At 42.7% G+C, this 115,343-nt stretch carries 80 protein-coding genes and 2 tRNA genes (1 of these 82 running past the window's edge); 31 read left to right on the plus strand and 51 right to left on the minus strand.

Going from position 1 to position 115,343, the window contains the following annotated elements; all coding sequences use genetic code 11:
• A partial coding sequence (locus BM090_RS04495; RefSeq protein ID WP_177199840.1) for a T9SS type A sorting domain-containing protein occupies positions 1-1,180 on the plus strand: 1,180 nt, incomplete at its 5' end.
• A gap of 75 nt (positions 1,181-1,255) precedes the next feature.
• Here the strand turns inward: BM090_RS04495 and BM090_RS04500 are convergent.
• On the minus strand, positions 1,256-1,621 hold the full coding sequence (locus BM090_RS04500; protein ID WP_091508204.1) for a hypothetical protein: 366 nt from the start codon (positions 1,619-1,621) through the stop codon (positions 1,256-1,258).
• 96 nt (positions 1,622-1,717) lie between these two features.
• The gene (gene alaS, locus BM090_RS04505) at positions 1,718-4,357 is read right to left on the minus strand and encodes an alanine--tRNA ligase (RefSeq protein ID WP_091508208.1); all 2,640 of its coding nucleotides are present in this window, start codon (positions 4,355-4,357) and stop codon (positions 1,718-1,720) included.
• A gap of 303 nt (positions 4,358-4,660) precedes the next feature.
• Between alaS and BM090_RS04510 the strand changes: the two genes are divergently transcribed.
• Positions 4,661-5,071: a hypothetical protein gene (locus BM090_RS04510; protein WP_091508211.1), complete on the plus strand. Its 411-nt coding sequence runs from the start codon at positions 4,661-4,663 to the stop codon at positions 5,069-5,071.
• Between the two features lie 182 nt (positions 5,072-5,253).
• Here BM090_RS04510 and BM090_RS04515 read toward each other — a convergent pair whose 3' ends face one another.
• Positions 5,254-5,850 (minus strand): YceI family protein, encoded by a 597-nt coding sequence (locus BM090_RS04515; RefSeq protein ID WP_091508215.1) that lies wholly within the window; start codon positions 5,848-5,850, stop codon positions 5,254-5,256.
• A gap of 585 nt (positions 5,851-6,435) precedes the next feature.
• On the opposite strand from BM090_RS04515, the gene BM090_RS04520 reads away from it, so the two are divergent.
• Both BM090_RS04520 and BM090_RS04525 read left to right on the plus strand, forming a co-directional pair.
• Positions 6,436-6,903, plus strand: a complete 468-nt coding sequence (locus BM090_RS04520) for an Lrp/AsnC ligand binding domain-containing protein (protein ID WP_091508218.1) — start codon at positions 6,436-6,438, stop codon at positions 6,901-6,903.
• 144 nt (positions 6,904-7,047) lie between these two features.
• Complete coding sequence (locus BM090_RS04525; RefSeq protein ID WP_091508221.1) at positions 7,048-8,376, plus strand: aspartate kinase; 1,329 nt, start codon at positions 7,048-7,050, stop codon at positions 8,374-8,376.
• Between the two features lie 66 nt (positions 8,377-8,442).
• Here BM090_RS04525 and BM090_RS04530 read toward each other — a convergent pair whose 3' ends face one another.
• Both BM090_RS04530 and BM090_RS04535 read right to left on the minus strand, forming a co-directional pair.
• Entirely contained in the window at positions 8,443-11,838 is a 3,396-nt protein-coding gene (locus tag BM090_RS04530; RefSeq protein WP_091508225.1) for a beta strand repeat-containing protein, read from the minus strand.
• 105 nt (positions 11,839-11,943) lie between these two features.
• Positions 11,944-13,236, minus strand: a complete 1,293-nt coding sequence (locus BM090_RS04535; RefSeq protein WP_091508229.1) for a bifunctional folylpolyglutamate synthase/dihydrofolate synthase — start codon at positions 13,234-13,236, stop codon at positions 11,944-11,946.
• A gap of 265 nt (positions 13,237-13,501) precedes the next feature.
• Here BM090_RS04535 and metF point away from each other — a divergent pair, with 265 nt between their 5' ends.
• Positions 13,502-14,461: a methylenetetrahydrofolate reductase [NAD(P)H] gene (metF, locus tag BM090_RS04540; protein WP_091508233.1), complete on the plus strand. Its 960-nt coding sequence runs from the start codon at positions 13,502-13,504 to the stop codon at positions 14,459-14,461.
• A gap of 12 nt (positions 14,462-14,473) precedes the next feature.
• The gene (gene yidD, locus BM090_RS04545; protein ID WP_091508238.1) at positions 14,474-14,704 is read left to right on the plus strand and encodes a membrane protein insertion efficiency factor YidD; all 231 of its coding nucleotides are present in this window, start codon (positions 14,474-14,476) and stop codon (positions 14,702-14,704) included.
• A gap of 101 nt (positions 14,705-14,805) precedes the next feature.
• Here yidD and BM090_RS04550 read toward each other — a convergent pair whose 3' ends face one another.
• Positions 14,806-15,507, minus strand: a complete 702-nt coding sequence (locus BM090_RS04550) for a Crp/Fnr family transcriptional regulator (protein ID WP_091508240.1) — start codon at positions 15,505-15,507, stop codon at positions 14,806-14,808.
• Positions 15,508-15,774: 267 nt separating this feature from the next.
• On the opposite strand from BM090_RS04550, the gene BM090_RS04555 reads away from it, so the two are divergent.
• The gene (locus BM090_RS04555; protein WP_091509467.1) at positions 15,775-16,653 is read left to right on the plus strand and encodes a phosphatase domain-containing protein; all 879 of its coding nucleotides are present in this window, start codon (positions 15,775-15,777) and stop codon (positions 16,651-16,653) included.
• 18 nt (positions 16,654-16,671) lie between these two features.
• The gene (locus tag BM090_RS04560) at positions 16,672-17,094 is read left to right on the plus strand and encodes a GNAT family N-acetyltransferase (RefSeq protein WP_091508243.1); all 423 of its coding nucleotides are present in this window, start codon (positions 16,672-16,674) and stop codon (positions 17,092-17,094) included.
• A gap of 99 nt (positions 17,095-17,193) precedes the next feature.
• Here BM090_RS04560 and BM090_RS04565 read toward each other — a convergent pair whose 3' ends face one another.
• The 11 genes from BM090_RS04565 to BM090_RS04615 all read right to left on the minus strand — a co-directional run bounded on the left by BM090_RS04565 (position 17,194) and on the right by BM090_RS04615 (position 35,555).
• Entirely contained in the window at positions 17,194-18,108 is a 915-nt protein-coding gene (locus BM090_RS04565) for a helix-turn-helix domain-containing protein (RefSeq protein ID WP_091508246.1), read from the minus strand.
• A gap of 34 nt (positions 18,109-18,142) precedes the next feature.
• Positions 18,143-19,273 (minus strand): aldo/keto reductase, encoded by a 1,131-nt coding sequence (locus BM090_RS04570; RefSeq protein ID WP_091508249.1) that lies wholly within the window; start codon positions 19,271-19,273, stop codon positions 18,143-18,145.
• A 4-nt stretch (positions 19,274-19,277) separates the two neighbouring features.
• The gene (locus BM090_RS04575; protein ID WP_091509472.1) at positions 19,278-20,126 is read right to left on the minus strand and encodes an aldo/keto reductase; all 849 of its coding nucleotides are present in this window, start codon (positions 20,124-20,126) and stop codon (positions 19,278-19,280) included.
• A 209-nt stretch (positions 20,127-20,335) separates the two neighbouring features.
• Positions 20,336-22,015 carry a LamG-like jellyroll fold domain-containing protein gene (locus tag BM090_RS04580; protein ID WP_091508253.1) on the minus strand — a complete coding sequence of 560 codons (1,680 nt, stop codon included), beginning with the start codon at positions 22,013-22,015 and terminating at the stop codon, positions 20,336-20,338.
• Between the two features lie 101 nt (positions 22,016-22,116).
• Positions 22,117-22,860 (minus strand): LytR/AlgR family response regulator transcription factor, encoded by a 744-nt coding sequence (locus tag BM090_RS04585; protein ID WP_091508255.1) that lies wholly within the window; start codon positions 22,858-22,860, stop codon positions 22,117-22,119.
• A gap of 101 nt (positions 22,861-22,961) precedes the next feature.
• A complete protein-coding gene (locus BM090_RS04590; RefSeq protein ID WP_091508258.1) occupies positions 22,962-25,838 on the minus strand; it encodes a sensor histidine kinase in 2,877 nt (958 codons plus the stop codon).
• Positions 25,839-25,927: 89 nt separating this feature from the next.
• Positions 25,928-28,789: a TonB-dependent receptor gene (locus BM090_RS04595; RefSeq protein WP_091508262.1), complete on the minus strand. Its 2,862-nt coding sequence runs from the start codon at positions 28,787-28,789 to the stop codon at positions 25,928-25,930.
• Between the two features lie 186 nt (positions 28,790-28,975).
• Positions 28,976-30,040 carry a prephenate dehydratase gene (gene pheA, locus BM090_RS04600; protein ID WP_091508265.1) on the minus strand — a complete coding sequence of 355 codons (1,065 nt, stop codon included), beginning with the start codon at positions 30,038-30,040 and terminating at the stop codon, positions 28,976-28,978.
• 181 nt (positions 30,041-30,221) lie between these two features.
• A complete protein-coding gene (locus tag BM090_RS04605; RefSeq protein ID WP_091508269.1) occupies positions 30,222-31,625 on the minus strand; it encodes a T9SS type A sorting domain-containing protein in 1,404 nt (467 codons plus the stop codon).
• 4 nt (positions 31,626-31,629) lie between these two features.
• Positions 31,630-33,330: a tail fiber domain-containing protein gene (locus tag BM090_RS04610; protein ID WP_091508272.1), complete on the minus strand. Its 1,701-nt coding sequence runs from the start codon at positions 33,328-33,330 to the stop codon at positions 31,630-31,632.
• A 335-nt stretch (positions 33,331-33,665) separates the two neighbouring features.
• Positions 33,666-35,555 carry a tail fiber domain-containing protein gene (locus BM090_RS04615; RefSeq protein ID WP_091508275.1) on the minus strand — a complete coding sequence of 630 codons (1,890 nt, stop codon included), beginning with the start codon at positions 35,553-35,555 and terminating at the stop codon, positions 33,666-33,668.
• Positions 35,556-36,206: 651 nt separating this feature from the next.
• Between BM090_RS04615 and ruvA the strand changes: the two genes are divergently transcribed.
• From ruvA to BM090_RS04645, 6 genes are all read left to right on the plus strand, one after another.
• Positions 36,207-36,809: a Holliday junction branch migration protein RuvA gene (gene ruvA, locus BM090_RS04620; RefSeq protein ID WP_091508279.1), complete on the plus strand. Its 603-nt coding sequence runs from the start codon at positions 36,207-36,209 to the stop codon at positions 36,807-36,809.
• 100 nt (positions 36,810-36,909) lie between these two features.
• Entirely contained in the window at positions 36,910-44,145 is a 7,236-nt protein-coding gene (gene sov, locus BM090_RS04625) for a T9SS outer membrane translocon Sov/SprA (protein ID WP_245756679.1), read from the plus strand.
• Positions 44,146-44,231: 86 nt separating this feature from the next.
• A complete protein-coding gene (gene priA / locus BM090_RS04630; protein WP_091508282.1) occupies positions 44,232-46,754 on the plus strand; it encodes a replication restart helicase PriA in 2,523 nt (840 codons plus the stop codon).
• Between the two features lie 571 nt (positions 46,755-47,325).
• Positions 47,326-48,348, plus strand: a complete 1,023-nt coding sequence (locus tag BM090_RS04635) for a threonine aldolase family protein (protein ID WP_091508286.1) — start codon at positions 47,326-47,328, stop codon at positions 48,346-48,348.
• 185 nt (positions 48,349-48,533) lie between these two features.
• Complete coding sequence (locus tag BM090_RS04640; RefSeq protein ID WP_091508289.1) at positions 48,534-49,961, plus strand: WGR domain-containing protein; 1,428 nt, start codon at positions 48,534-48,536, stop codon at positions 49,959-49,961.
• 83 nt (positions 49,962-50,044) lie between these two features.
• Positions 50,045-51,154, plus strand: coding sequence for a hypothetical protein (locus BM090_RS04645; RefSeq protein ID WP_091508292.1), 1,110 nt, complete (start codon positions 50,045-50,047; stop codon positions 51,152-51,154).
• On the opposite strand, the gene BM090_RS04650 is transcribed toward BM090_RS04645, so the two are convergent.
• The 8 genes from BM090_RS04650 to BM090_RS04685 all read right to left on the minus strand — a co-directional run bounded on the left by BM090_RS04650 (position 51,122) and on the right by BM090_RS04685 (position 59,345).
• Positions 51,122-52,687, minus strand: a complete 1,566-nt coding sequence (locus tag BM090_RS04650; protein ID WP_091508295.1) for a response regulator — start codon at positions 52,685-52,687, stop codon at positions 51,122-51,124. The two genes, BM090_RS04645 and BM090_RS04650, sit on opposite strands and share 33 nt — an antisense overlap.
• A 35-nt stretch (positions 52,688-52,722) precedes the next feature.
• Positions 52,723-53,214: a Rab family GTPase gene (locus BM090_RS04655; RefSeq protein WP_091508299.1), complete on the minus strand. Its 492-nt coding sequence runs from the start codon at positions 53,212-53,214 to the stop codon at positions 52,723-52,725.
• Positions 53,198-54,043 (minus strand): hypothetical protein, encoded by an 846-nt coding sequence (locus BM090_RS04660; RefSeq protein WP_091508303.1) that lies wholly within the window; start codon positions 54,041-54,043, stop codon positions 53,198-53,200. Before BM090_RS04660 ends, BM090_RS04655 begins: the two co-directional genes overlap by 17 nt.
• Positions 54,044-54,091: 48 nt before the next feature.
• Positions 54,092-54,784 (minus strand): hypothetical protein, encoded by a 693-nt coding sequence (locus BM090_RS04665; protein WP_091508306.1) that lies wholly within the window; start codon positions 54,782-54,784, stop codon positions 54,092-54,094.
• Positions 54,785-54,823: 39 nt separating this feature from the next.
• Positions 54,824-55,204 (minus strand): hypothetical protein, encoded by a 381-nt coding sequence (locus tag BM090_RS04670; RefSeq protein WP_091508309.1) that lies wholly within the window; start codon positions 55,202-55,204, stop codon positions 54,824-54,826.
• 88 nt (positions 55,205-55,292) lie between these two features.
• Positions 55,293-55,931 carry a peptidoglycan-binding domain-containing protein gene (locus tag BM090_RS04675; protein WP_091508312.1) on the minus strand — a complete coding sequence of 213 codons (639 nt, stop codon included), beginning with the start codon at positions 55,929-55,931 and terminating at the stop codon, positions 55,293-55,295.
• Positions 55,932-56,105: 174 nt separating this feature from the next.
• Positions 56,106-57,659, minus strand: a complete 1,554-nt coding sequence (gene gltX / locus BM090_RS04680) for a glutamate--tRNA ligase (RefSeq protein WP_091508316.1) — start codon at positions 57,657-57,659, stop codon at positions 56,106-56,108.
• A 225-nt stretch (positions 57,660-57,884) separates the two neighbouring features.
• The gene (locus BM090_RS04685) at positions 57,885-59,345 is read right to left on the minus strand and encodes a trypsin-like peptidase domain-containing protein (RefSeq protein ID WP_091508319.1); all 1,461 of its coding nucleotides are present in this window, start codon (positions 59,343-59,345) and stop codon (positions 57,885-57,887) included.
• Positions 59,346-59,678: 333 nt separating this feature from the next.
• Here BM090_RS04685 and BM090_RS04690 point away from each other — a divergent pair, with 333 nt between their 5' ends.
• Positions 59,679-61,256: a Na+/H+ antiporter gene (locus BM090_RS04690; protein WP_091508322.1), complete on the plus strand. Its 1,578-nt coding sequence runs from the start codon at positions 59,679-59,681 to the stop codon at positions 61,254-61,256.
• 52 nt (positions 61,257-61,308) lie between these two features.
• Here BM090_RS04690 and BM090_RS04695 read toward each other — a convergent pair whose 3' ends face one another.
• From BM090_RS04695 to BM090_RS04725, 7 genes are all read right to left on the minus strand, one after another.
• Positions 61,309-61,806, minus strand: coding sequence for a DUF1648 domain-containing protein (locus BM090_RS04695; RefSeq protein WP_091508327.1), 498 nt, complete (start codon positions 61,804-61,806; stop codon positions 61,309-61,311).
• 12 nt (positions 61,807-61,818) lie between these two features.
• Positions 61,819-62,142 carry a DciA family protein gene (locus BM090_RS04700; RefSeq protein ID WP_091508331.1) on the minus strand — a complete coding sequence of 108 codons (324 nt, stop codon included), beginning with the start codon at positions 62,140-62,142 and terminating at the stop codon, positions 61,819-61,821.
• Between the two features lie 5 nt (positions 62,143-62,147).
• A complete protein-coding gene (locus BM090_RS04705; RefSeq protein ID WP_091508335.1) occupies positions 62,148-62,534 on the minus strand; it encodes an STAS domain-containing protein in 387 nt (128 codons plus the stop codon).
• Between the two features lie 30 nt (positions 62,535-62,564).
• Entirely contained in the window at positions 62,565-63,503 is a 939-nt protein-coding gene (locus BM090_RS04710; RefSeq protein ID WP_091508338.1) for a phosphoribosylaminoimidazolesuccinocarboxamide synthase, read from the minus strand.
• A gap of 92 nt (positions 63,504-63,595) precedes the next feature.
• On the minus strand, positions 63,596-64,657 hold the full coding sequence (locus tag BM090_RS04715; RefSeq protein WP_091508341.1) for a HaeII family restriction endonuclease: 1,062 nt from the start codon (positions 64,655-64,657) through the stop codon (positions 63,596-63,598).
• Between the two features lie 7 nt (positions 64,658-64,664).
• On the minus strand, positions 64,665-65,624 hold the full coding sequence (gene dcm / locus BM090_RS04720; protein ID WP_091508344.1) for a DNA cytosine methyltransferase: 960 nt from the start codon (positions 65,622-65,624) through the stop codon (positions 64,665-64,667).
• 58 nt (positions 65,625-65,682) lie between these two features.
• Positions 65,683-66,285, minus strand: a complete 603-nt coding sequence (locus tag BM090_RS04725; RefSeq protein ID WP_143083868.1) for a DUF5683 domain-containing protein — start codon at positions 66,283-66,285, stop codon at positions 65,683-65,685.
• A gap of 186 nt (positions 66,286-66,471) precedes the next feature.
• Here BM090_RS04725 and BM090_RS04730 point away from each other — a divergent pair, with 186 nt between their 5' ends.
• Positions 66,472-67,014, plus strand: a complete 543-nt coding sequence (locus BM090_RS04730) for an RNA methyltransferase (RefSeq protein WP_091509478.1) — start codon at positions 66,472-66,474, stop codon at positions 67,012-67,014.
• A gap of 92 nt (positions 67,015-67,106) precedes the next feature.
• Here the strand turns inward: BM090_RS04730 and BM090_RS04735 are convergent, their stop codons facing one another.
• From BM090_RS04735 to BM090_RS04750, 4 genes are all read right to left on the minus strand, one after another.
• Entirely contained in the window at positions 67,107-69,686 is a 2,580-nt protein-coding gene (locus tag BM090_RS04735; RefSeq protein WP_091508348.1) for a polynucleotide kinase-phosphatase, read from the minus strand.
• Complete coding sequence (locus tag BM090_RS04740; RefSeq protein WP_091508351.1) at positions 69,676-71,061, minus strand: 3' terminal RNA ribose 2'-O-methyltransferase Hen1; 1,386 nt, start codon at positions 71,059-71,061, stop codon at positions 69,676-69,678. The genes BM090_RS04735 and BM090_RS04740 overlap by 11 nt, the downstream gene beginning before the upstream one ends.
• Before the next feature lie 219 nt (positions 71,062-71,280).
• Positions 71,281-71,979 carry a LuxR C-terminal-related transcriptional regulator gene (locus BM090_RS04745; RefSeq protein ID WP_091508354.1) on the minus strand — a complete coding sequence of 233 codons (699 nt, stop codon included), beginning with the start codon at positions 71,977-71,979 and terminating at the stop codon, positions 71,281-71,283.
• A 147-nt stretch (positions 71,980-72,126) separates the two neighbouring features.
• Entirely contained in the window at positions 72,127-72,738 is a 612-nt protein-coding gene (locus BM090_RS04750) for a riboflavin synthase (RefSeq protein WP_091508357.1), read from the minus strand.
• 209 nt (positions 72,739-72,947) lie between these two features.
• Here BM090_RS04750 and BM090_RS04755 point away from each other — a divergent pair, with 209 nt between their 5' ends.
• From BM090_RS04755 to BM090_RS04805, 11 genes are all read left to right on the plus strand, one after another.
• On the plus strand, positions 72,948-74,090 hold the full coding sequence (locus BM090_RS04755) for a cysteine desulfurase family protein (RefSeq protein ID WP_091508359.1): 1,143 nt from the start codon (positions 72,948-72,950) through the stop codon (positions 74,088-74,090).
• An 85-nt stretch (positions 74,091-74,175) separates the two neighbouring features.
• On the plus strand, positions 74,176-74,922 hold the full coding sequence (gene fabG, locus BM090_RS04760) for a 3-oxoacyl-[acyl-carrier-protein] reductase (protein WP_091508362.1): 747 nt from the start codon (positions 74,176-74,178) through the stop codon (positions 74,920-74,922).
• A 111-nt stretch (positions 74,923-75,033) separates the two neighbouring features.
• The gene (locus BM090_RS04765) at positions 75,034-75,918 is read left to right on the plus strand and encodes a helix-turn-helix domain-containing protein (RefSeq protein WP_245756688.1); all 885 of its coding nucleotides are present in this window, start codon (positions 75,034-75,036) and stop codon (positions 75,916-75,918) included.
• Positions 75,919-75,999: 81 nt separating this feature from the next.
• Positions 76,000-76,869, plus strand: a complete 870-nt coding sequence (locus tag BM090_RS04770; protein ID WP_091508364.1) for a pirin family protein — start codon at positions 76,000-76,002, stop codon at positions 76,867-76,869.
• Between the two features lie 402 nt (positions 76,870-77,271).
• Entirely contained in the window at positions 77,272-78,150 is an 879-nt protein-coding gene (locus BM090_RS04775) for a pirin family protein (protein ID WP_091508367.1), read from the plus strand.
• A gap of 6 nt (positions 78,151-78,156) precedes the next feature.
• Positions 78,157-78,540: an OsmC family protein gene (locus tag BM090_RS04780; protein ID WP_091508369.1), complete on the plus strand. Its 384-nt coding sequence runs from the start codon at positions 78,157-78,159 to the stop codon at positions 78,538-78,540.
• A 12-nt stretch (positions 78,541-78,552) separates the two neighbouring features.
• Positions 78,553-78,837, plus strand: a complete 285-nt coding sequence (locus tag BM090_RS04785) for a GNAT family N-acetyltransferase (RefSeq protein ID WP_091508371.1) — start codon at positions 78,553-78,555, stop codon at positions 78,835-78,837.
• A gap of 269 nt (positions 78,838-79,106) precedes the next feature.
• Positions 79,107-80,543: an inorganic phosphate transporter gene (locus BM090_RS04790; RefSeq protein ID WP_091508374.1), complete on the plus strand. Its 1,437-nt coding sequence runs from the start codon at positions 79,107-79,109 to the stop codon at positions 80,541-80,543.
• 133 nt (positions 80,544-80,676) lie between these two features.
• On the plus strand, positions 80,677-81,102 hold the full coding sequence (locus BM090_RS04795) for an acyl-CoA thioesterase (protein ID WP_143083869.1): 426 nt from the start codon (positions 80,677-80,679) through the stop codon (positions 81,100-81,102).
• Positions 81,103-81,222: 120 nt separating this feature from the next.
• Entirely contained in the window at positions 81,223-82,350 is a 1,128-nt protein-coding gene (hppD, locus tag BM090_RS04800) for a 4-hydroxyphenylpyruvate dioxygenase (protein WP_091508379.1), read from the plus strand.
• Between the two features lie 151 nt (positions 82,351-82,501).
• On the plus strand, positions 82,502-84,001 hold the full coding sequence (locus BM090_RS04805; RefSeq protein WP_091508382.1) for an ArnT family glycosyltransferase: 1,500 nt from the start codon (positions 82,502-82,504) through the stop codon (positions 83,999-84,001).
• Positions 84,002-84,085: 84 nt separating this feature from the next.
• Here BM090_RS04805 and thrS read toward each other — a convergent pair whose 3' ends face one another.
• The 12 genes from thrS to BM090_RS04865 form a co-directional block, all read right to left on the minus strand.
• The gene (thrS, locus tag BM090_RS04810; protein WP_091508384.1) at positions 84,086-86,041 is read right to left on the minus strand and encodes a threonine--tRNA ligase; all 1,956 of its coding nucleotides are present in this window, start codon (positions 86,039-86,041) and stop codon (positions 84,086-84,088) included.
• A gap of 204 nt (positions 86,042-86,245) precedes the next feature.
• Complete coding sequence (locus BM090_RS04815; protein WP_091508387.1) at positions 86,246-86,806, minus strand: hypothetical protein; 561 nt, start codon at positions 86,804-86,806, stop codon at positions 86,246-86,248.
• A 48-nt stretch (positions 86,807-86,854) separates the two neighbouring features.
• Positions 86,855-88,072, minus strand: coding sequence for a bifunctional 3,4-dihydroxy-2-butanone-4-phosphate synthase/GTP cyclohydrolase II (locus BM090_RS04820; RefSeq protein WP_091508389.1), 1,218 nt, complete (start codon positions 88,070-88,072; stop codon positions 86,855-86,857).
• A gap of 86 nt (positions 88,073-88,158) precedes the next feature.
• Positions 88,159-89,004 carry a hypothetical protein gene (locus tag BM090_RS04825; RefSeq protein ID WP_143083870.1) on the minus strand — a complete coding sequence of 282 codons (846 nt, stop codon included), beginning with the start codon at positions 89,002-89,004 and terminating at the stop codon, positions 88,159-88,161.
• The gene (locus BM090_RS04830) at positions 88,991-90,226 is read right to left on the minus strand and encodes an O-antigen ligase family protein (protein ID WP_091508395.1); all 1,236 of its coding nucleotides are present in this window, start codon (positions 90,224-90,226) and stop codon (positions 88,991-88,993) included. The genes BM090_RS04825 and BM090_RS04830 overlap by 14 nt, the downstream gene beginning before the upstream one ends.
• Positions 90,223-91,326 carry a glycosyltransferase gene (locus BM090_RS04835; RefSeq protein ID WP_091508398.1) on the minus strand — a complete coding sequence of 368 codons (1,104 nt, stop codon included), beginning with the start codon at positions 91,324-91,326 and terminating at the stop codon, positions 90,223-90,225. Before BM090_RS04835 ends, BM090_RS04830 begins: the two co-directional genes overlap by 4 nt.
• Positions 91,313-92,398 (minus strand): glycosyltransferase family 4 protein, encoded by a 1,086-nt coding sequence (locus BM090_RS04840; RefSeq protein WP_091508401.1) that lies wholly within the window; start codon positions 92,396-92,398, stop codon positions 91,313-91,315. The genes BM090_RS04835 and BM090_RS04840 overlap by 14 nt, the downstream gene beginning before the upstream one ends.
• Positions 92,395-93,573 (minus strand): O-antigen ligase family protein, encoded by a 1,179-nt coding sequence (locus tag BM090_RS04845; protein WP_221405338.1) that lies wholly within the window; start codon positions 93,571-93,573, stop codon positions 92,395-92,397. Before BM090_RS04845 ends, BM090_RS04840 begins: the two co-directional genes overlap by 4 nt.
• 83 nt (positions 93,574-93,656) lie before the next feature.
• Positions 93,657-94,748: an acyltransferase family protein gene (locus tag BM090_RS04850; RefSeq protein ID WP_091508407.1), complete on the minus strand. Its 1,092-nt coding sequence runs from the start codon at positions 94,746-94,748 to the stop codon at positions 93,657-93,659.
• Complete coding sequence (locus tag BM090_RS04855; protein WP_091508411.1) at positions 94,749-96,077, minus strand: flippase; 1,329 nt, start codon at positions 96,075-96,077, stop codon at positions 94,749-94,751.
• A 73-nt stretch (positions 96,078-96,150) separates the two neighbouring features.
• On the minus strand, positions 96,151-96,723 hold the full coding sequence (locus BM090_RS04860; protein WP_091508416.1) for a SoxR reducing system RseC family protein: 573 nt from the start codon (positions 96,721-96,723) through the stop codon (positions 96,151-96,153).
• A 19-nt stretch (positions 96,724-96,742) separates the two neighbouring features.
• Entirely contained in the window at positions 96,743-97,768 is a 1,026-nt protein-coding gene (locus BM090_RS04865; protein WP_177199841.1) for a DUF4249 family protein, read from the minus strand.
• A gap of 174 nt (positions 97,769-97,942) precedes the next feature.
• On the opposite strand from BM090_RS04865, the gene BM090_RS04870 reads away from it, so the two are divergent.
• The 4 genes from BM090_RS04870 (at position 97,943) to BM090_RS04885 (ending at position 100,159) form a co-directional block, all read left to right on the plus strand.
• Positions 97,943-98,575, plus strand: a complete 633-nt coding sequence (locus BM090_RS04870) for a NeuD/PglB/VioB family sugar acetyltransferase (protein WP_091508423.1) — start codon at positions 97,943-97,945, stop codon at positions 98,573-98,575.
• Between the two features lie 117 nt (positions 98,576-98,692).
• Positions 98,693-98,766, plus strand: a tRNA-Arg gene (locus BM090_RS04875).
• 76 nt (positions 98,767-98,842) lie between these two features.
• A tRNA-Arg gene (locus tag BM090_RS04880) sits at positions 98,843-98,916 on the plus strand.
• Between the two features lie 163 nt (positions 98,917-99,079).
• Positions 99,080-100,159 carry a porin gene (locus tag BM090_RS04885; RefSeq protein WP_091508426.1) on the plus strand — a complete coding sequence of 360 codons (1,080 nt, stop codon included), beginning with the start codon at positions 99,080-99,082 and terminating at the stop codon, positions 100,157-100,159.
• 87 nt (positions 100,160-100,246) lie between these two features.
• Here the strand turns inward: BM090_RS04885 and BM090_RS04890 are convergent, their stop codons facing one another.
• The 3 genes from BM090_RS04890 to BM090_RS04900 all read right to left on the minus strand — a co-directional run.
• Positions 100,247-107,008 (minus strand): tetratricopeptide repeat protein, encoded by a 6,762-nt coding sequence (locus BM090_RS04890; RefSeq protein WP_091508430.1) that lies wholly within the window; start codon positions 107,006-107,008, stop codon positions 100,247-100,249.
• A gap of 148 nt (positions 107,009-107,156) precedes the next feature.
• On the minus strand, positions 107,157-108,128 hold the full coding sequence (locus BM090_RS04895) for a glycosyltransferase family 9 protein (RefSeq protein WP_091508434.1): 972 nt from the start codon (positions 108,126-108,128) through the stop codon (positions 107,157-107,159).
• Between the two features lie 131 nt (positions 108,129-108,259).
• Positions 108,260-115,343, minus strand: the 3' portion of a protein-coding gene (locus tag BM090_RS04900; RefSeq protein ID WP_221405339.1) for an Ig-like domain-containing protein. The gene runs 1,289 nt beyond the window's last position; only the last 7,084 of its 8,373 coding nucleotides appear in the window; its start codon lies beyond the right edge, outside the window — the gene reads right to left on this strand; its stop codon occupies positions 108,260-108,262.

Genomic DNA, 115,343 nt, shown 5'->3' on the forward strand with positions numbered 1-115,343 from the left:
GACCACTTACTTCTGGCGTGTGCGCAGCAAAAACGGTAGCAATATTTCACCTTTCAGTGAGGTATTTAGTTTTACAACACTTACGCCATTGGCTGCCCCAACGCTTATTTCTCCTGCCAACAACGCTGTAAATCAATTGACTAATCTTACTTTTGATTGGTCGGACGTAACAGGTGCCGCAGAATACGAGTACCAATACAGCAACAACAGCAACTTTACTGCCGCCATCACGGGAACGGTTACCGCCTCACAAGCAAGCATCACTGGGCTTGACAATGCAACCACTTACTTCTGGCGTGTGCGCAGCAAAAACGGTAGCAATATTTCACCTTTCAGTGAGGTATTTAGTTTTACAACACTTACGCCATTGGCTGCCCCAACGCTTATTTCTCCTGCCAACAACGCTGTAAATCAAACGACTAACCTAACTTTCGATTGGGCAGATGTAACAGGGGCAGCAGAATACGAGTACCAATACAGCACCAATAGCAACTTTACTGCCGCCATCACGGGAACGGTTACCGCCTCACAAGCAAGCATCACTGGGCTTGACAATGCAACCACTTACTTCTGGCGTGTGCGCAGCAAAAACGGTAGCAATATTTCACCTTTCAGTGAGGTATTTAGTTTTACAACACTTACGCCGCTTTCGGCTCCAACACTCATTTCGCCTGCTAATAACGCTGTAAATCAAACGACTAACCTTATTTTTGATTGGTCGGATGTAACAGGTGCCGCAGAATACGAGTACCAATACAGCAACAACAGCAACTTTACTGCCGCCATCACAGGAACCGTAGCTGCTTCACAAGCAAGCATCACTGGGCTTGACAATGCAACCACTTACTTCTGGCGTGTGCGCAGCAAAAACGGAAATACAATATCTGAGTACAGCAGTGTTTTTAGTTTTACGACAGACTCCAACATTGGCGTAAACCCAGCCATCGCCGCGCAAATTAGCATTTGGCCAGTGCCTGCAACGGAAGTCATTAACATCAAAACAGAAGAAAATCAAGCGTTTAACTATTTGATGTACGATGCAGCGGGCAAAGTGGTAGCAAAAGGAAACGCCCAAAACTCGGTAAGTATTAAAGTTGCAGACCTTGCCGCAGGCGTTTACCAACTACGACTACAAACAGCCAATAACGTCGTGGTTCGCAAAATTTCGGTGATTCGATAAGCCTATTTTTTGCCCATAAAAAAGCCGTTGCTCTACACAAGCAGCGGCTTTTTTTATTTTGCAGCAAACACACTTTTATAACTCATCGTCGCGCTCTGGCACATCGTAACCCCAAAGCTGCATTTGCGGCGGCTCTATCCTGAAAGTCAGGCACATGGTTTCGGGTTGCGTGTATTCGGAGGCTTGGCACGCCAAAAAATAATGAATGCCATAGCGCACCACCAACGAACCGCTTTCTGCATTCTGCCACTGCAAACTGCCTTGCTCCAACGTGAAAGTATCCGTTTGTCCTTTTTCGGTGTAATAATACGCGTTGAGCAAATCTTTTATTTTCTGAAAAAAAACAGGCTGGCGGAGCAAATCAAAAAACTGATTTTCAGGTAATTTGTGTGCGGCCTGAGGCCAATCAGCAGGCAATGCAATACGGGTTGTTTCTTGCATAAAACAATACCAAAACGCCTTCCTCCGATGCTGCAAGCCAGCCGAAGAAAGGCGTTTTATTTTGGGTTAAAATTTTATTCTAAATGAAAACGAAAACTAAACCAACGTAGCCGCTTGCGTAACTACCGCCGCCAAACCAGCCGTATTTTTACCGCCAGCCGTCGCGAAAAACGCTTGTCCGCCGCCGCCGCCTTGAATGTTTTTGGCCAATTCGCGCACGATTTTAGAAGCATCCAAACCTTTGTCAGCCACCAAGTTATCCGACAAAATCACGGCAATTTGTGGTTTGCCGTCCACTTCTGCCGCCAACACAAGGAACAAGTTTTCTACTTTTTGGCGAACCTCAAAAGCCAATTGGCGCATGGCATCTGCCGTCGGCAAAGCTACTTTTTCGGCTGCGAAATTCACGCCGTTTTTATTTTCGATTTTAGCCAAAATCTCTTGTTTGATTTGCTGTGTTTTCTCGTTTTGCAACGCTTCCAACTGCTTGGTAAGTTTTGTTTTTTCTTCCAACAAATCGCTTACGCTCTTGCGCAAGTCTGTGGCTTTGAGCGTGTCTTTTAGTTCTTGCAACAAATTGAATTGTGCCGAAACCAAAGCCTCCGCCGCAACACCCGTCACGGCCTCAATACGACGAACACCAGCCGCCACTGAGCTTTCCGCCGTGATTTTGCACAAACCGATTTGGCCAGTAGCCGCCACGTGCGTACCGCCACACAATTCCACCGAAAACGCTGGATTGAAGGTAATTACACGTACAAAATCGCCATATTTTTCACCAAAAAGAGCCATTGCGCCCATATTTTTAGCCTCTTCGATTGGCACATTACGGCGTTCGTTGAGGGCAATATTTTCGCGAATACGCGTATTGACAATCGCTTCAATTTTGGCCAATTCCTCGTCCGTAACTTTGGCAAAATGTGAAAAGTCGAAACGCAAAACTTCAGGATTCACCAACGAACCTTTTTGGTTTACGTGGCTGCCCAACACTTCTTTCATGGCTGCGTGTAACAAGTGCGTTGCCGAGTGATTGCAAGCTGTTTGCAAACGTGCTGCCTGGTTGATAGTGGCTGTTATTGATTGATAATCAGCAGAAAATACCGATTCTACGGCGGCATCTTCCGACAAATGTACAATCAAATCGTTTTCTTTTTTGGTGTCCGAAATGCGGATATTTTTCACCGAACCATCGGCCAACACTACGGCCAACGTGCCCGAATCGCCAACCTGTCCGCCACTTTCGCCATAAAACGGCGTGCGGTCCAATACGATTTGGAATTGCTTTTTATTTTTAGTCGTAACGGCGCGGTATTTGATTACGCGGGCGTTGGTTTGCATATAATCGTAGCCTACAAATTCGCTTTCTTCGTCTTCGAGCAAAATAACCCAGTCGCCAGCTTCGGTAGTGGCTGCATTGCGAGAACGCGCCTTTTGTGCGGCCATTTCTGCCTGAAAACCAACCTCATCTATCACCAAACCATTTTCGCGAGCAATCAGCGCAGTAAGGTCGAGCGGGAAACCGAACGTATCGTACAATTCAAAAACTACTTTGCCTTCGATGGTTTGTACGCCACTTTTCACGATTTCGTCGAGCTTGCGCAAGCCCACTTCCAAGGTGCGCAAAAACGCCGCTTCTTCTTCCTGAATTACTTTTGCTACAAAATCTTGTTGCGCTTTTAGCTCAGGGAAAACACCGCTAAACTGGTCGGCCAACAAGGGCACAAGCGTATGCAAAAACGGTTCTTTGAAGCCCAAAAACGTGTAACCGTAACGCACGGCGCGGCGCAAAATGCGACGAATCACATAACCCGCTTTGTTGTTGGAAGGCAATTGTCCGTCGGCTACCGTGAAGGCTATGGCGCGAATGTGGTCGGCCAAAACGCGCATAGCAACGTCCGTTTGGCGATTTTCGCCATATTTTTTACCTGATTTGGCGGCAATAAACTGAATAGTTGGCTGAAAAACATCCGTGTCGTAGTTGGATTGTTTGCCCTGAATGGCCATACACAAACGTTCAAAACCCATGCCCGTGTCCACGTGGCGGTCTGGAAGCGGTTGGAGGCTGCCGTCGGCCATGCGTTGGAATTGCATGAATACGTTGTTCCAAATCTCGACTACTTGCGGGTGGTCGTTGTTCACTAAGTCGCGGCCTGGCATTTTGGCAATTTCTGACGCGTCGCGCAAGTCGATATGAATTTCTGAGCAAGGACCGCAAGGACCTGTTTCTCCCATTTCCCAGAAGTTATCTTTTTTGTTGCCGAACAAAATATGATCGTCGGGTAAATATTGTTTCCAAAGTGCCAACGCCTCCGAATCTTGAGGCATGTTATCTTTTGCATCGCCCTCAAACACAGTGGCATACAGGCGGTCTTTAGGCAATTTATAAACTTCGGTGAGCAATTCCCACGACCATTCGATGGCTTCTTTCTTGAAATAATCACCAAAAGACCAGTTGCCCAACATCTCGAACATGGTATGGTGGTAAGTATCGTGGCCAACTTCCTCCAAATCGTTGTGTTTACCAGACACGCGCAAACATTTTTGTGTGTCGGCAACGCGCTTGAAAGGAGCTACTTTATTGCCCAAAAAATAGTCTTTGAATTGCGCCATGCCCGAATTGGTAAACATAAGCGTAGGGTCATTTTTTAGCACAAGCGGCGCAGATGGCACGATTTGGTGTCCTTTTTCTTGAAAGAAATCAAGGAACTGTTGTCTGATGGTCTTGGAGTCAAGCATATTGTTATGTAATAATAAAAACGCAAATTCTAATTTGAATCACAAATGTAAAATAATTATGGCTATTTGGATTAGCCGATAAAAGAAAAGTAGTATTAAACACCCTACTTATTTAAAAAAATAATTGAAAAATACTACTTAAATATCTTTTGTAATTAAAAAAATAAAACTACCTTGCATACGTTTACTTCTATGTATAACACCTATTAAATTATCAATTGCCAATACATTATTCTGCTTTCAACCTCATACACCAAATCTTATTAAAATGGATATTTTTTATCACCTAAAATTTAAAAGATTATGGAATTTGCAGAAATTGACCAAACACGGTTGCCTATTCTAATTTTCAGAAACAACCCTATTATTCCACCTATTCAGGAATACGAAACGTATTTAGTTACTCAAAAAAGGCTTATGCAAGAAGCCATTGAGGAAAAGCGCAAAGTCATTGTCATTATGGATCTGACCAATCTCAAATTTATGAACTCGGAAATGCGCATTAAACGAGGAAACTTTATTAAAGAGCACGAGAAACTGATGCAAGAAAGTTTGTCGGAAGTGATTTTAGTAGCTCCCAATATTGTTTCACGTACCATGTTGCAAGGAATTTTCTTAATTCGAAAACCTAGTGTTCCGACCTTTGTGGTGGCAAACATCAAAGAAGCACTCAGTAAAGCTGAAAATTTTGCTGAAAAATTACTTGCCAGTTGATGATTAATTATTGTGTAGGTAAAGCCTAACCAGCTTCCCAAGGCTCAAAGAATATTTATAAACGCAAGTAAATCTGGCAGTCATCTAGTTGCATACACCACCAAACCAAACGTGATGAAAACAAAAAGAGCTGGACAACGTTGGTTGTCCAGCTCTTTTTTATGACTTAAGCTTTGTACTAATTACTTAGTAGCTACCAAGTTAAGGTCGATAGTGAAGTCATCGCTGATAGTTTTGTCGCCCAAATCAGAGAAGAAGCTACCAGAACCATATTTGATGTCAAATTTAGTACGGTTTACAGTGATTTTACCTTTAGCAGTCGCAGTATTGCCATTTACAGTGATAGTAGCAGGGAATTTTACTTCTTGCGTAATGCCTTTGATAGTCAATTTACCAGTTACTTCGTACTCGTTACCTTTTACAGCTTTAACGCTTGTTGTAGCGAAAGATGCTTTAGCAAATTTAGCAACACCAAAGAAATCATCAGCTTTCAAGTGGCCAACCAATTTAGCGTTGTAGTCAGCGTCTGTAAGGTCAGTACAAGTGATTGAGTTCATGTCGATTTCGAAAGAACCACCAGTTACTGCTTTGCCATCTACTTGCAAAGAACCAGAAGCCAAAGATACGTTACCAGTGTGCTCACCAGTTACTTTTTTACCAAGCCATACCAACGTAGTTTTTTTAACGTCAGCTTTGTAAGTTGTTGGTTTACCAGCGAAGGCGAATGTTAGCGAGGCAACTACGGCCACTAAGCTAAGCACGATGTTTTTTGTTGTCATTTTTTTTAACTGTTAAATTTTTAAAACCTTGAATAAATTAAGTTTCGATGTTTTTGATGATGCAAATATATGTAAAGACAATATATGTAGCAACATTTATTTCAAAAATATTTTTAACAAAAACACCAAAACACTGATTTTCAGTATTTTATTTTTATGTAAACCAAAAAAATATTTGATTAGTTGCAGAATAGGCTAAAATTTAGTTGAAAATAGGACAAAAAAAAACAGTCTGGTCGAAACTCAACCTGACTGTTCAAACTACCTATTAATACACCAAATTAACCAAAAAAATTTTGCTGTAAGAGAAGGACTCGAACCTCCACGAGGCGGTTAGCCCATAGTTTATGCTACGGGTTTTTTCCGAGCTCCTCACCCCCGAGACAGGAGGGCATGGCTGCCAATTTCATCACCTTACAGTATCTTTAGCTGTAAAAGAAGCAAAGCGTTTCCTTGTTCTTTCTGTTACAAAAGTAGCGGGTGTTTCCGAAAATTAAAAATTTTTTATTCATTTTTCTTAAAATTTAGATTATTTATAATATATTTGTACCTGTGTTAATAAAATAAAAATTTAGCCTTATTTTTATGAACCCAAATTTAGAAATTGATAATATAGACCTCAAAATTCTGTCATTGTTGATGGAAGATGCGAATATGCCATACACGGAAATCGCAAAACGTGTGTACGTATCGGGTGGGACAGTCCATGTTCGCATGAAAAAAATGGAAGAAATGGGTATTGTTACGGGCGCACAGCTCAAAATAGACCATTCCAAACTTGGCTACGATATTATCGCGTTTTTGGGCATTTACTTGGAAAAGAGCTCCATGTATCATGAGGTGGCCAGCCAGCTATCGAATATTCCCGAAATCGTGAGTATTCACTACACTACTGGTATGTACGGTATCTTTGCGAAGGTAATTTGCAAGGACACTAAACACCTACGCGCTGTTTTGCACGATAAGATACAAAAGGTGCAAGGCATTCAGCGCACGGAAACTTCTATTGTTCTGGAAGAAAGCGTAGAACGTTCCGTAAAACTTGAAATCTAACCTATTCAAGAAAACGCCTAAACAGCCAATCACAAAAACCGATAGTTCTTCCACCCGAAGAGTTATCGGTTTTTTGCTTTTATCGCTTTACATATTTTATTTAATAGATTTTCTCAACAACACAATTCCTTTTCAAAATCCGCAATGAAAGTTTTAAAATTTGGTGGTACGTCTGTCGGCAAACCCGAACGTATGCACAGCATCGCCCAACTCATTGACCAACCCGAACCGCTTGTAGTTGTTCTATCGGCACTTTCTGGCACGACCAACGCCTTAGTTGCCATCGGCCACGCCCTCGAACACCAAGACAAACAAGCCGCCACCCACAAAACCGATGAGTTGTATAAGCACTATCAGCACTTTATCGCGATGCTTTACACCACTGCCGACGGCAAACAACACGGCGAAACCATCATCAACGAACATTTCAACACGATTCGCCGCGTAATCCAACAAGGCCACTACTCGGCCACCGAAGAGCGTATTTTGCTCGCGCAAGGCGAATTGCTTTCTACGCGTATGTTCCATGCCTATTTGCAAGAGCAAGGCCGCGACGCTGTGCTATTGCCTGCCCTTTCGTTTATGAAAATCGACAGCGACAACGAACCGATTCTTTCTTTTATCGAAGAAAATTTGGCCAACGAAATCCAGAAAGCAGGCCAGCACCGCCTTTATATTACGCAAGGCTACATTTGCCGCAATGCTTTCGGGGAAATAGACAACCTCAAACGTGGTGGTAGTGATTATTCGGCTTCGTTGATTGGGGCGGCGTTGCGTAGTTCGGAAGTGCAAATCTGGACGGACATCGACGGAATGCACAACAACGACCCGCGCATCGTGCGCCGCACCTTCCCCATCGCCGAACTTACCTTTGACGAGGCGGCGGAACTGGCTTATTTCGGGGCAAAAATTCTGCACCCGTCCAGCGTTTGGCCTGCGCAAAAATTTAGTATTCCTGTGCGCCTGCTCAACACCATGCAGCCCGAGGCCAAAGGCACTACGATTCTGAACACCAGCAACTACGACAAACCCGTAAAAGCCATTGCGGCCAAAGACGGCTTGACGGCCATCAAAATCAAATCGAGCCGCATGTTATTGGCCTACGGATTTTTGAATAAAGTATTTGCCGTGTTCGAACGCTACAAAACGCCTGTGGACGTAATTACCACGTCGGAAGTAGCCGTATCGGTTACCATCGACAACGCGTCCAAACTTTCGGCCATTGTGCAAGAACTTCAGGCTTTCGGGACGGTGGAAACCGACCAAGATTTGAGCATTATTTGTATTGTGGGAAATATTGGAAGCTCTAACCAAGTGGTCATCAGTCAAGTATTTAAAGCCCTTGACGGCGTGCCCGTGCGTATGGTTTCGTTTGGTGGCAGCGAACATAATATTTCTATCGTGATTCCGTCGGCCTTCCGCAACCAAGCCCTTGAGCAACTCAACGAAGCATTATTTGATTGGGAATCATAATTGATAAAAACCAAAACGGCTGCTAATGTGAAGTTAGCAGCCGTTTTTTTATAGAAACTAAAGCAACTAATCTGCTTGAGTTACGGTATAAGTAATAGTAACCTTGTAAAAACGCAAATTCGTAGCACCTCCTTGGTCTCCTACATACCTTAAGGCGTAACTAAAACCATTGTTATCAATTATAGGATTATTAATAGCAGCATCGGTAAGATATTGTATGCTTGTGGAATTAGCAGCCGTAGCACAAGTAGCCATTTCGGTTGCACTACCATCAGTAACTTTATATAAAGCAACAGATGCAGTTACGGCGGTATTATCATACACTGTTACATCTAAAGCTGTAACAGTCGCGCCATCGGGTAAATGTACTCCTGCCGTTCCATAAGCCTCCGTACCAGACGTTCCTCCAGAAAAATAAGCATAATTAGGAGCAGTCGTTGTAAAGTTTTTGATAAGGGTATAAGTTGAACTTTCATTATGCCTTACTATTTCTGCCACAGGCACACTGTAATAATGTGTTTTAGCCGTCGCGTACTTATATTCGTTGGCCGCAGGAATTTCTATATTCCCCCCTACTTCTAACAATTCGGAAGGTGCCCCCACTCCAATACCTACATTTCCTGTACTGGTAATAACCATTCTGTTTGCGCCATTTGTCCCAAAGTTCAGGGGCAAGGCTTCGTAAGATAAAATATTGGCTGCGGCATTATTGATAGAAATAGCCAAACCATCTGTGCTTGTTGTACCTGTACTGGTAGAGGTCAAACGTATATCCGATTGAGTAGAAATCACATCATTTAGGTGCAAAGTTGCATTTGTGGTAGAAATATTAACTCCCACTTTTACGCCAGCACCCAACACCATCGTATTCGATGCCCCAACAATCGCCCCTGCACCAATAGCTATTGCATTGGCCAACCCGCTAGTTGCGGCATCTGCGCCATAACCTACAAACACATTGCCTGTACCTGTAATGTTGGCTTGGCCTGCATTATAACCTACACCAACGTTGTTGCCAGCCGTTGTGTAAAAAAGTGCTTGACCACCAACGGCCGTGTTGTTACCGCTTGATAAATTTCTATTGAGAGAATTAAAACCAACCGCCGTATTGCTTCCACCAGAGATATTCATACCCATAGCCGATATACCAACCGCTACGTTATTACTGCCAGTTGTTGTACTGGCCAACGAACTTACCCCAAGTGCCGTATTTTGAAAACCTGCTCCTATATTCATCATGGCCGACGAACCAATGGCTGTATTATTACCACCTGTAGCAGCCAAACCCGACGCATTTCCTAAAAAAGTATTATTTAATAATTGATCAAGGCGACCTGCAAGCGAACCATTTACTTTAAAAACTAAAGGCACGTTGTCCGTTGTACCAATAAAATGCGTAGCCGCATTGGTTCCCACATTACCCGTCAATTGCCAAGCTCCAGGCGGTGGCGTAGGAACTTGCCACGAGGCCAAACCTGTCGCATCAGACGTAAGCACCGCGCCAGCCGCAGGCGAACCACCCGTAATTTTCACTTGGCCAGCCACTTCTAATTTGGCCGTTGGAGCGGTTGTACCGATACCCACATTTCCATTGGCCCGTAAAGACATCACATCAGTGAGTACACCGTCATTGAGGCCATTAGCCAAAGAAATGTCCATTTGTGTAAATGAAGCATTGGATACATTACTATAGCGTTTGAGGCGAAAGGCAGCAAACTGCGAAAAAGAAGCAGATGACACGCCCGCTCTATGCAACATCAAAGCCGTTTCCGCCGCCGCAAGTGTGTTTCCGCCGTTATGCGATTGGGAAGTAATCAGGGCACGCGAAGCTGTTACCAACGGAAACTCATTCGTACCCGCCAGTTCACCACCCGTCGGAATTGCCCCTAAATGTACATCAGTAAAAGGGGTTGTCGTCCCGATGCCCACCGTACCTGCTTCCGTAATCACCATTTTTTCCATAAAATTAGCACCTAACACCAAGGGGGTAGCTTCTTTGTTCATTAGCCCCGCTTTAGAGCCATTAGAATACAAATCCAAGCCATCTCCCACGGTAGTGCCTGAGGTTGACCCCGTAATTAGTTTTATGCGAGCCTCATTGTTCATTACACCGTCATTTACAACTAGTTGAGAGCCTATTGACGGGGCAATTCCAATACCCACATTACCTTCCACATACATTCCTGTACGGCCTGTGGCATGGTCATTATAAATCTGTAAATTATTGCTAGTAGCCGAACTTGGATGTAGGCGCAAATCTGCTCCATACACATCTACCACCCAGTTAGGATTAGTGCCCGCGCCGTTCAAATTCACAGAAGCTCCTTGTGAGGTGGCATCTATTGCTTGCAAAGTCATGTTGGCACTACCTGCACCCGCAACCGTTAGATTTGCACCCGTAATGGCCGTACCGCCAATGGCAGCTTTTGAACCATCAGTAACAATGCCAGAGTTGGCAATCCAAGTCGTTCCATTATGGCGTAAAGTCTGATTCAGGATACCAGAAGGCAACGAACTACCAGCCGACCACGACAAATTGCCACTACCATCATTTTTCAAAAATGTACCAGCAGTACCTTGCGCATTAGGGAAACTAGTCGATACTCCATTGATAGACAATATATTACCTGCACCATTCACCTGAAAACCATTGGCAGATCCGACCGCCAACATCGCCGCAGGAGCTGCCGTACCGATCCCGATGCGTCCATCGCCTTGTATGCGCATCAGTTCGTTGCTTGAAGAGCTACTCTGTGCTGCATAAAATACGTGACTGTTGTTGGTGGCGGGTACTTGATAACGAAAAACACCAGAATTAATACCCAAACCCGAAAACTCATGTTCGTTATTAACATGGTTATACAATACTATTTTTCGATTAATAATAGAATTGTCTAACTCCAAACTACCCGTACCTTTGAGCGTAAGCAGCGGGTTTGTGCCTGCATAAAAACGGTATTGAGCCGTTGAGTTTGGAACAGAAAACCAATATTCCGCTGAGGCAATCCCCGTCGCAAAATCATAAGCTCCTGCATCATACAACAACATTTTTGTACCTGTACTCGTCGTATTTACATTCACCACACCATCTACGGTCAGGTTTGCTCCTATACGGGCATTACCCGAAATCCAGTAGTCAGCTGCTTGTGCCGCCGCAAATTGGTTTTGAATACCTGCTCCACCAGCCCCAATATCAGACCAAGCCGCCCCATTCCAAAACTGCATTTTGCCCAAAGTAGTGTTGTAAATCACCATGCCTTCGTCTGAGGTGGCAAGTCCCATCGCATCGCGTTGGGTAGTATTCAGGCGCGGCATGAGCAGGCCTTTATTATTAGTAGATAATTCTAATATTGCATTATTATTGGGAAATGCAGTTCCTATACCTACCTGAGCATGAGACGCTTGCATCATTCCCAGAACAGCCACCAACACGCCAAAATATATTTTTCTTGTATTTAACATAACTCCGCAAAAGCCATTTTTTTTATAATCAAACTTACTGCAAGATACATCATAAAAAATATATTTTTATTCTTTACTAAGAAAATTTATAGACAAACCAACTTCTTATATTTCATCTAAGTCGGCCACCACAAAGGTACTTCCTCCCACAAAAATAAAATCGCTCTCTCCTGCCCTTTGGCGTGCTTGCGCCAATGCCTCATTTGGATTCACGATTACTTCGCCTCGGAGTCCAAAAACTGCTGCTTTTTCAAAAAGTTCTTGTGCGGGCAAACCACGCGGCACGGACGGCTGGCAGAAAAAGTAATAGGCATTTTGGGGAAATAATGGCAATATTTTAGCCAAATCTTTTTCACGCACTACGCCCACGACCATATACAAATTATCAAATTTTTGGGTCGAAACCTGCGCCAAAACCTGCGCCAAACCACTTTCGTTGTGGCCAGTATCGCAAATCGTGGTGGGTTTGGTCGTGAGTTTTTGCCAACGGCCTTTCAGTCCAGTAAGCGTGGAAACATTAGCCAAACCTTCGCGCAAATCGTGTTCCGTAAACGAAAATCCACGCAACTGCAATTGGTCTAGGGCCGCTATGATGGTTGGTAAATTTTTGCGCTGATAACTGCCTTTTAGCTGAAAAGCCAAATTTTCGAAGTACAAAAGCCCTTCTTTATAAACATCAAAGAGCTGATAATCTTCATCTTGCCCCTTGTATTCTGCCCGTAAAATTGCATTAGCCGACACCAACGGCGCATTTTCTTGTGCCGCTTTTTCTCTAAAAACTTGCTCCGTTTCTGGCAAAATTTCACCCAATACCACAGGTACAAACGGCTTGATGATGCCTGCTTTTTCGGCAGCAATCAGCGCAAGCGTATCGCCCAGCATTTCGGTATGGTCAAAACTAATGTTGGTGATTACTGAAAGTTCTGGACGAATAATATTGGTAGAATCCAAACGGCCACCCAAACCTACTTCGATAATGGCAATATCGACGTTGTTTTTTGCAAAATACCAAAAAGCCAAGGCCACTGTCATTTCAAAAAATGAAGGCTTAATTTCGTCAAACAATGCTTTATTATTTTCGACAAAATCCACCACCTCTTGTTGCGGAATTTCTTGGCCGTCAATGCGGACGCGTTCCGTAAAACTTTTGAGATGAGGCGAAGTATAAAGTCCTGTTTTGTAGCCAGCCGCCTGCAACACCGCCGCAATACTGTGGCTGGTGCTTCCTTTGCCGTTAGTACCCGCTACGTGCAATGTTTTGAATTGAGCATGCGGCTGCCCCATCGCGTCGCAAAGTCTCAAAATATTTTCCAATCCTTTCTTAAATGCCTCATTACCAATCTTCTGATACATCGGTAATGCGCCAAATAAATAATCAATCGTTTCTTGGTATGTCATTTTATATAAAAAAATAAATACAATTTTTCTGTTAAAAAAATGGGGTAATTTCCCCTTACATTAGATCTAAAAAATGGCAAGCTGCAAAGAATTTCGGGAAAAGACCACAACACGCGCCATTTTATAACATAAGCGTAACAATTATCCGACAAGCAAAAACATATTTTTTAAATTTATTGAAAAAAAACACGATTAGCGTACATTTGTTGTCAATAAAAAGGCCATTTGGCTGCATTTCTTATTTCTTGCTATTACCTGCCCTATCATGACAAAAGTTACCCAGCATATTGCTAACGCAAACAACAAAACACTTTTTTCTTTTGAAATTTTACCGCCACTCAAAGGCGAAAGTATTACGGGGCTGTTCAAGGGTATCGAACCTTTGATGGAATTTAAACCACCGTTCATAGACGTAACCTACCACCGCGAAGAATACGTTTATAAGCAACGACCCAATGGTTTTTTGGAGAAAATCACCACACGCAAACGCCCTGGCACAGTGGGCATTTGTGCCGCCATTATGAACCGCTTCCATGTGGACGCGGTGCCGCACATTATTTGCGGTGGCTTTAGCAAAGAAGAAACAGAAAATGCGCTGATTGACCTTAACTTCTTGGGGATAGATAACGTGTTGGCACTCAGAGGCGATGCCATCAAATCGGAAGGCGTTTTTGTACCAGAACCAGACGGCCACCATTACGCCACAGAGCTATTAGGGCAGATTACGAGCATGAACAAAGGCCAATATCTGGACGAAGAAATGAACGCCATGTATGCCACCGATTTTTGCATTGGCGTAGCCGCCTATCCCGAAAAGCATTTTGAAGCCCCCAATTTGGCGACTGATATTAAGTACCTAAAACGCAAAATAGAACTGGGTGCCAATTACATTGTTACGCAAATGTTTTTTGACAATCAAAAATATTTTGACTTCGTGAAACGCTGCCGCGAAGAAGGCATTACGGTTCCGATTATTCCAGGACTCAAACCCCTGACTACACGCAAGCAACTCAACATTTTACCGCGCATTTTTCATATAGATTTGCCAGAAGTGTTGGCCGAAAGCATCGAGGCTTGCAGAACAGATGCAGACGTACGCAAAGTGGGTGTAGAATGGTGCATTAGTCAGTCCAAAGAACTAATGGCTGGCGGCGTTCCGTGTTTGCATTACTATTCGATGGGAAAATCTGAATCGGTGCGTCAGATAGCCAGTGCATTGTTCTAACAGTCTGTTTTTATGGATTTTATCAAAAATATATTTGTAGGCCTGTTGGTACTATTGGTGCGTATTTATCAATACGTCCTCTCTCCTATTTTGCCAAATGCCTGCCGCTATACGCCTACTTGCTCACAATATACAGTGGAGGCACTACAAAAACATGGCGTATTCAAAGGGCTTTGGCTGGCCGCCAAACGGATCGCGAGTTGCCACCCTTGGGGCGGTCATGGACACGACCCCGTGCCCTAATCTAAAAAGATAAAGCCGCTCCAAAAACGAAGCGGCTTTATAACACCTAATCAATAAAACTCAAAACTAAATGTAATGGGTAAGGCATTGAGCAACAAGCCTTATATTTTGAGGTTTCGGGAATCCAAAACCGATGTAATCACGCCATTCTCTATTATTACCCAACCTTTGTTAGCAAAGCCATTGGTTAGCTGGGTGGCCGTTTTGGCCGATACGTTGCACCACTGCACCAACTGCAAAATACTCACAGGAACATTCAACTTACCTTCATCATTAACGCCAAACGACTGATATACCATCGTGAGCACGTCGGCAATTCGCTGTTCGGCATTCAGGTAAGTAGAAAGCGAAGCTTTGCTTTCCAACCAATTCAGGTCTGCAACTAAGCTATTCATTACCTGTTTGTTAAAAGCTGGCTCATTTTCAAACAAATGCCATGCCGCAGCCGTATCAATAAAGCAAACTTCCACAGGCGAAATAGCCGTAACCGTGTGATGGTGGCTAGGCGTTCCGAACATGGCAGCCAAACCTAGTAAATCACCCGATTTGCAAAACTTAATTGGGTATTTGGTACCTGCAATGCTTTTTTCCAACAACAAATGCCCCGAATGAACACAATAAATACCTTGCGAAATAGCACTTTGTTCATATAAAACCTGCCCTTCGGCCAGCGACATATTGGATTTGGAAGAAGAAACCATCGTCAAGTTCTTCTTGCTGCACATACCCAACGGATTCAGGTGCACCAGCGAACACGCCATGCAGCCCGAATGAGATATAGTATGTTCTGTTGTGGTTATCATAATGCAAAACTATCAATAGCCCTTTGCCTTAGAAATGATTTTTATCAGAACTACATTTGATAGAATATGCCACCATAACGAAATAAAACAAATACCAAAACGATTAAATACAAAACACTTCAAAAGCGCATTACATCAAAATATTAGTATTTATTTTAGTAAAAAACACGGCAAACACTTCCCTTTGCATTTCACATTCCATGTCGCATTTCTGCTCAAAAAACGTAACATCTTTTATAACTTTGCCTGCGTACAATGAGCAAAAAAATGAACAAAAAAATAATCCTGATGCGCGGGCTACCTGGTAGCGGCAAGTCCACATGGGCTAAAAATTTATTGAAAGAACAACCCAACATATATAAACGCATCAACCGCGACGAGTTGCGCCTCATGTTCGACGACGGCCAGACGAGCAAAGAATCTGAAAAATTTATCCGACAAGTACGCGACACACTCATTTGGGAAGCACTACGCGCGGGCAAAAACGTAATCGTGGACGATACCAACCTCACCGACCATCATTACGAGCATTTCAGGCAATTGATAGAAAAATACAACACTGCACACACAGACAACGTACAAATTGAAATACAAGAGATGACCACGCCGCTGGAACTGTGTATTCATCGTGACGCACAACGCCCCAAACCCGTTGGCGCGAAAGTAATCCGAGAAATGAACGACAAGTTACTAAAGCAAAAAGCAGGTATTTACGCGGCACAAGATGCCAATTTACCCAAAGCTCTGATTTGCGATTTAGACGGAACACTCGCATTATTACACCACAGAAACCCCTATGATACAGGCCGTTGCGAAACTGACGAATTAAACCAACCCGTCGCCGACTTGCTCAACAATTACGCGGCACAAGGCCATAAAATTTTGTTGGTTTCGGGACGAACAGACCAATTTCGCGCCCAAACATTGCGTTGGTTGCAGAAACACTTAGTGCCGTATCACGCGCTTATCATGCGGGCTACTACCGACAACCGCCGCGATTCGGTGGTAAAACGTGAGCTTTTCGAACAGCACATCGCAGGCCGATATTTCATAGATTTTGTACTCGACGACCGCAACCAAGTAGTTGATATGTGGCGCGGCGAACTACAACTGCCATGCTTTCAAGTTAATTACGGTGATTTTTAGATTCTAAGATTTAATCAAATGATTGATTACAAACATTTTTCGGATGAACAATTGCCTGAAATTGCCGTTTTGCTTGACCAAAACCATCTGGAATACAGCGATTTGCACAACTCCAAAGTGGTGTTTGAAGTGGCCAGCGTCGGCAAATGCGTAGTGGGTTGTATTGGGGCTGAGCTTTACGGCAATGATGTGTTTTTGCGTTCGTTTGCCGTGCATCACGCCCACCAAAAACAAGGAATTGGCGAGGCCTTACTTAGCATTTTTCTGAAAAAATATAAAACGCCTCAAACAACCGTGCATCTGCTTACCACAACGGCGCAAGGTTATTTTGAGAAAAAGAATTTTAGGGTAGCCAACCGAAACACTGCACCTGCGGCTATTCGTAACACTGCACAGTTCGCGGGAATGTGCCCCGCTTCGTCGGTGTATATGATTTTATAAAACAAAAAGGCCGCACTTGCATCAAGTACGGCCTTTTAACACTAAAAACGTTATTTCATTTAATTGGTAAACAAAAATCAGAAAAGGGTTTAGTTTTAATTAATTAAATGTCTGCTTATACGTCACAGGTGTCAGGCCAGTTTTTTTCTTAAATAACTTATTGAACGACTGTGGAAATTCAAAACCCAACTGATAGGCAATTTCGCTTACAGAAAGATTAGTAGTAGTCAACAATTCTTTAGATTTTTCTATAAGTTTTTCATGAATATGCTGCTGGGCGGTAAGTCCTGTCAGATTTTTTAATAAATCACTTAAATACGTGGGCGTTAGGTTTAGTTGGTCAGCGAAGTATTGCACGGTTGGTAGCTCATTATTCCCAGCCTCAAAATAATCGTTTAGCAATTGTTCCATTTTGGCCAAAACATCGCTACTGATATTTTTTCGGGTAAGAAATTGCCGATTATAATACCTGTCAATGTGCACAAGCAACAATTCTATATTAGCAATTATGACTTCTTGGCTGAATTTATCCAGATTATTTTGGCATTCCTGCTCTATGGATTTGAACAGGTTCAAAATAATTTGTTCTTCTTTATCCGAAAGAAATAAAGCTTTATTGTTTGAATAAGAAAAGAAGCCGTAGTTGTGGATATTTTTGGCCAAAGGAAAGCTCTTAATAAAGTCGGGGTGAAAAATAAATTTATAGCCCGTGAGTTTGATATTATCCTCAAATTTTTCGGTACTAAAGACCTGTTTAGGAGCAGTGACAGCCAAAATACCATCATCAAAATCAAAATCCGTTTGTCCGTATTTTAATTTGGAGGTCATTCCCCGTTTGACAGAAAACGAATACAAGCCATGTACATAATTCTTCCAAAAATCATGATTAATAGTAAAATCAATATCTTCTAAATTAATAACGCTTAACATCGGATGCAATGGCTTTGGCAAACCACACAACTGATGATATTGCGATACTGTCTTGATTTCGTTTTTGCTTGTTGGCTTACTCATTGGGGTTTTGTTACATTTTGGCTTATAAATTTAGTTATTTTTTGGCAGGAGCTTCCACGTCCGAAAAAGCCTGCACCATGTCGGGCAGACGCTTGCCCACTATTTCAATTTGATTTAACTGCTGGTTAAACTCTTGCAACTCGCTGGCTGTAAATTTAACACGCTCTGCACCAACATTTTCCATCATGTGCGCCATTTGAGTAGTGCCAGGAATAGGTACAATAAATGTTTTTTGGGCATGTTGCCAAGCCAATGCCACTTGGGCTGGAGTTGCCTCTTTGGCCTTGCCCCATTTTTTCAAAAGTTCCACCAACTTCAGATTATTTGGAAGATTATCAGGAGCAAAACGAGTTTCTGTACCACGAATATCGCCTTGTGCAAATCGTGTATTTTCGTCGATAGCTCCCGTAAGAAATCCCACGCCAAGCGGACTCCACGAAACAAAACCAATACCCAACTCTTCACAAAGTGGAATTATTTTACTTTCTGAGCCACGCCACAGCATCGAATATTCGTTTTGGATTGCGGTAATTGGTTGGACGGCGTGCGCCCTTCTGACCGTTTGTACGCCTGGTTCTGAAAGGCCATAATGTAGCAATTTCCCCTGTTTCATTAACTCCTGCATAACACCCGCGACATCTTCAATAGGCACTTCTGGATCTACACGATGCTGATACAACAAATCAATTCTGTCTGTTTGAAGTCTTTTCAGCATAGCATCTACCACTTTTTTGATGTGTTCGGGCTTGCTATTCAATCCCGGCAGCCGCTTTCCCGTTTCGATGTCAATATTCCACCCAAATTTAGTAGCAATTACGACCTTGTTACGAAAAGATTTTACACCCTCTCCCAAAATTCGTTCTACTTCCAATGGGCCATATGCTTCCGCCGCATCAAAAAACGTAACACCATTATCAAAAGCCGTTCGAATAATATTGTGCATCTCGCTTCTATTCGGAACAGTCGTCTGATAGGTTCGGGTCATGTTTTGCACTCCCAAACCAACACTTGAAACAACCAAGCTGCCCAATTTTCTTTTACCTGACAATAAAGCGTTTACATTCGTCAGATTGTCATTTTCCTTGTGCGCAAAAGAATCAAAGGGAGCTAACGCAGTGCCAGCAAAGCCCAATCCTGCTGTTTTTAAAATATCTCTTCTGTTCATATTGTTAATCGCTTAGTTTCATGCCGCTAATCCATTTGACTATATCAGGGTTTCTGTGGTCAAAAAATAAACTGGCATTGGTGTCCAACGTCTGTATTGTTTGCATCTGGTCTGCCGAAAGTTCAAAATCGAAAATATCAAAATTTTCAACCATTCTCTCTTTACGCACCGATTTGGGAATAACTACCACTCCTCTTTGTGTGAGCCAACGAAGTATGACTTGTGCTACCGTTTTTTGGTGAATTTTGCCGATGGCCGCTAATATTTCATTTTCGAAAATATTGTTTTTGCCTTCTGCAAATGGCCCCCACGATTGGATTTGAACTGAATTTGCTTCTAAAAACCGCTGACTATCAATCTGTTGATGAAACGGGTGTGTCTCAATTTGGTTAATAGCTGGCGTAAAACCACTATTACTAATCAAATCCATCATTCTGTCTGGCTGAAAATTAGCTACTCCAATCGCTCTAATTTTTCCTTCCTGATACAACTCCTGCATTGCTCGCCAAGCACCAAACACATCACCAAAAGGTTGATGAATCAGGTACAAATCCAAATACTCTAATTGTAGTTTGTCCAAAGATTTCTGGAATGCTGCTTTAGCCTTTTCGTAGCCCATATCTTGCACCCAAAGTTTTGTAGTTATAAAAAGCTCTTCTCTGGGCACGATACTTTTTCTAATCGCATTGCCTACTGCCCTTTCATTGGCATAAGCCGAAGCGGTATCTATAAGTCTATAACCCGTCTGAATTGCATCAAGTACGGCCTTTTCGCTCTGGTCTTCAGGAATTTGGAATACACCGAAACCTAATATTGGCATTTCTACGCCATTACTCAATTTTACTGTTTGCATTGGTATTTTTATTTTATAAATTTCTAATGCAAATGTCCAAAGAATCCTATTGTTCAATGTATCCAAAAGAGAGATTATTGTATCCAAAATTTGTGGCGTGCATTGTTTGGCCTTCATTGTAGAAATATCCAGCAATTCCCCCAAAAAAAACTCTTGCTTCCGATTCAATATCAGAAACAAGAGGGCAAAAACTAACCTAAATTTCCAAACTATCTTGTAATCATAAACTTCTGTGTTTGGGTGCCTTCGGCAGAAATTACGCGCAGCAAATACAAACCATCAGCCAAAGCCGACGTGTTGAGGTTGGTGGCAAAACTGCTTTGCAATACTTTGCCCGTCATGTCCAAAATTTGCAACGTTGCGCCTTTGGCCACATTTTTCACGTTCAGCACGTTTTGGGCTGGATTCGGATAAACTTCAAGGCGCGGGGCAGTGTGTGCGGCGGCTGTGGCCGTTGGAGTACAAGAGGCACCACTATAAATTCCGCAAATTTCATTCGCCGAAAGCGCACGGCTGTAGTATAGAAACTCATCTATCATTCCTACCAAACCATGATTATTGACATTAGGGATATTGCCCATTACAAAAGGCTTATCGTTATAAAGAATAGCACCAGGGCTTCCAGTGGTGGAAGTGGCTTCCAAATTACCATTCACATATAACTTAGCTATACCTGTCGTCTCATCATAAGTAGCAGCCACGTGGTACCAAGTGCCAGTCTGCAACACAGTTGTACCTTGAATGTTTTTTTCGCTTGTGCTACCTGCCGTATAATAAGTAAAACTTACTTTTTTGCTAACATTCGTACCTGTAGATAAATTAATGGAATTATACGGAGCTCCCGAAGCATTATAACGAATGGCAGCAATCGTGTTATTGGGATTAAAGTTCATAGGTTTAATCCAAGTTGCCATACTCACCGATGTAGTACGAAATGCATAACTCTCAGACGAAAGTATTGAATTTCCGTCGCCAGCAAATGTAGCTGATGAGTTCGCCAAATTTTGATAACCATTGCCTGATGACACCGTACCTCCATTGGTAAGGACATTATTCAGATTACCTGAGTTATCTATTTTAATCCCATTAAGACCGATAAAAGAATATTTAGCCACTAAACCAGTGGTCGGCATACCAGGGGAAGAATAAGAATGCCAAAGGTTAAGTACCTCTAAATCTGAAAGTCCGCGGTTATAGAACAATACTTCGTCTATTTTTCCCATAAATCCGTTACCATTAGCAGCAGGATTTACATTACCTATTACAAAAGGTCTGTCTTGGTCAGTTATGTAAGCAATTCCATTCCCAAAAGCATAAGTATAACTTGCTTCTAAAGAGCCATTCAAAAAGATTTGTGCCCTACCATAAAGTGAGTCATAAACGGCCACAGCATGATACCAAACCCCTTCTTCTAAGACAGTAGTACCAGTTATTGTCTTTTCGTTAGTACCTATCGGTCTGTAAGTTAATCTCAATTTTTTCCCTGCTGCAGTACTATTCCCTGTATGTAAATTGAAAGAATTGTAGTAAGGTCCTGTTGGATTATACCGAGTGGAAACAATAGTATTATAAGACTGAAAAGCAGATACTTTAAACCACGCAGAAATCGTGAAACATGGTGTACGAAAAGCCGCATTATTAACACTGAGTGCAGATGTCGTAGCTCCTGTAAATTCTGCACTTTTATTGGACGGTGAATTTGTAAAACCATCGGCAGACGAAGTTACGGTAGTGCTACCTGTTAGCGGATACGTGCCTGTGTGGTTGTCGGTAACAAGGTTGGTGCTATCGTTGAATGAATATTTAGCGACAAGTCCGTTCGTGGGGATTTGAGCAAATGCCCCGAATCCTGTCAGTAAAGCTGTAATAAGGGTGTAGATTTTTTTCATAAAATTTATATTTTTTAGTAATTACACCCAAAATTATAGCTTGCTGTCCAGCCGCAACGCATTTGTTTCAGCAACGGACAATTTGTTTCAGCAACAGCCCATTACTTCAAAATCGCCTCCTCAAATTCCGCTTTTTTGTACTTGGAAAGTTTGACCACAAGGCCATTTCGCAACGTAATCAGCATCTCAGATTTGGAATAAGACTGTAACTGTTTCTTATTCACCAACCAAGATTTGTGCGTGCGGATAAACTGCGGCAAACTGGCCAACATCGTTTCAAAATGCTTGAGATTGCGGCTTACCACATAGTTTTTGGCTTGGGTGTGAATGGTGCAATACGACTCTTGCGCCTCAATGGCAATCACTTCGTCCACGCCAATAATATATTGCTGCGAACGGTCGCTTATCACAATATTTTTTATCTGTTGGCTTTCGAGAGTTTGCCCCAGCAGCGGCAGCCGTTGCGCCTGTTGTTCTATGTCCAGTTCTTTGCGGGCACGTTCTACGGACAATTTAAGTCGCTCAATATCAATTGGCTTTAGCAAATAATCCATCGCCGCCACTTCAAATGCTCTGATGGCGTATTTGTCGTAAGCGGTTACGAAAATGATTTTAAAATTGATTTCGGGGAAAAAATTAACGATTTCAAAGCCCGCATAATTGGGCATTTCTATATCCAAAAATACTAACTGCGGTTGCAATTCTTCGATGCGAGCGACGGCTTCGGGCAAGTTTTCGCACTTGGCCAGTAGCTCCACTTGCGGACAAAAACGCAATAGCAAATTGCCCAGCACATCGCGCGCACTTTCTTCATCATCCACCAACAAAGCCCTGATTTTCTGCATATTTCTCTTAAAAATAAATTCTGATTCAGACCACAAACATATTTTTTTTGTGGCATTGGCCTAAGCGTTTTTCACTAACAGCCCAAATTGTTTGGCAACAACTAAAATTTGTGTCTGAACGGAATCCGTAGCACAACGCGCGTGCCGACAGGCTGGCCGTTTTCCATCAAATCCTCGTATTCGTAGCCCAAATCTTCGGCAAACAACTCGCTCAATATCTCGAACCGTTTGCCGATGGCTTTCCCCGAAAAAGATTCGTGTTCGGCGCGTTGGCGTGCCCGAATCGCTTTGGCATTTTCGCGCCCGATGCCGTTGTCTTCTATTACACAAACCAAATTTTCGGCCAAACTAAAGCGTATTTTCAATGTTTTTGCGCCTGTTTTGTGCAAAAGTCCGTGTATCAGCGCGTTTTCGATAAAGGGTTGAACCAATAGCGGCGGAATGAGAATATCTTCTATTTCATGCGTGTCGATGCTATAATTAAAATCTTTTTTGAATCGCAATTTTTCCAGTGATAAATAAATTTCCAAGAGTTTTATTTCTTGCTCAAAATCAATAAAATCTTTATCCGAAAATTGCAAAGTTTTTCGTACCAAATTAGAAAAAGTAGTCAGATAAGAATATGAGTTTTCTACATCGCCTTTCAGCACCAAATCTTGAATAGAATTAAGTGAATTAAAAATAAAATGCGGATTCATTTGCGACTGTATGGCCGTGAGTTTCGAGATATTCAACTCGTTTTGTTGTTTTAATTCTTTTTGGCGTTTGGCTAGTTGCCTTCTGAAAATCCAATACACCAAAAGTAAAAAACACAACAGCACAAAAACCATAAATTGCCACGTTTTCCAAAATGGTGGATGAACATACCCCGAAATTGTGATTATATTTTCCGAATCCTTCCCCCAATAATCAATGGCTTTTAATTCTATTTCAAAATTTCCTATCGGAATATTTTGTATATTAATTTCGCTCACAGACGCAGGCAATTTATTCCATTCTGCATTTGCATTTCGAATACGATACGCATATTCAAATTTACCATTGCTATAATAATGACTTGCTTCGGGTTGCAAAACAAGTCCTTGTCCGTATTGCAATTGAATACCAGAATAATTAAAATCTTTATTTTTCAAATAAATCTTGGCTTTGGCAATGGTTTGGTGTTCGGTTAGCAGAATTTTTTGCAAACCTTTTCCCGTAGCTAACCACGCATTTTTGCCCAAAATGACGAGGTCTTGCACGTTGTCGGAAGCCAAACCTTCATGCAAATCAATGGCTTTGAGCTGCCTTTGTGCCATATCCAACGTCCACAGGCCTTTGTTGGTGGTGATGTATAATTTTTGTTTATGTGCCTGAATACGATATGGTTGTGCGTTGCTCGGAAGGCTGCCAACAAGTTCTAATTGCCGCAAATCCGTAAGCTGATATATTTTTCCATCGAAAGCCAAGACAAACAATTGACCAGTTTCTTGCGAAAAACTCACCGAAACAATTTGCTTTTGTACCAGCAACGAATCGCACATTTGCCAAGTATCATTTTGCCACCGAAGCCCAAACAAACCCTGGTTAGTTGCCAGCCAAACGGTTTTATTGACGGAGTCATAAGCCATTTCTCGCGACCAATGCGGCGTAATCATACTTAGTTTTTTCTTTGCCAGAAAATCATAAAAAAACGCCCCAAACGACGTACAAACAAGGTATATATTATTTATTTTCTGGACGTATTTTATCGGTGGCGTTTTTTCCAAAACAACCGTTATTTTGTTGTTTTTTAAGCCGTACAAGGTATTATTTGTAAAAAAGTACAGACATTTATCTTCTGTGATATAATTCAGAGATTGAATATCTTCATTTCGGCCTGTATAAAAAGTATTTAATTGATTAGTTTGGGTATTTATTTGCCCGATATTTCCGTTTATCGTCGTAAAATAGACATGATTTGTATCGGTTTCTATTTTAATTATTTTATTATTTTCTAACTTATTCCAAACTAAATACTTAAAATTAGGTACTCGAATAAGGCCAGATTGTAGCGTAGTAAACCAGTAATTTCCTTCTCGGTCTATGAGGCAATCTGAAAAAGCAAAATTAGGATAATACAACGATACATTATCGGTACGTTGGTTATAACAAATAATGCCGTTATAAGTACATATCCATAAGTTTCCGTCGGGAAGAGCCTTAATATTCGTTACTTTTTTTAGACCTACAGCATTTCTAAATTTCTCGTTCTTAAATTCTTTAAAACCTTCACCATCATACACGTACATTTTATTATTTTTGATTGACAAAAGGTATATTTTCTTATCAATTACTTCTACCAAAAAACTCCCAATTCCTTCTTTTTCAAGCACTTCACTTTTAATAAAACGCAGTTTATTTTCTCTGATAACCCCAACGCCAGCCGTTCCCAAAAAATACTTCTCATTGGCGGCGGTTATTTTGATGGATTTGGTGAACTCTTTGTCCGTAAAAACACTATTGACCCCGATATTTTCATAATTTTTCCATTGTTTTTGTGCTTCGTTATACACAGCCAGCCCGATTTGGTCATTTACCCACAAGTTGCCTGTTTTGTCGCAAGCAATGTTTGGAATTTTGGCATAGCCGTGCATCAACTCGCGCAACGTGTCGTTGTCCAGCACAAAAATTTGTGATTGGAAATTGTGGCAATACAGCTTCCCCGACGTGGAAAACGTGAGTCCCGTTACAGATTTAGACTTTTGCGTCACGCATTTGTAGCCGATGTAACGCACGCCGTCAAATTTGTACAGGCCAGCGTCGCAACCAATCCAGATGAATCCGCGCGGATCTTGGGCTATGCTGTACACTTCATTGGACGGCAAGTCGGTTTCGTCATCATAAGTAAAATGTACGGGGTCTTGCGCCAAACTCACCAGCGGCCACAGCCAACACAACAGCCACAAATACAAGTGTTTGTGTCGTTTTATTTCCCCCAAATATTTCCTTAACATCATGTTTATTGGCTTCTGTTTTTCCGAAAATATAACAAAAAGGCCGCACTTGCATCAAGTACGGCCTTTTCTTTACTCTCAAAACATAAGTCTTAACCTTGTTTGCTGGCACCTGCTGGAACAGGTTTGCGAATCACACCTTTAATTTTGTAAGTAAACGTAAGCATAAAATAACGCTGTAACACAGTGGTTTGCACGTCTTCATAATACGTCTCTGTAATGTTACGCTGTACGCTGTTGTTCTGCTTGAGCAAATCGAAAGCCGAAAGTTTTAGCTCGCCAGCCTGATTGCGGAGGAATTTTTTAGCTATATACGCATTCCAAAGCAAATAATTTTGGTTGTAACCCGAACTCAAACCCGAATAATATTGGTGTTGCAAATCCGTCTGTAACACTAACCCGAACGGGAACGTAATCGTGGCGCGGCCTCTGCTACTCTGATTCCAATATTTCGAGTTCGATTGCTTTTGCAACGTATTGGTTACTTCCACGCGGTTGGTTTGCGAGGAAAGCGAGAAATCTACTTTTTCGCTCACGTTGCTGCTTATCATCACGCCCAAGCCAAAACTCGGCGATTTGGCATAATTCGTACGGCCATTGATGCTACCAGGCGTATGCGTATAGCTAAACGAAGCTGTAAGATTTACGTTAGATTTGATAGCCGACACAGGCACGCCGTACATGAAAAAGCTACGCATATCGTAGTAACCTTTCAAATTGACAGGGCGCGTGAGCTGCGAACCGTTTTTCAAAGAAATAGAATTATCTATCAACGTATCTTTGCTGGCAATAATCGTGCTGTTACCGATATAGTCTTTCACAAACGAACTACCAAACATCAAGAACATCGTGTTGCTGTGTTCCACACTCGACGACATGAAACGCCCAAAAAGATTTTGTTGGTACGTCTGGCGCAACTGCGCGTTACCCGTGCTCAACTGCAAAGCGTTGCTATTGTTCACTACTTCTTGTAACTGACTGATACTTGGCGAGTTAGTCGAAGTACGGTAGTTAATACGAATATTTTTGCGTTTCGAGAAATTGTATTTCAGCATCGCCGTTGGCAAAATATTTTCAAACTCACGATTGATTTTATATTCCGATGGGAAAGTTTGGTCGCTGTGCAGCGTGGCACGTTGGTACTGTGCACCTGCATTAAATTCCACTTTTTGCGTTTGGAAACGATAATCCAAACCGCCTCCACGTGTCAAATAATAGCTTTCAAATTTGCTGGAAAGCGTTGTATCAAAAGTGCTGTACGCCGACTGCGCGTTGTCGTATTGCCAAGTTTTTTTGTCCGAATTGTTGGGTTTGTACGACACCGTGCCCGTTGCCTGCAAGAAACTTTTGGTAGAAAGTGGCTCGGTATAAGAAACCGTACCCGTGTTCGTCCAGCCCGTTTGTTGTATGTCGCTAAACTGATTCACTTCCGAACTAATAGTATCTGTTTCGTAATAATTACTTCCCGTGTACAAATAACTTTTGCCTGTGTTGTCGGTGTAGCCTGTGTTCCAACCAACAGAGTAAGTACGGCCAACTTTGGCAAATTTATGTCTGAAAAGTAATTCATTTGAGAAACTCAAACCTTCCATGTTGGTTTTTACGTCGTTGCGCGTATTGTTGAGCAAATTATTTTCCAAACTCGTTTGTCCGTACAAATTACTGTTGCCGTCGCTGGTTTGTAGCGTAAGTTTCGGGCGAATCATAATTGAGTTAGACGAATCTATTTTGTGGTCGATGCGCATATTGAACTTGTGGTTCAAATTTTTGCTGTACGACGAGCTATTTTGCGAATAAAATTGCCCTATAGTTGAGTTGCTCACATACTGGCGCGAAGTTGTGCTTAGGGCATTGTTTTGGCTTGAGTTAATAAAATAACTGGCCGTAACATCGGTGTTTTTGCTCCATTTGTCGGCATAATTTATCCCCACAGCAAAAGATTTGGTAATACCGCTACTTTGATTTACCAAAAAGTCGCTGATGTCAGAGCCACCACCTCCGCCACCAGGACGGCCACCGCCACGCATTCCACCAGGAGGCGGCATCATGCGCCCCATACCACCGCCACCGCTTGAGCCGCTGCTCGTAGCTCCCACGATGTCTTCTATTGCAAAATTTTGTTCATTGATATTATTAGCCAAACCCAAAATACTAATGCGGCGATCGCCATTAAAAATATTTACGTTGCCTCCCGCACTGAATCGGTCTTGGTCGCCATAGCCCGCAAACGCTTTCCCAAAAACAGCATTGCGCATATCGGGACGCGTTACGATATTGATCGTTTTGGACGTGTTGCCATCATTAAAACCCGAAAATTGTGATTGTTCGCTTTGCTTGTCAAACACTTGTACTTTGTCTATCATCTCGGCAGGCAAATTGCGCAAAACCGTCGTCGGGTCGCTGCTAAAAAACGGCTTGCCATCCACTAACACTTCTTTTACGTTTTCGCCTTGTGCTTGCAATGTGCCATTTTGCATCATCACACCGGGCATTTTAGTTACCAAATCTTCCGCATTAGCGTCTTTGTGGGTCTTCACACTCGACGCGCTCATTTCTGTGGTATCGCCTTTTTGGGTTGCTGGTGGCAGCTTCTTCGAAACGACTACGGTTTGTAGCTCGCGGCCTTCTTTCAGCTCCAATTTTCCTAAGCGTAACATTTCGCCTGTATAAGAAATTCGTTTGCTAAAATTCTGATAACCAATGTAAGAGATTTTGAGTAAATACTCTCCGTTGGCCACATTCATAAACCTAAAACGTCCGTTTTCGTCGGCGGCTTGGCCTTGTTTGCTCGAATCGGCTACATTTTGGAGAATAATCGTTGCACCAATCAGTGGCGAAGTATCAGAGGCCGAAATTACGCGCCCCACAATGCTCGGACGCTGCTGTTGTGCTCGTGCTAACGTACTGGCAAACAGCAAGAATGCAGTACACGCAATTGCAAAAATTTGTTTCATGGGATTAACCAACGGTTGAAAGACGTTTTTAGTAAAATACTGTTGCAATAACTATATTAGAATTTGTTTAGAAAAAGAAATGTGCAAAGCACCAGCCTATCTTAAGCTAATACTTTGCACAAAGTTCAGTATATCCAACTAAAATTTAGAATATAAAAGTTCTATCTTAATGTTTTTTAACAAATATTAACACTCTTTAACATAGCTACCAATCCACTTGAGCGCGTTTTGGCTATTTTCAACAATACTTTTTAGCGGTTCGTTGCTTACGTGACCGTCGCATTCTATCAAAAATTTGTAATTGAAAGCATTGCCTTCGCGCGCGGGACGACTTTCCACACGATTTAGGTTAATGTGTGCCGAATTAAACTCGTTGAGCAAGTTGGCAAGGCTACCCGGTTCGTTGGAAAGCTGCGCCACAAAACTACTTTTGTCTTGGCCGCTTGGTTGGTTACTAAATGTTTTGCTCAAAATCAAGAAGCGCGTGCGGTTATTGCTGCTGTCTTGTACGTTCGAGAAAAGCACAGGCAAATTATAAAGTTTGGCGGCTACTTCTGCGCAAAGTGCTGCGCCTTCAGGGTCTTCGGAAGCGAGTTTTGCGGCAAGCGATGTAGAAGCAACTTCCTTACGTTCAATGTCTTTGGCATAATCATTCAAGAATTTGCGACACTGGCCGAAGGCTATATCTTTGGAATAAATACGCTTGATTTTGCGCATATCTTCTTGTTGGCTGGCAAACGAAAAATGAATTGGCAAGGCCAGTTCCGCCACAATTTGCACGCCACCTTCCAGCAGTCTGTCAATGGATTCTTGCACCGTTCCTTCTTGGTTGTTTTCGATAGGCACAACCCCAAACCGCACGCGTTCGGTGGTTACCGCCTCAAACACCGAACTAATATTTGGCAACGGGAAATACGTGCTTATCGCCCCAAAACGGCTTTCGGCGGCTTGATGACAAAAACTACCTTCAGGCCCCAGATACGCGATTTTTTCGCTGAGTTCCAAGTGCCTACTTACCGCAAAAATTTCTAAGTAAATGGCTTCTATGGCGGCTCTGTTCAGCAAGCCCGTAGAGCTAAGTTTGTCGAGGCGTTCTATGATAAACTTCTCACGTTCAGGACGATATACGACAGTTTTTTGGTCGCGTTTGAACTGCCCAATTTGTTTGACCACCTCCATACGGCGGTTAAGCAAACCAATGATTTGCTCGTCTAATTCGTCTATTTGTTGGCGCAAAAGTTCTAAAGACATAATGCGGGGATTTAAGAAAACAATTTAACAATGCTTACAAAGTAAAAATTGTTGAGCAAACAAACAAAGAGCTTTCTGCTTTTTTATAACGCTCTATCTCATTCACCCACGAAAATAGAGAAGCCCCAACTTATTTCTCTTGAAATTTGCTGGAGCTTCTCTATTTTTACGAGCAAGACATTTACTTCGTTATTTCCATTTTTTGTAATGTTATTGTCTCACCTACGGCTATTTTTACAAAATACATTCCCGCAGGCAGATTGTTCAATATCAGATTTTCGGAACTTGCCCGAACTACACCGCTGGCCACCATTTGCCCTAAAGCATTGCTAATTTCATAGCTTCCCGTACTTTGGTCTAAACCATTACACAACAGCGTAAAGTTTCCTTTGTTGGGGTTAGGATAAATAGAAGCGGCGAGCGTTTGGCGTTCTGTGCCTACAAATACGCTATGCGAATAGCTAAATTTTCCGTCCGCATCTATTTGTTTTAGGCGAAAATAAGCGGCATCAGCTTGCGGTACGTTGGTTTGGTAATCAATGGATTTGTTGCTGTTTCCTGCTCCTTTCACAAAAGTTACTTTCTCAAATCGTTGATTATCTGCCGACATTTCTACTTCAAAACCATTGTTATTAATTTCGGAAGCAGTTTTCCAGTTCAGTGTTACGATTTCAGGATTTTTTCTATTTCCTTCAAAACGAAGTAGTTGAATCGGTAGTGGAGGTTCTTCGCCCACCGTCCAAGGCGAAAACGAGTTGATACCCGTGCCGTCCACGAAAGAAGGCAACGCGTTGTTCCAAGTGCTAGTATGTTTGTCCCAAGTAGAGCCGTTGAAATGGTATAGTTGCAAGGCATTTGTATTAGCCATTGTACCCAATTCATTGGCACTGAACTCAATACGCATTTGTGCATTGGTAGGCGTACCCGATACCTCATATACTTTTTTGATACCGCCACTACCGACACTTGTACCCTGATAATGGTAACGGTCTATGCTCACCGTACCCGCATCGGCCAAGTGAATACCCATGCCTGCTACTTCCGTCAGTGTGCTGTTTGTACTGCGGCTGCTGGCACGAATGTAACCACCTTTGTTGCTTTGGCTCAGGCCAGAAGTATTATCCACTACGGTTCTGTTGGCGGCGCGACCTTCCAAAAGTACGCCAGTTGCTCCCAAATCAACGTTATGGCTGTTCAGGTCAAGCGTACCTTGGGTGAGCATCAGCACATCAGAGATGTTGAGGTCTTGTGTAAGCGTAACGCCAGCGGCATTATCTACTTTCAGACGCGCGATGGTCGGCGCGGAAGTAGCAATAATACTTTGATTAGAAGTTCCTTCAAACCACAACCAACTGGCCGCACCACCCGTATAAGTTGCGCCGCTTTGCTGATATGTACTGTCTAAGTAAATCGTACCGTCGTTGTTGATGCTGCCGCCTGCTTTGTTGGCAAGAAATGAATTAACAACACGCAAATTTGTACCACTGGTAACGTTGATGGTTGCGCCACTGTTGAGTACAATGCCTTGCGCCCAAACGCATTGCGATGTTATGGTTGTGATTAGTAGTAAAAAAGCTTTTTTCATGTTGTTACTTTTTGTTAGATGCTTCGATATTGAGCAAATCTTTTATTTGCTTCATTTCTGCTTTCAGCGTGTCTATTTCAGAAAGTTTAGTTTTAAAACCTGCATTTTCTGATTTTAGTCCAGCGTTAGCAGCTTCTAAAGCCTCGATTTGGGCTTGTTGTTCTTTAATGGCATTAATCAAAAGGAAAGTGTAGGCTTGTGGGTTTACCTCGCGCAAATCCTTGATTTTGTCATTTTTTTGTTTGCAGACCATGTAAGGCGCAATTTTTTCTAATTCTTGGGCAATGATACCAATTTGCTCGTCTTTCACAGGGAACGGCGCATTTTCATTGTATTGGAAGGTAATAGGATTAATTTGTTTTACCACATCCAAACCATCCGTGAACTGGCCTGTTACTGTTTTTACGCGTGCATCCGAGAACACGGTCCAGTTTCCTGTAGCATTGTTGGCTGTGCCATTCACCGAAAGTTTGGCAGTTGGGGCATTAGTACCAATGCCTACATTCCCATTTCCTTTAATGCGCATTAATTCATTAGAAGTAGTACTGGTTGTTCCCGCATAGTAAACAAAATCGGAGCTTGTGGCATCCACTTGAAAACGGTAAGTAGATGCGTTTACGCCCATTCCATAAAATTGGTGGTCGTTGTTGGAAGTTCCGTACAAAACTATCTTGCGGTTTGCAACGGTAGTTCCAAATTCTAATGGCGCATTAGGGGTTGCCCCAATACCTACATAACCTGTACTTGCAATGGTGGTAGTAAGACTTGAACCTGCTACATTAAGTGTAAAACTATTCGTTGAAATAGTGGTTGCTTTGGTTAAAGTCCCTCCCAATTGCATGACCCCACTGGTTAGCGTAAGGCCGTTATTAATACTTGTCCAAGTCGGAGCAATTCCTGCTCCTGCCGAAGTAAGCACTTGTCCTGCTGTACCTGCAACATTGCTGGGCATCAAAGCCCCTGCAAAACATAAATTTCCCCATACATCTAATTTTTGGGCGGGGGAAGAAGTGCCAATGCCTACATTACCTGAGCTGGTGATAATCATTCTTCTGGTTTTGGTTGTGCCGTCCCAAGTTGTAAAAAATAAGGAAGGTGATACCCCTAAGCCTGTACCCCAAACAAGGTCAGATTCGCCAGAACCACCAGAGGCATTCCAGCCATACATTAGCCCAGATTTTACGCCTGCCGATGGGTTCGGAGCAGAACCATTAAGGTTACCACCCAAATACGTCCATGAGTTTGCACCCAATCCGCCATATACATGCAAGCCTCCTAAGGGGAGTGTGCCAATACCCACATTGCCGTCAGCGGTTACACGCATTCTTTCTGTGTTATTAGTACGTGTTACAAAATCATTGTTATCTGTCGTTCCGATAAAATTAGAACCAACAAAAGTTCCCGCATTGCCTAACGTACTCCAACCTGTATTGGCATTGAGCAAATAGGTCCAAGCCGAGCCGTTGTAATGATAAAAGCCTGTTGTTCCATCTGTTTGGTACACCAACAAGCCCGTGGCGGGGCTGCTGATGGCAACACGTTGGGCGACGGTCATGCGCGGAGTAAGTAGGCCTTTGGTAGTGGATTTTACGTCCAACATGGCAGAATTGTCTGGAGTGGAGTTGTCTGTATTGACGGCTACGCCTTGCGCTAAAGCTACGTTGCTGATACCAATGAAAGCGAAGAATAAGTATTTTTTAAACATAAAAATTGAGATGCAAATAATTGCATTATTAGGTTTGTGAAGTATTGAAGTTATCTAATGAAAAGAATAATGTTTTATTGACTTAAAAAGCACCATTTCATTATTCATTAGTACAAACCTATGTAGAAGATTTTTCTATTTAAAAACAAAGGGACGAAACGCCCGAATTCTGGGACGAATAGCAAAATCAAACAAAAATCATCCAAAATTGAACTAAAACAACACTTAAAAGATGCGTTATTTCAGAAGTATTATATCACCGAAACACTTCCTATCATAATTTCTTAAAAATGAAGAATAGTCTGTAAGGAAGTGTTTCGATAATGGAGCATTTGTTACTTCTGTTTCGCTTCTAACAGAAGTAAACTTTTCAGTTCTTGAATGCTCGCTTCCATGTTATTTAGCTTTGCTTCTACCGAACTGTTTTGGATTTTTAGAGACGCATTTTCTGTTTTCAACGCCTCGATTTGGGCTTGTTGCTCTTTGATGGCATTTACCAATACAGGCACAAGATTTTGATAAGCCATCGAAAGTGTTTCGCCTTTTTCGATGTCACCTTCTTTGCCTTCTACCACCTCCGGTACGATTTTACGAACGTCTTGCGCCAAGAAACCAATTTGACGGTTGGCATTAGGTGTTTGCTTCCAGTTGTAATATACGCCGTTAAGTTGTGATACAAGCGCAAGGGCTTGTGTTACAGGCATTACGTTAGTTTTTAGGCGTGCGTCAGAGCTGTGCGTCCAACCTGTAGTCGTATATTTGCCTGTTGTAGAGCCGTTGTAAACCTGAAGTTTTACAGTTGGCGCGTTTGTACCGATACCAAGGAAACCGCCGTTATTGTAGTTAATAATAGTGTTGTTACTGGCGGTTAAATTGTTGATATACAAATCGCCGCTGGAATTGTTTTGAGCAATATTAGAAGTTTTAGTTGCTCCCGTAACATCGTAAAAATCAATAAAACCAGCTCCAATTTTAGTTTGATAACCTGTTAATTGGCCTACATTGATTTTGCCAGAAGGCACATCTATTTTTTCGCTGGGCGAAGTCGTGCCGACACCCATGTTCCCCGACGCGTCGATGGCCATACGCATGGAATTGGCATTTACATCAAACACAAAAAAAGTATTGGCTACGCCATATCCTGACTCGCTTGCGCCGCCAGTTCCCACTCTATATTCTCTGCCACTGCCTTTATAACTTACCATGGCATAGCTTGTCGCTGTCGTGTTTTCGGTCGTAATCATACCGTTTAGGACATGTAGGCGGCTTGTCGGAGAAGTTGTCCCGATGCCCATATTTCCAGATGCGTCAATGGCCATACGCATGGCATTGGCACTATAATCAAATACAAAAAATTTATCATTTACCCCATAAGTACTTTCACTTGCGTTACCCGTACCTACTCTGTATTCGCGGCCAGTGCCTTTGTAGCCAATCATGGCATAGCTTGTGGCAAGCGTATTTTCGACCAAAATGGTAGGTGATGTACTACTTGTCAGGGCGTGTACTAAACTACTGGGCGAGGTAGTGCCAATACCTACATTGCCTGCGCTTGTGATGGTCACTCTTCTGGTTTTAGTTGTGCCGTTCCAAGTAGTAAAATTTAATGAAGGTGCCGCACCTAAGCCTGTACCCCAAACAAGATCAGACTCACCAAGTCCTCCTGAAGCGTTCCAACCATACATTAACCCGTAGTTCATGCTTGTTGATGGATTGGCTGTACCATTCAGGTTACCACCGATGTATGTCCATGAATTTGCACCCACTGGCCCAGACACGTGCAAAGCCCCCAGAGGGCTTGGTACACCACCAATTCCCACATTGCCAGCACTGGCAATGCGAAAACGTTCTGTATTGTTAGTGCGTGCCACAAAGTCTGTGGCATCTGTTGTGCCAATAAAATTACTACTGGCCGAAGTGCTGCCGTTGCCTGTAACGCCCCAACCTGTATTGCCATTGAGCAAATAAATCCATGCCGAGCCATTATAATGATAAAAACCTGTTGTTCCGTCAGTTTGGTAAACCAATAGACCTGTAGCAGGGCTGCTAATGGCCGCACGTTGCGCTGCTGTCATGCGCGGAGTAAGTAAGCCTTTGGTGGTAGATTTTACGTCCAACATGGCCGAATTGTCGGGGGCTGTATTGTCTGTGTTTACAGCTACACCTTGCGCCAAAGCCATATTGCTTGCGCCTACCAAAGCAATGAATAAGTATTTTTTTAGCATAGTAATGATGCAATAAATTGCAAAATAAGGGTTTGAATAGTTGTATGATTAGGAAATAATAAAAGCAGAAATGATACTTTTTCACACTAATTGCATGTTGATAATTAGTATAAAAAACAACGTTTTAATGTTGAATAATTGGAGTATTTGGGCTGTTGTTGAGTAAAAGAGAGAAACACCCCTAAAAGCAAATATATCAATATGCTTAAACTGGAAACTATATGATAATAATACGCTCTAAACAATAAAAAATTTAGGCAAAAAATACCTTACAAGGCAAATGCAAATTTATTTAAAATAGCTATTTAATAAAAATAAAAGGGACGAAATGCCCGAATTTTGGGACGAATAACAAAAAATTGAATTAATTTAAGTGTGATATATAATAGTAATAAGCGTTTTATTTACGAAAATCCCTTTCTGATGAAAAGAAATAAGTAGTTGATTTTGGGAAGTGTAACTCGTAGTAAAGTGGCTATGTGGCCACGGCGTTAATAAAAATAGTGCGGATAAGGCTTAGTGTATGTAATAATAATTAAATTTGAGGCTTTAATTTAGACTGAAAAAAAACACATTGCTACCAAAAGTTACGAATATAGTCTTGATTTTCAGGCTTTAAAAACTACTTTTGTAGCCCACATCTCCACAACCATGATTGCTTATATAGACGGAAAACTTGTACATAAAGACCCTGCTTTTGTCATTATAGACGTGCACGGCGTAGGCTACCAACTCAAAATTTCGCTTAATACTTACGCTGCCCTCAAAGATTCGTCGGAGCGTTGTCGGTTGCACACCTATTTACACATCAAAGAAGATGCACACACATTGTACGGCTTTTTTGATACGGACGAGAAAAAACTTTTTCTACACTTGATTTCCGTTTCGGGTATTGGGCCGGGTACGGCTTTGTTGGCACTTTCTTCTATGCCTGCCGTCGAGTTGCAACAGGCCATTGCCACCGAAAATTTGCGCGTGGTGCAGTCCATCAAAGGCATTGGCGCGAAAACCGCCCAACGCATGATATTGGAGTTGCGCGACAAAGTACGCAAAGAAGCCATTAGCCAATTTCCTGATATGCCTGATTTGGTTAGCGTTAGTGCGCACAATACGAGCCGCTCGGAGGCGTTATCTGCACTAGTTGCTTTGGGCATTGCCAAGCCTGCGGCCGAAAAAACATTGGATACTATCATCAAACGCGATGGTGCGGACTTGTCGGTAGAAGACCTTATCAAAAAGGCATTAAAGCAATAATCAATACGCTGATTTTCAAGGATTTTATTTTTGAAAAATCACGAAAAGCACACTTTATTATTTTGTTGGTTTTGAGTACAAACTTAAATCGCATTTTCGGTTGAAATCATTTCGTTATTTGCTGTTATTCTTAACATTTATTGGCCTTTCTTTGGGTTCGTGGGCAGAAACGCCCTCTTTTCAGATATTTCCTGAAGAAGAGGATTCTACTCGCAAAGACACAACTCAAAAATATGCGCCCAGTACGCGTCCTACTTATAAGCCTTCCGACCGTTTCGGCGACCCCTTTGCCAACCCGCAAAGCCATTCGCCGTTCCAATTGTCCGACCCTAATGTCCAGACCAAAGTAGAACTGGACTCGGCCACAGGCAAATATGTTATTTATGAAAAAGTCGGCAACTCGGATTATCGCCCCGTCTCGTCGATGACGCGCCGCGAGTACGACCGCTACCGCCTCCGCGAAGGCAACCGCGATTATATGCAAGCCAAATCTGCGGGTTTGGATGCCAACGATGCCGTTGGGAGCAAAGGCCTTATCCCAAAAATTTATATCAACCCCATGTTTGACCGTATTTTTGGCGGTAACTACGTGGACATCAGGCCAAACGGCTCGGTAATGCTTGATTTTGGGGGGCAATGGCAACGCGTACAAAATCCATCGTTTCCGATTCGCCAACAGCGCAACGGCTCGTTTTTGTTCGACCAACAAATAAGTATGAACATCGTCGGCAAAATCGGGGAAAAGCTCAAAATCACGATTAACCAAGACACAAAAGCCAGCTTTGAATTTGAGAATAATATTCGCCTCGAATACACGGGCTACGACAACGAAATTATCCAAAAAATAGAATTGGGTAATGTGAGTTTGCCGATTAGTAGCAGTTTGATTACGGGGGCACAAAATTTGTTTGGGGTAAAAACGCAATTGCAATTTGGCCGCCTCAAAATTACGTCGGTGGCTTCCACACAGCGCGGCAAAACTGACAAAATCACGATCAAAGGCGGTGCACAAACCCGCGATATTTCTATTCGTGCCGACCAATATGAAAACAACCGCCACTTTTTCTTGTCGCAATTTTTCCGCAATCGCTACGATGCTTCGCTCAAATCCTTGCCTGTCATTACTTCTGGCGTTACGGTTACGCGCGTGGAAGCTTACATTACCAACCGCGCCAGCAATACCCAAACGCTTCGTAACATTGTAGGTTTCTTGGATATGGGGGAAGGTTCGCCGCACCGTAGCACGTGGCAAGCCGCAGGGCAAGACAGCTTAAGGCCTGCCCAAAATGGCGCAAACTCGCTGTATAGCACTATTTTGGCAGATGCTAACCTACGCGACAATCCAAGCACGGCGTTAATTTCTGCGCCATATACACTTACGCAAGGTTCTGATTTTGATGTAATTAGAGGTGCAAGAAGGCTCACCGAAAAAGACTTTAAATTTCATGCCCAACTCGGCTACATTAGCTTGAACACGCCTTTGCAATCGGATGAAGTGTTGGCTGTTTCGTTTGAATATACTTACAATGGCGTGGTGTACAAAGTCGGTGAAATGACCGAAGATTATTCTACACTCGACGACAGCAAGCACATTTACTTGAAACTATTGCGTCCTGCACGTCTGCAAACCGATTTGCCTACATGGAAATTGTTGATGAAAAACATTTACTCGCTGGGCGCATCGCAAGTTTCTAAAGACAATTTTCAGTTGCGCGTCGTGTATCGCGACGACTCGTCGGGCGTGGACAATCCAAGTTTGCCGCGTGGCGTGAATCTTAAAGATATACCGTTGGTGAAAGTGTTTGGAGTAGATAAAATCAATCCTGTCAATGAGTTACAACCTGACGGTAACTACGATTTTATTGATGGCGTAACGATTGATGCTCAAAATGGCCGCGTTATTTTCCCTGTCATTGAGCCTTTCGGCAGTTATTTGCAAAGCAAATTTGTAACAGGAGAAGAGGCCTTAATTAATCGCTATGTTTATTCCGAACTCTACAACCGCACACAATCCGACGCGCAGCAAATTGCCAGCAAATCCAAGTTTTATTTGATAGGCAAAACGCAGTCCAGCTCGTCGAGCGAAATCACGCTGCCTGGTATCAACATTGCGCAAGGCTCTGTGGTGGTGATGGCGGGCATTACGCCTCTGGTCGAAAACCAACATTATACCGTAGATTATGATTTGGGGCGCGTGCGTATCATTGACCAAGGGATTTTAAGTTCAGGCCAAACCATTGAAATTCGTTACGAAAAAGCCGACTTGTTTGGTTTCCAACAACGTTCGTTCTTTGGTTCGCGCTGGGATTATACCGTAAATAAAAACTTTAACGTGGGCGGTACGCTTTTGTATTTGAACGAAAGGCCGCTTATTCGCCGCGTGAGTGTGGGCGACGAACCTACCAAAAATACAATGCTTGGTTTTGATGTCAATTACAAAACAGACTCAAGATTTTTGACTAAAATGGTGGACAAACTGCCTTTTATTCAAACCAAAGAAACCTCAAACATTACACTTGCAGCAGAATATGCCCGCATCATTCCAGGTACGTCGCGCTTCGTAGATAAAACGGGTAGCGGCCTTTCGTACATAGACGACTTTGAAGGAACGCGTACCACTTACGACCTGACACGCCAGCCTGTTTTGCACTGGAAATATTCGTCTGTGCCCGTTAGTATTCAGGGAAGTAATACAAGTAATGGCTTAGATGTAAACTATCACCGTGCGCGTTTGGCGTGGTATAACATTGATAATGTTTTTTATAGACAAACAGGCACACTCAAGCCTAAAAACATTACAGCTAAAGACTTAGAAAATAACTATAGCCGTGCCGTTGGGCCTTTCGAGGTGTTTCCCAACAGGTCGGCCAGTGCTGTAAACCTCAACGAAGTAACTTTCGACATGGCTTTTTATCCTTCGGAAAGAGGCCAATACAACTACAATCCGAATCTTAATACAGATGGCACATTGCCCAACCCCGAACAAAGTTGGGGAGGTATTACGCGCCGCGTGAGTTCGGATACAGACTTTGACAATGCCAATATCGAGTACATCGAATTTTGGATGATGGATCCATTTTTGGAAGGTGAAAATGGCAACATCGAAGGCAATACGACAGCCGTAGGCCGTCAGGGTTCGTTAGTTTTTGACTTGGGTACTATTTCGGAAGATGCCTTGCCCGATGGCCGCCAATCGTTCGAGAACGGCTTGCCAACCGAAGGCCAACGCGCTGCCACTCAAACTACTACTTGGGCAAAAGTACCAGAGCAACAATGGCTTACGGGAGCTTTTGATAATGCAGCAGGAGCACGCCAAGCCCAAGACGTAGGCTTGGATGGTATGAGTAACACGGAAGAGGCCGAAACATTCCAATCGTTCCTAACGGGTGCGCAAAGTAAAGTAACGCCTGAGGTTTATGCACAAATCGCCGCCGACCCTTCAAACGATGATTTCCACTACCATTTAGGCGACGATTACGACCAAGCCGATGCCAAAATTTTACAACGTTACAAGCGTTTCAACAGCTTGCACGGCAACTCTCCCGAAAATTCAGGTTCATTTTATACGCCTGCTTCTACCAACTTGCCCGACAACGAAGACATTAACGACGACCGCACCGTAAACAGCGAAAACGCTTATTATTCCTACAAAATCAATGTTAATCAAAACGATTTTACGGTAGGGAATAACTACATCGTGGATATGTTGCAGCCAGCAGGTAAAGACAGCAAATGGTATTTGTTCCGTATCCCAGTGAAAGACCTCACGCACCCGAACGTATTGCCTAAAACAGGTAATATTTCTGATTTTAAATCAATTCGCTATATGCGTATGTATATGACGGGCTTTAGCAAACCTGTAGTATTGCGTTTTGTACAGTTTCAGTTGGTGGCCAGCCAATGGCGCAAATATGTCGGCACGCTCAACACAGACGGTTCGGGTTCTGTAAATGAAGATGAATCGGCCTTTACGGTTTCTGCCGTGAACATCGAAGAAAACGGCTCGGACGCGAACGCAACCAAAGTGCCTTATCCGAAATGTTTCTTCCGCGACCGCGACGTAACTTCAAACGTCAATCGTCAACTCAACGAACAATCGCTTTCGCTTTGTGCCGAGCGCGTCAATGATGGAGAATCAAAAGCTGTTTACAAAAACATCAAAATGGACTTTTTGAACTACAAGCGTTTGCAAATGGACATTTCGGCTCAAACTTCCGACATCAAAACCAAAGACAGACAAGTGTCGGCGTTCGTGCGTTTGGGTACAGATTTCACCGACAACTATTACGAAATCGAAATTCCACTGACGCTTACAGCCGTAGGCGTGCGTGCCACCGACCCCGATGTTTGTAGCAAAGTATTCCCTGATGTGAACAAATTAGATATTCATTTCTCGGATTTGTATAGAGCAAAACTGCTGCGCAATTCGTCTAAAGGCAACAATTTGGCCACTTCAGACCCTATCATTGTAGGCAATCAGATTATCACGGTGCGCGGTAACCCCGATTTGAGTACAGCCACTGCCGTCATGATTGGTATTCGTAACCCTGGAGGGCGTTCGGGCGGCGACCCCAACGACGACCAGTTGCCAAAGTCAGTTTGTATTTGGGTGAACGAGTTGCGCGTAAGTGAATTTGACAAAAATCAAGGCTGGGCTACCACTGGCCGCATGAGCGTAAAACTCGCAGATTTTGCCACTATTACGGCTTCTGGCAAATACAGTACCATTGGGTTTGGTTCTATCGAACAAAAGATTTCGGAACGTTCGCGTAGCAACGACGCTTCGTTTAGTACGTCGGCCAATGTTACGTTGGATAAATTTTTCCCAAAAAGTTTAGGGATTCGTTTGCCAATGTATGTGAGCTACGACTTCCAGAACAGCACACCAAAATTTGACCCACTAAACCCAGATATTTTGTTGGAAAATTCGGTGGACGCGTATGGAGAACGAGGGGCAGAATACCGACGGCTCGTGCAAGACCGAAGCCAGCGAAAGAGCATTAACTTTACCAACGTCCAGAAAACTAAAGTAGGTGGCTCAGGCAAACAACATATTTATGATTTAGAAAACTTATCGTTTTCGTATGCCTATTCCGAAACCAAGCGTAGCAGCTCAACCATTGCCGATTATACGCAATGGACGCGCAAATATGCGGTAGGTTATAACTTCAATAACAATGCAGGAACTTGGGAGCCATTCAAAAAATGGAAGCGTCTCAAATCGCCGTATTTGAAACTGATAAAAGATTTTAACTTCTCGTTTTTGCCAAATAGTTTGGCGTTCCGCGCCGACCTCGACCGCGCCTTTACGCGCACGGCGTTGCGCAGTGCTACCAACGTTTTTGACTCGGTGGCTACCGCCCAATTCGAGAAAGCCTACACGCTTAACCGCACTTACGCATTGGGCTGGGCATTTACCAAAAGCCTGACTTTCAATTATACTGCCGACGTAAAATCGGTAATAGACGAACCTACGGGCAATATCGACAATACACCATTGCGGGCTGGTTCTACCAAAACGCGCCGCGATTCTGTACGTCAAAATTTGGAGAAGTTGGGTCGTATGAAAAACTTTAACCACCAGCTTCGCGCCAATTATCGCGTGCCACTGGACAAGTTGCCGCTTACCGATTGGCTTGGTGCAGACCTTACTTACACGGCGGGTTATACTTGGACGGCTTCCGCCGTTGGCATCGCCGATACGTTGGGTAACACCATCCAAAACAACCGCGACCGCAGTATAAATGGCCGTATTGATTTGCTCAAACTTTATAACAAAGTGAAGTTTTTGTCAAAAATCAACAACGAACAGCCCAAGAAAAAAGCCCCAAAAGTGGACGAGTCCAAACTTACACCACAAGAAAAGCTGAAATTGAAACAGAAAAAAGCAGCCGAAGATACCATCAAAAAGCCGCGTGAATTTAGGTTGCTCAAAGGCATAGCCCGCACGATTATGAGTGTTAAAAACATTAACTTCTCCTATTCGATTGCAGAAAATACGGTGTTGCCAGGGTATCGCCCGAATGTTACGTATTTGGGGATGAAAGATTTTGAAGCACCAACAGCGGGTTTTGTGTTCTGGGGCGACCAAGACCCAACGGTTCGTTTTACGGCAGCCGAAAAGGGTTGGTTAGGTACAAGTAAGGCTTTAAACCAAAGTTTTGCCCAAGCCCGTACCGAAAACTTTTCGGCGCGTGCCACGTTAGAGCCGTTGCGCGATTTCCGCTTGCAACTCGAAATGCGCCGCACTTCGTCGGCATCGTATCAAGAGGTTTTCCGCGATACATCGCTTTCGGGTGCACCTCAATACGCGTCGTTGAGTCCAAGCAGAACAGGTACTTATAGCATTTCATTTATTGCCATTCGCACAGCTTTTGCCAAGAGTAAAAATGACGTGGAAAATCGTTCGCAAGTGTTCAAGGATTTTGAGCAAAACCGCATGATTATCAAAGAACGCCTCGACCAACTCAACGGCACAGCAGGTACATCGGCTTACGATACCAACTCGCAACACGTGCTTATTCCTGCGTTTATTGCGGCGTATGGTGGCAAAGATGCCAATAGTGTAAGTCTTTCGGCTTTCCCTGATAATAAATTGTGGGGCTTAATTCCGATTCCGTTGCCTAACTGGCGCGTGGATTATGCGGGGCTTACGCGTATAGATTGGCTGGCCGACAAATTTTCTGCCATTAACCTAACACATAGTTATACGTCTAATTACACGGTAGCTAACTACACCAGTTCTTTGCAATACGGCACGGAGTATTTGGGAACGTTGAGCCAACTGGAAAACACGAATGTAAGGCTGGATAAAACCAACTCAAGCGGCAATATCATACCGCTTTACAACATAGGTGCAGTGGCTATTTCTGAGAAATTTGCGCCATTTATCGGTATTAATTTGCGCACAAAAGGCAAAACAACCTTTAAAATAGATTATAACCGCGAACGTACACTTACGCTCAATGTGTCTAACGCCCAGATTACGGACATCAGCAGCCGCGATATTACTTTTGGCGTAGGTTATCAAAAAGCTGGTTTCAAATTGCCGTTCAAATCGCAAGGCCGCAGCATTGTTTTGAAAAACGAAATAACGATGCGTTGCGATGTAACCGTAAGGGAAACGATTGGTATTCAGCGTAAAATAGACCAAATCAATACTATTACGCAAGGCTTTATTGATTACCAAATCAAACCAACCATCAATTATGTGGTAAATCAACGTCTCAACGTACAGGCCTACTTTGAACGCCAAGTAAACACGCCGCGTATTTCTACGTCTTACAAGCGAACCAACACGCGTTTTGGTATTCAGTTAAGGTTTAGTTTGTCGTAGGGCATTCCATAAATCATCTTCAAAACCTATAAGGCGTTTATCGTCTTATAGGTTTTTTTGTTTTCTAAAACATCTAACTTGCGGCCATGTCTTCTATTGTTTTTTCGAATGAGATTGCGCCAGTTTCGCGCCAAACTTTTTTTGTAGATGTCATTATGCCCGTGCCCTTGGCGCGGCTCTTTACCTATCGCGTGCCGCACGAGTTGGGCGATAGCGTGCGCGAGGGCTGCCGCGTGATTGTGCCTTTCGGCCAAAGAAAAATCTATACTGCCGTAGTGGCGCGAGTACACCAAACGCCCCCGACGGCCTACCAAGCCAAATATTTGTTTGAGTGCCTCGACGATGCGCCCAGCGTGCTGCCTTCTCAAATCGCGTTGTGGGAATGGATGGCCAGTTATTACGCCTGTACAATTGGCGAGGTGATGCAAGCGGCTTTGCCTGCGGGACTGAAAATCAGTAGCGAGTCGCGCCTGCAACTCAACCCCGATTTTGACATAGAAGAACACATCGAAACGCTTTCCGACAAAGAACTTAATCTGCTAAGGGCTTTGCAGCAAAACGAGTCGCTCAACTACGAAGAAGCCGCCAAAATATTGGCCGTCAAGCACATTTATCACATTCTCAAAACCCTAATTGCCAAAAAAGCAATTATTCTTTTTGAGCAACTCAAAGACAAATACAAACCCAAAATACAGCGTTTTTTGCGCCTCAATCCGCAATTTCTGGCCGATAAAGAAGCGTTGCAAAGCCTTTTTGAGCAATTAGAAAAAACACCCAAACAGCTCAACGTACTGTTGCAATTCCTGCAACTCGTGCCCGCGCATTACAAGCCCGAAACCAACGAGCAGGGCATCGCCAAAAAGATTTTTACAGAAAAAAATATTTCTCAATCTTCCCTCCAAACGCTTTGCAAAAATGGTGTTTTTGAGGAGTTCGAAAAGCAAATTCCGCGCTTTGATTTCTCTGAAAATGAGGAATTTGAACCTATTACGCTCACGCCTTTGCAGCTACAAACCGAGCAACAAATCATTTCGCATTTCGAAGAAAAAAAGATTGTGTTGTTGCGCGGCATTACGGGCAGCGGCAAAACCGAAATTTACATTAACCTGATTCAAAAAATCCTTCAAAACGGCCAACAAGTCTTGTTCATGTTGCCCGAAATCGCCCTGACCGCCCAAATGGTGTTGCGTTTGCGCAAGGTTTTCGGCGAGGCAATGGGCATTTATCATTCGCGTTTTTCCGACAACGAAAGAGTGGAGGTGTGGCGCGAAATCCTTTCAGGACGCTGCCGTTTGGTGATTGGCGTGCGTTCGTCGGTGTTTCTGCCTTTTCAGGATTTGGGTTTAATTATCGTGGACGAAGAACACGAAAGTTCGTACAAACAACAAGACCCCGCGCCGCGCTATCACGCCCGCGATGTGGCCATGATTTTAGCCCAAAAACAACAAGCCAAGACGCTACTCGGTTCGGCTACGCCCTCCGTAGAAGCCTATTTTCAGGCACAAACTGGCCGTTGGGGGCTGGTGGAATTGCTGGAACGTTATGGCGATGCCCAATTGCCCAAAATTCGTTTTGCCAATATGCGCGAAGAAAAACGCCTCAAAACGCTGCGCGAAAACTTTTCGGGAACGCTACTTTCGGCACTGGCACACATGAAAGAAAATGAGCAACAAGCCATTTTGTTCCAAAACCGACGCGGCTACGCGCCTGCACTTTCTTGCGCGGATTGCGCCCAATCGCCCAAATGTCCGTATTGCGACGTAAGCCTGACGTATCATTTGTCCGAAAGATTGCTACGCTGTCATTATTGCGGCCACAGCGAAACCCCGCCACGCGAATGCCCTGCCTGCGGCTCGCCCAAATTGCAAACGGTCGGGTTCGGAACGGAAAAATTAGAAGAACAATTGTTGTTGCTCATGCCCAATTTACGCGTGCAACGCATCGACCAAGACACTACGCGCCAGAAAAACAGCTTGCAACAAATCATTGAGGATTTCGAGCAATACCGCGCCGACGTGTTGGTCGGTACGCAAATGGTAAGCAAAGGACTTGATTTTGAGCGGGTGAGTTTGGTCGGCATTTTCGACATAGACCGAATGTTAAATTTTCCTGATTTCAGGGCGCACGAACGTACTTTTCAGATGGGCGTGCAAGTAAGTGGCCGTGCGGGACGGCGCGAAAAGCAAGGCGAAGTAATTATCCAGACCAACAACCCCGACCAAAACACTTTGCAGCAAATCGTACGCGCCGATTATTTGGCCATGTACGCCAACGAAATTGCCGAACGCCAACAGTTTGGATATCCGCCATTTACGCGCCTGATTAAATGCACGGTGCGCCACCAAGACAACGATTATGCCGCCGCCGCCGCGCAATTTATGGCCGAGCAACTCACCGCCCAACTCGGTAAAACGCGGGTGTTGGGGGCTGAGCCGCCACTCATCGAACGCCTACGCAACCAGTATTTGTGGGTGATTATGCTCAAGCTCGAACGCGAAGGAATTAATCATTCGGCAGTGAAAAAGTATTTGTCCGAACTGATTTTTGCCCTCAAAAACGATAAGCGTTACCGCGAAGCCGATGTGGTCATAGACATTGACCCGCTGTAAGAATAGGGAAATTGTAATTAGATAATTTTGGTGTTTCCCCATGGCCTGTGTCTCACAGGCCATTTTTAGTAATAGTTCGTGTTATCCAATTGATTAAAACAACGCTTAAACCTGCAAAACAAAATCCGTTAGGATTGCCATATTGATAGCAAAGTCCAACATCATAAATGCCTAACACCTTCCCCATGGCCTGTGTCTCACAGGTCATTTTTTAGTAATAGTTCGTGTTATCAAATTGATTAAAACAACGCTTGATCCTGCAAAACAAAATCCGTTAGGATTGCCATATTGATAGCAAAGTCCAACATCATAAATGCCTAACACCGTAGGTGTGAAATCTTAATTAAAAAGGAATATGCCACCCCGATTTAAGAATATTGCATTCTGATTGAGGAATATGCCAACCCGATTTAAAAATATTGCATTCTGATTAAGGAATATACCTCCTGTAAAAACGTAAATACACACGAGTTTGCATATTTATTCAGGGTAATAACGGTTATTTTTGCCCTCAAATATTCTTTACTTCAGCAGATACGTTTTTATAGAAACCCCAATTCAAGCAACCGCGATGTATAATTTCAAAAATGACTATTCGGAAGGGGCACACCCTGCCATTTTGGCCAAACTGCTCGCCACCAACCTCGAACAACACATAGGCTACGGCGAAGACGACTACTCCGCGCAAGCCAAAGCTTTATTAAAGCAAAAAATCCAAAATCCTGAGGCGGCTATTTACTTTGTATCGGGCGGTACGCAGGCCAATTTGTTGGTTATTTCCTCGCTGTTACGCCTACACGAGGCCGTGATTAGTGCCAATACAGGGCATATTTTCGCCCACGAAACAGGCGCGATAGAAGCCGTCGGCCACCGCGTCATTACGGCCTCATCACCCAACGGAAAACTGCAACCCACAGACATTGAGCAAGTGCAAAAGGCGTATTTGCTCCGTCCGCACGTCGTAAAGCCGCGCATGGTGTACATTTCCAACCCTACCGAAGTGGGCACTATTTACACCAAACAAGAACTCTCGGAACTTTCGGCCTATTGTCGGGCGCAAAACCTGTTACTTTTCATGGATGGTGCACGATTGGGGCACGCGCTCACGGCTGTCGGCAATGATTTGACGCTACCCGACCTTGCCAAACTCACAGACGTTTTTTATATCGGCGGCACGAAAAACGGCGCATTGTTAGGCGAAGCCATCGTATTCAATTCGCCCGACTTAGCCCCCGATTTCGACTATGTACTCAAACAAAAAGGGGCATTGCTGGCCAAAGGCCGCGTATTGGGTATTCAATTTTTGACTTTGTTCGAATCAGATTTGTATTTCGAGCTGGCAGCGCACGCCAACCAAATGGCGGCTAAGATAGCCCAAGCTGTTACGGCGCAAGGGTATTCTTTCCTGACGCATTCTACCACCAACCAAATATTCCCAATTCTACCCAAAACGCTCATCACGAAGTTGAGCCAAAAATATTTATTCTTTGAATGGAAAGAAATCGACGAACACCGCTCGGCAGTTCGGCTCATTACATCGTGGGCGACGAGTGAGGCCAAAGTCGCGGAGTTTATCGCCGACTTGAAACTGTAAGCATGATAAAAACAAAATATTTTACCTTCAAACTTTTATATGACCGCCCCTACTCCAAAATATTTTTCTTTCCAAAATAAATAGTACCTTGTCGGCTACAAAACATTGTTTTTCTACTTTTTGGGCAACCAATACCCTTAAACTTATTGGTATTCTTTCAACTTAAATTTTGTACCTAACGCGCCATGAAAACCTTTTATTTAGAGCTTTCCGAAGAAGAAGCCAACGGCACATCACACAAGTTTTATGAAGTAATCATAGACGAAACGAAAGTAACCATTCGTTACGGACGCATCGGCACAGACGGCACGGCCAGCAGCCAGACTTTTGGCACAGTCGCCGAAGCCGAAAAATTTGCACAAAAAAAAGTAAACGAGAAAAAACGTAAAGGCTACGAAGAAGCCGTGCGCGGCGTGCGCAAAAAACGCGAAATTACACGCCGTACCATTACCAGTAGTGCTTCTACGGTCAAAAATCGCGTACCGATTTTATGGCGTTTCAAGACCAAATCCGCAGCTTTCGGCATTTTTGTAGATAAAAATGCGTGTTGGGTCGGCGACGAGTCGGGCGCGGTGTACAAACTCAACCACCAAGCCGAGTTGCAAGTACAACACCAATTCCCCGACGGCGTGAAATGTTTGGTTGCCGACGGCAATTGGATTTACTTGGGTTGCGACGATGGCAACGTGTACGACCTTTCGGGCAAAACGCCGCGTTTGGCCTACGAGATAAACGAACAAGTAGATATTTTTTGGATTGACATTAAAAACGGCTTGTTGGCCGTGTCGGACAGGGGCGGAAACCTGAGCATCATCAACTACGAAGACGAACAACAATGGGCCAGCAAAATGGAAGGCGAAAGCGCGTGGATGGTGCGTTGCGATGAAGTTGGTCGTGTGTTTTATGGTGATAGTAAAGGTGTTTCGGCGTTTTATGGCTGGGAAGACCACCACGCCATTTGGAATCACCGCACCAATCCAGTTTTGTTTGGCTACTTAGGCAATGAGAATGTTTATGCGGCCACCACCGCATCTACCGTACACAGTTTTAGCCGCGAGGGTGAACCTTTGCAGGTTTTCAAAGCCGATAATACTGTATTTTCGTGCGCCACATCGCCCGACGAACAATATGTTTTTGCTGGAGATAACTATTCGTCTGTGTATTGTTTCAATCGCAGCGGCGAAAGACTTTGGAAACTGGCCACGGGCTGCGGTTCGGCCTATTCGATGCAGTATTTTGAAGAAAAACTATACATCGTAACAACCGACGGTTCGCTGGCTTGTATAGACGTGAGCGAAGCGGCCATCGAGCAGGCAAAAGCAGGGCAAGTTACTGAATTTAAGGAAATTAAAGCACCTAATTCTAAAGCCGCTCTCGTTCAGACCGACGTGCTAGAGCAAGCCGCCGCAGGTACGCAAGGCGTGTTGTTGGAGTGCGTGAAAGAAGGTGGCAAGTTGCGCGTAAAAGTGCTTACGGCTGGTTTCCGTTCGGATTGGTACGTTCAATTTCCCAAAAACTTGCGCCAAGAAGGCAAAATTTACTTGGTTGATAATATCCAAGAATCGGCACAAGGCGGTTTCTATCGCGTGTTAGGCAATATTTATTCTGCTTAATTTTTTAGTAAAAATAATTGGGAGTGTGAAATTCGTTTTGCACTCCTTCTTTTTTCTCAAAAACCATTAACTTTCTCTTTATCATGGAATTAAATGCAAAAAAACTAGAGCGAATTTCTAAATTTATCTATTACAGCATCTCAATTAGTTTGTGTATTTTTCTGGTTTTATTATCAGGAAATATCATTGACGATTTGGACTCGGCAGTCTTGGCACCCATGCCCACACAGTTTGAAAACAAACAATTATTGGGAAAAATAGACAAACAAATTTCGGCCCAAAACATTGAGATAGACAATTTGAATAGCCAACGCGAATCCATCGAAAAAACCATTGCGATAGCTCGCCAAAACTACGCCAATGAAAAAGAATCCTTTGAAAATTGGCTCAAAACCCGCAAAACATTAGGCTCTCCCGACAAAGACCGCGAGGTAACAGACCGCGCCAAAAAACTGGACGAATATTATAAAGTAGAACAGGATTGGCGTGCACAACTCGCTGATTTAGAATCAAAAACACAGAAAATAGAACAGCTTCGTAACAAACAACAAACCTTACTCGACGAGGAAAAAGAACGTGCTCAAGACGTGTATGTAGTCGAATACAAGTATTATGAGCTTAAAGTTTTCTTGATTCGGTTGCTGTTTGTCGCGCCTGTGCTGGGTCTGGGGATTTTCTTTGTTGTGCGCTTCCGAAATCACAAATTTTGGCCGCTATTTTTCGGATTTACGCTTTTCTCGCTTTACGCATTTTTCTTCGGACTCGTGCCATATTTGCCGAGTTACGGCGGCTACGTGCGCAGCACGGTCGGAATTTTGATGTCGGTGTTTTTGGGTTATTATGCCATCAAAAACATTCGTAAATACATCGAAACCAAGCAAGAAGAGCTCAAAACTTCTACCCAAGTACGCGCCAAAAACGTACAACAAGCCGTTGCGGAAAAGGCCTTGGACAACCATTATTGTCCGTCTTGTGGCAAAGATTTTATTATCAAAACATGGGACGCACCGCTCAAAAACGCCGATACCAACTACAAATTAGTAACGAATTTCTGCCGCTATTGTGGCTTAGAACTTTTCAAAAACTGCCATACTTGCGGCAATAAAAACTTTGTGCATTTGCCATATTGCGCCAGTTGCGGCACGGCTACGTTGGGCGTTTCAGACCAACGCGCCGATAACCTTACGGTATAACGATTCTTGCTCAAATGGCTTGGGCAAATGGTCGTTCATACCTGCGTTCATGCACGCGACAAGCTCGTCGGGGTCGTCGGTGGCAGTCAGGGCAATGATGCGCGCGTCTCGGCTCGCGCCGTCTTGTCGGATTATCTTCACGGCCTCGATTCCGTCCATTTGCGGCATATGCAAATCCATCAGAATCAGGTTAAAAGGCTCTTCGCTGGCCATTTCTACGGCTTGTACGCCATCTTCGGCCAGCTTCACGTTAAGGCCTTTTTGCGACAAAAGCGTGTGCGCAATGGTGCGATTAACTAAATCATCATCGACCAACAACACTTTGGCTTCGGCTAACTGCTCCGTATTGATTTCCTTATAGCTTTTCTGTGGTTTGAGGAAAGTCAGTTCCACATTAAAGCAAGTGCCTTTTTGCGGCTCGCTGGTTACGGTAATCGTACCGTTCTGAAGCTCAATCATTTGTTGTACAATCGAAAGCCCAAGTCCCGTACCGCCGTAGCGTTGGAACGTGTCTTTGCCCAGTTGCGTGTATGGCACAAAAATACGGCTCAGTTGCTCAGCATTCATCCCGATGCCCGTATCGCAGATTTTAAAACAAATCGTACAATCGTCGTCAGTTTCGCGCATTTTCTTGACAGTCAGCGAAATACGCCCTTCGGGTGTAAATTTCACGGCATTGCCAATCAGGTTATACAGCACCTGCGACAAACGGCGTTCATCTCCAATCAAATATTTGGGCAAATCTGAGTCAAACTCCAAATTAAAAGCGGTTTTGCCTTCTTTATTCTGATAAGAAAAAAGCAAAAGTGCCGCCTTGCAGGTTTGTTGTAAGTCAAAATTAATTTCCTCAAAAACCATTTTTCCCGCTTCAATTTTGGCGTAATCGAGCAGTTCGTTTACGATGCCCACCAAATGGCGCGAAGAAGCCAGAATCGTGTCTAAATACAAGGCCGCTTCCGCATCGTCCGTAATGCGATTTTTTAGCAATTGCGTAATGCCCGTAATGCCATGAATCGGCGTGCGAATCTCGTGGCTGATATGGGCGTAAAAATCCGTTTTGTATTTGTACGTACGTTCGAGTTCTGTATTTTTCAGGTGCAAAAGTTCTTTTTCAGCACGCATGGCGCGATTTTGCAGTTCGGCATACTCTTGCGATATAACCGACTGATTGCGTTGCTGTTGCAACACGCGCAACTGCATATAGTGTTCTGTGTTATCGGTCATCAAAAGCAAATACACACGCTCATTTATCGTGTCGGGTTGCACCGAAACCGAAATATCTAACAGCCATTCCCGTTGGTCGATTTCCATTTCCACGCAGCGAAAAACCATTGGGCTTTCGCCTGCCGCCATTGCCGCCATCGTGTCGCGCATACTGTCGAGCAGCGGAAAAGCATCGTAAATATTGGCGTCCAGCAACTGTTGGCAAGAAAATAGCGTATTACAGCTTTCCAAAATTTGCCCTTCGGCATTGAAGCGGATAATCTGGCAAACGTTATTCAGGTAAGCGGCTTTGTAATCATAGATATTCATAACACAGCACAGATAATGTAGATGTTGAAAGATTTTTAACCAATTAGCATAAAAGCCATTTTTTCAAACATTGCTTCTACGTTTTGGCCAGTGCGGGCACTGGTGAGAAAATCGCAATGCAAGTTTTCAAATGTGTTTAGTTGTTGTAGTTGTGTGTCGGAAAGCAAATCGGCTTTATTGCCCACCACCACAATTTTACTCATAGGCAATTGTTCGCGAATAATGGCCAAGTCTATCAAAATTTGCTCGTAGGTAGATGGCCTCGACAAATCCACGACATAAATCACGCCATGCGCACCCAAATAGTAGTTATGATTTTTCTGTTGCATGGAAATTTCCCCCGCAATATCCCAGATAATCATAGACACTTCCGCCGAAGTCGTGCTTACTACTTTTTTATCAATTTTCACGCCCAACGTGGTAAGGTATTTCTCAGAAAAACGCTGATGCACAAACTGTTGTACCAACGAAGTTTTCCCAACACCAAAGTTGCCGAGCAATATTATTTTCTTACTTATTGAAGTCATATTCCGTAAAGATAGTGGCCAGAGCTGTGTTTACTTCTTGTGATTTTTCTTGCGTGAGGTTGTCGGTTTCTTCGGTTAGGTACTGAAACGCAATGCTGGCAAGGCGTTCCTGCAAATTGGTTCGGGCGGCGGTATTGAGCACTCCCGAAACGGCAGCCGCCAAATAAAATTTGTGCGAACTGTGAATGACAATTTGAAACGTTCCGTAAGTGACACTTTCCAAATCGTGCTGCGTGCCTTCGTAAGCATCTTCCGCAAAGGATTTGAGAGCCGTCAGCATGGCGGCCACCATATCGCGGTCGGGTGCGCCAGTGCGCGAATACGATGCCAACAACATACCCGAAGTTTTATGAACGGCATACACTTCCTGCACGACGGGCGGCACAGCCGCCACAATCACATTAGACGAAGCATTGGCCTTTTTGCCTGTTATTTTACTGACAAGCAAATTCCAAAGGTTGTCGGGTGCAAGCACGCTATCGAGTTGTTGGTCTATGCGGTCAGAAAGCTGCTGGATTTCGGTCGCAACGTATTTCTTGACCATTTTCCCAATAATCGGATACAAAATCTCTACCACTTCCTCGCGCGAATCGCGTATTTTCTGCTCAATGGCCTGCATGATGACCGACGAGTTGAGCGAGCTAAGGTCGTGTTTGAGACTTTCCACTTTTTTGTCCACCACAGGCTCTACTTTGGCTTCTATCAAAACCTCTTGCTGGCGCAAACTCTGATGAATTTCGCGTAATTCTTGGCGCAATTGCTCTTGTTGGCGGCGGTCATCTTCGAGGATAATGTCGCGGAGCTGTTGTAATACATTGTCGTTGGCCATTTCGCTAATTCACAGGTTTATAGGTATTTATCATTTATTTTACAAAAATTATTCCGCGATTCGGTCGGCAACTTCTTGCACCATACGCGCAAAAAGGCGGCGTTGTACGTGGGCTTTGTCGTGTTGTTGCAAAGCCGTACCGATGCGCACGCACGACTGCTCGATATACAAATCCGAACGCTGTTGCATGGCCTGAAGCTCGGTAGCGATGCGCTGAAACCAGTTTTGCACCATCTGAATTTGCTGCTGTTGGTACTGTTGCTGCAAATCTCTAAGCTGTGTTATTTTCTCTTCGATCGTGCGCACGTCTTGCCCACCAATAATTTCTTTGAGTGCGTCCACACGCGTCATTTTGTTTACTTCCTCGTGGCGGCGTTGCACGTCGGCGGTAGATTGCTGCGTGAGGTAAATAAATTTTTCGTCTTGCGTGGCGGCTACGTTTTCTTTTACAAGCGAAGGCAGCGTTTTGGTCAGTTCCTGAATTTGTAACTGGAACATCTGTCTGTTTTCTTGTAAAATATTCGTGAAAATGCCCTTCATTTCGTTGAGCTGATTGGCATAATCTTGTTTGTTTTGGGCAATAATGCTGGCAAACAAATCTTTCATTCCGTTGAGTTGCGCTTCCATTTCGCGGCGTTCGGGGCCTACGATGAGTTGGCGGATTAGCTCCTCTTTAGACACTTCCTCTGTGGGTGTCGTGCCTTGTTGCGGATTGTTTAGGCCTTGATTTTCAGGGTACATAGAAGTTGTTTTTTGTGTATTGAGAAATAAAGAGAGGAACTATTTGCCAAATTCTGTACCAAAAGCATTGAGCATGGCGACCAACTGCTGTTTGTTTACGTGCGTTTGGTCTTGGCGGTCAAGCTCTTGCAGCGTGGTTTGTTCCACTGCATCAATGCGCCCACGAAGGCCGCTTTCGGCTTGCTGCAAATTTTGGAGCAATTGCGTGGCCGCTTGGTCGATTTGCTGACGGATTTGGTCGTGGCCTTCCGTAATCAAATTTTCTAATTGCTTAAAAGTCTCATCATATTGTTTAATATTTTGCCCAAACAAAATATCTCTGATGGCATCTAATTTTGCGTTTTGGGCGTTGGTTGCTCCGTTGGCTGGTGCGCTTGAGGCTGCATTATTGCTCAAAGCGTCGTTGAATGAATTTTCCATTTGAATTAATAAAACCTGATTTTGATAAAAGCAATAATTACAGATTGAGATGCGTTGTTAAGTATTTAGCAGTAAGATTATTATTTTTCTATTTTGTTGTTTGTAGCAAAAGAATCATGGTTGCTTCGTCGGCCACGCCAGACGGATACAATTTGTTTTTTTGTTGAAAAGCCTTCACCGCCGATTCCGTTTCTTGTACAAAATTGCCATCTACGGGCATCGTATAACCCAAGCCAACCAACAAATGTTGCAGTTCCCAAACGCTGCCGTTTTGGTCTCCACGTTGCAGCGGCAATTTGAGGGCTTTTTTCAAAACAAATGCCTGAAACGCCGACAAACCTTTTAGTTCTATTTCGCGAATTTCGGCATTGCTAAAACCCAATTTTTTGAGTTGCGCCGAATACGCCAAGCGTGCACCTTGTGCGTCGGTGGTTGCCTGTAATTTACGAAATATCTCGCTGGCATCTACACTTTCTTGGTTTTCGTGGTCGGGTGTAAGTACGTCTATGTCTTGGTTATACCATTGTTCTCGTGCCATCATGGGCAGGCGGCGGGCATTTTCGTAATACGCCAACAAAACCGCTGGGTCGTGGTACTGGGCATCTATATCAGTACGCAATGTGTAAGTGTAGAGGGTAGGCGGATTAAAACGTTTATAATTTTTATAATGCGTAAATGCGATTATTCCCAAAAATACAATACACAAGGTTATGGCTATTCTTTTCATTTAATTAATATTAATTCAAGTAAAATTCGCGATTTTATCCAAAAAACACTAAATATTCGATGAAGTATCGCAAAAACTCGGTGAAATTTATTTTATCAGTCATAATTGTAATAAAAAAGGAGTTACCTCCTACGAAGCAACTCCTTTTTGTGTATAAAAATGGTCTTGAAAATATTATGCAACTACAAATTTATTGAGTGTTTGTAGCGCGTGGCCGATACGCTCAGCGGTTTCTTGGTTGCCCAAAATTTCCATGATGTGCATCAAATCTGGGCCTGCACCTCTACCCGTTACGGCCAAACGAACCGCTTGCATTACTTTCCCGATTTTAAGGCCATGTTTCTCCAAAATCTCGTTGAGCAATGCTTTTGCGCTGTCGTGTGTAAGTGGCGCGGCGGCAGCCACAGCCGCCTGATAATCGGTAAGCACTTTTACCGCGTCGGTATTCCATTTGGAAGCGGCTACGCTTTCGTCGTAAGCCGTTGGGCGCACAAATATAAATTCTGCTTCCGTCCAAAGGTCTTTGTAGAAAACGGCACGTTCTTTCACCAAACCCACGATTTTTTCGGCAGTTTCGGCACTGCACGAAAGCCCGTTTTTCTGTACGTCTTCCAACAAATGTTTGGCCAATTCCGCATCTGGTTTTTGGCGTAAATACTGTTGATTGAACCACTTGGCTTTGTTAATATCGAATTTTGTACCCGATTTGCCGATACGCTCCACCGTGAAGGCTTCTACCAATTCATCAAAAGTAAATAACTCTTGTTGCGTGCCTGGGTTCCAGCCCAACAAAGCCAAGAAATTTACCACTGCTTCAGGCAAATAACCTTCTTCGCGGAAGCCAGCCACAGTTTTTATTTCGCCTGTTGCCTCGTCGGTTTGTTTCCAAGCCAACGGGAACACTGGAAAACCATGTGCTTCGCCGTCGCGTTTGCTCAACTTGCCGTTGCCGTCTGGCTTGAGCAAAAGCGGCAAATGCGCAAAACGTGGCATTGTTTCTTCCCAACCAAAAGCCTTATACAAAAGCACATGCGTTGGGGCAGACGGCAACCATTCTTCCCCACGAATTACGTGTGTTATTTCCATGAGGTGGTCATCTACCACGTTGGCTAAATGGTAAGTTGGCATTCCGTCGGATTTCATCAAAACTTTGTCGTCGAGCGTAGCCGAATGTACCATTACCCAACCGCGAATCATGTCGTTGAGACGTACTTCTTCTTTGCGTGGCACTTTCAGACGGATAACATAAGGTTCGCCCGCCGCGATGCGTGCTTTCACTTCGTCTTCGGGAAGCGTAAGCGAGTTTTTCATCGAAAGACGAGTAATCGCATTGTATTTAGGATCAGGCACTTGCGCGGCTTTGAGGCGTTCGCGCATGGCTTCCAACTCGTCGGGGGTATCAAAAGCATAATACGCGTTGCCGCTTTCGATAAGCTGCATGGCGTATTGCATATACATTGCTTTGCGTTCGGATTGGCGATACGGCGCGTGTGGGCCGCCTTCTACTACGCCCTCGTCGGCAGTGATACCACACCAACGCAAGGCTTCCATGATATAGTCTTCTGCACCTTCCACAAAACGCGTCTGGTCGGTGTCTTCGATACGGATAATAAATTTACCGCCCGTCTTGCGAGCTAACAGATAATTGTAAAGGGCTGTGCGAACACCGCCAATGTGCAGCGAACCAGTCGGGCTGGGTGCAAAACGTACTCTTACGGGTCTTTCCATTGATACAAAAAATTGATTCTCTTGTTGCCCGACAAAAGACAAAGGGTCGGGCTTTGGGATATGTTTTTGCTTATGGGCGCAAAAGTAGTAAAAACGCGGTGGTTTTGGATAGTTTTTTATGGGTAAAATAAAACCGTGTTGGCAAGCGATGTAGGTTTATTCCCAAAAAGAAAACCCAGCCGCCATTACACGCAACTGGGTTTATCTCTTAGGATTTATTATTTTTTAGAAATAAAACGAGTAATAACCTTTTACGCCTTCTTTGCTCACGCCCTCGATGAGCACTTTACCCGAAGCGTTTTTCAGGGCGGCTTCTACTTGTTCGGGGGTGTGGATAGGCTGTCGATTGATGCCCGTAATGATAAAATCTTCGCCGATACCCAAGCGACGCAAAAGCCCATTGCCGACTTTATGCACTCGCACACCGCCTTCAATGCCATAGCGTTCGCGCTCCACTTTCGAGACGGGTTCTAAGGTTGCGTTCAGGGACGTAGCCTCATACAATTCGCGTTTGATGCGGCCTGTCGTGCCTTCGTTGTTGGTGAACACAAGGTCGGTTGTTGAGGTTTTGTTGTCGCGGCGATACGTGATTTTTACGCGGTCGCCAGGGTTGTAATAGCTGATTTCTTCATCAAAATTAGCGCGGCTGTTGATGGTCGCCTCATTGATTTTGAGAATAATATCACCTTTTTGGAGGCCTGCGCGGTCGGCTGCGCCATCGCGTTGGATATAGGACACGGCCACACCCGAAAGGTCAGTAACTTTCAGTTGGTCAGCCAATTGCGTATTCATGTCCGTTACGTTTGCCCCAAAAAATGCTTTCTGCACAATGCCGTGTTTGATGAGGTCGTCCACCACTTTGCCCACAATGTCGCTTGGCACGGCAAAACCATAACCCGCATACGAACCCGTTTGGGAATAAATGGCCGTATTGATGCCTACCAACTCGCCTTTGAGATTGACCAACGCCCCGCCGCTGTTGCCAGGGTTAATGGCCGCGTCGGTTTGAATAAACGATTCTATCGGGAACTGACTGTTTACAATGTTCAGGTTTCGGCCTTTGGCACTTACGATACCCGCCGTAACCGTCGAGTTGAGGTTAAAAGGATTGCCAACAGCCAACACCCATTCGCCCACATTTACTTTTTTGGAGTCGCTCAAGCGAATAGAAGGCAAATTTTTTCCTTCGATTTTGAGTACGGCAATGTCCGTAGAGGGATCAGTACCAACCACTTTGGCTTTGTAGCTGCGTTTTTGGTGTACTACTTCGATGTCTTGGGCGTTGTCTATCACGTGGTTGTTGGTAACAATGTAGCCGTCTGCCGTAAAAATAACGCCCGACCCCGAACCGCGTGTTTTTTGCGACCCAAACCCAAAGTAAAAATCCCACATGTTGCCTGTCTGTTCCGACTCGGTTTTGATGTACACCACGCAGGGCGTACTCACCGCCGAAGCCTTCACAAAATCGGCATTCATGGCAGCAGGAACACTGCCATTGGCTGGCGTGCCTGTGGCGGGGTTGCCGCTTGTATTGTTGTTGTTAAAATCTGAGTAAGAGGCCGTAACAGCGTAATTGTTGGCCTGCGGCAACACCCACATAGACGTATTGCCGAACAAAGAAAAAGCGTAAGCTCCTGCCAAACCTGCGGCAAAGCCCACCAAAGTTGTTTTCAATGTCTGATTCATATTTGAGGATAAGCCATTTTTTTTGAGTAAAACAAAAGATGTTGCAAACTAATAAGCTAACATCAAAAAATGCAAAATATTGGCTAATGTATAAAAAATTTACCCTCAAACTTTATGCCACCCAACCTAAACCATTCCTTTTTGGCCGCTTTTTCTGATATAATTCAGCCAAAGCGCGAAGAAGAAAAATATAAAAACCAACACGATTAAGCGCATTATTAAACAACAAATAATATTGGCGCAATGCACTGATTTGTAATATTAAGCGAGAGCCATTACCTTTAAATTTCTTGTTAAAAACAACTGTTATCCATAACTCAAGCACTACAAGCTATGCTCGAACATTTTCCTTTTTATTTGGCTCTTATCGTCCTGATAGTGCTGCTGATTATGCTTAGCAACAAAATCAAAGTAGCGTATCCTGTGCTGCTGGTGCTGGCGGGTTTGAGCATTAGTTTTATTCCCAGTACACCAGTGCTCAAAATCGAACCCGAATTAATTTTTGTGATTTTTCTGCCGCCTTTGCTCTACGAAGCGGCGTGGGCAAACTCTTGGAAAGAGCTTTGGCATTGGCGCAGAATCATTAGCAGTTTTGCGTTTATTGTGGTGTTTTTTACGGCTATTTCGGTGGCACTGGTGGCCAACTGGTTTATTCCTGGGTTTTCGTTGGCGTTGGGCTTTTTGTTGGGCGGCATCGTCTCGCCACCTGATGCGGTGAGTGCCAGTGCAATTCTAAAATTCGTAACCGTTCCCAAAAGAATGTCGTCTATATTGGAAGGCGAAAGTTTGCTCAATGACGCGTCCTCGCTGATTATTTTTCGTTTTGGCATGATAGCCGTCGCCACAGGCCAATTTGTTTGGTATCAGGCCGCTATGAGTTTTGGCTGGATGATTTTGGGCGGAATTGTCATTGGCTTGGCGGTCGGAATTATCTTTCTCAAATCGCACAAATGGCTTCCCACCGATGCGAACATGGATATTATCCTGACCTTGGTTACGCCTTACGTCATGTACATTGTGGCGGAAGAGTTTCATGCATCGGGCGTGTTGGCGGTGGTCAGTGGCGGACTTTTCTTGTCGTATCACAGGCACGCGTTTTTGAGTGTTTCTTCGCGTTTGCGCGGCGAAAATGTTTGGCAAAGCCTTGTTTTTGTCCTTAATGGCTTGGTGTTTTTGCTCATTGGTCTGGACTTGCCCGAAATCACGGAAGGACTCAAACACGAAGGTTTTAGTTTTTATCAAGCTACCGCTTACGGATTGCTCATTACGTTGGTGCTGATTTTGGGGCGTATCGTGGCCGCGTTTGGTGCGTTGGTCGTGACGATGGTAGCTGGTCGTTTTATTACGGTGGCCGACCGCAACCCAGGTTTTAAAGCTCCGATTGTTTTTGGCTGGACGGGAATGCGCGGCGTAGTATCGTTGGCGGCGGCATTGTCCATTCCCGTAACATTGGATAACGGTGCTTTTTTCCCACAACGCAACCTTATTTTATACATTACTTTTGTCGTGATTCTGGTTACGCTGGTGCTGCAAGGGCTTACGTTGCCTTGGCTTATCAAAAAAGTAAATGTGCCGACTTTCAATGACCATTTCACGGAAGAAGAAACCGAAAAAATGCTTCGTGAGGAGTTGGCCAAAATCTCGCTGGAGCATCTGCAAGAGCATCATGCCAACGACTTGGCAACTAGTTTTCATTTACAAAAAATGGCTAAATATTGGGAAAATCAGGCGCAGAACGAAGAAAACAACTACTGTCCAGCGCATATCAAAGAAATTCATTTGAGGATGTTGGAGAAACAACGCCATTTGCTTGTGGACAAAAACAGAACAGAGTCACGCATCGACGAAGAAATTATTCGCAAATACCTGCATCGGATAGATTTGGAAGAAGAAAAACTCAGGGTAGAGTAAGCATTCAATAAGCACAAAAACTAACACAACTATACTCACCTATAAAATTAATTCATGCGTGCCGACCGATAAACCACACCAAAGGCGCAAAACTTAGCAGCAATACCACGGGCACGAGCCAAATCGTTAGATTTTCAATATAATGATTGGCTACCAAGTAAGTGCTTACCGCAATGAGTGAAAAAATCAACACAATACATAATTTGGCTATGCGAATCATTTGTGTAGCGTTTTTGTATTGTTGCGGGGCATTTTCGGGGGTAATTTCGGTTAAATAATTGAAATTATGCGGGTATTGATTCAGAATACTCATGCCCACGAACAGCACTAAAGCCACCAGCGGCAGTGTAAAAATACTTGTTTTGGAACCGTTGGCATCGGTTTGACCGTGCAGGTCGTAATGTGTCGGGATAATTTCGGGCAAATGCAAGTACACAAACACACTAAAGCCTATCAGAAACAGCAAAATGCCCGCGCCAATCCATTCCAAAAAGCGGTCGGCGGCGGTGAGTTCGACGCGAAGTCTGGGGCGTGGATTGCGTGTTTTCATGGCAAAAATTATTTACTGAAAAATAACGTCGCGTATTACTTCTGCTCCAACAGACTCGTTCAACATGCTGATAATGTTGGATTTGTGCATAGAAAGCTGTTGGCGCAATGGCGCAGACGTGAGTTTTACATACAAAATCTGATTGCGAATAAAAGGCGTTGAAGCCGTGCGATTGGCGATGGCCGCGCCCATTACTTTAGGCCAAGCATCCACGATTTGGGTTTCGTTGAGTTTGCCCCGCAACTTGTACACGTTGAGTAGCTCGTCTATCACGTCGCCCAAAGGCCGCGCCCCATTTTTACGAGGCGCGTGTTTGTTCCATTTGAAATATTCCATAGCTATTAGAATTCCTCGCCGCCTTCGCTGCGCAATTGCTTTTCTATTTCGTGCATAAACACTAAGTCCACGCCTTCGGCAATGGTGGGCAGCATTTCCAAATTCTCGATTTGGGCGGTTTCAATGATTTGTTTCAAGCTTGGGCGTGCACCCGTAACCACCAGAATATCACCACGTTCTGCAAAGCGTTTGTGCGCAAAAGTGATTGCACCAAGCACCGACTCGTCGGCGTGCACAATGGCGTTTGTGTCCAAAATCACATTCGTAACGTCTTCCGAGTCCAGCAATTCCAACAGTTTGGTTTGCAGGATTTGGGAATCTTCGTGGTCTATGCTCTCGTTGGCAACACGAACCAGCGCGTATTGCTCCGATTTTTCTATTTCCAAATTCATAATTCAATCAATTTTATTTGAGCGAATAATTTAGGCCAAAGCAGCCAAAATATTTTGTTCTATACGAGCCAAAATATCGGTGTTTTCGTTGTCTTTTACAAATGCCTGACCCGTAACCAACTCATAAAGCTCTATGTATCTTTCAGATACGCTTAGCACAAACTCATCAGACATAGTAGGTACAACTTGGCCATCTTTTCCCTGAAAACCATTACTAATGAGCCATTGGCGCACAAATTCTTTAGAAAGTTGCTTTTGCGCCTCGCCTTTAGCCTGTCTTTCGTCGAAGCTATCGGCGTAAAAATAGCGCGAAGAATCAGGCGTATGTATTTCGTCGATGACATAAATCGTGTCGTCCACTTTGCCAAATTCGTATTTGGTATCGGCCAAAATAAGCCCGCGTTTGGCGGCCATTTCGTTGCCACGTTGGTAAAGCGCGTGGGTGTAGCGTTCCAAAACGGCGTAATCTTCTGCCGAAACAATGCCTTGCGCCAAAATTTCTTCTTTAGAAATATCTTGGTCGTGGCCTTCGGCGGCTTTGGTAGTTGGGGTAATAATTGGGGCTGGCAATTTGTCGTTTTCGCGCAAACCTTCGGGCAGTGGCACACCGCAAAGCGTGCGTTTGCCTGCGTTGTATTCGCGCCATGCGTGACCAACCAAATACCCACGAATCACCATTTCTACGGCAAAGGCTTGGCAACGAATCCCGACAGTAACATTTGGGTCGGGCACGGCTTGCACCCAGTTGGGCACGATGTCGGCGGTGGCCTTCAAGAAATACGCTGCAATTTGATTGAGTACCTGCCCTTTGTAGGGAATCGGGCGCGGCAACACTACATCAAAAGCCGAGATGCGGTCGGTGGCAACCATCGCCAAACGGTCGGGGAAGGCGTACACGTCACGTACTTTGCCTTTGTAAAATCCCACTTGTTGTGGAAAAGAAAAATGGGTTTCGCGGATAGCTTCCATTACTTAAATTTGGGTATATTTATCTTTGATAATGAAGGAATTACACAAATAACAGAGGCTTTTCACGGCTGCTGGCAACTAATGGCCAATTTTTAAATATTAATATTCCAATCCGAGTCAAAAAGTTTGTCATAACCTCTTTGACTCATAAATTTCTGAAATTCTTTATTGTCTGTGGCAGGAAATTCTACCTGTATTTCTTCTCTAAGTTTCGTCAAAATATTATCCCCAACAGCGTATGCAAATTTACCTCTAAGAGCTTTTTCGTACCAATTCAAAAGGTCAGTTTCTGTAATAATGCTCTGCACTCTGGACTTCCAACCGATTTGATTTAAAACAGACAGAATAATTTTCTGTTCTGAATCTTTGCAAACTATTACAATTCTGTCTGCCGAAACAGACGAAACTATATTTTCAGCTAATTCTTCAGTAAGGGATAAATGTTTTATTTGAATTGCCAATCCAAAATTTGCCCACATATCTAACCCTCTGTCTGCGGCATTAGTTACACCAACTCTATTGATTCTTGCTTTCAACTTAATACTTTTTTGTTCTGTTGAAAGTTGTATGACACGATAAGCAAAATCCTCAAACTCGCTCAATATTGCTGCTTTGTCTGGATTAAAACTCACCTCAACAGATACTTCTAATGCTTCAACCAATGCGGAAAATAGCGCGTAAACCACTATTTCATAAATTTTATCTATACTTCTTCTGAGTCCTGCTTCATTCCAAAACATCGCAAGAAAATCATCTAACTGAAAATCAGACTTGTCATGTGTCTGGCAATAATCTAATCCAGCGGACATTTGAGAAAATCTTTGCGCAAATTTTTGATAGATATAGGCTTCTATAATTCCGTTTTTCTGCTTATTTTCTTTACCAAGCTCTACCAATATGCTTGGAGGAATTGCATTTTCATTGAAAATATCGTCCTGATAACGTGCAGACGAAGTTGATGTTCTTCCCAAAAATTGAAGGCATATAATGTCACGCCATTTTTTAGATGTGGTGCGATAAGTTGCCAAATCTTGCAGATTTATATCCTGTTCTACCCTATCACGATATAAAATTTCGGCAATTTGAATAGGCTTATACAAATGTACTCTTGCCTTCTCTATTACTTTATCCAATGCGTTTTTGGCCTTCATCATATTGGTTTTAGTCTAATAAAGATAATTGTAGCGTCTCTCCCGCTGCCTTTTTTTTATTACTTAATGAATGAATCATTTCTCCTGCAATAGCTTGAATTACAGGCACAGTAACTGAATTTCCTGCAACTTTACGAGTTTGAGAATACGGAATATTAATCACAAATGAGTCTGGAAAACCTTGTAAACGAAGCATTTCACGGTCAGTAAGTCTTCTTACTCCATTCACAACCAAATAATTGTAACTTCCCCCAGCTCTTAACGCACAAGAGTAAGGCAAGGCAGATATATTTCCTCCTATATTTTCGTGCCATATAGACGGAAACGGTGGATTTGCTTTTACGGCACTAAAACGCTTTTCTTTGAGTTGCTCAGACAAAAAATAACTTTGGGGGATTTCTTCGTCTATCTGTAAAATTTCAGATAATGGCTTATAGTAACCAAAAGGCTTGGGGAATTTAAAATGTATTGATTCTTTGAAACCTACAATATAAATTCTCTCGCGTTTTTGAGGTACACCAAAATCAAGTGAGTTAAATATTTTATAATAAACCGTATAACCTAAATTTTTAAGTTTTTCCAAAATAACAGCAAATGTCTGGCCATTATCGTGTGTTACAAGTCTTTTAACATTTTCAAGTAAAAAGGCTTGCGGCTTTTTGGCATCTAAAATCGCTTCTATATTAAAAAATAATGTACCTCGCGTATCCGCAAAACCTAACCCTTTACCTGCTATACTAAACGGCTGGCAAGGAAAACCCGCTAACAATATGTCGTGGTCAGGGACATCATTTGGAGCAATATCATTTATATCACCAAATGGTCTTTCTCCAAAATTCGCTTCATACATATCTTGGGCTGCTTTGTCCCATTCGGACGAGAAAACAGTTTCGCAACCGAATGCCTCAAAACCCAGCCGAATCCCACCAATTCCAGCAAAAAGGTCTATGATTTTATACGGTTCGTTCATACTTTTTACAATATTTTTTGAGTACGCAGATTTTTTTCACGGCAAAAAACAAAACACTTTATTTACGCCAACTCAGGCGCAGGGAAAGGCCGCCCGCCATCGCCATTGAGTTGGGAATAGGCATGACTTCTGGGCTCACGCGCAAGGCCAAATCATCAGAAACATTAAACCCCGCCAAATGCGCATCTACGCTCGCGTCGGCAATATTGAGCAAGTAAGTAAAAGCACTCACGATAATGAGCAAATCGCGGTTGCGGCGATAATAGTCGCGCCCCGTGCGCAATTGCGCTTCGTTGGGATAAGTGGTAGCGTATTCGTCCACAGTATTCGTATCGCCGTCGGTGCGCAGTTTGATGGCCGTTTTGAAACGCTTATAATAACGATTATTAAACCCAATGTAATAACCTAACACTGCTCCACCAGTATAAAGAATCGGGATTTTCCAGTATTTTTTGTTGTAGGCTTGTCCCAAACCTGGCAGCACTGCCGAAAGGATGGCCGCTTTTTTGGGGGAAGGAAGATTGGAGGACGTTTTGGCGGCTGGGGTGCTGTCTGCTACCGCAACCATTTGATTTGCAGCCGAATCAGGAGCAATAAGAAAATTAGTAGCTTGTAAAGAAACACTCGTGAAGAGTGCGGCGAGCAATAGCAAATATTTCATTTTGAATAACATAATAAAACCGCTTGGGCTTTGCAGTGGCGCAAAGGTAGTATTTCGCGCTCAAATTACAGGCCAAACTTGCCGCCTTTCTCCGAATTTTTATTCAATACGCTATTTCAGCACAAAAGCATTACAAATTTAAGGTTGCTTCTGTCTATTTTTGCCCCACCAAAAACAAACAGAACTTTGAGAAAATTAGCAAACGAAGAATTGGGCAGACTCAGCCCCGAAGAATTTGCGCAAGCTGGCAAAAGCCCTTGCGTGTTGGTCTTGGACAATGTGCGTAGTATGAACAATGTGGGTTCTGCTTTCCGAACCGCCGACGCTTTCGCCGTTTCCAAAATTTATTTGTGTGGCATTACGGCCACGCCACCGCACCGCGAAATTACCAAAACGGCACTTGGTGCAGACCAAACCGTAAATTGGGAACATGCCGCCGATACGCTTACACTGGTACAACAACTTAAAAATGAAGGCTTTGTAGTCATTAGCATAGAACAAGCCGAAGGCAGCACCATGCTACAAGATTTTAGCCCGAATCCTCAACAGTCCTACGCTTTTGTGTTTGGCAATGAAGTGGACGGCGTGGCGCAAGAGGTCGTAGCCGCCTCGAACCTATGTCTGGAAATTCCGCAACTCGGTACAAAGCATTCGCTGAATGTGTCCGTATCGCTGGGCATTGTAGTTTGGGATTATGTGAGCAAAGCCGTTGCCTTGCCAAGCAATTAGTTTTTAGCGTAAAAAAGGGGCGGCCTTTAGGCCGCCCCTCCACATGTTTTACTTATATCAAAATGAACATAACTCGAAGATCATTTCTGACATTAAAGTCTGGGGTCTATATCTTCACTTTCTAACGCCAACACCCCAAATACGCACTCATGTACTAACCGCAACGGTTCTTTCCTTACAAACCGTTCGAGTGCTTCTACACCTAAAGCAAATTCTCGGAGTGCCAATGATTGCTTTCGAGACAAGCCTCTATTTTTCAAGCGTTCAAGATGTTGCGCCTCGTCATATTCTGGCCCATAAATAATGCGCAAATATTCACTACCTCTACACTTAACGGCAGGTTGCAACAGTTCTTTATGGTCGTACTCAACAAAATTAAATGGCTTTACGACCATCCCCTCGCCCGATTTTTGCGTAAGCTCAAACCACCAATTCACAGCTTCCTCATAGCTTTGTTTATCGTTGAGATTGACCACCCGATAAGGTGTTTTTAATAAAATAGCGGTATCGGCTTCACAAATTTCGGCAATGTTTTCCATGTGCCATTGATGACTTTTATCCAAATGCACCTGCCCTTCAGTGGCCAAAATATGAAATGGAGCCAGTTTATAATCTTCAATCGAATGAATTGGCCAACAATAATTCTGGTAAGCTGCAATATATTTGGCAATGGCCTTTCCCTTGGTTGAAAATTTGGCCAAAGTATCTTGCGCACCCTCGGCTAAACCTCTTTGCCTAAATAATTCCAAAGCCTTTTCAACTTCGGGCAATGCTCCACTTGCAGCCGCACCCACTGCTGCATACTGGTCTTTAATGAGTGCTTGTGCTTTGGCAGACCAAGGCATAAGTTCCGCATCTAAACAAACCCAATCAGTATTAAATTTTTCCCAAAAATTAGATTTAGTTAGGCTCTGATTTATTCGTTCGATAAACTCTTTTTCCAAATCAGCATCATTAAAGAAATTTCTTCCTGTTCGAGTATAGCACACCCCAATTCCCTCATTTTGAATACCAAAGCGATTAATGGCCGTATTTTCATCTTTACAAATAACCAAAATAGCCCTTGAACCCATATGCTTTTCTTCGCATACGACAGTCCCTACACCACGTTTTTTGTAGTAGTTTAAGGCTTGTTCGGGATGCTCCAAAATACCAGCAACCTCGCTTGTAGCACATGGCGACATGGTTGGGGGCAAATAAATCAGCCACTTTGGATTAATAGCAAATCTGCTCATTACTTCAAGGGCAGCAATCGAGTTTTCTTCTTTAATCGTAATGTTATTGCGCAATCGTGCCTGAATAATACGCTTTCCGATCACATCATCTATCACCAGCAAATCATCATACAGCTGTTGCGAGTTAAGAGAAGGTTCTTCAGGCTGATATGCTATAGGTCTGATAGGTTCCTGATAAATCATTTTAGCATTCACAGACACCATTTCCTCCTCAGGATACCGCAATGCTGTTAGTTTACCGCCAAATACGCACCCAGTGTCGATGTCAATGGTATTGTTGAACCATTCGGGTGTGGGCACAGGTGTATGCCCGTAAACTATTTTTGCTTTACCTCTATATTCTTTTGCCCAATTGTAGCGAACAGGCAAGCCAAACTCATCAATTTCTCCTGTGGTTTCACCATACAAACAAAACGAACGTACCGCACCAGAACCTCGCCCTTGCATTTCTTCTCTGATTCCAGCGTGAGCAACCACCAGCCTCCCTTCATCAAAAACATAATGACTGACAAGACCATACAAAAACTGCTCTACTTTTCTTTTAAATTCGTTGGTTTCGGAAGCCAGTTGCTCTACGGTTCGCTCCAAGCCATGATTTAATTGTACTTGCTTTCCATTCAGGTACTTTTGGAGTTTAAGATCATGATTACCTGCCACACAATAAGCAGTTCCTGCATTGACCATGCTCATAACCAAGCGTAACACACTCGGCGAATCAGGACCTCTATCCACTAAATCACCCAAAAACACCGCTTTGCGGTTAGCTGGTACTACGACTTCAAAACCAAAATTTATATCGTCGGCGGCCACACGATTTACTTGGTAGCCCAAATGCGCCAAAAGTTCTATTAATTCTTCAAAACAACCATGCACATCCCCTATAATATCGAATGCACCTTTTTCATCTTTTTTATTATTATAAAGTTTTTCGCGCTGAATACTACCAACTGCGGCAATTTCCTCTTCCGAATTCAAAACATAAATATGTCTAAAACCTTCATATTTTAAACCTTTGAGAGATTTTTTGAGGTGCTGCACTTGCTTATGAATCACATAATTAGCCAAATTTCGGTCGGTTCTATTGGCGTTACGTTGCTCACATACTTTTTCGGGCAAATTCAGGACTATCGCCACGGGCAAACAATGATAGGTTTTAGCCAATTCAATCAGAGTACTACGGCCTTCTGGTTGCACATTTGTTGCGTCTATGACGGTTAGCAAGCCGCGTTTTAGACGCTTGGCGGCAATATAATGCAATACTTCAAACGCATCTTTGGTCGCTTCTTGGTTATTTTCATCGTCCGACACAAGTGCTCTACAACTGTCCGAAGATATAATCTCTGTGTTTTTAAAATATTTGTTGGCAAAACTACTTTTTCCAGAACTAGTCACACCAATCAACACAACAAGTGATAACTCGGGTATTTTAATTTCCATATTTAAAAATTGCCATTTGTGTTGGAGCTCCAACATTTTCTTCTTCTTCACCAACAGGCAGAATTTCTACCTCATAATTGTAATTATTCGCAATATTTTTTGCCCAATCAGCAAATTCTTGCCGTGTCCACTCGAAACGGTGGTCTGTGTGCCTCATATCATCCAATCCCATTTTCTCCCAAGTTACATTATATTCCTTGTTAGGGGTGGTCAGAATCACGGTTTTAGGTTTGGCAAACTCAAACAATACGCGTTCAAATGACTTTAACCTATTCAAATCCATGTGTTCGATTACTTCAACTACGGCGGCGGCCTCAAAACCTTCCAACCGTTTGTCATAGTAAGTAAGCGAGCCTTGAAATAGTCGAATTCTTTCTTTTTGTTTAGGCGACATTTCAGCCAGATGTAAATTCTCTTTAGCCTTTAATAGCTCACTATAAGCCACATCCATGCCCGCTATTTCCGTAAACTGTTTATGTTTCAGCAAACGTTTTATCAACTTACCTTCACCACAACCCAAATCTAATACGCTGCTTGCTTCTGATTCCAGTAATTTTTCTAATACAATATTGAGGCGTTTGTCATGCAAACTTTCTCTTCTTTCGCTCTGCTCACTGGGCATCTGTTCGCCTGCCTCGCCTTCGTTTAGGCGCGTAAGTGCCTGCCTTGACAACGACCCCAGATTAATCAGATAACGACGCGTAATTTGTTCTCGTTCAGGATGCTCTTTCAACCAATTGCCGCCTTTTTCAAGCAACTTTTCTATTTCATTTTGGCTTACAAAATAATGTTTGTCGTTGTCTAATGTCGGGATTAGCACATACAAATGCGACAATAATTCTTTGGTTGTAAGGTAGTTGATTAATTTCAATGTAAAATACTTGCTGTCTCCCCATTCAGGAAATTTACTATCCAGTTGGTGCCTAGTCAATTCCACTTGATAGCCGAGCGGTTCAAAAAAACGTCTGATTAACGACTCTCCGCCTTTGGGTGCAGGCAAGGACGCAATCATAACTTCAAACGGCAGCTTTGTATCCACCAATTCAGGTTTGTCTTTGCATCTGCCATTCAGAGCAGACGAAAATGCTTTGGCCAAAGCCACACTCATAAACGAAGATGCAACATAAGGCCTATCATTTACATAATGCCCTAAAGCAAAACCTTCACCACCGAAACTTTTAGCCCCACGCACCATCTCGATAGGGTCTATATCCAATAATAAACTGATTGTAGTTTTGTCTTCGCCTACTTCTGGATAAAAAATATGCGCTTTTCCTACCGACAACTCTACAGACTGAAATTTATCAGGATGTTTGTGTAACAAATATCCTAAATCAGTGGCAGGTTTATGAGTTGTTGAGATATTTAGAATCATTACTTAGATCAAAAATTAATTTTAACTATAAAAAACTCAATGTAAGCTACTATAATATAGATTTTAAAAACGTTTAATATACAAAATAAAGAATTTATAATAAAGTCAATCACTTTTACTGTTCATCTATCTCAATAAAGCCATTATTTCCATCCAAAACAAAAAAGCGGCGGCCTTTAGGCCGCCGCCGCTGCGTGATTATATAATACAGGTGATTTTTTAACGATTTTTGAACCCAAACCATTTTTTTTCGATGGCCATATGAATAATGGCGGCTTTCGAGTGTACGTGCAACTTTTCGTAAATATGCTGAATGTGCGTGCGTACCGTGTGCGGGCTGATAAACGTTTTTTCGGCAATTTGCTGATAAGTAAGCCCTTCTACTATCATTTCCATTATTTCCAGCTCGCGGCGCGAAAGCAAATCTTCTACGGGCGTTGTGGCCGAGCCACTCGGAACGGTTTGAGGCGCAGGAGCTTTGGCGTTGCGCAGCAGTTGCAGGGCACGACGCGCAATAGACGGCGACATCGGTGCGCCACCTTGCGCCACGTCTTCGATGGCTTCTACTATTTTTTCGGGGTGCTCGTCTTTGAGCATATAGCCCATTGCGCCCGCCTGTATCGACTCAAATATTTTTTCGTCATTGTCAAACACGGTGAGCATAATAAACTGAATTTCAGGATATTGCTCATGTCCTTGCGCTACGGTCTGGATGCCGTCCATGCCGTCCATTTCTATATCTGTCAGTACGATTTGAGGGCGTTCGGCCACTGGCATTTCTTGTATTTTTTTCAAAAAATCAAGGCCATTCACCGCCACCAACACTAATTTCACTTGCTCAAAATACTGTATATTTTCGATAAAAGACCGCCGCAGCGCAGCATTATCTTCTACAAGTCCGATACGAATGGTTTGCATGGGTATATTGTTGTTTTAATGGTGTGTAACTAATTACAAAGTAAAAGAGGTAAACTTTATGCTTTGTAAAAGTACGGCAAGGTTTGGTAGCTTGCTATACACCAAATGAATGAAATTATATTTTAAATACACAAGTTATTGAAAATCTTATAGTTTCGGCATGGCTGCATAGCCGCTTTGTTGCCATAAAGCACGCATATATTTGCCCACCACATCAAATTCGAGGTTTACGCGTTGGCCTTCGCGCAAGTTGGCAAACGTGGTATGTTCGTAAGTGTACGGAATAATCGTTACGCGGAAACTTCCCGCTTGGCTATTGAACACGGTAAGACTCACGCCGTTAATGCAAATCGAGCCTTTTTCTACCGTAAAATTGCCCAGCGTGGCATCGTATTCGAAGTCAAAAAGCCAACTTCCGTCCAATTGTTGCACTTTGGTACAAACGCCCGTCTGGTCCACGTGGCCTTGCACAATGTGGCCATCAAAACGCCCATTGGCAGGCATACAGCGTTCTAAATTTACGGAATTTCCTACCGTCAAATCTCCTAAGTTTGTTTTGGTAAGTGTCTCGGCCACCGCCGTCACCCAATGCGATTGGGCATTGCAGGCCGTTACCGTCAGGCAAACGCCATTGTGCGAAACACTTTGGTCAATTTTGAGTTCTGCCGAAATAGGCGAGCTAATTTCAAACGAAAGATTTGTACCTTCGGCCACTATGTTTTCCACACGTCCGCACGCCTCTACAATTCCTGTAAACATATTTTTATATTATTTTTTTAGTAAAATTTGATACCACAAAGCTACAACACAAATCCGAGTGTTTGGGTTTGCAGGCCGAAAACTTATCGCGCACTGGCCTGATTATCACATAGAAAAAACATTTGCATTTGGTAGGGCATTTGCCGAACTTTGCGAAATTCTTATTTTATCATCTGTTAGAAAGCTCATTTTTTACTTTTTCATAAATTATGCGTGTATATCTTGACAATGCCGCCACTACTCCGTTAGAGCCTGCTGTTTTTGAGGCTATGACTCCTTATTTGAAGGAAATTTTTGGAAATCCGTCCTCGATTCACTCGCACGGGCGAGAGGTTCGGGCGGCCATCGAAAAAGCACGCAAAACAATCGCTACTTTACTGAACACCTCACCTGCCGAAATTTTCTTTACGTCGGGTGGAACAGAAGCCGACAACACGGCCATCGTAGGCGCGATTCGTACCTATAACATCAAACACGCACTTACCAGCCCCGCCGAACATCATGCCGTTTTGCATACGTTGGAGGTATTGGCCAAACATGGCGAAATCGAACTTACGCTTATTCCTTTGGACGAAAAAGGACATATTGACATGGCGTTTTTGGAGCAATGGCTCAAAGACCATCCCAAAGCCTTTGTTTCGCTCATGCACGCCAACAACGAGATAGCCACCGTAAACGACATCGAAGAAATCGGGGTGTTGTGTCGTCAATATGGCGCGATTTACCATACGGACACGGTACAAACCATGGGGCATTTTCGCCACAATCTTAAGGAGTTGCCAGTAGATTTTTTGGTGGGTTCGGCGCACAAATTTCATGGCCCGAAAGGTGTTGGATTTTTGTATGTAAATAATCGAATCAAAATAGAGCCGTTCATTCATGGCGGCGCACAAGAACGCAATATGCGCGGCGGAACGGAAAATGTAGCCAGTATTATTGGCCTTGCCAAAGCTCTCGAAATTGCTTACGCCGACATGACCGAACACCAACAACACATCATCGGGCTGAAGGCGCGTATGATTGCCAAATTGCGCGAAAGCATTGAAGATGTGCGCTTTAACGGCGATTCGGAGTCGTTGGAAGACAGTTTGTACACCGTCCTGAACGTGAGCCTTCCCGCACACGAAGCCAACGATATGTTGCTTTTCAATTTGGACATAAACAAAATATCTGCTTCGGGCGGCAGCGCGTGCAGTAGTGGTTCGAATATCGGTTCGCACGTGTTGGGCGCGATTGGCGCAGCTCCCGAACGCGCCGCAGTTCGTTTTTCGTTTAGCAAATACAACACCGTAGAAGAAATTGACCGCGCCGTAGAGGTGTTGGCCAGTCTTTACAAATCAGTAGCAATATAAGGCTGCAAGGATTTGCATATCCGTTGGCCAAGAAATTATATTTGCGGCTTCTTTTATTACAATTACATATCTCACATTTCCAAAGATGAAACTTTTAGAAGGAAAAAATGCGCTGATTACGGGTGCTTCCAAAGGAATAGGCCGTGCGATGGCTTTGGCGTTTGCCAAACAAGGTGCCAACGTAGGCTTTACTTATTTGTCGAGTGTAGAAAAAGGCCAAGCCTTAGAAGCTGAATTGCAGGCTTTGGGCGTAAAAGCAAAAGGTTACCGCTCGGACGCTTCGGATTTCAAAGCCGCCGACGAACTAATGACGCAATTTTTGGCTGATTTCGGAACAATTGACGCACTCATCAACAACGCAGGTATTACCAAAGACGGCTTGCTGATGCGCATGAGCGAAGAGCAATGGGACGCGGTAATCAACATCAACCTAAAATCGGTGTTCAACCTTACCAAAGCGGCCACACGCCAACTAATGAAACAAAAATACGGCTCAATTATCAATATTACGTCGGTGGTAGGTCTTCGCGGCAACGCAGGCCAAGCCAACTACTCCGCTTCTAAAGCGGGTATCGTGGGCTTTACCAAATCCGTAGCCTTAGAATTGGGTTCAAGAAATATTCGTTCTAACGCCATTGCACCAGGTTTCATCGAAACAGAAATGACTGGCGAACTTGACGAGAAAGTAGTACAAGGTTGGGCAGATTCTATCCCAATGAAACGCGCAGGTGCTGCCGACGAAGTAGCCAACGCAGCCGTTTTCTTGGCTTCTGACCTTTCCAGCTACATGACAGGCCAAGTGTTGCAAGTAGATGGCGGTATGCTTACTTAGTCTTTTGGGCTAAAAAATATTGTTAAAGCGCGTCTTCTCTTCACAAAGACGCGCTTTTTTATTGGGTTCAAATCATTTTGGGGCTATATTCACCACACTAAAAAAGAAGTGATGGAGAATACCATGCCGCTGAAAATCTACAATTCCGTTCATCCAACAAACGAAAACCTCACGTTTGGTATTTCCCGAATGGAAGACATCTATGACAAACGCAACGGGCAGCCCGACGTGCCGCACCGACACAATTATTACACGCTGTTGCTCACGCGTTTTGCCAACGGCAGGCATTTGGTTGATTTTAATGAATATCCACTACAAAGCCATTGCGCGTATTTTGTAGCACCGGGGCAGGTTCATCAGGTAATTGAGCATGAAAAATCGTTGGGTTATGCCATTGTTTTTTCGGCTTCGTTTTTGGCTCACAACAATATCCCGATTGATTTTATAGAAAACTTAAATCTTTTTCGGGATTTTGGCGAAACGCCTCCCCTCACGCTCTCGGAAACGGACATGGCCATCACGCAACATTACGCCAACGAAATGTACCAGATACACCACCAACCGCATTTCAAATTCAGGTCGGAGGCGTTGGGAGCACTGATAAAATTGTTGTTGGTACGCTGCCACAATGCCTGCTCGCTGGACTTGCCCACGCAACAACATTCGGGCGGCAATACCATTTTCCAAAATTTCAAAAATCTTGTAAACGAGCATTATAGCCAATGGCACACTACGCAGCAATACGCCGCGCAACTGTTCATTACGCCCGATTACCTAAATCGCTTGGTTAAAAATCAGACAGGCAAAACTGCCAAAGACTACATTCAGAGCCGCATCATCGTGGCGGCCAAACATCTATTGTATTTCACGGAACTTTCCAACAAAGAAATTGCCTATCAACTCGGATTTTCCGAACCTGCCAACTTTAGTGCTTTCTTCAAAAATGCGACAGGCGTTGCGCCCTCAGCGTTCAAGCGCGAAAACATCGGATTTTAATAAGCTATTTCCGCCTTTTTATATTCTTTTGCTGGGGTTTTGTTCGGAAATTTGTATGGATTCAAAAACACAATTACGAACATGAACAGAAAAGATTTTATAAAAAAAGGATTGTTAGGCGCAGGCATTTTTGCAAGTTCTGGCGCAGTGGCTGGCGTTATCCAAAACGACATTGACGAGTTAAAAGAACTCGAAATTTTGGGGTTCAATCATTTGCCCAACAAAGAAGAACGCACCCTCAACACCGTGTTGCACAAAGCCACCACGCGCGGCCATGCCGACCACGGTTGGCTCAACACGCACCATTCCTTTAGCTTTGCCAACTACTACAACCCCGACCGTATGCACTTTGGCGTGTTGCGCGTACTCAACGACGATGTAGTTTCGGCAGGAATGGGATTTAGCACACACCCACACGACAATATGGAAATTGTTTCCATTCCGCTCGAAGGCGATTTGGAACACAAAGACAGCATGGGCAACACGGCCATTATCAAAGAAGGTGACGTGCAGGTAATGAGCGCAGGAACAGGCATTTACCACAGTGAATACAACAAAAACCAAGACAAAGACGTGAAGTTTTTGCAAATTTGGGTGTTCCCCAACAAAAGCAACGTACAGCCGCGTTACGACCAAATTTCTATCCGAAGTGTAGAAAAGAAAAACGCTTTTTATCAGGTACTTTCCCCCAGCCCCAACGACCAAGGCGTATGGATACACCAAAACGCATGGTTTCATTTGGGCAAATTTGACCAGCACATCAACACCTCCTACAAACTCAAAGACCGCAACAATGGCGTTTATTTGTTCGTGTTGGATGGCGAAATAGAAGTAAACGGCCAAAAACTCACCAAAAGAGATGGTTTCGGCCTTTGGAACACCGACAAGGTAAGTGTTAAAACCATGTCGCACAGCCGCGTTTTGCTCATGGAAGTCCCCATGACGCTCTAATTTTTGAGCAAATGAAATTTTATAGATTTGGTTAGATTTTCAGAGAAAAAAACTCTCCGTGGCTTGTGTCTTCACAAGCCACCTGCACACAGACTTACGGGCTGTGGGGAAGATGTCAAGCCTACGGCGTTTATTTTATGCAATATTCATTGGCTACAAAGATACCAAGCCTAAAGGCTTTGCGATTTCAAAATAAAGCAACTCATTACATTTTCTCCGTGGTTTGTGAAGACACAAGCACAAGCCACCTGCACGCACACTTACGGGCTGTGAGGACACAGCCCGTGGGAAAGACACAGACCGCGAGAAAGATTTAGTTAAATTTTCAGAGAAAAAACCAACCAACTTTTGCCGCGAACCAGTAACTTTAGGCAATCAGAAACATTAAATCAGCTACCCAAAATGTCAAATATTGACCTTATCATCGAAGAACGCGCCGCCAACATCGGCAATTTTATGGTTGGTCGGCTGCTGCCTTTTAGACAAAAACGCGCCGTTGGGCCTTTTGTTTTTATAGACCACATGGGGCCAGCCAAGCTCAGCGACTTGCAAAATTTGGACGTGCTGCCGCATCCGCATATTGGTTTGTCCACGCTTACTTTTTTGTTTGAAGGCGCGATTATGCACCGCGACAGCGTGGGTTCGGCCATCGAAATACAACCTGGTGCCGTCAATTGGATGACGGCGGGCAGCGGCGTTGTGCATTCCGAACGCACGCCCGAACGCTTGCGCCATTCGTCCAAAAACCTGCATGGCTTGCAAATTTGGGTGGCTTTGCCCAAGCATTTGGAAGAAATCGAACCGTCGTTTACGCACATTGCGCAAGAACAAATCCCAGTTTGGGAAGAAAATGGCTTACAAATACGACTCATTGCGGGCGAGGCTTTCGGCAGAAAATCGCCAGTGCCTGTGCATAGCCCTTTATATTTTATCGAAATAAAAAACAAAGCCGCTACCAAAGTGCCATTGGGCAAAGAGTTGTACGGCGAAAGTGCCTTGTACGTGTTGGAAGGCAGCATTACGGACGAAGGCAACACCTACGGCACTAAGCAAATTTTGGTGTCGCAAAATGCCAAACTTTGTGAATTTGAAATGAGCGAAAACAGCACCGTTTATATTTTTGGTGGCGAGCCATTTCCCGAAGAGCGTTTTATTTATTGGAATTTTGTATCGTCCAGCAAAGAGCGTTTGGATAAAGCCAAACAAGATTGGGCGAACCAAACTTTCCCGAAAATCGACGGTGAAACTGAGTTTACGCCGCTTCCTCAACCCAAATTCTAATTTGTTATGCCCACTGTAACCGCTCGAATAAACGAGCAAAATTATAAAACCGTCATTAGCACCGAAACCAATACGTTGATTGCCGACGAACCCAAAGCGTTGGGCGGCGAAGATTTAGGCTTTACGCCTTACGAACTGTTGGCCAGTGCGTTAGCTTCTTGTACGGCCATCACGTTACGAATGTACGCCGAGCGCAAAAACTGGAATACTGGCGAAATTGACGTGCAAGTAAGTCTTTCGGACGAACGCAACCCGACGATTTTTACGCGCATCATTACGTTTCAAAATCCTTTGGACGAAGCACAACATACGCGCCTTGTGGCGGTGGCCAACGCCTGCCCCACACACAAAATTTTGCAAGGAACTATCCAAATAAACACCGAAGCATAAAACCAAAACGCCATGACCATCGAACAATTTGACCGCGAAAGCAAAGGCTTTTTCAAAGCCACCGAAAACGACCAAACCGCAGGCCGCATGACCTACTCTTGGGCTGGTTCGGACAAATTCATTATTGACCACACGGAAGTAGAACCGCAGTTTAACGGGCAAGGCGTAGGCCGCAAACTGGTGATGGCCGCCGTGGCGTTTGCCCGCGAAAAAGGCCTCAAAATCATTCCGTTGTGTCCGTATGCCAAAAGCGTATTCGACAAAACACCCGAAATCGCCGATGTGCTTTCTAAGTAAACAGAAATTCACGCCAAAATTAAAAATTATCTATCTTAAACCTTATAGGATTTTGAAACCTATAAGGTTTTGTCTTTTCAATTCCTATCAAATTATCTCTTTAAATAGTTAAAAACTGAAATTTTATTAAACTTTAAAAGTGTTATTTTAGAATAATACAACACTTTCGTTATTTGCTTAACGCATTACACAAATAATAATAATACTGCCTTAACATTTGCCTCTGAAAGAAAATCTACCTTTGAGCCCAAAATTAAAGTAACCTGTATATGTTTGGATTAGAAGCTGGACTTTTTATTCTGCTTATCGTTTGTCTGTTGGCCGCTTGCGCCTTCGAATTTGTAAACGGATTTCACGACACAGCCAACGCCGTAGCAACTGTAATTTATACTAATTCCCTAAAGCCTTGGCACGCAGTAGTTTGGTCAGGTTTTTGCAATTTTTTGGGTGTATTTGCAGGTGGTATTGGGGTGGCGATGGGAATCGTGAATTTGCTTCCCGTAGAATCATTGATTGACCAAAATATTTATCACAGTATCGCGATGGTGTTGGCTTTGCTGCTCAGTGCCATTATTTGGAACGTAGGAACGTGGTATTACGGCCTTCCGAGTTCAAGTTCGCACACGCTGATTGGTTCTATTTTGGGTGTAGGCTTGGCCTTTTCTTTGCTCCCCGACAACGTGTCTGGCGCGGCGGTGAATTGGAAAAAAGCTGAAGAAATTGGTTTTTCGCTATTGCTTTCGCCTATTTTCGGGTTTAGTATGACCGTGTTTTTGATGTTTTTCTTGAAAAGAGTGGTAAGTCAGCCCGAAATTTTCAAAGAACCACACAAAACCAAAGCCCCGCCAATGTGGGTGCGAATCATCCTGATTCTGACTTGTACGGGCGTGAGTTTCTCGCACGGCTCCAACGACGGCCAAAAAGGTGTTGGGTTGGTCATGCTCATTCTGATTGGGATTTTGCCTGTGCATTTCGCGCTTAATTCGGAAAAAGACATCAATAACATTATGCCTTCGCTCCAAAAAATTGAGTTGGTGGTCAATAAAATTGATTCGACGAAACTTTCGTATTCCGAAAAAATCCAATTGGAGCAAATCCAAGAAAAAACCGCCGATTTGAAAACCTACGTGAGTTCGGGAGCTGCCAAAACGGCCAAAGCCGACCCGAACAACAAAGGCAATTTCAGAGTGCGCAAAGATATTTTGGTGATTAGTAAAAACATTGAAAAGCTATTGGGCAGCGAAAATTTATTGCTGACCGAAGCCGACCGCAACACGCTCAAAGAATTGGCCTTGAGCAAAGACAAAGTAGCGGACGAAAACATTCGTTCTTATACGGATTACTCGCCGCTGTGGGTATTGGGCATGATTTCGCTTTCGTTGGGCTTGGGCACGATGATTGGTTGGAAACGCATTGTTACGACTATCGGCGAGAAAATCGGCAAGCAACATCTCACCTACGCGCAAGGCGCGTCGGCGGAAATGGTGGCCGCCCTGACCGTATCTTTAGCCACGAAATTTAGCTTACCAGTAAGTACCACGCACGTACTTTCGTCGGGGATTGCGGGTAGCATGGTAGCCAGCAAAGGCATCAAAAACTTGCAGGCAGGCACTATCAAAAACATTTTGTTGGCGTGGTTGCTTACATTGCCTGTTTCGATTTTGTTGTCGGGAACGTTGTTTTTGCTTTTGCGCTGGATACTTTAAAAATTACAAATTATTCGTTTACAAAGCGGCAGCCGTCAGGTTGCCGCTTTTTTATGAAAATGTGAGAAAAAACGTTATTTTGCAGCGTTTTGATTGCTTCAACATTTTTAAAACTATAAAAAAATCAATCAGTATGGAATTAGAAAAATTCAATTTCAGCCACCCAATCCAAATGCGTTGGAACGATTTGGACGCGCTGGGACACGTAAACAACGCCCTCTATGTAACGTATTTCGAGATAGGCAGAGGCCATTTTATGCTGAAGGCTTGCCCCGAATGGAATTGGCAAAAAGATATGTTTTTGATTGCCAACGTACACGTAGATTTCCAAAAAGAAATGCTCCTGACAGCACAAGACCCGCGCGTTAATATTCGCACGGCTAAGTTGGGCGGCAAAAGTTTTGTGTTGGAATATGCCATCACGTCCCGCAAAGGCGACCAAACCATTCTGCACGCCACAGGCAGCACCACGCAAATTATGTTTGACATGAAAACGCGTAGTACCATCGAAATCCCTGACTGGGTGCGCGAGTCGCTTGGCAGCTTCGACAAAGTATAATTGTTTGGAATTTTGAAGAAAATAGCCCAACATTCTGACTGATTTTTTATAGCTTTGCTCTAAGAAGTCAGTCTTTTTTTTGGCTGCTAAAATATTATTTATCAACTATTTATTAAAACCATGAACACCACCTTGACCTCACCAGTGGCCAGCACCGAAACGGATTTTTTGCCCATCAATGGCACTGATTATGTAGAATTTTATGTAGGCAACGCCAAACAATCGGCCTACTATTACCAAACTGCTTTTGGTTTTGAGTTGGTGGCCTACGCAGGCCCAGAAACTGGCGTGCGCGACCGCGCCTCTTACGTGCTCAAACAAAACAAAGTGCGTTTGGTGCTCACGACTTCACTCCTCCCCGACTCTGCCATCGCCAAACACGTACAGTTGCACGGCGACGGCGTGAAAGTATTGGCTCTGTGGGTGGACGATGCCGAAAAATCTTTTAATGAAACCGTGAAACGTGGCGCAGTGGCCGTACAAGAGCCTACCACGTACCGCGACGAACACGGCGAAGTTAAAATCGCTTCCATTGCCACCTATGGCGAAACTGTCCATACTTTCGTTGAACGCAAAAACTACAACGGTGTATTTTTGCCAAACTTCCGCCCAGCACAAAGCCCAATGCCTGTTACGCCTGTGGGTTTCAAGCACATAGACCACTGTGTCGGCAATGTGGGTTGGGGTGAAATGAACCAATGGGTTGATTTTTATGAAAATGTAATGGGCTTTAAATTGCTGCTTACTTTCGACGACACGGACATTTCTACGGAATACAGTGCCTTGATGTCCAAAGTAGTGTCGAACGGAAACGGCTACATCAAATTCCCAATCAATGAGCCAGCCGAAGGCAAAAAGAAATCGCAAATCGAAGAATATTTGGACTTCTATCACGGCGCAGGCGTGCAACACATCGCCATCGAAACTGATAACATTTTGCACACGGTAGCCGAACTTCGCCGCAGAGGGGTTGAGTTTTTGCACGTACCAAGCACTTATTACGAAGACTTGTTGGAACGTGTTGGCGATATTGCCGAAGATATTGCCGCCATTCGCGACCTTAATATTTTGGTGGACAAAGACGAAGAAGGGTATTTGTTGCAGATTTTCACCAAACCCGTAGAAGACCGCCCAACACTTTTCTATGAAATAATCCAACGCAGAGGCGCACGTTCGTTCGGCAAAGGCAACTTTAAGGCTTTGTTTGAATCTATCGAACGCGAACAGGCTTTGAGAGGAAATTTATAATTCGCTGAAACATTTGACAAAATGAACAAAAGAGTAGCTTTTTCGGAGGCTACTCTTTTGTTTTACAGCCCAAAATTTTCTAATTGTAAATACGATATAAACACTGCATATTTGTTGGTATTTTTACAAAACAATCTAACTTTTAAACATTATGACCGTTCCCGAAAGAACAATTAACCTTTCTGATATTCTCAAAAAATATTACAAATACCTAATTTTAGCTGTACTTATCTACTTTCCCATTTTTGGCCGTTTGGGTTTTCTACCAATTCGCATTTGGGACGAAGCAAGACTTGCCGTAAATGCCTTTGAAATGTACAAAGACGGTAGTTACATTGTTACGCATTACGAAGGCCAACCCGATATGTGGAACACCAAACCACCGCTTACTATTTGGTGCGAAGTTTTGTCTATGAAACTATTTGGCGTAAGCGAAGCAGCTTTTCGCCTGCCTTCGGCTATTGCGGCATTGCTTACTTGCTGTTTGCTTTTGTATATCTGCGTGCATTATCTGAAAAGCTTTAGATTGGGTTTCATTGTGGTCATGGTTTTGGTAACCTGTAACGGCTACATCGAAGTACACGGAACGCGCACAGGAGACTACGACTCGATGCTAACACTCTTTACCACAGCCTTTTGTTTTTTATTTTATATTTTTCTTGAAAACAATCAAACCAAATATTATTACGCTTTTTTCATTTGTGTAACGCTGGCTATTCTTACCAAAAGCGTAACGGGCTTAATGTTTGGCCCTGCGTTGGTGCTATACGCTTTGTATCAGAAAAAATTATTGGCTTTGCTGAAAAATCCACATACTTACGCAGGCTTGGCCATTGTCGCCATTTTTGCAGGCGGATATTATCTACTCCGCGAATCTCAAAATCATGGTTATTTAAAAGCTGTTTGGGTAAATGAACTTGGTGGGCGTTATGCCAATACCATAGAAGACCATAAACAACCCGTTCAATATTATTACAACAATTTCATTGATTTTCAGCTTACAGCGTGGTACTTGCTTGTGCCTTGTGGGGCAATACTTGGGTTTTATCTCAAAAATGAGCGTTTGCGCAAAATAGCTCAATATTCTACCTTGCTGGCTGTCGTATTTTTTGCAATAATTTCCAGTGCCAGCACCAAATTAGAATGGTATGATTTGCCACTTTATCCATTTTTGGCGATTCTGATTGGCGTGTGTATCAACTTTTTGTTTGATTTGGTAAGAGACATGAAAATTGTGGGTCAATATCTGTCGTACAATAGTGCACCATTAGCTTTACTTATTTTCTTATTCTTTACACCTTATCACAAAATTTTCAAGAAAACACAAAGCAAAGACGAACCACCTTATTACTACGACTACACACTAAGTCACTATTTGCAAGATGCCGCCAGCGGAAAAATTGAGTGTAATAACGACTACCTTTTGTATGAAGGATATAATGCTCAAAATTTGTTTTATGTAATGCTTTTGCAAGAAAAAGGCATCAAATTTTCGATGAAGGACTGGACTAAATTAGAAGCTGGCGATACGGTTGTAGTCTTCCAAGAGAATTTGAGAAACTACGTTTACGGAACTTATGAACACGAATGGCTTTCGGCTCAGGGTTGGGCAACACGCATCAAAATCAAAGGCAGAAAACCAACACAATAAACTAACAACCATAAAAAAGCGAGTGGGGTTAAAAGCTGAAATTCAGCTTTTAACCCCACTCGCTTTTTTATACGAAAACCCGAATTAGTGCTTGGCTACGGTATTTTGTGCCAAACTTTCGGCTGTTTCTTTTTTGAAGAAAGCCTCAAACTCGTCGATGGTCATGCTGCCCAAGTCGCCGTGTCCGTGCTTGCGAACCGAAACAAGACCTTCAGCGGCTTCTTTTTCGCCCACGATAAGCATAAACGGAATTTTGTGAACTTCCGCATCACGGATTTTACGACCGATTTTCTCGTCGCGATTGTCCATAATACCACGAATATCACTTTCCATCAGGCGAGCGTGTAGCTCATGCGCGTAGTCGGCGTATTTCTCCGAAATCGGCAATACCGCGATTTGGTCAGGCGCAAGCCACAATGGGAAGTTACCCGCACAGTGTTCTATCAACACAGCCACAAAACGTTCCAGCGAGCCGAATGGCGCACGGTGAATCATTACAGGGCGGTGTTTTTGGTTGTCTGCGCCAGTGTATTCGAGTTTAAAACGCTCAGGTAATTGGTAATCAACCTGTATCGTACCCAATTGCCACTTACGACCCAACGCATCTTTTACCATGAAATCAAGTTTAGGGCCATAAAATGCCGCCTCGCCCAATTCCGTAACAGTACGCAAACCTTTTTCGTGTGCCGATTCGATAATCGCCGCTTCCGCTTTTTCCCAATCTTCGTCAGCACCAATGTATTTAGCTTTGTTTTCGGGGTCGCGAAGCGAAATTTGGGCAGTATAGTCCGTAAAGCCTAACGCATTGAACACATACAACACCAAATCAATTACCTTAATAAATTCTTCTTTTACTTGGTCGTTGCGGCAGAAAATATGCGCATCGTCCTGCGTAAAGCCGCGCACGCGTGTAAGCCCATGAAGCTCACCGCTTTGCTCGTAGCGATATACCGTACCAAATTCGGCCAAACGCAAAGGCAAATCCTTGTACGAACGTGGTTTTGATTTATAAATTTCGCAGTGATGCGGGCAGTTCATTGGTTTTAACAAAAACTCCTCTGTCGCGTCGGGCGTTTTGATGGGTTGGAACGAATCCGCGCCATATTTTTCGTAATGACCAGAAGTTACATACAATTCTTTGCTACCGATGTGCGGTGTTACGACAGGCGAATAACCTGCTTTCACTTGTGCTTTACGCAAAAATTGCTCCAAGCGTTCGCGCAAAGTCGTTCCTTTCGGCAACCAAAGCGGCAAACCCATACCCACTTTTTCGGAGAACGTGAAAAGTTCCAATTCCTTGCCGAGTTTGCGATGGTCGCGTTTTTTGGCTTCTTCCAACAGCATCAAATATTCCTTCAATTCTTTGTCTTTCGGGAAAGTAATGCCGTAGATACGCGTAAGTTGTTTATTGTTTTGGTCGCCGCGCCAATACGCACCCGCCACGTTCATGAGCTTTACAGCCTTGATGAAACTCGTGTTCGGAATGTGTGGCCCACGACACAAATCCGTGAAGTTGCCTTGTGAGTAAAAAGTAATTTGACCATCTTCCAAACCGTCTATCAAATCCAGTTTGTACTCGTCGCCTTTTTCAGTGAAGTAAGCAATTGCCTCTTGCTTAGGCACTTCCTTGCGTACATACTCGCTTTTGGCGCGTGCCAACTCCAACATTTTGGCTTCTACGGCTTCAAAATCGTCTTGGGAGAAAGAACGTCCGCCCAAGTCCACGTCGTAGTAATAACCATTTTCGAGCGCAGGCCCAATCCCGAATTTTACATTTGGAAAAAGTGCTTCTAAGGCTTCGGCCATCAAGTGCGCCGACGAGTGCCAGAACACAGCTTTACCTTCTTGGTCGTTCCACGTAAGAAGCTGAACAGTAGCATCTTGCGTAATGGGGCGCGAAGCATCTACAACTTGGCCATTTACTTTGGCAGCCAACACGTTACGTGCCAGCCCTTCGCTGATACTGAGAGCCACATCGTAGCCCGAAATTCCCGATTCGAACTCACGTACGGAGCCGTCGGGGAGTGTAATTTTAATCATAACAACTTGATTTAAAATTAGTTGCTGCCCAAAGGTAGCGTTTTTTTATAAAAATTTCCCTCCGCCCAACAAATAGCGGATTGAACGCAAACTTAGCAGAAAAAAGCAAAAAAGGATTTTATTTTTACCAAAAAGAACAAAAAAACGCCCCCAACTTCAAAAGAAGCAGAGGGGCGCATCATCAATATAAGGGAAAGGATAGTTTTAGAACTTAACCGTGTGCATCATTTCGTTTACGGACGGCTGCCACAAAGCGCGGTCGCGTTCCGAACACGTAAAATTAAATACATACACTTTTTGTTTGCGCACCGTATATTGAATGTAGGTGTATTTTTTGATAGTCGGTTTGTCCTTTTCGGCTACCTCCGACATAAACTCAAATACCGCAAACTGCTTTTTGTTTATTTTCTCCACAGCATCTTTGCTAAACACTACATTTGTATAAAGTGCTTTGATATTGGCTCTATAAAAATCGCGCAACATCTCTACATCCTTATCACTCCAAGGCGTTGGCGTTTGAGACACGGAAAAGTCTGCTTGTGTACGTTTGTCCTGATAAGTCGCTAAATTATTGGCCGTCGGTTTTTTGATAGAAAAGCCTGAGCTTACGCCATCTGCATTTCCCGAAACCAAATTAAAAGTCTGAGGGACAGATATTTTAATTGTACTGGCAATCACCGTCGGGACTAAATTCACAGTATCAGCACTACACAAAACAGCCAATACCAACACATACAAAGGCCAAAACCAAGTTGTTTTTTTCATGTCAAAGCAATGTTATTTTTTTTCTATTATTCAAACAAAAGTAAAATTTTATTTGAGAATAGTGTGCCCCATTTTATCGCGCTTGGTGAGCAAATACTTTTCGTTATGTGGATTTGGTTTGATTTCAATAGATACATTGTCCACTATTTCAAGGCCATAGCCCATCAAGCCGACACGCTTTTTAGGGTTATTAGAAATCAAACGAATTTTAGAAATATTCAAATCGCGGAGAATTTGCGCACCTACGCCGTAGTCGCGTTCGTCCATGGCAAAGCCCAATTCGATGTTGGCTTGTACCGTGTCGCGGCCTTGCTCCTGCAATTTGTAAGCTTTTAATTTATTCAAAAGTCCGATCCCGCGTCCCTCTTGGTTCATGTAAAGGATCAGGCCTTTGCCTTCTTTCTCTACCAACTCCATGGCGGCGTGTAGCTGCTCACCACAGTCGCAACGGCACGAACCAAAAATATCGCCTGTCATGCAAGAAGAGTGCACACGTACCAAAACAGGTTCGTCGGCCTCCCAAGTGCCTTTTACCAAAGCCAAATGCGTCTCGCCTGTATTGAGTTGTTTGTAGGCAATCAGGTCAAAATTACCCCAAGCCGTTGGCATTTGTACACCAATTTCGCGCTGGATAAGTGTCTCTTTACTAATACGATATGCAATAAGGTCGCGAATCGAAACCAATTTCAGGTTAAATTTGTCTGCCACTTGGCGCAACTCTGGCAAACGTGCCATGCTGCCATCTTCGGACATAATTTCCACCAACACGCCAGCAGGAGCCAAGCCAGCCAAACGAGCAAAATCAATGGCAGCTTCCGTGTGTCCAGAGCGGCGCAACACGCCACCTGTACGGGCTTTGAGCGGGAAAATATGGCCAGGTCTGCCCAATTCTTCGGGATTCGTTTCAGGGTTTACAAGAGCCTGAATCGTTTTGGCGCGGTCGAAAGCCGAAATACCAGTCGTGCAGCCATGCCCCAGCAAATCCACAGAAACCGTAAAAGGTGTGGCATGCAAAGAGGTATTGTTGCCGACCATTAGATCAAGGCCAAGTTGTTCGCAACGGCTTTCGATGAGTGGCGCACACACCAACCCACGTCCTTCTTTGGACATAAAATTGATGATTTCAGGTGTAACCGTTTCGGCAGCACAGATAAAATCGCCTTCATTTTCGCGGTCTTCGTCATCAACCACCACAATTACTTCACCGCGTTTGATGGCCGCGATAGCCTCCTCGATAGAATCAAGTTTAATTTTTTCGGCAGACATATTTGGTTAAAATTACGTTGCGTAAATCAAGTGAATCAAAAATAGGAATATAAACAGCTAACTACAAAATAAAGAGTTAAGTTCCTTTATGCTTTCGCTCTTGCCTGTTGAATTAAAGCAAGAATAAGCCCTAAAATCAGACCAATAGATATACCAGAAATAAGTGATTTAATCAGGCGTGGAGAAGCTTGTTTTTTGAATGGCACAAATGGCTGAAGCACAATCATTTCTCTCTGATTAAAGACTAACCCATTTTTAAGAGCCTGAATTTTAACTTTCAGTTCTAATATTTTTATACCAACGGATGTAGGCTCAATAATTTGTACATTTTTCCCATTGCGAATTTGATTGTCCACATCCACTTTAAGTGCATTCAAATGCGCTATTTCATTTTCTATTTCTCTAATCTCGCGCCATGCAGTAGAATCATTCATTTCTTTGAGCATTTTTGCATGAGGATTATTGGCCAAATATAAACCTATTGCATTTTGCAGCGTATCCAAAACATCGTTATTAAATACTGTCGCAGTAATTTTAAAATTGTTTCCTTTTTTTGCATCATCCTCGTCTTTATCTTTTTCAATTTCAGCATTGATAGAAACGTTAAGAGAATTAATTTTGGTGGCAGTACTAATAGGAATATTTAATGCTTTAGCAAACGATTCATAATCTGCATTTTGTTGCATTTGATTCAAATCTCCTATTATGCTTTTTACCTGAATATCTTTCAAGTGATTTGCATAAGCAGTCATGCTACTCTCATAAGAATACTTAGCTGTATTAAAATAAATAAAACCTAATAAAGCGCCTATTACGACTGAAATAATTAAGTATTTAATATTATTTCCAACAAAGCTAAATACCGCCTTTAATATCTGGGTTAAAGAAACATCATCTGTTACTAAATTAGAATAATTATTATTTTGCTCCATATCTTTTTGGGATATCATTAAATAGGTAAAACATCGAGTTGAAAAAGGCGAAAAATACAACGCCTTTTTGATTAGATAATATATTTTCCGTAAAAAATCCGAATAAAAAAATTAGTAAAAAAATCAAATATAAGTCATCTTGTTTTTTGAACGCAAAAACCAATAAATATGCAAGTATTGCAATAAAAGTAAATAAACCAATAAATCCTGTATCCAAACACGTTTGTATGTATTGATTATGCGCATTGTACGGGTTTTTTATTGCTAAATCAAATCCGATATCATTATATTTTTGATTAAGTACTTTTTGACTATCACCAACCCCATATCCAATAAACGGAGATTCTTCTATCGCTTGTTTGGCCCCCTTCCATATCAAATAACGAACATGAACACCATTAGCCTCATTTACATTTTTTACATCGTCATACTGGCTTGTAATCAACACCTGCCTTATCATAAAATTGACTTTTGGAACAAATATTATAGTAGCTACTAATGTAAATAAGGCAACTATCAATAAGGCAACTATTTTGTACGATATTTTTTTACAGTAAACCAAATAAGTGATGTAAATAAATAATATCAAAGGAATTGATATTATCGTAATTCGAGAACTAAGCATTAGTGTAAAAATTAAAAACACAGTGCCTAATATATATCTTATATAATTTTTAAATACTGGCGTGGTAAACAATATAATGATAGTAAAAATAAAGTGATGAGCTATATAAACTCTATGTAATCCCGTTTGAAATACAAGCCCTTCACCTACATAATAATCTGGATAATAGGTATGTAATTCTAAATTAAAATAATTTCTTGCTAAATTAAACAAACAGATTGATAGCAATAGAGATGTTCCTAAAATCCATGATTTCAATACACCTATTACTTTATCATAAGACAAGGACAAAGACGAAAAAATAATAGGGAAAAAGAATAATGATAATTTTTTTTCTATTTCAAATAAGAACAATTTCTTATCCTCAGACCACAACCCAGATATTAAATAAATCAAGAAAATAATCAATAATATCAATACATTTTTATTCAAAAAAGGCTTAATACTTTTATTTATTATAGAAATTATAAGAACAGATATTACTAATAAGACAATAGATATACTATTAATTGCAATGGTTTTGGGCAATGGAATAGTAAAAGCAACTATTAATAGTAGCCAATATTGTATTTTATCTATTATCAATAACTGTTTCATTCATTTAATATTTTTTGATAATACAACTCATTATAAGCACTGCATATTTTAATAATATCAAATTTTCTTTCGCAAGTCTGACGAGACATTAATCCCATATCATATAGAGAAGTTTTATTTTGAATAAAAAATTTTATCTTATCAATAGCTTGTTCCGAATCATTAAAAGAAAATCCATTTTGGCCGTCTATTACCAAATCTTTATTTCCCATACAATTAGATAACAATAATGGCAATCCTAAATTCATAGCTTCTAATACTGAAAGAGGCAAGCCTTCCCATAAAGAAGTAGAAAGGTATAGATTTGCAGTACCCAATAAAGAATCTACTTCTTTTTTAGATTTCCAACCTGTAATTTCTATATTTTCACTAGTAAGATATTCTCTTAACTCTCCATCACCAACCCAAATAAATTTTACATTATTATTGTTTATAAAATGTTCTGCTATTTTATTAAACAGCATTGGATTTTTAGGTATAGTAATTCTTCCTGTCGTAATTATATTTAAACTATTTGTTATTTCTAATTTATTTTTTAATTCAAAATTATTCTTAATATTAGTGCCATTATAGATACAGATTGCAGGTATTCTATATTTTTGAAATTCATGCAATTCAGAATCGGAACAACACACAGATATTCCACCTAATTTAGTAGCAAATGATTCCAAAAAAATATACATTTTACGCTTAAATTCTGAAATATCTTGCATTATAAATGCCGCACCATGTGAAGTATAAATTACTTTTTTTTCTCCAAGTATCCAAGCTACAATACGACCCAAAAAACCAGCTTTAGAAGCATGTAAATGTAATACATCATGAGGTGTTTTTCTAATAAATTTTAACAATAAAACTAAAGCTATAATATCGTTAAATAGGCTAATTTCTCGCTGTGCATATTTCCAAATATAAAATTTAGTACTTTCTGGAAATCTTTTTTTTACATCCTCTACACTGCCATCAGGCCGTTGTTCACCATGAAATATAATATGCTGATGTTGAGAGAGATTATTTACCAAATGATTAATTACACTAATCGTTCCACCACCAAAAGGCTCTGTAATATGCAATACGGTTAAAGGTTTATTTTGATTCATATATTTCCTCTAAACGAGTAACGTATTTTTTTATATCATATTTTTCAACAAAAGTGTTTCTTGCATTTATGCTCATTTGCTCTCTGAGCAATGGATTTTCCACAAATTCAAGAATACTTGCGGCTAATTCCTGCGGGTTTTCAGGTTCAAAAAATAGTCCATTATACCGTTCTGTTACTACTTCTTTAAGTGTGTCTAATTCGGTAGTAATAACGGGCAAACCAGCCCTAAATGCCTCCAATAAAACCAATGGTTGGCCTTCAAAAACTGACGGTAAAACCAAAACATTGGCAATATCAATATACGCATCTGGTTGATCTTGTTTTCCTAAAAAAAAGACACGATCGCTTAGTAACAGTTTTTCTACTTGAAGCTCTAATTCATTTCTCAAATTTCCATCACCAACCAATATACATTTTAGCTTATTATCAGTAATAAGAGACATTGCATCTACGAGAGTATGCACAGACTTTGGATACTGAAGCCTACCAACAAAAATGATAATAAAATCATCGTCAGCTATATTTATTGATCTTCTAATTTGTTGTTGTTCTGCTTTAGTTCTAGGAATAATATCTGGAACCCCGTTAGGGATAATATATATTCGAGAATCAGGTAGCCCAAAATTAGATTTAACAAAATTTGCAACAGTGCTCGACACACAAACAAGTATCGCTTTTTTAGCAATAGTATATAGAAAAATACGATAGAATAAACTAATAAGCAAATCAGTTTTATTCCATTTAAAACCAGTGCTATGAATTGTAGCTATTTTTTTTACAGGTAAGCCAATTGTCGAAACCCAGCTAAACCAATCAGCATGCCCTAAGTGAGAATGTAAGACATGGGGATTTATATTTTTAATTATTCTTCTTATTTTATAAAATGCTTTCCAATCATTTGGGATATGGTATATCCTAACATTTTTAGGAAATTTATCAACTAATCCATCATAGTTTTTTAAATAGATAATATGAATTTCATGGCTCAGTGACTGTTCTTTCGCTAAGTATAATAATAATTTTTCAGCTCCACCAATACCCAAAGTTGTTATAATATGACAGATTTTCATATACTTTGCTCTGTTTTTTCTCTATAATATACAATCTGAATCAATGCAATTACAATCCACAAACAAACATGATAATACGTATCTGTAATTAGCAAATGAAATACTCCCGCAAAAAAGCCTATTAAAGCAAAACGTCGAATAGGTTGCTTCAATTTTAAAATCCGAAGTGTAATTATAACGAAGAAACCTAAAAGTAACAAAAGAGATATAATGCCAGTCTCAGCCAACACCTGAAAATAAACACTTTGATAGCTGAAACCAAAATAAGCAACCTTTCCATAAGCAATTCCCTTTCCTAACAAAGGAGAATCTAACCAATCATAAATAGCATGACTCCAAGCAGCAGTTCTCATATCTGCCGAATCTGCATTTAGTGTTATTTTAGAGGAAATCAATTCATAAAAAGCCTCAAAAGATTTTTGTGCATCAATAGGAAGATATAAATACACAATATAAAAAATTATAGCAAATATTATAGCAATACCTAGTAATCTTATAATAGATTTTGTATTTGCTTCAAATAATATTGTTACAGCACAAGCGATTAATAAAAAACCTATTCCTCCCGCAGAGGCTGTAAAAAACAATGCCGTTATATATAAAAAAGCATAAAGAAAAACCCATTTTTTATGCTCATTATATACATAATATAAGCCAAATGGAAACAATATATTCATATTTAAAGCCATAGTACTTGGTTCTTCACAAGTACCTCCAACCGATTTAAAAAATAAAAATGGATAATAAATCATTGTGTAAGTATTATCTGCAATTATAAAAAAGTTTCTAATAATAATATTAAACTTATTTAGCAAAACCCACTCAACAATAATAATAACATTAGCTAAAGTTGAAGCATAAAATATCATTTTAAAAATATACATATTCGGTATTTTATACCGAATAACTGCATATTTAAAATAAATTAGATAAATTACAAAAACAAAAACAAAAGAAAGTGTATGGTTAAAATTTTGGCTATTCATTGGGCTTCGAAAAAATGATACTATCACAAATAGTAACATTAAAATCAGCAACCAATCTTCATCGTTTTTAATGATAGATTTAGGATTATAAAGTATCGAATAAACAAGGAATGGTATAGTAATAACAAAACTTAATAATAAGAAAATAATAGGAAACCTCAACCAACCACTAAATGCCAACCAAGTCATAAAGGTGGAAAATATAATATATAAACTAAGTATAAATTTATTAAGCTGAGTCATTTAATAAAATAGTAAATAATATATTTGACTTACAAACGCTGTTTGAGCCTATTTATTGGCAACTCCAACAGCCAATATGAAAACAAAGAAACAACAAAGGTTGTCAGTAAACAACAAAAGGCCGCAACAAAAGCATTATCAAAGACATAAACAAACTGAAAATCAATGCCTTTTGCTTTAAACCATGTACTATTAAATCCCCATAAACCCATGATAGGCAGGTGATATAAATACATTCCGTAACTAACACGTCCAAGAAACTGTAACACTTTATTATGCAAAAAAAGAGGCCATGTAGCATTGGATAATGCTATCAAAATCCAAATAATCGCAATGGATGCAATAAATAAATAAGACAAAACAAAACAAGCAATACTATGATTTACAAGCATATACTCAATAATAATCAAACATAAAAACACACCACACAAAAGAAAAATCTTATTGGGCAATGTTACCACTTTTGTCCAAATAGTAGGCTTGTAAACCCTTAACCAAGCAAACAGCGCACCAATACCAAGTAAATCGAGATTAAATGGAGTGAGAATCCAGTACAATTTCCCAGTACCTCCATAAATAAATCCATAGTATATTTTACAAATAACTCCTACTATAATACAGCTTATTATTATATTTTTCAGCCATTTATTATTTGATAAAAGCACAAAAAATGGCCATACAATATAAAATTGTTCTTCGACTGCTAAAGACCAAAAATGACCAACTTTCCCCCAATAATTTGTCTTAAATATTATAAGATTAGTGGTATAAGTAAGATAATACCATATATTTTCCTGTACATTCAGAATAGGAAAAAACAAAATAGCAACCAAAATAGTAAGATAATAAATAGGAAATAATCGTAGAAATCGACGAAAATAAAATTTCTTTATTTTTTCGATAAATAAACCTACTTGTTGCCTTTCTTGTAACAGTATTGTTGTAATTAAAAAGCCACTTAATGTAAAAAATATACCAACACCTAAGCCCCCGAAAGAAAAAAAATGCCAATAGGTTGGCAATAAATTTTGAAAATAATGCTCAAAAATAACTATTAACACAGCCCATGCACGCAAGGAGTCGAGCGCGGGCGTATATTGTAATGTTATTTCTTTTTGCATCTACTTAATTAAATTATGTATGTAATATCCTATAAATGACGTATCTACACCTACTTTCTTGCGCGCGTAAACAATACTTAATAAATTCCAAAGTACAACCGTTACTAAGTTAGAGTACGCCGCGCCAATTGTCCCATAAATAGGAATAAGGATAAAATTTAAAATCAAGTTAATAGCAATAGAAAACATGGCTATATTTCTAAACACCTTTTCATTTCCAGTCATTTGTAGCGTAATATCCGTAGAGCCAGCCAACGCATTAAAACAATAACCCATTGCAATAATAATCATCACTTCTGCACTTTGTGAGTCATTTATTCCTAATAAGCCCAATAAAAACATAGGAAAAGCAGCGATAAAAATAAAAATAGGAATAATAGTAACTGCTACTATTTTAGATGAATTTAGAAGCAATTGTTGGAGTTCTTTTATTTGATGCTGGTTATAAAAAGCTGTAATTTTAGGCGCAACAAAACCACTTACAGCAAACAAAGGAATCGTAAGAACATTTGATAATTTAGAAGCAACACTATACCCTCCTATTTCAGCTTCCGGAGAATAAAAACCAAGGATAAATACATCTAAATACCCCATTGCAACAAAAATAATATTGCTTAAAAACATGGGCATTGCAACTTCCTTAATTTGCGAAAACTTAAAATAATGAACTGCTTTTTCGCGTATTTCTATGCTCTTTAGCCATTGCCAAGCCGTTAGTAAACTAACAAGAGTTATGCCTAATACAAAAATATTTATTGGCTGCGTTTCGTTTCCTAAAAAATAATAAAAAATAGGCAATAAAAGCAACGTAATCAGGAAATTACCAACGGTTTGGGCAAAATTATAAAACGTAACTTGGTGCAATCCGCGAAGACCTTCAGAATGAACAGTAATCAATGAAAATGGTAAAATACCCAACGAAACCCAGCGAAAATCACTGCTCATTTCAGGTTTTTTTAGCCAAAAAGCCAGCGTATCTGCACAAAAAAATAAACTCAAAGAAAGAAACAAACCTATAGGCAAAACAAAACGTAAACTTTGGATATAAATACCTCTCAAAACACGTAAATCCTTATGCTGCCATTGCGAAGCAAAACGCATGAGAGCCATATCAAATCCTGCCTTTGTAAGCACTGTTAGCAAAAAAAGATATGTAAACGACAAGGAAAACCGTCCCCAAGTATCTATTCCATAAACAGCAATAACAACTTTGGTAAAAATAAAACTCAAAAATATGCCTGCCATACGCAAACTATAGCCCAAAACCGTTTGGAATATCGTATCAGAGTTCCTGAGTTTTAACCACAATTGCTTTAATTTATCTTGCATTTTTATTCAAAAAAGAACACATAAAAAACGCTAACAAAACAAGATGTTAGCGTTTATATTTATGAAAAATATTTTAGGCTTCAGGTAATACTTTTTTTCTACGGAAAAGCGTTTCTACCAGTTTCAAATCACGGTCAGAAAGAAAAATAGTATAAGGCAAATGTAAAAACTGAAATTTTTCCATGCGTAAAATATACGCATCTGGTGTTTTTTCTACAGCTAAAATTTGTTCCCAATTCAACACCATTGCTTCCTGCGATTCTGCACTTTTTTTAATTAGAACATGGTCATTTTTGAATTCATAAACCAACTTTTCAAACATGGGTTTACTTTGCGGCAATTGTGTTGCGCCATAAAACTGAATCCACCAGAAAAGAATGTATATAACCGTCAGTAAAACAGCGGCTGCGGCAGTCCATAAAAAGACATTTAATCCAAAAAACGCAGCAACCAACATCATGGCCAATGGCACGCCAAATGCCCACCAATATTTAGTAATGGCACTTTTCATGCCCATCGAAATAAAAAGCTGTGTTGGTAATTGATATTTTTTTGTACGAATGCCTGGTTCTATGCGCATTGAGCCACCCAAATACTGATTGGGTTGCATATATACTTTTTTCTGTTTGGGAGTATTATTATCCATAAAAAAATTTAACAAAAAACTACTGAATTTTTAAGACATTATATTGACTCGCAGGATTTCTGAGCAGCGACGAAATAGTAATTTTTGATGGCAAAATCGTGTGTATCTTCGTATAACGAGAAGAGAATATTCCTAAGCCTCCCGTTACATTAGTCATAGTCGGTTGGCTTTGAGTAAGGTCAAAAAAGTTGCCGCTCACAGACAAATAATTAGCAAACTCTTGATTGATTACCCTCACTCTATAGGTTACCCTCACATAATTACGTTTGGTAGTCGGTTGGTCGCCAGACCTATCTATATTTGCTAACAAAAAATCAAGATAATCCAGCCCCGAACTCAAACGTCCGCCTTCCTGCGCGTTATAGGCAACTTTGGCTTGCTGATAGAGTTTTGCCCCCCAGATGTTGCTAAATGGCTTTTCAACACCGTTGGTTGTTTCTATAAAATCAGAAATAATATCCACACTATAGGCATAGATAGGTTTTACGCGAGTAAAATAAACAGCAGGTCTTTCCGTCGAAAAGGAAATCGTTTCATCCATCGAAAAATCACCTAAAACCTCGGTTTGTGCCGTAGCTTCATGACCTGTTCGCTTATTAGTTACTTTTATTTTGTAAATAGCAGGAGCATTCAAATAGCTTGTTTGTAGTGTAAATCCTTTGGAGGTTTGATAAACAACGTTAGGCGTTGTAAAGAAATCGCCGCTGTTCTCACGCGCCTCCGACAATACCACACGATGCAAACTATCTTTCCATATTTCTTGTTTGGAATTGGGATTCACCAAGTACAAATCCACCCTCAAAACGCCATCAGCGTAAAGGCTAGAATCTGGGTTTTTGGCCACGTCATAAGCATTTTGGCCATTGTTATTCAAATAAGTCTTCATAATCCGCACTGTTTGCACGGAATCAGCCGCATCCAAAAGGCCATAGATGACGGTTTTTTCTGTATAAGGGGCATTCACATCAAAATCTGTGGAACAAGCCGCCACCCCTAACAGCATTACAAAAGCAATAAATCCGAAAAAGCGAGTTAGTATAGTCATAAACATGAAGAAAAGGTCATAAAAGGAAAGCAAAGGTATAAATTTTTAGAGAATCCGAAAGCTGTAAAAATCTAAATGTCTATTTGGAACAAAAGCCTTACGCATTTGTTAGCCGAAAAACGCTACTTTTGTGGCAAGTGTATTTCTTAAAATAAAATAAATACAATATTTAAAATGGAAAATCCAGTTATTATTTTTGGTGCAAAAGGCTTAGGCGCAGTTGCTTTGGATATTTTTGAAAGCAATGACGTGGTGGTTTATGGCTTTTTGGAAGACGACGAAAAACTACACAATCAGGAAATAGGCTCGGTGGCTGTGATGGGCAACACCGACGACGAACGTTACCTCAAACTTATTGGCAAAAAATGCGAGGCTTTCGTAGCCACCGACGAAACGCAATTGCGCAAATCGTTGGTAGAAATGCTTCACGAACGCCGACACATTCAGCCAGTCAATGCCGTTCACCCTGCTACTTTTGTCTCGCCAATGGCACAAATGGGACACGGCAATTTGTTGGCAGCAGGCGCGGTACTTAACACTAACGCCAGATTGGGCAGTCATTGTGTAGTACACGCCAAAGCACTCATAGATTATGATGCCAAAGTAGGCGATTTCGTGCAAATCGGGGCAGGTAGCATCGTAGGCAGCGGCGCAACCGTCGAAGATGGCGTTTTCATCGGGGCGGGTGTCGTAATTGTGGCAGGTGTAACCGTTGGCAAAAACGCACGCGTGGGCGCAGGCTCTGTGGTGGTGGAAAGTGTGGCCGCAGGAAGCACTGTTTTTGGCTATCCTGCCAAAAAAGTTTAATCTGTTTTGATTTAAAAATCAGTAACTTATAAAAATAAATTGGTTTAAAAGAAAGAAAATAAGACCTAATACTTGACATTTCGGTTTTAAACCTCTACTTTTGCGAACCAATTTAAAGGACACGTAGCTCAATTGGATAGAGCATCTGACTACGGATCAGAAGGTTTGGGGTTCGACTCCCTACGCGTCCACACAACAAAACTGGTCAGAAGCGGCCAGTTTTTACTTTCTAATCAAAAGTAATTTTTAAAAACGGTCTTAATAAATGGACACGTAGCTCAATTGGATAGAGCATCTGACTACGGATCAGAAGGTTTGGGGTTCGACTCCCTACGCGTCCACATAGTGTAAGTAAAGCCTCCGCAATTTTGTGGAGGCTTTTTTATTTTTATAAAATCTTTACGGCTTTTGTAGATAGCAGAATAAGCGAAGTTGTACTTTTGAGCCGCCACCGCAAGACGCGCGTCCGAGCAGTGCTTTCAAACGTTTTATTTCTTCTACAAAATGAAAAAAATTATACTCGCTTTGGGCATATTCTGCCTTGCGCCCAAAGCCTTTGCCCAACAAGATAGTATCGTCAATCCGCTTAGTATCAGTGGCTATGCCGAGTTATATTATAACTATGATTTCGGCAAACCCTCCGACCACACCCGCCCCAATTTCTTGTATTCCTACAATCGGCACAACGAAGTAAACCTGAATTTAGGATTCGTAAAAGCTGCTTACCAGCAAGCCAACGTAAGAGCCAATTTGGCATTGATGGCAGGTACTTACGCGGCAGCCAATCTTGCTGCCGAACAAAGCATTATGCAGCATATTTTTGAAGCTAATGCAGGCGTGCGCCTTTCCAAAAGCAAAGATATTTGGGTAGATGCGGGCGTTTTTGGTTCGCATATCGGCTTTGAAAGTGCCATCGGGAAAGACTGCCCAACGCTTACGCGTAGCCTTTTGGCCGAAAATTCGCCATACTACGAAAGCGGCGCGAAAATCACGTACGTTTCCGATAATAAAAAATTGACCCTTAGCGGCTTATACCTGAACGGCTGGCAACGTATCCGCCGACCCGACGGCAACAATACACCCGCCTTTGGCCATCAACTCATTTACAAACCCAACGATAAAATTACGCTCAATAGTAGTTCGTTCGTCGGCAACGACCAGCCCGACAGCCTGCGCCAAATGCGTTATTTTCATAACTTCTACGGCATTTTTGCCCTGCACAGCAAGCTAAATCTTATTACGGGTTTTGATATTGGTTGGCAACAAAAAAGCAAAGGCAGCAGCCAGTACAACAATTGGTATTCGCCAGTAGCCATTTTGCAATACAACCCCACACCAAAACACAGCCTTGCTGCTCGCGCGGAATATTACGCCGACCCCAACCACGTAATTGTGGGTTACGCGCCTGCGCAAAAATTTCAGGTTTGGAGCTACTCGGCCAACTTTGATTACAAGTTTAGTAGTAACATTGTTTGGCGAAGCGAAGCGCGTTTGTTTTCGGCCAAAAACGCTATTTTTCAGCAAGATAATTCTTACAAAAAAAGTAACGTAGCCCTTACAACGGCGTTGGCTGTTAGTTTTTAAACCCAAAAATTATTCCATAAAAAAGCTCCTGCAAGTCGTTTTTGCAGGAGCTTTTTTGTTATTAAAATTCAGAAATTGTTTGATTCATTATTTACAATACTGGCGCAACATTTCTCTGGCCGAGTTGTTGCCGAGTTTCACGGCTTTGTCCCAGTCTTGGCACGCGCCTACGAGGTCTGGCTCATCGAGTTGCAACTTCATGTTGGCGCGGCTGGTGTAGGCTTCCGCAAAGTTCGGGTTAAGCTGAATCGCTTTATCAAAATCCGCAAAAGAACTTTTCACGCCCGCGTCCGTAGTGTCTTTCAACGAGGCTTTGGCTAAAGCTCTGTAATAGTAAATATTGGCGTTATTTGGTTCTATTTCAGCGGCTTTGTTGTAATCCGTGATTGCGCCTTCGTGGTCTTCCAAACCGATACGCGCTTGGCCGCGTTGCAAATAACCTCTGATAGATTTTGGCGAAAGTTTGATGTAATCGCTCAAATCCGCGATAGCATCATCAAATTTGTCAAGCTCAATGTAGGCCGACGCACGATAATAATACGCTGCCGTGTCTTTGCTATCTTTCTTCAGTACCTCATCAAAATCTTTTACCGCTTCCGCGTAGCTCTGCAATCTATACAAGGCCAAGGCACTACCGAAATAGGTTTTCTTGTCCGTGAACTTGTTCACAATAGCCAAATCAAAATTACTGATGGCTTTTTCGTAATCTTCTTGCACCAAATACGCATTGGCCAAGCCCGAATACGCTTCGCCATTTTTAGGGTTAAAACTCAAGGCTTTGTTAAAATCTGCAACGGCATCGCGGTACTGTTTAAGGTTGGTTTTGGCCATTCCTCTAAACGTATAAGCCTGAACATAAGCCGAATCCGCGGCAATGGCTTGGTCAAAATCGGCTACCGCACCCGCATTGTTGCCGAGCAAATACTTGGCTTTGCCGCGCCCAAACAACACCAATTTTTCTTTAGAACCCAAACCCGTAGCCTTGTCGAAATCCACGATAGCTGGTTCGTATTCTTTGAGGGCGAGTTTGGAAGTACCTCTGTGGCCGTAAGCGGCTGGCACGTCCAGAGCCAACGAAACTGATTTGCTGAAATCCTCAATCGCGTCTTTGTGGCGGCTTATCATTTGCAAAATCAAACCTTTGCGGTCGAAAAGTTGCGCATCTTCTGGCGAAAGCGTCGTCGCCTTGGTAAGGTCGGCGAGTGAACCCGTCGTGTCTTTCAACGCAAAACGAGCCTCTCCCCTGTTGGCAAATACTGGTCCCGTATTCAAGCCCATTTCGATGGCTTTGTTCAAATCTTTGGCCGAAACTTGGTATTCTTTCATGTTCAAATACGCCGTACCACGATAGAAATACACGTTTTCGTCTTTCGTGCCTTTGTCCACTACTTTAGTCAAATACGGCACAGATTCGCGGTATTCTTTCAATTCCAAATGCGAACGACCCGCCAAAACATTCAAGTCTTCGTCGTTTGGCGAATACTGCAAAGCTGTCGTCAGGTCTGTGAGTGCGCCTCTGTAATCGGCAGTTTTGAAACGAGACAACGCCCTGTTGCTAAACGCTTTGATGTATTTCGGGTCAAGTTTCAGTGCCTCGTCAAAGTCGGCAATAGAAGCAGGGAACAAGTTTTGCAATTGCTTTGCCTTACCTCTGTTATTAAACAAAATAGCACTTTGATAGCCCATTTGTTGCGCCTTGTCGTAGTCGGCCACCGCACCCGTCAAGTCGTTGGTACGGAACTTGGCGTTACCTCTATGGAAATAAATAGCATCGGTATTATTACCCAAATCAATGGCTTTGTTCAAATCCGTGAGCGAGGAGGCATAATTTTTGGTTTCGTATTGCGCAATACCTCTGTTAGTGTAAAGTTCTACGACTTTCACGCCTGCGGCTTCGGCTTCTGTCAGGTCTGCCACCGCACCCGCGAAATCATTTTTCACAAACTTAGACTGACCGCGCAAATGCAAAGCACGTGCGTTTTTGGGTTCTTGTGCAATCACTTTATTAAAATCCGTGATAGCCGCTTCGTAGTCTTTGAGCATATAGCGGCTCTCGCCTCTGTTGCCTAACACTTTTACATCACTTACGCCCAACTCTACGGCTTTGGAAAGTGCCGTGTTGGCGGCGGTGTAGTCTTTCAACTCAAAGTAAGCATTACCCAAATTCGAGAAAGAAATCTTTTCGTTTATGTTGTCGGCTGGCGTTACTTTTACCAAATCTTCGGTTGCGCCTTTGTAGTCTTTCAACTCATAGCGGGCATTACCACGCACATAATACGCCAACGGGTCTTGTGCCCCCAAATCAATAGCTTTGGTCGCATCGTCGGCAGCAGCTTTGTAATCTTTTTGCACCCACTTAATAAAACCTCTGTTTGCGTAAGCATCTGGCAATTTGTTGTCAAGGCTTAAGGCTTTGTTAAAATCGGCCAATGCGCCCACGTTGTCGGTGGTTTTGAAACGTGCCTTACCACGCAAATTATACACTTGCGCAGTGTTTACGCCCAACGTGATGGCTTGCGAATAATCCGTAATAGAGTTTTTGTAGTCCTTTTGATTATAACGGGCGTTACCTCTGTTCAAGAAAACTAACTTGTCTTTAGAACCCAACGTAACGGCCTGATTCAGGTTTGGCAAAGCCGCCGCAAAGTCTTCTTTCTCGGCTTGCGCGTTACCCAAACTCGCATACATTCTCACCGATTGCGAGCCTTTTTCTTTGGCGGCTTTTAGGTTTTCAATGGCGGCAGTATAGTCTTTTTCTTCGTATTGCGCCAAGCCCAAATGCTCGAACAAATCGCGGTCGGTACGGCCTAATTCTTTGGCTTTCTCTAAGTTCGTGATGGTTGCTTTGTAATCTTTTTGTTGGAAATGCGAATTACCCAAAAAGAAAAACACTTCGCCGTTTTTGTCTTTCGTCTTGGCCGCAATGCTCAAATCTTCGATTGCACCTTTGTAGTCTTTGGTCAAATATTTGGCAGAACCTCTGTTGGCGTAAAACTCATCGGTTTTGTAGTCGGCTTCTGTTACTTTGTTCAAATCCACCAACGCGCCTTTGTAATCTTTGGTAAAATATTTGGCCGAGCCTTTGGCAAACAAAAGTCGCTGTTCGCTTACGCCTGCTTGTTGTGCTTTGGTAAGCGTCTGGATAGCAGCCGCATACGCTTGCGTTTCAAATTCCGAAATACCGATTTTGTAGGTTGTTTCTTTGTCGGTCGCGCCTAATTTTTGGGCTTGTTTGAGGGCAGAAAGTGCCTGTTCGTATTCTTCCAACTCAAAAGCGGCATCGCCAAGCATGGCATACAAGGCCTTTGAATTTTTGCCCATTTTCTTAGCCAACTCCAAATCCGTAACCGCATTTTTGTAGTCTTGTTGCTCATACAAAGCCAAACCACGATTGTAATGTACGGTTACGTCGCTGATACCACCCGTTACGGCTTTGTTCAAATCCTCGATGGCTTTGGCGTATTGCTTTTGTGCTACCAACTCATTGCCGCGATGATAGAAAAGTTTGGGGTCGGTTGCGCCCAACGAAATGGCTTTGTCCAAATCTGGCAACGCTGCCGTAAACTGTTTTAACTCACAATACGACACGGCCAAACGCGTATGCAAGTCCAAATCCGAACTTCCCATACTTTTGGCTTTTTCCAAATCGGCTACCGCACCTTTGAAGTCTTTTTGCTCATAACGCGCCATACCACGATTGTAGAACGCTTCCGTGTTGCTTACGCCTTTGCCGATGGCTTTGGTAAGGTCGGCGATAGCTCCCGCATAATCTTTGGTAAAAAATTTGGCTTGGCCGCGTTGCTCATATACTTGCGCTGGCACGTCGGCGGCAGCACTGGCCGCAGGTTTCGCGCCTTTGGCTGGAACTTTAGCGGCGGCTGGAGCAGCAACAGGTTTTGGCACAGCCAAATCAAACGCCGCGATTGCGCCCGTATAATTTTTAAGTGCGTAGCGCGAATAACCCAAATGCGCGTACACTTCCGTTGATTTTTCGCCGCGTGCGATGGCTTGACTCAAATCTCTTTCGGCTTCGTCGTGTTTGTTGAGGTGATAATAACTCAAACCACGCATCAGCGAGACACTGCGCGAACTGTCGCCCAACTCGGCTGCTTTGTTCAGGTCAGCAATGGCATTGGTATAATCTTTTTGGTCGAAAGAAGCCGTCGCACGTTGTTTGTAAATGCGTGGCTCAGTTGCACCCAACGAAATGGCTTTGGTCAATTCGGGCAGAGCCGCCGCGTACTGTTTCAGTTCGCAATACGACAAAGCCAATTTGGTATGCAAATCCACGTCGCTACTGCCCAAGCCTTTAGCTTTCTCGAAGTCGGCGGCAGCACCTTTGTAGTCTTTCAGGGCATAACGCGCCATGCCTCTATCGTAATAAACATCAGCTTCATTAGCCCCCAATTCAATGGCTTTACTCAAATCCGCGTTGGCATCTGCGTAGTTTTTTTGTTCAAAACGCGACTTGCCTCTGCGTTCAAAAACGTGTGCCGTTTGCAAACCTGCGCCAATAGCTTGTGTATAAGCCGCTTCCGCCAACTTGTATTTATTTTGCTCAAAACGTGCATCTGCCAAATGTTCAAACACTTTTTGGCTTTTTTCGCCCGCTTCTATGGCTTTGGCTAATTCGGTTTCGGCTTCGGCATAATTTTTCAATTCAAACAAACTCAAACCTTTAGCCAAATACACTTCTTTATCCGTTGCGCCTGCTTTTTCGGCTTCGCCCAAATCGGCAATAGCACCCGCGTAATCTTTGGTTTGGAATTTGGACAAACCGCGCGTAGCATACAACTTTTTGTTTTTGTCGGTAAGTTTATCTAAATCCGTGATAGCACCTGCATAGTCTTTTTGGTCATAACGCAAATAACCTCTGCTTTCGTAGGCTTCCGAATAATTGGCATCAAGGCCGATGGCTTTGGTGTAATCTTCCAACGCGCCTTGCGGATTGCCTGTTTGTTGTTTGGCTTTGCCTCTGTTATAAAAAACCAACGCTTCGGACACACCCAACGAAACGGCTTTGTCGTAGTCGGCAATCGCACCCGCGTAATCTTTGAGCGAATAACGCGCCATGCCTCTGTCGTAATACACTTCTTTGTTGCTCGTGCCCAACTCGATGGCTTTGGAATAATCGGCGATGGCTTCCGTATAATTTTTTTGCTCGTAACGCGATTTGCCTCTACGTTCAAAAACGTGTGCCGTTTGCAAACCCGCGCCAATGGCTTGTGTATAAGCCGCTTCCGCCGATTTGTATTTGTTTTGCTCAAAACGTGCGTCGGCCAAATGCTCAAATACATTTTGGCTTTTCTCGCCCGCTTCTATGGCTTTAGCCAATTCTGTTTCGGCTTCCGCATAATTTTTCAATTCAAACAAACTCAAACCTTTGGCCAAATAAACTTCTTTGTCCGTTGCGCCTGCTTTTTCGGCTTCGCCCAAATCGGCAATGGCTCCATTGTAATCTTTGGTTTGGTATTTGGCCAAACCGCGCGTAACATAAAGCTTTTTGTTTTTGTCGGTAAGTTTATCCAAATCCGCGATGGCACCTGCGTAGTCTTTTTGGTCGTAGCGCAAAAAACCTCTGTTTTCGTAGGCTTTCAGGTAGGCAGCATCGAGGGCGATGGCCTGCGTATAGTCTTCGAGTGCGCCTTGTGCGTTGGAAGTCAATTGTTTGGCTTTGCCTCTATTGTTATAAATTAAAGCCTCAGACACACCCAACGAAACGGCTTTGTCGTAGTCGGCAATCGCACCCGCATAGTCTTCTTTGCGGAAACGCGAATTAGCACGTTGCACATATAGTTTTTTGTCAGCTACGCCCAACTGCTCAGCTTTAGTATAGTCGGCAATTGCGCCCGCGTATTCTTTGTTTTCGTAACGAACATTTCCGCGATAAAAATAAATATCCTTGTCGGCGATGTTCAGTTCTACGGCTTTATCAAAATCTTTTTCGGCTTCTTTGTATTGTTCTTGCTGATACAGAGCCAAACCGCGCCACAAATACAAGTTGGGCGGCGTGCTGTTTAGGCTAGCAGCTTTATTAAAATCCGTAACCGCCGCAGGCAAATCTTTGAGTTGGTATTTGGCCGCACCGCGCAAATAGTAAGTACTTCCATTTTTGGCGTTGTTGATAAGCGATTCGTCGGCTTTGGTAACTACTTTTTGCCATTTCTGCTCCATGTACGAAGCCGCCGCACTCAAAAATGCACGGTCTTGACGGTAGTTGGTTATCCATTCCGTAACCGACTGATTGCGTTGGGTCATGCGATTGGCCGAACGCATCGCATCCACAATGAACACATCATCCCCTACGCCCGTAATGGCAAAACCCACGAGTGTATTTTCTGCCGAAAGCACAGGACTACCGCTATGCATGGATAGTGTCGAGTTGGTTTGCATGGCATAACCGTAACCGTCTATCTGGGCAGCAAGGCTCAAAACCGCATCATTTTTCATCATTTCCAAATAATCCGTCACATATTGCACGTTGATATTGGACTCTTGCTTGAGGCGCGTGGTCGTTACTTTAATAAACGGAAAAGGTTTGCCCGAAGGGTTACTCACCGAAAATTTTACCAACCCCGCCGATGCGTCGTCGGACAACACATTGGCTACATTGTACTTATCGCCATCGGTGTTGCGGGCTTGAATACGTGAAATATTGGGGTTTACAAACAAATCGGTTTGGGCAAGTAGCGTGCCGTTCGCATCCACAAAAACACCCGTACCATAGCCAAGCGGGGCATTGTTTTTGTCAAAAAACTGGAGCAAGACAATGGCTTTCTGCGATTTGGCTTGTGCAAAACTATTCCAGCAGATAAAAAGAGCTAATGCTACAACAAGGAGTCGTTTCATTGGAAAATAAATAGGTTAATGACGTTTTTTGGTATGAAAGCTAAGAAATATATTTGAAAATACAGCAAAACTGCTGTCAATATTACAACGAACAAAGTAAAGTATAAAAACAAAAAAGGTAGCTTATCCAAACGCTACCTTTTTTGTTTTAGCCAATGTACGCCGACAAATCAAGGTCGTTCATACATTTGAAATGCTTTTGGGGGCAATGATTATAACCAATTTTGGAACAAGGTCGGCAACTCAATTCTTTATTTTCGATGACTACATAGTCGGTTCGGTACGGGTACATTCCCAGCAGCGGCGTGGTATTACCCCAAATCGAATAGATTTTTTTGTGCAAAGCCGCCGCAATATGCATCAGGCCTGTGTCGTGGCTGTACACCACTTGCGCCTGTTGCAACAGCGATGCCGACTGATTCAAATTGAATTTTCCACAAGCATTAAAAACCTTGTTGGGCTGATTATTGGCCAAGAAATATTCTTCAATTTTCTGCGCCACGACAATGTCTTCTTTGCCGCCAAGCAGCGTAACAGGAGCGGGTATTCGTTGGCAAAGTTCTATGAGTTTATGCAGTGGCAGACGTTTGGTAAAATGCTGCGCACCAATGGCAATGGCGGCGTATCCGTTGCGATGCGAAGTGGGAATATCGCAAGGTTGCACCACGTCTTTTTCAGGAATAAAATAGTCCAAACCCTCTTGGTCGGTGTGTACACCCAACGGCGCGACGGTGGCCATGTATCTGTCCACGATGTGCATGGCTGGCATTCGGTTGATTTTGAAACGAACCAAAAGCCATTTTTCCATATTCAATTTATCAAAACTATACGCCTTCACGCCCAACGCCAACTTAATGCGCAAGGTGCGCAAGTTGTGGTGCAAGTCAATAATGTAATCATATTTTTCTGATTTCCATTGCTTAAGCAATTGAGGCAAATTGTTTTTTTCGAGCAAATACAGTTTGTCAATATACGGATTGTCGGCCAACACAACTTTGAAAGGTTGTTTGGTGGCATAATGAATTTCTATGTTGGGGATTTGCTTTTTGAGTGCACGCACAACAGGTGTAGTCAGGACAATATCTCCAATCGAAGAAAAACGAAGAACAAGAACTTTCAAGGCAAATTCGGTTTGTAAGTAAACTATAATTTCTGAAAACGTTGCAAAGATACGTTTCTGTGCATGATAACAAAAGCCCCGCCATTTATCTGAAATAGCAGGGCTTTGTATGTTTTTAACGAAAGTGAAAGCTATTCTTTCACTAATCGTAAATGTTCCACTTGGTCGTTGAGTTGCAATTGGATAATGTACACGCCCGACGCCAAAGACGAAATTGTCTGGTTAAGCGAACGGTTCAGGTGCATAATATCGCCTTGCGCTACTGACAACTGACGGCCTTCGGCACTAATCACTTGCATCATGATTGGGCTTTCGGAAGCCGTGCCAAGCATTTGCAAATTCACGTAACTAGTAGCAGGGTTCGGACTCAACGCAAAGTTGGCGGTTAGCTTTCCTTTTTGTTCGAGGTAAACCGCATGACTATACGTTACTTCTCCGTCTATGTCCACTTGCGCCAAACGGTAGTATGCTTTTCCTGTAAAATATTGGTCGGCAAAACCGTAACGCTGTGAAGCAGAGCTTGTGCCTACACCCGACACGAAACCAATGCTTTCGTAGTGTTTGCCATCAGCCGAACGCTCTACGCGGAAGCCTTTATTTTGGTATTCGAAAGCCGTAATCCATTGCAATTGCGCTACGTTTCCTTGCAAATAACCCGTGAAAGAAACCAAAGTTACAGGCAAAGTATTGATGTCGTCGCTTACTGTCCAATCCGAGAAACCAGAAGTAGAAACACTCACTGTACGCATACCATTTACAACAGAAGGAGACTGTACAGTTCCTACCTGTTCCCAATCAGTAGCTCCTTCAGGAAGACGATACACTTGCGAACTAGTCGAAGCATTTGTACCATTATCATCATCGGCAGGCCATGCCAAAGACAAGCCCAAAGCTCCAGAAGGTTGTGCCGTTGGTTTGATACGCCACAAACGCGCAATCCCTGCATTCGCTCCAAAAGTAACCGCATGAGATGAGCCAGCGAAACGATATGCACGAACCGTTCCTAAATCGCTTGGCGACGAACTAACATTGACACCAATGTTACCAAAGTTAGAGCTACCGCCATTACCGACCGTGCGAGTTGCTTTTACAATACCTTGTACATATCGAGTATTTACATTAGCCGTTTCGCCAGTGATAGTGCCCGTAGTACCCAAATCCAAAGTATCGTTGGTCGTATAAATACCACCAGAGGCAGGGCTTGATGAAAACGAAACTGTTCCTGCCACCGCCAATGAACCAAACAATGACATACCATTCAGGCGTTTGATGCTTACATTACCCAAACCACCCGTAGGCGTTGGCAAAATCAAACGTGCCGTAGTTCCGTCTATTTGTTCTACCGAAAGATGACTCGTTGTGCCACCCGTAAGGCCACCGTTTGTCCAGTTGATTGCACCTTTAAGGGCGAGTGTATTTCCATTACCAATATTCAAAGTTCCTTCAGGCAAATTACATTCGTCGTTAATGGTAAGGTTACTACCTAAAGTTACGCCACCAGAAGAGGTTCTGTTCAAAGTAAAATCATCAAAGCCACCTGTAGAACGAAGCGTACCCACAGCACCCGAACCATTAATAACAAGGTCTGAGTTAGAGCCTTTAGCCTGGATAACACCACTTGCCCCTGTCATTACGCCAGACTCCAACGTTAGTGTATAGCTATTGATATTGAGCGTACCAGCAGGATAATCAAGCGCAGTACCCAACGCACCGCGCAACGTAACATCGCCTAACATAACCAACGTATTACCCGTACGATTTACGATGAGTTTGTCATAGCTACCAGTCGGCACATTGGTACCACCTGTGCCTGTATATTCGAGCGTAGAGCCATTGGCTGTACCATCTAAAATACCCGCAACAACATCTAATGAACCATTATTGAGCGTTATTTTCTTACCGTTCATGTTTAATGTACCCGAAGTAAGCGTGAGTGCGGTGTTGGCACTAATGTCATTGTTGAGTATCACACCACCCGAGTTAGCCACATCCAATGAACGGAAAGCCAATGTGCCTGATGCTTGTGTCAATTGTGCTAGACTACTACCTTTCATTGTTACCACGCCTGCGGTATGTGTAAACGTACCTTGATTATTAAAATCACCATATACATTCAAGTTACCGCCACTACCACCAGTATTGGCAATGGTCAAGGATTTAGTAGAAGCAATTGTAATGTTATGACATTTAGCGGTAGCCGTGTCAATTACTATATTGTTTGGTGCAGTACTTACCATCGTAACATCTGTTGCTTCTTCAGGAATAGTTAGGCTTTGCCAGTTGCGACATTCAAACCAATTGGAATTGGTCGTCCCCTCCCAAACACCTGCTTCAAAAGCACCAGCCCCAATTGAAATCGAATAGCCGCCACGATAGTTAGGGCCACCCGAATTATAATTGGATGCGCTCGTATAAGGAGTCCAATTGCCCGAACCTTGAATACGTTGTATCCAGCCGCGCTTAGATGTTTCCGTTACAGGGCCAGTATATTTATAATAGTTATTTACAGTTCCTGAGTTCGGATTATACGAAATGAAACAATCCATATCAGAAGGCTTACCAGAATTTTGAGTACCTCCTCCAGCACTGTTAGTACAAGTAGGTGTCCAAATATCACCTTTGGTATTAAACACATACAAAATACGACCACCTACATACAAATCATCACCATAATTAACGTTTGTAGGGCCTGTGCCATTATCATCAAGTGTGCCACCTTGTAAGAAAAAGATTTGCTCACCGTTACTATTCAAATTGAAATTACCAGTGTTAGAAGACATACCCGTAAAAGTCCACGTGCTACCTGCTGGAGAAATACAAGACGAACCCGTATAGCTTGTAGGGCCACCACCCGAAATCACCATGGTAATGACGGTACCAGCTGCAATAGTTGAGCCACTAGTAAAGGTCATACGTGCCCAGCCTTCAGATTCTCCAAAAGCATTCAGTATATAATTCGTACTTGAAGGAGACGCAATACCAGGTGTACATTTGTTATAAGAATTATCAGTAATATCAATTACAGTACCTGGAATCAAATCTTTAAAACAAACAAAACTTATTTCATCATCGCTTCCAATATTGCTTGTATTAAAACCAAGAATAGCCAAATCGCCTTGTTCCAAGAACGTACCTTCTACAATATGCAACGTATGCGTGTGGTCAGTACTACTAATGATTGCATTACTTGGCACAGAGGCAATACTAAAGACTACTTTGCTGTTTGTTGTTTTGGGATTTGTATTAGTTTCGTCATCATTAATGTTAATATTGAATGTTGCGGATGATTGACCAACCGTAATAGGTATAGTAACCGTGCTCCCCGCTTTGGCTGGAGAGGTCGTATAATCATCGGGAGAAGTACCACCATAAGTCAAATCTGTTTCTGAAACATTAAGTACGATATTACCCGATACCGCCGCCGCAGGCACTATATCAAGCGTTACGGTATAGCTACTGCCCACCGCTTCACCTTTATACTCTTCGGTGCTGGCAAAACTAACAACCGAAGCCGCATCGTCATCCGTAATGGTGAAAGTAAAGACTTTAGCATTATTATCTATATAAATAGCCCCTGCGTTTGCAATCGTCAACACTACATCTTCATTTGGCTCGTCCACCGCATCGCGCGTAATGTTAATAGGCAAATTGATAGTAGCAGGCGTAGTAATTGTCCCTGTACGCAACGTAAGCACATTACCCACATACGAAACTTTAGTCAGGCCACTACCTGGCGTACCAAAATCATAATCCGTACCGTTGCCAGTAGCTGCACCCGAAAGGTTAATCACAATGTTTTCATTCGCAGGAACATTACCGAAAAAGCGCAATGCAATGTTATAAGTGGAAGTTCCCGCACCCGTTCCTTCTGCAAGACTTGCATCAGCAAGACTAAATTTCACGGAAGGTGAAACAATCGTATGTGAAGCACCCGCCGCAACAGAGATAGTACCCGAAGTTGGGCTACCCGAAAACGTCAAGTCGCTAAAGCTAGTCATACTAACACCTACCGTTTTATTAGAAGCGGCATTATCAATACGAATGTTGGCGGTTATAAAGAAATAAACAGAGTCTGAAGCACTAATCGTTTGAGACAAACCATCGAACAATAAAGAACCACCAGACGCAGCTGTTAGTGGTGTACCGATTTCGGTATCTGTTGTAGTACTGAAACTATTATTGGCAGAAACCCACAATCTAAAGGAAGTAACATCTAATTCTGCATAAGTTCCTTGTGTTGTCAATCGAATAGACTGCAATGTAGCGGTGCTTCCATTGGCTTTCAAAGCTACACGATACAATACATTATTTTGTGAACCCAAAGTAGGTTGTGAACTCGGACTTGGATCTTTGGCATTTACCGAAACACTTGGCGGCGTGGCCTGAGTACCTGTCAGAGTAAAGTTATACGGATTTTCATCTGTATCATTAGTAGTAAACGAGAAGGTTGCACTATGCGCACCATCTACACCCGCAGGAGAAAAGCGAATAATAATGTTGGTATTTTCGCCAGCAGCAACTGTAATAGGGAATATACCCACACCTCCCACTATACTAAATTCTGAAGCATTTGCTCCGCCAAATACTGGGGAAGAAATAATCAAATCGCCTGAGCCTGTATTAGAAATAACAAATATTTTCTCTTGCTGACCGCCGATACTTGCCGTACCGAAGGCTACACTACCCGAACCATCTGGTATGTTTGTACCATTTTGTTCTACCACAATTTCAGGCAATACTTTTGCTGTAAAATTAACTACATACGGATTTTCGCTACCGCTATTATCGCTGTGCGCGATACTTACATTACCCGTAAAAGTACCTGTTACGCCCGAATTAAAACGTACCGTAAATGTTGTGCTGTCTCCAGCGTTTACACTGGCAGCAGGCGAGGACACGAGGCTATAACCTGTTCCCGTTACGGTAGTAGTTGAAATAGTCAACGCAGCAACTCCTGTATTTTTGATCGTAAAAACCACGTCTGTATTAGCACTTTGTTGTGCAAAACCAAAATTATAAGTGTTGGCAGTGTTATAATTCGTACCAAGTTGTTTTACTTGAATTTCTGGTTGGCAAGTAAGTGGTGCATCACCTGTCGCAATCACTTTGGCCGTAACTCCTGTATTGGGATTTACGGTACTTACACCGTTCCAGTTACCATCTGCATCAGTGGCGGCACAACCTACCACGTTGCCTGTCGTACGGCTTAGTGCCGCTATATAACGAACACCATTCGTGTTAGTATTGGGAATAATAGCACCCCAAGCACCAGCAACACCATCTACATTAGTATCATAATAATCTACATAATCGGCAGCGGTTACTGTATTGCCATCACTTTCGATAAATGTACAATACAACGGACGGCCAGTACCCGCCATGTTGCTACTGAGCAGTACAAAATCCTGTGCAGTACCCAACGATGTAGAACGAATGCCCGTTACATTAGAAGCCGCAGAACCGAAAGCAACTGCTGTCATGGTTAGTTTGGTAGTAAGATATAAAGCTGGCGTGCTTCCTCCTGCCCCATCGTTAAGCGCAATACGCACATAAACATTATTGCCTGCCGTAAACGTAGCATTCTGAGTTGGTTCTGTGATAAACCAGCCAGTATAATTACCGCGCGAGTCTGTCGTAATATTTATATAATTAGTGCTAATACTCGTAGCATTTGTATAAACAAAATTGCCTGAAGTAGGAACAAAATACGCATTGCCCGCACCTGCATTGTTATAATCATCAGTAGCCACAACGCAACCGTTAACTGCACGATAAGTTGTATTAGCCAAAAGCCCAGACAAAGTAAGGCGATATGCCACAGGCACACGGTTATTACCTGAAGCCGTTGGGTACGCTACATATTGAGGAAAAAGTGTTTCGTCTATACCGTAAAACTGAATCGCGCTGCTGGCCGCCGAAGTCGTAAGGCTCATGCCGCTGGTTGCTGCTGCCATGAATTGCACTCCACTTTCGATGCCGTCGTAAGTAGTCGTAATCGTTACACTACTTGCGCCCGCTGCGATAATGCCCGTAATAGTAGTTAAGCTACCCGAACCATTGGCCACACTCAAAGTAACAGTAGTCGCAGTGCTTACTGAGCGAACATTATTGCTAGCATCTTGCGCCTGCACCGTAACACTAAAGTTTTGACCTGCTGTATAAGCAGATACAGGTGCAACAAAAGACGTACCCGTAATCGCTAATTTACTAGCGACCGTTGGGGTAGCAAATGCCGTTGGGATTGTGGCTGCCGTTCTATAATTATATGTTCCAATGTTAGACAAATTCCAGTTGAAAGGAATAAGCGAATAGTAATAAGTAGTACCTGCTGTAAGTCCCGTAATGGCTTGGGTTGTTGCTGAGCTACTTGTTACGATAGCGGCAATCGTTCCGTCGCCGATAGTACCACCAACCGTATAAGCCGTAGCATCTGTCGGCGTACCCGTAGGAGCTGAGCCTACTTTTTGTAAAATAATATAACCATCAGCTCCAAATGTAGTGGCAGTCTGGAACGTAAGGTCAATTTGCGAACCACTTACCGCCGAAGCCGATAACGTAGAATGTGCCGTAGGTTCTGTACTTAACGTCCAGAAATTACCCGCCAACGCTGTTGGGCTATAACAAGATGTAGCCGTTAGGTATTCGTAAAGATTCACATAATAGTGTGTTTCTGGAGAAAGACTTGTTACACCAAAAGTAGCTGCCGTACCATCATAAACGGCAAAACCACTACCCACTGCGCCCCCCGAACCAAAAGCCGTATTGGCTGCATAAACATTACCAGAAACGGGGTTTGCGGGAGAAGAACCAGCACCCACAACACCTAATATTTTATCGCCATTACCGCGTGTATAATTGGCCGTTACGCTATTAGCTGTGATACTACCAAATGTAAGAGCGGAGGCTTGTGTGGTTGGAGAAACGCAAGGAACATAACAGGTCCAAGACATATCGTCGAATGTAATACGTGAGCCGTCCGAACGAAGTTCTATGCTCACCGAACCGCCTACATTTACCGTAATGTTAGAAACTTGCACGCCCGAAGTCGGAACAATCGCCGAGCCGTATTGTGTGCCATTTACCCAAACCGTAAACGATGGAGAAGATTCTGAAAACGGAATTTTATGCGAAACAGTAATTACACCACAACCACCCGTAACAGTAGGTGTCGTTAGTATTCCTCTTACAGTAATGGCTTTACCCGTAATGGTTTGG

Origin of the sequence: Flexibacter flexilis DSM 6793 (assembly GCF_900112255.1) — a bacterium.
Taxonomy (GTDB): Bacteria; Bacteroidota; Bacteroidia; order Cytophagales; family Flexibacteraceae; genus Flexibacter; species Flexibacter flexilis.

Coding starts and splice junctions, on each gene's coding strand:
- BM090_RS04830 (WP_091508395.1), bottom strand. CDS start 90,226: ATGAAACAGTTATTGATAATAGATAAAATACAATATTGGCTACTATTA.
- gltX (WP_091508316.1), bottom strand. CDS start 57,659: ATGGAAAGACCCGTAAGAGTACGTTTTGCACCCAGCCCGACTGGTTCG.
- BM090_RS04835 (WP_091508398.1), bottom strand. CDS start 91,326: ATGAATCAAAATAAACCTTTAACCGTATTGCATATTACAGAGCCTTTT.
- BM090_RS04860 (WP_091508416.1), bottom strand. CDS start 96,723: ATGGATAATAATACTCCCAAACAGAAAAAAGTATATATGCAACCCAAT.
- BM090_RS04750 (WP_091508357.1), bottom strand. CDS start 72,738: ATGTTTACAGGAATTGTAGAGGCGTGCGGACGTGTGGAAAACATAGTG.
- BM090_RS04855 (WP_091508411.1), bottom strand. CDS start 96,077: ATGCAAGATAAATTAAAGCAATTGTGGTTAAAACTCAGGAACTCTGAT.
- yidD (WP_091508238.1), top strand. CDS start 14,474: ATGGATTTTATCAAAAATATATTTGTAGGCCTGTTGGTACTATTGGTG.
- BM090_RS04745 (WP_091508354.1), bottom strand. CDS start 71,979: ATGCAAACCATTCGTATCGGACTTGTAGAAGATAATGCTGCGCTGCGG.
- BM090_RS04735 (WP_091508348.1), bottom strand. CDS start 69,686: ATGGAAATTAAAATACCCGAGTTATCACTTGTTGTGTTGATTGGTGTG.
- BM090_RS04675 (WP_091508312.1), bottom strand. CDS start 55,931: ATGAAAAGAATAGCCATAACCTTGTGTATTGTATTTTTGGGAATAATC.
- BM090_RS04670 (WP_091508309.1), bottom strand. CDS start 55,204: ATGGAAAATTCATTCAACGACGCTTTGAGCAATAATGCAGCCTCAAGC.
- hppD (WP_091508379.1), top strand. CDS start 81,223: ATGAACACCACCTTGACCTCACCAGTGGCCAGCACCGAAACGGATTTT.
- BM090_RS04550 (WP_091508240.1), bottom strand. CDS start 15,507: ATGATAACCACAACAGAACATACTATATCTCATTCGGGCTGCATGGCG.
- BM090_RS04535 (WP_091508229.1), bottom strand. CDS start 13,236: ATGACATACCAAGAAACGATTGATTATTTATTTGGCGCATTACCGATG.
- BM090_RS04525 (WP_091508221.1), top strand. CDS start 7,048: ATGAAAGTTTTAAAATTTGGTGGTACGTCTGTCGGCAAACCCGAACGT.
- BM090_RS04865 (WP_177199841.1), bottom strand. CDS start 97,768: ATGACTATACTAACTCGCTTTTTCGGATTTATTGCTTTTGTAATGCTG.
- BM090_RS04685 (WP_091508319.1), bottom strand. CDS start 59,345: ATGAATCAGACATTGAAAACAACTTTGGTGGGCTTTGCCGCAGGTTTG.
- BM090_RS04500 (WP_091508204.1), bottom strand. CDS start 1,621: ATGCAAGAAACAACCCGTATTGCATTGCCTGCTGATTGGCCTCAGGCC.
- dcm (WP_091508344.1), bottom strand. CDS start 65,624: ATGAACGAACCGTATAAAATCATAGACCTTTTTGCTGGAATTGGTGGG.
- BM090_RS04775 (WP_091508367.1), top strand. CDS start 77,272: ATGTCAAATATTGACCTTATCATCGAAGAACGCGCCGCCAACATCGGC.
- priA (WP_091508282.1), top strand. CDS start 44,232: ATGTCTTCTATTGTTTTTTCGAATGAGATTGCGCCAGTTTCGCGCCAA.
- BM090_RS04520 (WP_091508218.1), top strand. CDS start 6,436: ATGAACCCAAATTTAGAAATTGATAATATAGACCTCAAAATTCTGTCA.
- ruvA (WP_091508279.1), top strand. CDS start 36,207: ATGATTGCTTATATAGACGGAAAACTTGTACATAAAGACCCTGCTTTT.
- BM090_RS04570 (WP_091508249.1), bottom strand. CDS start 19,273: ATGAACAGAAGAGATATTTTAAAAACAGCAGGATTGGGCTTTGCTGGC.
- BM090_RS04765 (WP_245756688.1), top strand. CDS start 75,034: ATGGAGAATACCATGCCGCTGAAAATCTACAATTCCGTTCATCCAACA.
- BM090_RS04665 (WP_091508306.1), bottom strand. CDS start 54,784: ATGTACCCTGAAAATCAAGGCCTAAACAATCCGCAACAAGGCACGACA.
- BM090_RS04770 (WP_091508364.1), top strand. CDS start 76,000: ATGAACAGAAAAGATTTTATAAAAAAAGGATTGTTAGGCGCAGGCATT.
- BM090_RS04780 (WP_091508369.1), top strand. CDS start 78,157: ATGCCCACTGTAACCGCTCGAATAAACGAGCAAAATTATAAAACCGTC.
- BM090_RS04840 (WP_091508401.1), bottom strand. CDS start 92,398: ATGAAAATCTGTCATATTATAACAACTTTGGGTATTGGTGGAGCTGAA.
- BM090_RS04585 (WP_091508255.1), bottom strand. CDS start 22,860: ATGCAGAAAATCAGGGCTTTGTTGGTGGATGATGAAGAAAGTGCGCGC.
- BM090_RS04870 (WP_091508423.1), top strand. CDS start 97,943: ATGGAAAATCCAGTTATTATTTTTGGTGCAAAAGGCTTAGGCGCAGTT.
- BM090_RS04690 (WP_091508322.1), top strand. CDS start 59,679: ATGCTCGAACATTTTCCTTTTTATTTGGCTCTTATCGTCCTGATAGTG.
- BM090_RS04785 (WP_091508371.1), top strand. CDS start 78,553: ATGACCATCGAACAATTTGACCGCGAAAGCAAAGGCTTTTTCAAAGCC.
- BM090_RS04845 (WP_221405338.1), bottom strand. CDS start 93,573: ATGACTTGGTTGGCATTTAGTGGTTGGTTGAGGTTTCCTATTATTTTC.
- BM090_RS04825 (WP_143083870.1), bottom strand. CDS start 89,004: ATGGAGCAAAATAATAATTATTCTAATTTAGTAACAGATGATGTTTCT.
- BM090_RS04610 (WP_091508272.1), bottom strand. CDS start 33,330: ATGTTTAAAAAATACTTATTCTTCGCTTTCATTGGTATCAGCAACGTA.
- BM090_RS04815 (WP_091508387.1), bottom strand. CDS start 86,806: ATGAAAAAAACAACTTGGTTTTGGCCTTTGTATGTGTTGGTATTGGCT.
- BM090_RS04850 (WP_091508407.1), bottom strand. CDS start 94,748: ATGCAAAAAGAAATAACATTACAATATACGCCCGCGCTCGACTCCTTG.
- BM090_RS04640 (WP_091508289.1), top strand. CDS start 48,534: ATGAAAACCTTTTATTTAGAGCTTTCCGAAGAAGAAGCCAACGGCACA.
- BM090_RS04755 (WP_091508359.1), top strand. CDS start 72,948: ATGCGTGTATATCTTGACAATGCCGCCACTACTCCGTTAGAGCCTGCT.
- BM090_RS04560 (WP_091508243.1), top strand. CDS start 16,672: ATGATTGATTACAAACATTTTTCGGATGAACAATTGCCTGAAATTGCC.
- BM090_RS04795 (WP_143083869.1), top strand. CDS start 80,677: ATGGAATTAGAAAAATTCAATTTCAGCCACCCAATCCAAATGCGTTGG.
- thrS (WP_091508384.1), bottom strand. CDS start 86,041: ATGATTAAAATTACACTCCCCGACGGCTCCGTACGTGAGTTCGAATCG.
- alaS (WP_091508208.1), bottom strand. CDS start 4,357: ATGCTTGACTCCAAGACCATCAGACAACAGTTCCTTGATTTCTTTCAA.
- pheA (WP_091508265.1), bottom strand. CDS start 30,040: ATGTCTTTAGAACTTTTGCGCCAACAAATAGACGAATTAGACGAGCAA.
- BM090_RS04590 (WP_091508258.1), bottom strand. CDS start 25,838: ATGATGTTAAGGAAATATTTGGGGGAAATAAAACGACACAAACACTTG.
- BM090_RS04715 (WP_091508341.1), bottom strand. CDS start 64,657: ATGATGAAGGCCAAAAACGCATTGGATAAAGTAATAGAGAAGGCAAGA.
- BM090_RS04605 (WP_091508269.1), bottom strand. CDS start 31,625: ATGAAAAAAGCTTTTTTACTACTAATCACAACCATAACATCGCAATGC.
- fabG (WP_091508362.1), top strand. CDS start 74,176: ATGAAACTTTTAGAAGGAAAAAATGCGCTGATTACGGGTGCTTCCAAA.
- BM090_RS04575 (WP_091509472.1), bottom strand. CDS start 20,126: ATGCAAACAGTAAAATTGAGTAATGGCGTAGAAATGCCAATATTAGGT.
- BM090_RS04515 (WP_091508215.1), bottom strand. CDS start 5,850: ATGACAACAAAAAACATCGTGCTTAGCTTAGTGGCCGTAGTTGCCTCG.
- BM090_RS04885 (WP_091508426.1), top strand. CDS start 99,080: ATGAAAAAAATTATACTCGCTTTGGGCATATTCTGCCTTGCGCCCAAA.
- BM090_RS04695 (WP_091508327.1), bottom strand. CDS start 61,806: ATGAAAACACGCAATCCACGCCCCAGACTTCGCGTCGAACTCACCGCC.
- BM090_RS04790 (WP_091508374.1), top strand. CDS start 79,107: ATGTTTGGATTAGAAGCTGGACTTTTTATTCTGCTTATCGTTTGTCTG.
- BM090_RS04890 (WP_091508430.1), bottom strand. CDS start 107,008: ATGAAACGACTCCTTGTTGTAGCATTAGCTCTTTTTATCTGCTGGAAT.
- BM090_RS04510 (WP_091508211.1), top strand. CDS start 4,661: ATGGAATTTGCAGAAATTGACCAAACACGGTTGCCTATTCTAATTTTC.
- metF (WP_091508233.1), top strand. CDS start 13,502: ATGACAAAAGTTACCCAGCATATTGCTAACGCAAACAACAAAACACTT.
- BM090_RS04705 (WP_091508335.1), bottom strand. CDS start 62,534: ATGAATTTGGAAATAGAAAAATCGGAGCAATACGCGCTGGTTCGTGTT.
- BM090_RS04530 (WP_091508225.1), bottom strand. CDS start 11,838: ATGTTAAATACAAGAAAAATATATTTTGGCGTGTTGGTGGCTGTTCTG.
- BM090_RS04645 (WP_091508292.1), top strand. CDS start 50,045: ATGGAATTAAATGCAAAAAAACTAGAGCGAATTTCTAAATTTATCTAT.
- BM090_RS04660 (WP_091508303.1), bottom strand. CDS start 54,043: ATGGCCAACGACAATGTATTACAACAGCTCCGCGACATTATCCTCGAA.
- BM090_RS04650 (WP_091508295.1), bottom strand. CDS start 52,687: ATGAATATCTATGATTACAAAGCCGCTTACCTGAATAACGTTTGCCAG.
- BM090_RS04655 (WP_091508299.1), bottom strand. CDS start 53,214: ATGACTTCAATAAGTAAGAAAATAATATTGCTCGGCAACTTTGGTGTT.
- BM090_RS04580 (WP_091508253.1), bottom strand. CDS start 22,015: ATGAAAAAAATCTACACCCTTATTACAGCTTTACTGACAGGATTCGGG.
- BM090_RS04805 (WP_091508382.1), top strand. CDS start 82,502: ATGACCGTTCCCGAAAGAACAATTAACCTTTCTGATATTCTCAAAAAA.
- BM090_RS04820 (WP_091508389.1), bottom strand. CDS start 88,072: ATGTCTGCCGAAAAAATTAAACTTGATTCTATCGAGGAGGCTATCGCG.
- BM090_RS04740 (WP_091508351.1), bottom strand. CDS start 71,061: ATGATTCTAAATATCTCAACAACTCATAAACCTGCCACTGATTTAGGA.
- BM090_RS04565 (WP_091508246.1), bottom strand. CDS start 18,108: ATGAGTAAGCCAACAAGCAAAAACGAAATCAAGACAGTATCGCAATAT.
- BM090_RS04725 (WP_143083868.1), bottom strand. CDS start 66,285: ATGAAATATTTGCTATTGCTCGCCGCACTCTTCACGAGTGTTTCTTTA.
- BM090_RS04700 (WP_091508331.1), bottom strand. CDS start 62,142: ATGGAATATTTCAAATGGAACAAACACGCGCCTCGTAAAAATGGGGCG.
- BM090_RS04555 (WP_091509467.1), top strand. CDS start 15,775: ATGAACAAAAAAATAATCCTGATGCGCGGGCTACCTGGTAGCGGCAAG.
- BM090_RS04635 (WP_091508286.1), top strand. CDS start 47,326: ATGTATAATTTCAAAAATGACTATTCGGAAGGGGCACACCCTGCCATT.
- BM090_RS04595 (WP_091508262.1), bottom strand. CDS start 28,789: ATGAAACAAATTTTTGCAATTGCGTGTACTGCATTCTTGCTGTTTGCC.
- BM090_RS04710 (WP_091508338.1), bottom strand. CDS start 63,503: ATGGAAGCTATCCGCGAAACCCATTTTTCTTTTCCACAACAAGTGGGA.
- BM090_RS04615 (WP_091508275.1), bottom strand. CDS start 35,555: ATGCTAAAAAAATACTTATTCATTGCTTTGGTAGGCGCAAGCAATATG.